General features: G+C 52.6%; 73 protein-coding genes. 31 read left to right on the top strand and 42 right to left on the bottom strand.

Annotation, left to right across the window (positions count from 1 at the left end; all coding sequences use genetic code 11):
- From ABD949_RS10035 to ABD949_RS10020, 4 genes are all read left to right on the top strand, one after another.
- A partial coding sequence (locus ABD949_RS10035) for an HYR-like domain-containing protein (protein WP_345243061.1) occupies positions 1-1039 on the top strand: 1039 nt, incomplete at its 5' end.
- A 644-nt stretch (positions 1040-1683) separates the two neighbouring features.
- Entirely contained in the window at positions 1684-5385 is a 3702-nt protein-coding gene (locus ABD949_RS10030; protein WP_345243060.1) for a PKD domain-containing protein, read from the top strand.
- A 329-nt stretch (positions 5386-5714) separates the two neighbouring features.
- A complete protein-coding gene (locus tag ABD949_RS10025) occupies positions 5715-8771 on the top strand; it encodes an HYR-like domain-containing protein (RefSeq protein ID WP_345243059.1) in 3057 nt (1018 codons plus the stop codon).
- Between the two features lie 350 nt (positions 8772-9121).
- Positions 9122-10873: a hypothetical protein gene (locus tag ABD949_RS10020; protein WP_345243058.1), complete on the top strand. Its 1752-nt coding sequence runs from the start codon at positions 9122-9124 to the stop codon at positions 10871-10873.
- 122 nt (positions 10874-10995) lie between these two features.
- Here ABD949_RS10020 and ABD949_RS10015 read toward each other — a convergent pair whose 3' ends face one another.
- The 4 genes from ABD949_RS10015 to mnmA all read right to left on the bottom strand — a co-directional run bounded on the left by ABD949_RS10015 (position 10996) and on the right by mnmA (position 13733).
- Positions 10996-11406, bottom strand: coding sequence for a hypothetical protein (locus ABD949_RS10015; RefSeq protein ID WP_345243057.1), 411 nt, complete (start codon positions 11404-11406; stop codon positions 10996-10998).
- A gap of 201 nt (positions 11407-11607) precedes the next feature.
- Positions 11608-11967, bottom strand: a complete 360-nt coding sequence (locus ABD949_RS10010) for a DUF885 family protein (protein WP_345243055.1) — start codon at positions 11965-11967, stop codon at positions 11608-11610.
- Positions 11968-11974: 7 nt separating this feature from the next.
- The gene (locus ABD949_RS10005) at positions 11975-12484 is read right to left on the bottom strand and encodes a hypothetical protein (RefSeq protein ID WP_345243053.1); all 510 of its coding nucleotides are present in this window, start codon (positions 12482-12484) and stop codon (positions 11975-11977) included.
- Positions 12485-12578: 94 nt separating this feature from the next.
- Complete coding sequence (mnmA, locus tag ABD949_RS10000; protein WP_345243051.1) at positions 12579-13733, bottom strand: tRNA 2-thiouridine(34) synthase MnmA; 1155 nt, start codon at positions 13731-13733, stop codon at positions 12579-12581.
- 186 nt (positions 13734-13919) lie between these two features.
- Here mnmA and trpF point away from each other — a divergent pair, with 186 nt between their 5' ends.
- The 3 genes from trpF (at position 13920) to ABD949_RS09985 (ending at position 16211) form a co-directional block, all read left to right on the top strand.
- Positions 13920-14543 carry a phosphoribosylanthranilate isomerase gene (gene trpF, locus ABD949_RS09995; RefSeq protein WP_345243049.1) on the top strand — a complete coding sequence of 208 codons (624 nt, stop codon included), beginning with the start codon at positions 13920-13922 and terminating at the stop codon, positions 14541-14543.
- Between the two features lie 177 nt (positions 14544-14720).
- A complete protein-coding gene (locus tag ABD949_RS09990; RefSeq protein WP_345243047.1) occupies positions 14721-15248 on the top strand; it encodes a PspC domain-containing protein in 528 nt (175 codons plus the stop codon).
- Between the two features lie 3 nt (positions 15249-15251).
- On the top strand, positions 15252-16211 hold the full coding sequence (locus ABD949_RS09985) for a LiaF transmembrane domain-containing protein (RefSeq protein ID WP_345243046.1): 960 nt from the start codon (positions 15252-15254) through the stop codon (positions 16209-16211).
- Between the two features lie 67 nt (positions 16212-16278).
- Here the strand turns inward: ABD949_RS09985 and ABD949_RS09980 are convergent, their stop codons facing one another.
- The 8 genes from ABD949_RS09980 to ABD949_RS09945 all read right to left on the bottom strand — a co-directional run bounded on the left by ABD949_RS09980 (position 16279) and on the right by ABD949_RS09945 (position 22957).
- Positions 16279-16713: a Spy/CpxP family protein refolding chaperone gene (locus tag ABD949_RS09980; protein ID WP_345243045.1), complete on the bottom strand. Its 435-nt coding sequence runs from the start codon at positions 16711-16713 to the stop codon at positions 16279-16281.
- Between the two features lie 23 nt (positions 16714-16736).
- On the bottom strand, positions 16737-17198 hold the full coding sequence (locus tag ABD949_RS09975) for a hypothetical protein (RefSeq protein ID WP_345243043.1): 462 nt from the start codon (positions 17196-17198) through the stop codon (positions 16737-16739).
- 43 nt (positions 17199-17241) lie between these two features.
- Positions 17242-17784 (bottom strand): RNA polymerase sigma factor, encoded by a 543-nt coding sequence (locus ABD949_RS09970; protein ID WP_345243041.1) that lies wholly within the window; start codon positions 17782-17784, stop codon positions 17242-17244.
- A 91-nt stretch (positions 17785-17875) separates the two neighbouring features.
- Positions 17876-18832, bottom strand: a complete 957-nt coding sequence (locus ABD949_RS09965) for a transketolase family protein (protein WP_345243039.1) — start codon at positions 18830-18832, stop codon at positions 17876-17878.
- A gap of 21 nt (positions 18833-18853) precedes the next feature.
- On the bottom strand, positions 18854-19714 hold the full coding sequence (locus ABD949_RS09960; RefSeq protein WP_345243037.1) for a transketolase: 861 nt from the start codon (positions 19712-19714) through the stop codon (positions 18854-18856).
- Positions 19715-19787: 73 nt separating this feature from the next.
- On the bottom strand, positions 19788-20237 hold the full coding sequence (gene bcp, locus ABD949_RS09955) for a thioredoxin-dependent thiol peroxidase (protein ID WP_345243035.1): 450 nt from the start codon (positions 20235-20237) through the stop codon (positions 19788-19790).
- 92 nt (positions 20238-20329) lie between these two features.
- Positions 20330-22303, bottom strand: a complete 1974-nt coding sequence (locus ABD949_RS09950) for a M23 family metallopeptidase (RefSeq protein WP_345243033.1) — start codon at positions 22301-22303, stop codon at positions 20330-20332.
- A 42-nt stretch (positions 22304-22345) separates the two neighbouring features.
- Entirely contained in the window at positions 22346-22957 is a 612-nt protein-coding gene (locus ABD949_RS09945; protein WP_345243031.1) for a fumarylacetoacetate hydrolase family protein, read from the bottom strand.
- Positions 22958-23138: 181 nt separating this feature from the next.
- Here ABD949_RS09945 and ABD949_RS09940 point away from each other — a divergent pair, with 181 nt between their 5' ends.
- The gene (locus ABD949_RS09940) at positions 23139-23987 is read left to right on the top strand and encodes a M48 family metallopeptidase (protein ID WP_345243030.1); all 849 of its coding nucleotides are present in this window, start codon (positions 23139-23141) and stop codon (positions 23985-23987) included.
- Positions 23988-24072: 85 nt separating this feature from the next.
- On the opposite strand, the gene sucC is transcribed toward ABD949_RS09940, so the two are convergent.
- Positions 24073-25296: an ADP-forming succinate--CoA ligase subunit beta gene (gene sucC / locus ABD949_RS09935; RefSeq protein ID WP_345243028.1), complete on the bottom strand. Its 1224-nt coding sequence runs from the start codon at positions 25294-25296 to the stop codon at positions 24073-24075.
- Between the two features lie 140 nt (positions 25297-25436).
- On the opposite strand from sucC, the gene ABD949_RS09930 reads away from it, so the two are divergent.
- On the top strand, positions 25437-26120 hold the full coding sequence (locus ABD949_RS09930) for an ABC transporter ATP-binding protein (RefSeq protein ID WP_345243026.1): 684 nt from the start codon (positions 25437-25439) through the stop codon (positions 26118-26120).
- Positions 26121-26445: 325 nt separating this feature from the next.
- On the opposite strand, the gene groL is transcribed toward ABD949_RS09930, so the two are convergent.
- Together groL and ABD949_RS09920 are read right to left on the bottom strand one after the other, a co-directional pair.
- Entirely contained in the window at positions 26446-28083 is a 1638-nt protein-coding gene (gene groL, locus ABD949_RS09925) for a chaperonin GroEL (RefSeq protein WP_345243024.1), read from the bottom strand.
- Positions 28084-28180: 97 nt separating this feature from the next.
- The gene (locus ABD949_RS09920; RefSeq protein WP_345243023.1) at positions 28181-28477 is read right to left on the bottom strand and encodes a co-chaperone GroES; all 297 of its coding nucleotides are present in this window, start codon (positions 28475-28477) and stop codon (positions 28181-28183) included.
- Between the two features lie 251 nt (positions 28478-28728).
- Here ABD949_RS09920 and ABD949_RS09915 point away from each other — a divergent pair, with 251 nt between their 5' ends.
- Complete coding sequence (locus ABD949_RS09915) at positions 28729-29439, top strand: hypothetical protein (protein WP_345243022.1); 711 nt, start codon at positions 28729-28731, stop codon at positions 29437-29439.
- 64 nt (positions 29440-29503) lie between these two features.
- Here ABD949_RS09915 and ABD949_RS09910 read toward each other — a convergent pair whose 3' ends face one another.
- Entirely contained in the window at positions 29504-30436 is a 933-nt protein-coding gene (locus ABD949_RS09910; protein ID WP_345243021.1) for a TatD family hydrolase, read from the bottom strand.
- Between the two features lie 177 nt (positions 30437-30613).
- On the opposite strand from ABD949_RS09910, the gene ABD949_RS09905 reads away from it, so the two are divergent.
- Both ABD949_RS09905 and ABD949_RS09900 read left to right on the top strand, forming a co-directional pair.
- Positions 30614-31303: a DUF4136 domain-containing protein gene (locus ABD949_RS09905; protein ID WP_345243019.1), complete on the top strand. Its 690-nt coding sequence runs from the start codon at positions 30614-30616 to the stop codon at positions 31301-31303.
- A 13-nt stretch (positions 31304-31316) separates the two neighbouring features.
- Positions 31317-31976, top strand: coding sequence for a porin family protein (locus ABD949_RS09900; RefSeq protein ID WP_345243018.1), 660 nt, complete (start codon positions 31317-31319; stop codon positions 31974-31976).
- A 41-nt stretch (positions 31977-32017) separates the two neighbouring features.
- Here ABD949_RS09900 and ABD949_RS09895 read toward each other — a convergent pair whose 3' ends face one another.
- The 4 genes from ABD949_RS09895 to rpsU form a co-directional block, all read right to left on the bottom strand.
- Positions 32018-32983 carry a sodium-dependent bicarbonate transport family permease gene (locus ABD949_RS09895; RefSeq protein ID WP_345243017.1) on the bottom strand — a complete coding sequence of 322 codons (966 nt, stop codon included), beginning with the start codon at positions 32981-32983 and terminating at the stop codon, positions 32018-32020.
- A gap of 166 nt (positions 32984-33149) precedes the next feature.
- Positions 33150-33878: an EboA domain-containing protein gene (locus ABD949_RS09890; RefSeq protein WP_345243016.1), complete on the bottom strand. Its 729-nt coding sequence runs from the start codon at positions 33876-33878 to the stop codon at positions 33150-33152.
- A 9-nt stretch (positions 33879-33887) separates the two neighbouring features.
- The gene (locus tag ABD949_RS09885) at positions 33888-34775 is read right to left on the bottom strand and encodes a tyrosine-type recombinase/integrase (protein ID WP_345243014.1); all 888 of its coding nucleotides are present in this window, start codon (positions 34773-34775) and stop codon (positions 33888-33890) included.
- A gap of 234 nt (positions 34776-35009) precedes the next feature.
- On the bottom strand, positions 35010-35207 hold the full coding sequence (rpsU, locus tag ABD949_RS09880; RefSeq protein WP_345243012.1) for a 30S ribosomal protein S21: 198 nt from the start codon (positions 35205-35207) through the stop codon (positions 35010-35012).
- Between the two features lie 135 nt (positions 35208-35342).
- Between rpsU and ABD949_RS09875 the strand changes: the two genes are divergently transcribed.
- From ABD949_RS09875 to ABD949_RS09850, 6 genes are all read left to right on the top strand, one after another.
- A complete protein-coding gene (locus ABD949_RS09875; RefSeq protein WP_345243009.1) occupies positions 35343-36266 on the top strand; it encodes a Ppx/GppA phosphatase family protein in 924 nt (307 codons plus the stop codon).
- A gap of 96 nt (positions 36267-36362) precedes the next feature.
- Positions 36363-37304, top strand: coding sequence for a sugar phosphate isomerase/epimerase family protein (locus tag ABD949_RS09870; protein ID WP_345243007.1), 942 nt, complete (start codon positions 36363-36365; stop codon positions 37302-37304).
- 52 nt (positions 37305-37356) lie between these two features.
- Positions 37357-38199 carry a caspase family protein gene (locus tag ABD949_RS09865; protein WP_345243005.1) on the top strand — a complete coding sequence of 281 codons (843 nt, stop codon included), beginning with the start codon at positions 37357-37359 and terminating at the stop codon, positions 38197-38199.
- Between the two features lie 136 nt (positions 38200-38335).
- A complete protein-coding gene (locus ABD949_RS09860) occupies positions 38336-39106 on the top strand; it encodes a hypothetical protein (RefSeq protein ID WP_345243003.1) in 771 nt (256 codons plus the stop codon).
- A gap of 41 nt (positions 39107-39147) precedes the next feature.
- Complete coding sequence (locus tag ABD949_RS09855; RefSeq protein ID WP_345243001.1) at positions 39148-39981, top strand: caspase family protein; 834 nt, start codon at positions 39148-39150, stop codon at positions 39979-39981.
- A 41-nt stretch (positions 39982-40022) separates the two neighbouring features.
- A complete protein-coding gene (locus ABD949_RS09850) occupies positions 40023-41249 on the top strand; it encodes a PKD domain-containing protein (RefSeq protein WP_345242999.1) in 1227 nt (408 codons plus the stop codon).
- A gap of 6 nt (positions 41250-41255) precedes the next feature.
- Here ABD949_RS09850 and ABD949_RS09845 read toward each other — a convergent pair whose 3' ends face one another.
- Both ABD949_RS09845 and ABD949_RS09840 read right to left on the bottom strand, forming a co-directional pair.
- Positions 41256-42950, bottom strand: a complete 1695-nt coding sequence (locus tag ABD949_RS09845) for a GMC oxidoreductase (protein WP_345242997.1) — start codon at positions 42948-42950, stop codon at positions 41256-41258.
- Positions 42951-43015: 65 nt separating this feature from the next.
- The gene (locus ABD949_RS09840; protein WP_345242996.1) at positions 43016-43918 is read right to left on the bottom strand and encodes a class I SAM-dependent methyltransferase; all 903 of its coding nucleotides are present in this window, start codon (positions 43916-43918) and stop codon (positions 43016-43018) included.
- Positions 43919-44094: 176 nt separating this feature from the next.
- Between ABD949_RS09840 and kynU the strand changes: the two genes are divergently transcribed.
- On the top strand, positions 44095-45366 hold the full coding sequence (kynU, locus tag ABD949_RS09835; protein WP_345242994.1) for a kynureninase: 1272 nt from the start codon (positions 44095-44097) through the stop codon (positions 45364-45366).
- Here the strand turns inward: kynU and ABD949_RS09830 are convergent.
- Positions 45346-46020, bottom strand: a complete 675-nt coding sequence (locus ABD949_RS09830; RefSeq protein ID WP_345242993.1) for a TetR/AcrR family transcriptional regulator — start codon at positions 46018-46020, stop codon at positions 45346-45348. The genes kynU and ABD949_RS09830 overlap by 21 nt on opposite strands.
- 79 nt (positions 46021-46099) lie before the next feature.
- On the bottom strand, positions 46100-47032 hold the full coding sequence (queG, locus tag ABD949_RS09825) for a tRNA epoxyqueuosine(34) reductase QueG (protein WP_345242992.1): 933 nt from the start codon (positions 47030-47032) through the stop codon (positions 46100-46102).
- Between the two features lie 197 nt (positions 47033-47229).
- On the opposite strand from queG, the gene ABD949_RS09820 reads away from it, so the two are divergent.
- The gene (locus tag ABD949_RS09820; RefSeq protein ID WP_345242990.1) at positions 47230-47781 is read left to right on the top strand and encodes a nucleotide exchange factor GrpE; all 552 of its coding nucleotides are present in this window, start codon (positions 47230-47232) and stop codon (positions 47779-47781) included.
- Complete coding sequence (gene dnaJ, locus ABD949_RS09815; protein WP_345242988.1) at positions 47781-48950, top strand: molecular chaperone DnaJ; 1170 nt, start codon at positions 47781-47783, stop codon at positions 48948-48950. The genes ABD949_RS09820 and dnaJ overlap by 1 nt, the downstream gene beginning before the upstream one ends.
- A gap of 55 nt (positions 48951-49005) precedes the next feature.
- Here dnaJ and ABD949_RS09810 read toward each other — a convergent pair whose 3' ends face one another.
- The 4 genes from ABD949_RS09810 to ABD949_RS09795 all read right to left on the bottom strand — a co-directional run bounded on the left by ABD949_RS09810 (position 49006) and on the right by ABD949_RS09795 (position 52690).
- Positions 49006-50454, bottom strand: coding sequence for a L,D-transpeptidase scaffold domain-containing protein (locus ABD949_RS09810; protein ID WP_345242987.1), 1449 nt, complete (start codon positions 50452-50454; stop codon positions 49006-49008).
- A gap of 198 nt (positions 50455-50652) precedes the next feature.
- Positions 50653-51690 carry a sugar phosphate isomerase/epimerase family protein gene (locus ABD949_RS09805; RefSeq protein ID WP_345242986.1) on the bottom strand — a complete coding sequence of 346 codons (1038 nt, stop codon included), beginning with the start codon at positions 51688-51690 and terminating at the stop codon, positions 50653-50655.
- A 382-nt stretch (positions 51691-52072) separates the two neighbouring features.
- Positions 52073-52342, bottom strand: a complete 270-nt coding sequence (locus ABD949_RS09800; RefSeq protein ID WP_345242984.1) for a PIN domain-containing protein — start codon at positions 52340-52342, stop codon at positions 52073-52075.
- A 126-nt stretch (positions 52343-52468) separates the two neighbouring features.
- Positions 52469-52690, bottom strand: coding sequence for a hypothetical protein (locus ABD949_RS09795; RefSeq protein WP_345242983.1), 222 nt, complete (start codon positions 52688-52690; stop codon positions 52469-52471).
- A gap of 1029 nt (positions 52691-53719) precedes the next feature.
- Between ABD949_RS09795 and ABD949_RS09790 the strand changes: the two genes are divergently transcribed.
- Positions 53720-54232, top strand: a complete 513-nt coding sequence (locus ABD949_RS09790) for a hypothetical protein (protein WP_345242981.1) — start codon at positions 53720-53722, stop codon at positions 54230-54232.
- Positions 54233-54251: 19 nt separating this feature from the next.
- Positions 54252-54608, top strand: a complete 357-nt coding sequence (locus tag ABD949_RS09785; protein ID WP_345242980.1) for a hypothetical protein — start codon at positions 54252-54254, stop codon at positions 54606-54608.
- A gap of 417 nt (positions 54609-55025) precedes the next feature.
- Here ABD949_RS09785 and ABD949_RS09780 read toward each other — a convergent pair whose 3' ends face one another.
- The 8 genes from ABD949_RS09780 to ABD949_RS09745 all read right to left on the bottom strand — a co-directional run bounded on the left by ABD949_RS09780 (position 55026) and on the right by ABD949_RS09745 (position 66420).
- Positions 55026-57980, bottom strand: coding sequence for a glycosyltransferase family 117 protein (locus ABD949_RS09780; protein WP_345242979.1), 2955 nt, complete (start codon positions 57978-57980; stop codon positions 55026-55028).
- A gap of 124 nt (positions 57981-58104) precedes the next feature.
- Positions 58105-59451 carry an ABC transporter permease gene (locus ABD949_RS09775; RefSeq protein WP_345242977.1) on the bottom strand — a complete coding sequence of 449 codons (1347 nt, stop codon included), beginning with the start codon at positions 59449-59451 and terminating at the stop codon, positions 58105-58107.
- An 82-nt stretch (positions 59452-59533) separates the two neighbouring features.
- Positions 59534-60448 (bottom strand): ABC transporter ATP-binding protein, encoded by a 915-nt coding sequence (locus ABD949_RS09770; RefSeq protein WP_345242975.1) that lies wholly within the window; start codon positions 60446-60448, stop codon positions 59534-59536.
- A 170-nt stretch (positions 60449-60618) separates the two neighbouring features.
- On the bottom strand, positions 60619-61056 hold the full coding sequence (locus ABD949_RS09765) for a chromate transporter (RefSeq protein ID WP_345242974.1): 438 nt from the start codon (positions 61054-61056) through the stop codon (positions 60619-60621).
- A 97-nt stretch (positions 61057-61153) separates the two neighbouring features.
- Positions 61154-62404 carry a dicarboxylate/amino acid:cation symporter gene (locus ABD949_RS09760; protein WP_345242973.1) on the bottom strand — a complete coding sequence of 417 codons (1251 nt, stop codon included), beginning with the start codon at positions 62402-62404 and terminating at the stop codon, positions 61154-61156.
- An 86-nt stretch (positions 62405-62490) separates the two neighbouring features.
- Positions 62491-62925, bottom strand: a complete 435-nt coding sequence (locus ABD949_RS09755) for an SRPBCC family protein (protein WP_345242972.1) — start codon at positions 62923-62925, stop codon at positions 62491-62493.
- A 5-nt stretch (positions 62926-62930) separates the two neighbouring features.
- Positions 62931-64421: a glycine--tRNA ligase gene (locus ABD949_RS09750; RefSeq protein ID WP_345242971.1), complete on the bottom strand. Its 1491-nt coding sequence runs from the start codon at positions 64419-64421 to the stop codon at positions 62931-62933.
- Between the two features lie 115 nt (positions 64422-64536).
- A complete protein-coding gene (locus tag ABD949_RS09745) occupies positions 64537-66420 on the bottom strand; it encodes a choice-of-anchor I family protein (protein WP_345242970.1) in 1884 nt (627 codons plus the stop codon).
- A 199-nt stretch (positions 66421-66619) separates the two neighbouring features.
- Between ABD949_RS09745 and ABD949_RS09740 the strand changes: the two genes are divergently transcribed.
- From ABD949_RS09740 to ABD949_RS09730, 3 genes are all read left to right on the top strand, one after another.
- A complete protein-coding gene (locus ABD949_RS09740; RefSeq protein ID WP_345242968.1) occupies positions 66620-67603 on the top strand; it encodes a ComEA family DNA-binding protein in 984 nt (327 codons plus the stop codon).
- Positions 67604-67706: 103 nt separating this feature from the next.
- The gene (locus ABD949_RS09735) at positions 67707-68156 is read left to right on the top strand and encodes a septal ring lytic transglycosylase RlpA family protein (protein ID WP_345242966.1); all 450 of its coding nucleotides are present in this window, start codon (positions 67707-67709) and stop codon (positions 68154-68156) included.
- 83 nt (positions 68157-68239) lie between these two features.
- Positions 68240-69403, top strand: coding sequence for a serine hydrolase domain-containing protein (locus ABD949_RS09730; protein ID WP_345242965.1), 1164 nt, complete (start codon positions 68240-68242; stop codon positions 69401-69403).
- Positions 69404-69442: 39 nt separating this feature from the next.
- Here ABD949_RS09730 and ABD949_RS09725 read toward each other — a convergent pair whose 3' ends face one another.
- Positions 69443-70240, bottom strand: coding sequence for an LOG family protein (locus tag ABD949_RS09725; RefSeq protein ID WP_345242963.1), 798 nt, complete (start codon positions 70238-70240; stop codon positions 69443-69445).
- A 183-nt stretch (positions 70241-70423) separates the two neighbouring features.
- Between ABD949_RS09725 and rpiB the strand changes: the two genes are divergently transcribed.
- The gene (rpiB, locus tag ABD949_RS09720; RefSeq protein ID WP_345242961.1) at positions 70424-70858 is read left to right on the top strand and encodes a ribose 5-phosphate isomerase B; all 435 of its coding nucleotides are present in this window, start codon (positions 70424-70426) and stop codon (positions 70856-70858) included.
- Positions 70859-70929: 71 nt separating this feature from the next.
- On the opposite strand, the gene ABD949_RS09715 is transcribed toward rpiB, so the two are convergent.
- Positions 70930-72345, bottom strand: coding sequence for a hypothetical protein (locus tag ABD949_RS09715; protein ID WP_345242959.1), 1416 nt, complete (start codon positions 72343-72345; stop codon positions 70930-70932).
- Positions 72346-72550: 205 nt separating this feature from the next.
- Here ABD949_RS09715 and rbfA point away from each other — a divergent pair, with 205 nt between their 5' ends.
- The 4 genes from rbfA (at position 72551) to ABD949_RS09695 (ending at position 77297) form a co-directional block, all read left to right on the top strand.
- The gene (rbfA, locus tag ABD949_RS09710; protein ID WP_345242957.1) at positions 72551-72928 is read left to right on the top strand and encodes a 30S ribosome-binding factor RbfA; all 378 of its coding nucleotides are present in this window, start codon (positions 72551-72553) and stop codon (positions 72926-72928) included.
- Between the two features lie 2 nt (positions 72929-72930).
- Entirely contained in the window at positions 72931-74142 is a 1212-nt protein-coding gene (locus ABD949_RS09705; protein WP_345242955.1) for an ABC transporter permease, read from the top strand.
- Between the two features lie 44 nt (positions 74143-74186).
- Entirely contained in the window at positions 74187-76769 is a 2583-nt protein-coding gene (locus ABD949_RS09700; RefSeq protein ID WP_345242953.1) for a M1 family aminopeptidase, read from the top strand.
- A gap of 324 nt (positions 76770-77093) precedes the next feature.
- Positions 77094-77297: a hypothetical protein gene (locus ABD949_RS09695; RefSeq protein ID WP_345242951.1), complete on the top strand. Its 204-nt coding sequence runs from the start codon at positions 77094-77096 to the stop codon at positions 77295-77297.
- Between the two features lie 116 nt (positions 77298-77413).
- Here the strand turns inward: ABD949_RS09695 and ABD949_RS09690 are convergent, their stop codons facing one another.
- The 4 genes from ABD949_RS09690 to ABD949_RS09675 form a co-directional block, all read right to left on the bottom strand.
- On the bottom strand, positions 77414-78136 hold the full coding sequence (locus tag ABD949_RS09690) for a hypothetical protein (protein WP_345242949.1): 723 nt from the start codon (positions 78134-78136) through the stop codon (positions 77414-77416).
- Complete coding sequence (locus ABD949_RS09685; RefSeq protein WP_345242946.1) at positions 78133-78822, bottom strand: fluoroquinolone export ABC transporter permease subunit; 690 nt, start codon at positions 78820-78822, stop codon at positions 78133-78135. The genes ABD949_RS09690 and ABD949_RS09685 overlap by 4 nt, the downstream gene beginning before the upstream one ends.
- On the bottom strand, positions 78819-79694 hold the full coding sequence (locus ABD949_RS09680; RefSeq protein WP_345242944.1) for an ABC transporter ATP-binding protein: 876 nt from the start codon (positions 79692-79694) through the stop codon (positions 78819-78821). Before ABD949_RS09680 ends, ABD949_RS09685 begins: the two co-directional genes overlap by 4 nt.
- Before the next feature lie 37 nt (positions 79695-79731).
- The coding region (locus ABD949_RS09675; protein ID WP_345242943.1) for a putative Ig domain-containing protein at positions 79732-81112 on the bottom strand (1381 nt) is incomplete at its 5' end.

The following is an 81112-nucleotide window of genomic DNA, read 5'->3' as shown; positions in this document are numbered from 1 at the left end:
CACGGATTGTGCCTGGACGGCTACCTACACCTACTCAGTAAAGGATGGTTGCAACAATGCCACGACTAATGCCGTGGTGGTGTACACCGGTGGTGATACGCAGGCCCCAACCTTAACGTTAAGTGCCGGTCAGAACACGACTACAACTCTTGGCTGCTCGCCATCTACCAGTGATATTGAGGCCGCCTTTGGTACTGCCTCTGCTTCTGATAATTGTGATGGCGCAGTAACAGCTATACCTTCTACCAGTTCAGTTGGGGCAAACGGTTGTATCCGTACTCAAACCAGAACCTGGACGGCGAGGGATAATTGTGGCAACCAGACGACTGCATCACATACGGTAACCTGGACAATGCCTTCAACGGCCGGCTGTTTTAATGTCACCCTGGTAAACAGGTATTTTGACGGTAGTAAGACAACCTTTACCTTTTATGCTCTGGCTAATAATTGTGCTAACGCCCTATCCTACATTTCGTTTATCGTAAATAATCGGACTGCAACTGTATCGGGCCCGCCTTCTCCTTATAAGACGTCTTTCGCTTCATATAAGGTAATCGCACCAATTGCTAAAAATACGAATGGTATCAAGTTCGAAGTGATATCTGGCGGAATTCCGAACGGGCAGGGCGATACGTTTACATTCTCGGTGAGTGGAGATGTTCAGGATATAACCGTTGAAGTGAAAGCAGGCAAAAAAGCAGAGTCGGTTGACGTTGGAAGTAATTGTGCCTGTAACACCAATGTCAACGCTCGCATAGCCTCAACAGAATCGGCTGAGACTTCGGAGCTGAAGGTGAACGCCTATCCGAACCCGCACAACGGTCGCGTATTCCTGCAGATTGACTCGCCGGTAGCCGGCACAGCTGACATTGACTGGTATACCGTAGGTGGTCACAAGGTAGATGCCCTTAAGGTGAATGTACAAAAGGGTGTCAATGAACCGGTAGGCTACGATGTGAAGGGTAACCATATGCAACTGATCTATCGGGTTAGTGTAGGTGGGAAGTCGACATCGGGGACCATCCTGAGTGGTAAGTAAGATTAGTTAAGTACTCCAAAAGCGTAAAAATAGAATCCCCGTTTTGCTGCCAAACGGGGATTCTATTTTTACGCTTTTCAATTATTATGAATTAAGGATTTATCACTATAGCGCCAGGTAATTTATAAGCAAAACATAACCCTAGTAAAAATTAACTATGTAACCAATCTGGTACATTGCAAACACCTGAAGGACAGTGATAAGTATAATAGTCTATATACGTGAAAAATTGCTGCCGTTTAATAAAGTCGATTAGGCTTCCTTCATAATTTATACTTAGACTGCGCATTGAATTCAAGTAGTCCTATTTTGATTAACCAATTACATATTTATTTATGATGCACACATCTATACACACTCCCTTGAGGGATCATTTCTCAGTCAGGAGCATTAGTCGGAACGGCGGAAAGGCCTACAGGTTTTTCCTCGTGTTCTGCTGCCTGTTATTGGTATTTGTCTCCAATCTTGCGTTTGGACAAGCACCATGTGACAATTGCAAAGCAAGTGACGTTGCTGTACAAACAGTAGAGTTAGTCGATGCGCAGGGAAATGTATTAACACCTGGCTGTACGCCGGGTACGGTTCTTACCGCGTATCTGAAGATTACCCTGGATGTTAATGCTAATGAACGATATGGGTTTTATGTGTCAGGAAAAATTACCATCGATGGGGTAAACGTAGGGACCATCGACGAATGTATTGACCGTACATTCGTCGATGGTCTCCAAAGTGTGACATTATCCCAGCCTATTCAATGGACCTGCGGTACAAATCTCACACTGAGTGATGTGTTTACCGCCTGGTCGGCCAAGTCAAATCAGAGCGTCGGTATTAGTGTTTGTAGTTTCTACCGAGATTCAAATGGAGCCATCGATTGCGCAGCGATTGATCCTAAATGCTTTTATTACCCGACGCCAATTGATATAGTTGAACCTTTGGTTGCTGATTTTGTCTTTGCCGGGGCATGCCCAACGGGAACGCCTGGGAATGTGTCCCAGACCTTTTCCTTCACCAGCACTACCAACGGAGGAAAGATGCCTTACTCTTACCTATGGGACTTTGGCGATGGGGCCACCTCTACTACCGGCCCGACTGTATCGCACACGTATACCAGTACAGGAACGTTCACGGTTACCTTAACTGCCACCGATGCATCTAATCCTGCCCAGGTAGATCAACAGTCGTATACGGTAACCGTTACTAATCCCATTGTAGCGGATATTCAGGCTAACCGCACCTCGGTAACCTGTGCCAATCCATCGGCTACACTGACGGCGACCGGTGGCGATACGTACCTGTGGAGCACCGGGGCTATGACCGCTGAGATTGCCGTTAGCCCCACTACCACCACCACTTATTCAGTGACGGTAACGGGCGCCAATGGCTGTACGGCCGTGGCTACGCAGGAGATCGGTGTGGACCAGGCTACTCCATCGGCGGGTATTCAGGCGGATCGTACGACCGTGACCTGTGCCAATCCATCGGCCACGCTGACGGCGACCGGTGGTGGTATGTATCTGTGGAGCACCGGGGAAACTGCGTCCCAGATCACCGTCAGCCCCGCTACCACCACTACTTATTCGGTCACGGTAACGGGTGCTAACGGCTGTACCGCCGTGGCTTCGCAGCAGATCGGTTCCGATCAGGCGGTGCCGAATGCCGGTATACAAGCCAACCGCACCACGGTAACCTGTGCTAACCCATCGGCTACGTTGACGGCGAGCGGTGGCGGTACGTATCTGTGGAGCACCGGGGAGACTGCGGCCCAGATCACCGTCAGTCCCACTACCACCACTACTTATTCGGTAACGGTGACAGCCGCTAATGGCTGTACCGCAGTGGCTACGCAGGAAATAGGTGTAGATCAAACCGCCCCATCGGCGGGTATTCAGTCCAACCGCACCACGGTAACCTGTGCCAACCCATCGGCTACACTGACGGCTACAGGTGGCGGTACGTATCTGTGGAGCACGGGTGCCATGACCGCCGAGATCACCGTTAGCCCTACTACCACTACTACCTATTCAGTGACGGTAACGGGTGCCAATGGCTGTACGGCAGTAGCTACTCAGCAAATCGGCGTGGATCAGGCTGCCCCATCGGCAGGTATTCAGGCTGATCGTACGACCGTAACCTGCGCCAACCCATCGGCTACACTGACAGCTACGGGTGGCGGCACGTATCTGTGGAGCACGGGTGAGACTGCCGCCCAGATCACCGTCAGCCCCGCTTCGACTACGACTTATTCGGTAACGGTGACAGCAGCCAACGGCTGTACCGCCGTGGCCCAGCAAGAGATTGGTGTCAGCACCGATGTGCCACAAGCTGATATTTCCGAAAATCGCACGACTTTAACCTGCGCCAATCCATCGGCTACGTTGACGGCGAGCGGTGGCGGTACGTATCTGTGGAGCACCGGGGAGACTGCGGCCCAGATCACCGTCAGTCCCACTACCACCACTACCTATTCGGTAACGGTGACAGCAGCCAACGGCTGTACGGCAGTCGCTAACCAGCAGATCGGCGTGGACCAAGCTGCCCCATCGGCGGGTATCCAGGCTAACCGCACCACGGTAACCTGCGCCAATCCATCGGCTACGCTGACGGCGAGCGGTGGCGGTACGTACCTGTGGAGCACGGGTGCCATGACCGCTGAGATCGTCGTTAGCCCCACTACCACCACCACTTATTCAGTGACGGTAACGGGCGCCAATGGCTGTACGGCCGTGGCTACGCAGGAGATCGGTGTGGACCAGGCTACTCCATCGGCGGGTATTCAGGCGGATCGTACGACCGTGACCTGTGCCAATCCATCGGCCACGCTGACGGCGACCGGTGGCGGTACGTACCTGTGGAGCACGGGTGAGACTGCCGCCCAGATCACCGTCAGCCCCGCTTCGACTACGACTTATTCGGTAACGGTGACAGCAGCCAACGGCTGTACCGCCGTGGCTTCGCAGCAGATCGGGACTGATCAGACAGCTCCAAATGCCAATATTCAGGCTAATCGGACAGAAGTGACTTGTATCAACACGTCGGCTACGCTGACGGCTTCAGGCGGAGGTATGTACCTGTGGAGCACGGGTGAGACTGCGGCCCAGATCACCGTTAGCCCCACTACCACCACTACCTATTCGGTAACGGTTACGAGCCCCAACGGCTGTACCGTCGTTCTGAATCAGGAAATAAGGGTTAACCAAACACTGCCGGATGCGCCGACCTTATCGCCAGTACAGCCAAACTGTTTTGTGCTTACCGGCAGCATTACGGTAACAGCACCGCTGGATGGTGGCGGCAATGACTACGAGTATAGCCTGAATGGAGGAGCCTACACGGATAACACAGTTTTTGGAGATCTTAGTCCGAATACGTACTCCATTGTGGCCCGGCTGAAGAGCACCGGCTGTATCTCTCCTGCTGCACAGCAGACCCTCAGTGCCGCTACAAACTGCGTATTCGACCAGTACTGCACGCAAACGATGGGCGGCTGGGGTAACAAGGGTGGAAAGTACTGCTACAATGGCAGTAAACAATCTACTACGAATATCCTGACGCAACTCCTTAGCTCTCCGCTAACGGTAGGATCGGGCGGAAACACGTACACGATACCTGCTGGTGCCGCTGGTGTGAAGATTGTGATCGACGGACTGCCGGCTGGTGGATCTCCGGCGACGCTGGTAGGCGGGGTTAAAAAGGACAAAAAAGGCACTTTCGAGAATGTCTTGTTGGGACAGACTATTGCGCTGTCGCTGAACGTGCGCCGGAATCCGGAACTAAATAGTTTCGTGCTGACGAATACGATTACCACCCTGGCCTCTACGGGTTGCGTTTCAGGAAGTCCGATCCCCGGAACCGAGCAGACCGTGACCATTCCTCAGAGTGTGCTGGACTACCTGGATGGTATGGGTGGTAGAACCGTTGCTAACCTGCTGACGCTGGCTAATATGGCGTTGGGTGGGCAGTCTATCGGTGGCATTAGCTTATCAGCAGTAAATGAAGCTGTCAGTGCGGTGAACGAAGCCTTTACCGACTGCCGCTTCCTGGCTACAACGCCTACGGCCCGTATATCGGCAGAATCGGCTGAGAACTTAACGCTGAAAGCAGTAGCTTATCCGAACCCGCACAACGGTCGCGTATTCCTGCAGATCACCTCACCGGTAGCCGGCACTGCTGATATCGACATGTACACTGTCGGTGGCACAAAAGTAGATGCCCTGAAAGTAGATGTGAAGCAGGGTGTAAACGAGCCGGTGGGTTACGACGTGAAGAGTAATATCCAGCAGTTGATCTACCGCGTTACAGTTGGTGGTAAGGCTGCTTCGGGTGTTATCATCAGTGGTAAGTAATTAGTCTGGTTTCCGGGTAATCCGGAATATGGATCAGGATTGATAATGTACAGTGGACCGATGAGCATAACGCTCATCGGTCTTTTTTTATAGCGGTATATACTCACTGGATTTTAAGTAAGCCCAACTTGCCTGTAATCCTCAAGGCGTTCATCTGGGCTATCAAAAAATATTATAAGTAACTGATAATGTGTATAAATGACTTTGGTGTTATGTTTTTTTGTGAATTAAAATTTATTGAATTATTTATTTTCGATAAGCAGATACTTTGTTGGACAACTGGTAAAAAATGACTAGTTTCTCCAATATCACAGTAAACACGTTCATTTATGAATTATCAACGTTTACGCTTAACCCGATTAAGGTTTCCTGCCGCTCAACAGAGCCGGGAAGGCCACACCCCTGCGAATCGGAAGTTTACCTTCCTGAACGCGCACTTCATCACCATCTGCTGTTTCCTGGCCGGCTTATTAGGAAACATAAGCAACAGTTACGGTCAGGTAACTTCCTGTCCCGGTTGTGATGCCAAAGAAGTAAGCATCTCTTCTGCGCGGCTGATAGTTCCCTCATCCGCCCTGTCATGCACCCCCGGCGAGCCTGTTAACGCTACTCTGGCTATTACCGTCACAGCTAACGGAGGTGCCACCCGGTATAGCTTGTATTTGGCGGCTGAGCTTACTGTGGGCAACAACGCGCCTTCTGTTGTCAGTTTTTGCACTCCCCAATCATTTTCAGGTTCAACTGAATTCTATATTCCGGTGACCTGGCCCTGTGGTTCGGCGGTTACCGTCGGCAATGCATTTCTGGCCTGGGGTATTAACAAGGATGATAATGTTTGTGCTGGTGGGTTTACGTGTGACAATATTATCAGTTCGAAGTGTGGTAAAGACCCTACCATCTTCCCGGTGGCCGCTCCTCTGGTTGCCAGTTTTATATCCGCTACGGCCTGTGTTGCCGGCCAGACAACGCAATCGGTGTCGTTCACCAATACGACTGCGAGTGGGACAAAACCGTACTCCTTTACGTATAACTACGGAGACGGCACTTCCGAGCCAACCACCAGTACCCTGGTTACTCACCAGTATACCACCACAGGCACCAAGAGTGTAACGCTGATTGTTAAAGACGCCAATGGCACCATTGATACCCAGGTCAATCAGGTTGTAGTTGGTTCGTGCTGCCAGTTTTTCGCTACCTGCCCGGCCAATACCACTCTGGGCACGTTTACCTGTTCTACGTTAGCGAACATTCCACCTCCGCCAACAACAGTTAGTGCGCTGACCTCGGCTCCATATAATATGACCATCGGGAATAACCCGTGTGGTACGATCCGGATAACCAGCGTTGATAATGCAACGGTAAACGTATGTAGTCAGAGTAATCAGACTATTACCCGGACGATAACCGTATGGGATGATCTGGATAACAGCAACACTATTAATAATACGGAAGTCTCTCAAATCTGCACGTTTACATATACCGTTGAAGCCGATCTGACACCACCGTCCATTACGGCTCCGGCTAACGTAACGGTACAGTGTGCGGCTAACGTACCTGCGCCGGTCCCGAATACACTGGCCAATTTTGCCTCGGATAATTGCGGAGGGACAGTAACGGTAACCCACGTGAGCGATGTAATCAGTAACTCAATCTGTGCGAATAGCTACACGATTACCCGTACCTACATGGCCTCCGACCCCTGCAGCAACACCGCTACGGCCATACAGACTATTGTGGTTAACGATACGCAGCAGCCGGCCTTCAACGGCATACCTGCTAACGTGACAATTTCCTGCGGAACCAGTGTGCCACCAGCGTTTACGGCTACCGTTAGTGATAACTGTTCCGGTACCGCACTGGTAGCGCCTACCGAGTCGCAGACCGGCAGTGGCTGTAACTACATCATCACACGGGTATGGACCTACAGTGATGGCTGTACGGCCCCTATCAGTGCGACCCAGACCATCACTGTCAGAAACAATTCTCCCCAACTGGTAGGTGTACCGGCCAACGTGACAGTTGCCTGTAATGCCGTGCCATCCCCGGCTAATGTAACCGGCCAGGATGACTGCGTGCCTGATATACAGGTCAATTTTACCTCAACGTTAGTGCCGGGCTCCTGCGCCAACAATTACGTTGTTTACCGGGTATGGACCGTCGACGATGGCTGTAATGCGCCGGTGAGTGCTACGCAAGTGGTAGCCGTCGTAGATAACCAGCCGCCCCAGTTGATCGGCGTACCGGCCAACCTGACCGTGGCCTGCAACGCTGTGCCGCCTGTAGCCAGTGTGACGGCCCAGGACAACTGCGTACCCAACATCCAGCCCACATTCTCAACGAACACGGTGGCCGGCTCCTGCTCGGGTAATTACGTCATCTATCGGGTGTGGACGGTCAATGACGGCTGTAATGCGCCGGTGAGTGCTACCCAGACAATTGCTGTGGTGGATAATCAGCCGCCAATGATTACCTGTCCGGTCAATGTTACCGTAGCTTGTACCTCGGCTGTAACGCCTAATATTACCGGGCTGGCTACCGCAACTGACAATTGCTCCGGCACTTTATCACCGACCTATACCGACCAGGTAAGCGCCTGCGCCGATGGCAGCTACATCATCACCCGGACCTGGAGTGTAACCGACGCCTGTGGCAATCCGGCTTCCTGTTCCCAACTGATCACGGTTAAAACGGCTCAAAATGCCGGCTGTTTCACCGCTAATCTGACCAGCATGGTGTTTGATGGCACCAATACGCATTTCACATTCAGCGTCAGCGCCAAAGGGTGCGCAAGTGCGTTATCGTATATTGCCTTTATTATCAATAAAAATATTGGCGTCGTTTCACCGACCAACGGCTCTACGTATACCGGACTGCACAACGCTTACAAAGTGAGTGTACCCGTTAGCAAAAAGGCTCATGGTATTAAATACGATGTAATAGGGGAAGGTATCAAGAACAACGATTCGGATGTGTTCGCGTTTGTGCTGGCCGGAGACCAGACCGGTGCAATCATCGAAGTTGAGACTAAGGCTGGCAAGAAGACCGAGAGTACCGACCTGGGCGGACCTAACTGTATCTGCCAGAACAGCCCGGCCCGGATTGCTACAGCTACTGAGTCGGCAGAGACGACGGAACTGACGGTAAAAGCCTTCCCGAACCCGCACAACGGCCGCGTATTCCTGCAGATCACGTCTCCGGTTGACGGCACCGCCAATATCGACTGGTACACAACAAGCGGTAGCAAAGTAGATGCCCTTAAGGTGAATGTACAGAAGGGTGTGAACGAGCCGGTAAGCTACGAGGTGAAAGGCAATCAGGCCCACCTGCTCTACCGCGTAACGGTGGGTGGTAAGTCGGCATCGGGTACCATTATCAGCGGTAAGTAAATGATGAGGTAATTAAATTCACGTAGTTAAGATCAGGCGTTTTACATAGAAGGCCATTGAGCGAGAAATGCTCAATGGCCTTCTGTTTTCATAAGCCTATGCGTTTTGCCTTGTGGCAACAACCGCTATCAACAGGGTAGGCAATCTTGCATTTAGCTTATAGAGTTGTAGTAAAAGTTAAAGTTTCATGTACGAGATAAGTAACTGAAAGTCAATCGTTAACCCAAATTTGTTTTAGTTTCTTTCAATATGAAACTATCGTGCATATTTTAATCTATATTAACCATGTGTGCATACCGGGGAGTGCTGAATTTTCGCTAGTATGGCATAACATTATAAAACCACTTTCTATGCATGTTCAACATTTACCCCTAGATGGGTTCAAAACTTCTGTCGGGAAACAAGGGTGCGAAAGCCGCCCCGTTTCAAGTCCGAAGTTGGTTACCCCAATTCAGCTCTTCTTTACCATCTTTTTTTTCATGGTGGGATTGTTTGGCCATGTAACTAGCAGCTATGCACAAGGCCCTGTTACCTCCTGCGATGGCTGTAATGCCAAAGAGGTAAGTATCTCCGGCGCCCGGCTGATACCTCCTCCAACCGAATTGAATTGTACGCCGGGCAATCCCGTCAGCGCTACACTCGCTGTTACCGTTACCGCAAATGACAATGTTAAGCGGTATAGCATTTACCTATCGGCTACGCTTAAGGTTGGCAATACCGAAACGGTAGTGGATTTTTGCAGCCCGCAATCCTTTTCCAAATCAACAGAGTTTTATATTCCGGTTACCTGGACCTGTGGTGCTGAGGTGGAGATTGGCAATGTTTTTTTGGCGTGGGGCGTAAAGAAGGCGGACAATATTTGTGCGGGTGGGTTCACCTGCAATAACATCGTCAAGTCGAAATGTGCTAAATCAACGCAAATCATTTCCGTAGCCGAGCCGCTGGTGGCCAACTTTACATCCGCTACCGCTTGTGTCGGGACTACTCCGTCCTTCAGTGTGACGGCCACGGCAACTGGAGGAACGAAATCGCCGGATGGTTCGTATCCTTCGCTTGTTCTGGATATAGCAGGTACTGTCTTTACGGCTACAAATTTTACCGGTCCCTTTCAGGCACAAACGTCTATTCCTTTGCCGCCGGGTAGTTACCCCGTTTCGCTGACCATAACCGATGCGGCTGGTGTTACGGATATAGAAACAAGAACAGTAGTCATAGGCTCTTGTGTCGAGCCGCTGGTGGCCGATTTTACCTCATCGACATTCTGTATAGGTACTACTCAGTACCTGAGCTTAACAGCCACGGCAACCGGGGGGACTAAAACCCTGGCCGGTGCCTACCCTATGGGTGTATTGGATGCCGCAGGGACTACATTTACCTTTACAGGGTTCTCTGGTCCCCTTCAGGCTACCGTTGCGGCACCTCCAGGCTCCTACCCCGTTTCGTTCACGGTTGTCGACGAAAACGGCGTCACGGATGTAGAGACTAAAACGGTGGTAGTCGGAACGTGTCCCGCTCCCGAGCCGCTGGTGGCTGACTTTACCTCATCGACATTCTGTATAGGCACTACTTCGTACCTGAGCTTAACGGCCACGACAACCGGGGGGACCAAAACCCCGGCCGATGCCTACCCTACGGGTATATTGGATGCCGCAGGGACTACCTTTACCTTTACAGGGTACTCGGGTCCTCTTCAGGCTACCGTTGCGACACTTCCAGGCACCTACCCCGTTTCGTTCACGGCAGTCGACGCAAACGGGATCACGGATGTAGTGACGAAAACGGTAGTCGTTGGAACGTGTCCCACTGCCGGAGCAAGAGTGGGTGTAGCTGAAAATGCAGCCCGGAATAAACTAACGGTAAGTACTTACCCAAACCCGCACAACGGACGGGTGTTCCTGCAGATTAACTCACCGGTAGACGGTATAGCAGACATTGACTGGTTCACGACCAGTGGTAGCAAAGTAGATGCCCTGAAGGTAAACGTTCACAAGGGCGTAAACGAGCCGGTTGGCTACGATGTGCCGGGGAATAACACCCAACTAATCTACCGCGTGAATGTAGGCGGCAGTTCGACGTCGGGTACCATCATCAGTGGTAAATAACCGGTTAGGCTTGGTGTAAGCCTGGATAATGTGACAAGAGGCCGGAGAGGATAATTCCTCTCTGGCCTCTTGTCTTTTTTGGCCCGCCGATTTATGGTTTAAAAAGCAGTGAAGGAGAGTTGTCAGATAGCACAATGACGGCGAACAGACGGCAGGAGGAGCAAGCCCAGCAGCAAAACCCCCCAAAGCCCGGTGATAGGCTGCACCGGAAACTGGTAACCAATGAACCCAAACTGAACCACTATCCAGATAATCAGCAGCGCACTTAAACCAACCGACGCAGCCCAGGCCCAGTGATAAGGCATATCGTTCACGGCCGCTTCGGCCAAGGCCCATCTCGGTTTTGCCAGAAGCGCATAGGTCAGCATAAACGGAGCAATACCAAAGGTTATAACCAGAAACAAACCCGGTAGAAATAGATTGGCAACCGGGAGCATCTGCACCACGGTGGGAGCCATGCCCAGCGAGCGCCCGCTTGGATCGGTCAGGAAACTCACTCCGCCATAAAAGCCGCCAATCGAAAGCAGAAGCATACAGACGGCAACAAGGTATATCGCAGCCGGTCGGCGTTGGAGGTGAGTTGGATAGGGCGTTTGCATAACCGTAGGAGACTGATTAACAGTCTCAAAGTTATGCGGGTCTTGCCATAGATGATATGATGCCAATCACCTGGTCCGGTGACCTTACTCAACGAGTCAGCCTGATTACGGTAGGGACTAAGGGCTTGGTTTTAATTACTTTTCGACGATGGCCAAGGGATAATAACTAAGCGTTAGAGACGCCTGATGAAAGGCTTTAGGGGGGAAGCGGGGATTGCGACTGCGCTGCTGCTCCGCTAACCGCCGGATGCGGTCGGCACATACATTATACGCCATTGCCTGACAGGGCCAGTTGGTGACGCGGGTAATTTCGCGGTCGGCAATACCCGGTAGGCGTACCATTGTTTGGCTCCGGGTAGTTTGTAGAACCAGATAGGGGCCACAATCCGGATTTTTAGCTGTAGCCTCGCGGGTCGTTAAGCCTTCGGCGAAGTAGTAGCCGATGCACTCACAGACGGTTTTGATGTACGCAGCGGTCGAGTCAGGGGTAACCAATCACAGGTCAATACGTACCGGCCATTATTGACATATAATAGTTAGCGCAGTGTACAGAAATCAGCAAGAGTAATTCTTTAGTTGACAAAGACTCAAAACGATCGGATGACTGAATCTTATATTCATAATTCAGGTTACTCCATTTCACATGAGGCTTTAAGACTAACAGTTCTGTCTCTTCCTGGTCGATAAGGATAAATGATTCGTTAAAAACACCCCGGTGCTTAAAAAGATAGTCTTTCTCAATACTATTAAAATAGGTTTGTAGGACAATATTTCCATTCCAGTTCATGGAGAACTTCAGCAGCACTGTGTCGGCCTCTTTCAGTTCAATGGTTGATCCCCAAAATCCCTTTGGAACAATCTGATAGGTCGAATGGTCTGCCAGTTCAATTGAAGCAGCGAACTGAAACCAATTTTTGTAGGAAAGTCTGCCAATCGATTCATCGCCCTGCGTCAACTCAAACGTTAAATAGTTGGTTGATTTTGCCTGATAGTCAGCCGTAAGAGTTTTCATTATCGGACGTGTTTGTTTAGTCTAAGATATGACATTACTAGACAGGCGCAAACGTTTGTTTGGGGGGGCTCCTGTTAAATGGAACTATACCCTTTCAATTGCCTGAGAAGGCTATACTCGAATTCATTGGCGTATTTTTCTCCTCTTCAGTCTGCCGGAAGCTCTTCATGATCCAGCCACCACCAATAACGTCATTGCCTTCATAGAACACGGCAGCCTGACCCGGAGCGATCGCACTGACCCCTTCGTGAAACAGCACTTTCACCTGTTCACCTTGCTGCGAAATCAGGGCCGGTGTGCCAGAATCTTTGTACCGTACTTTGGTAATGGTTTCGATGGGCTGCTCAATCGTCGCGTATTTTTGCAGGTTGAGCTTACCGACAACCATACCATCGCGGTAGAGCGCTTTGTCAAGGCCCAGCACCACTTCGTTGGTGTCTTTGCGGATTTCCGTAACGAATACCGGGTAACCTAATGCAATGCCTAAGCCTTTCCGTTGGCCGATTGTATAGAATGGGTACCCCTCGTGCTTGCCAACGATAGTGCCGTCTTCCAGCACAAAGTTTCCGCCGGCGACCTGCTGCTCCAGGCCCGGGATACGGCGCTTCAGAAAGCCCCGGTAATCGTTGTCGGGAACGAAGCAGATTTCGTAGGATTCTGATTTCGTCACCAGTTCGATAAAACCTCGGTCGCGGGCCATATCGCGGATCTCCGATTTGCGCAGATGTCCCAGCGGCAGTTTGGTCCGGCTCAGGCTTTCCTGCGACACCCCCCAAAGTACGTAGGATTGGTCTTTCAGTTCGTCGATACCTTTCGAAATAACGAACCGGCTATTTTCCTCCCGAATATTGGCGTAGTGACCGGTCGCGATAAACTCGCAGTCGAGCCGGTCGGCCCGGCGCAGCAGGGCATCCCATTTGATATGGGTGTTGCACAGAACGCAGGGATTCGGTGTACGGCCTTCCAGGTATTCGCCGGTGAAATGGTCAATCACGTAATCGCCGAACTCATTCCGGATGTCGAGAATATAATGGGGAAAACCCAGGCTGACCGAAATATTGCGGGCGTCATTGATGGAGTCGAGGCTACAGCAGCCTGTTTCCTTTTTGGCACCGCCCGACGAAGCATAGTCCCAGGTTTTCATGGTCATGCCGATTACTTCGTACCCTTCTTCGTGCAGCAGAACTGCTGCCAGCGAGGAATCAATGCCACCACTCATGGCGACCAGAATGCGTCCGTGTTTGCTCATGGTATCTGCCAGGGTTCAAAGCCCCGCGATCGTACTATTAAATAAAGAATAATGCTTACTGACTATGCAGCTTAGCTGTATATAGCAAAGTAACAGGATTTGTAGCCCGGTTGGTTTCATGCTCAAAAAAGACGCTTACTTTTGTCTTCATACAGCATTCCTTATTATTCATTGTTCATTCGTAAAATGGCCCTTAAAACACTGGTTAAAATAAGTAACGTCACCAATTTAAGTGATGCCCGCTACTGCGCTGGTATGGGCGTCGATATGCTGGGATTCTCGATGGACGCTGACGCTGAGCAGTACGTTGAACCGGCTAAGTTTCAGGAAATCCGTTCCTGGGTGGCCGGGGTGCAGATTGTAGGCGAAACTGCCGCCGATGATCCGGGAGCGATTAATCGCCTGCTGGAGCTTTATCAGCCGGATATGTTGCAACTGGAAGATCCGGCTTTGTTGCCCTATGTCGCTTCTTTTAACCGGCCGGTTATTCTGAAGGCTGACTTAGGGCTTCTCACCCTGGAGCAGCTGGAAGCGATTATCGCTACCAGCCACACGGGTATTGACTTCTTTCTGCTGGATGGGAAGGCCGGTATCAGTCTGGACGACGAGCTGCGAACCGAATTATATCACCTGGCTACCCGCTATCCCATTTTGTTGGGCACTGGCATAACAGCCTCAAACGTACATGATTTACTGGCTGCTTTACCGGTGAAAGGCATAGCGTTACAGGGCGGAGATGAAGTCAGACCGGGTAATAAAGAATTCGGTGAGCTGATGGATATTCTGGAGACAATTGAAGTTGAGGACTAAGAAAGGAGAGCAGAATGTGTACTTGGTAATACCAACTACTGTGCTTGGCCTACTGTCCTTAAAAACGTGCGGTTATCAGGCCCCGCGTCCATTCTTATAAGTCTCATTGGCCATTAATCGGGCAGATGTTACGTTTGTACAGGTTTTCAATCGCGCCGGCGATCCGGCAAGTAAGCCATGAACAAACGATTAGAACGTATTCCGGAAGAGGGCATGATTGCCGGTGTGTCGGCAGGGCTGGCCCGCTATTTTAATATTGACCCTACCATCATCCGCGTCCTTTTTGTCGTGGGTATTTTCCTGCCGCATTTTCCGTCTATCCTGATTTACATTATCTTGTGGATAGCTTTGCCGGAGCGGGTATTTGGTACCGTAGGCACGTATGAATCATCTGAACCATTAACTAAACGCTCGTTCACCATGAACCCTTATCCCCCCCAAAACAACGCTAATTCGTCCGGTAGCATCATCGGAGGTATCGTCCTCGTATTGCTCGGTGTCTTTTTCCTGCTTGATCAATGGTTCGACGTTGATTTTGGTAAACTCTGGCCGCTTATTCTGATTGCCGTAGGTGTCTGGATCATCTTTAAAGACCGGATTCGTCGCAACGATCCGCCTTATAACCGGGATGAGCCGCCTTACACCTCAGGCTCTAATCCGTACGACGTCAACAACGATCCGGCTAACCCTAACAACCCGCTGTAAGCCATGAGAGGGCTATTCTGGGGAATATTTATCATTACCCTCGGTATACTGTTTCTGGGCCAGAACGTAGGTTGGTTCGATATCGACTGGGGGTATCTGGCCCGATTCTGGCCGCTGCTGCTGATCCTGGCCGGGATAAACCTTATTCTTGAACGCCGGGGCAACTCTGCGGCCGCGGTTACCACCGTGCTCCTGGCTATTGCTGTACCTCTGGCCCTGTTCGGTTTTTTCAGCAAAGATCGTTTTCAGGACCGGTTTGAGTACCGAATGGATGATAATGACGACGAAGCGTATGAGGAGGAACGTCGGGAGAGCGACCGTTCCGGCGAAATCCGCTCAAATACCTTTTCCGAGCCAATGGGGCCGGATGTTCAGGAGGCCGTGCTGAAACTGGAAGGTGGCGCCAGCCGCTTTGTTATTGGCCAGCCGACCAGTGATCTCATTAAGGCAGAAACCCGCTTGAGCTTTGGTACCTATTCGATGTCCGTTGATCGCGACCCGACTACCCGTACGCCCACCATTGAGCTAAAACCCAACGAAGGCAACATTAAGCTCAAAAACGGGAAGTTGAACAATCAGGTGGACGTTCAGCTAAACGAAAAACCTACCTGGACGATTGACATCGGAATGGGGGCTGGCGACGGCGACTTCGACCTGAGTGCGTATGCCGTGAATCGCCTAAAGCTGGAAGCCGGCGCGGCCGACATCGATGTAAAGCTAGGTTCCCGTGCCGACCAGACCGATGTGGATATTCAGGCTGGCGTGGCTTCAGTAACACTCCGTATTCCGCAGGCGGTGGGGTGCAAAGTGGAAAAAGAAGGGGCGCTGAATGTAAATAACCTGGACGGGTTTAACAAAATAGGAGGGGGTGTATTCCTGAGTCCTAATTACGATCAGGCGACCAAAAAAGTAAACATTCGTTTTCAGGGAGGTGTCTCTAAGTTCTCGGTAGAACGCTACTAAACAAAAAAAGCCCGGCAATAGCATCGCCGGGCTTTGTTACATCCCATAGGTTCGGTTCATTGTATTGTCAGTCGTTCGGATTGTTCAGCCGGTCAATCAGCATCTTATTGAACATCCGCTCCGCTTCGTAAAGCTCCGCCAGTTGCTTTGGCGAGATCACTTTCAGAAACTTATTCATATATTCTCCATCCAGGTCGGCAATTTGCTGCTTGATGGTATTCATCTCGCGCAGATTCGCAATGACGTTTGCATCGCCCGAATTTTGCCGGGGCGTCTGCTGATTGAGCTGCCGCAGGCGCCGGTGCATATCCTGCTTGCGGTTATTGTACTCATTGTACACGGCCCAGAACTGTGGGGCCTGCTCAGTGGTTAGATTCAGCCGGTTGGTAATCATACCAATTTTAGCCGCTTCTATTTTTTGCCGGCCCTGGTCGTTCTGGGCGGCAGCCGTTCCGGCTACCAGCATCAGGCTTATCATTAGCCAGCTTAAAGCATGTTTCATCGTTTTCACAGAAAGTAAAGTACTCAAGATTCAGTGTTCAACATATCCGAAATGTCCTGCGTCTCAATCTGCTTACGGATCTGCTCCGGCTTCACATCCAAATAGTCCATCAGGGAAGCATTGCCGGAGAAAGAGGCCTGAACCGCTTCATTATCGGAAAGATCGTAGGTAGAGACGCCCTGCTCTTCCAGGTACATTTTAATGGCATCATCAGTTACCCCGCTCAGGGATTCCTCACCCAGCGACTCCTGGCGCTGCGGCAGCGTATTCCACACCAGCACCGCCAGCAGACTGGCACCCGCCAGAGAAGCTACGGTGCGCTGCCACGACCAGCTAATGGTGAAGCTGGGTTTGGGTTTGACAATGCGGGCCTGTACCCGCGACGGCAGTGTATCGAAATACCCCTCCGGCACCGTAAATGGCTGTTGACGCAGCGGGTGCTCTTTGTTCAGCTCCTCAATCCGTATGTATTTCTTGTCGCTCATAACATTTGTTGTTAGTTCTTTGACAAGCCGGGTATAGCGAGGTTTAATCCCCGTTTAAATATTCTTCTATTTTTTTAACCGCCAAATGGTAGGACGCTTTAAGGGCTCCGACCGATGTACCCGTAATTTCAGCAATTTCTTCGTATTTCATATCATCGAAATACTTCATGTTGAACACCAGCCGCTGCTTGTCGGGTAATTTGAGCAGTGCTTTCTGTAATTTGAGTTGTACTTCGTCGCCACTGGGACCACCTGTATCGCTTTCCAGCTTGTCGGTCAGTTCGCCTTCCACATCACCAATGGGCAGGAAGAACTTCCGGCGTTTTTTGTTCAGAAAGTTGAGGCATTCATTGGTGGCAATGCGGTAAATCCAGGTATATAACTGACTGTCGCCCCTGAAGTTCTCCAGACTGGTCCAGACCTTAATGAACGTTTCCTGCGTGAGGTCATCGGCATCATCATGGTCGATCACCATCTTCCGGATATGCCAATAAATTTTCTGCTGGTATTGGCGTACCAGCAGATTAAAGGCAAAGTTCCGGGTCTCCGGATTACGATATTTTTCAAGGAGTTCCTGGTCCGTCATTTTTATAGTTAGCAGTTCTCAGTAGGCAGTTCGCAGTAAGCAGTTTGCAGACTGTTCTTTTCTGCCTATTGAGAACTGCCTGCTGCTTACTCTACACTCTGCGTTCCATCGCCCGCTTGGCGGCTTCTACAATTTTGTCGGCGGTGAGGCCGTATTTCTGCATCAATTGGGCCGGAGTACCGCTTTCACCGAACGAATCATGCACGCCTATCATTTCGAGTGGAGCCGGGTAGTTACGGGCCAGGGTTTGGGCGATACTGTCACCCAGGCCACCGTTGAGCTGATGTTCTTCGGCCGACACAGCGCAGCGCGTTTTCCGCACCGAGGTCAGGATAGCTTCTTCATCTAACGGTTTTATCGTATGAATGTTAATAATTTCTGCCTCAATACCTTCTTCGGCCAGTTTCTCGCCGGCCTGAATGGCTTCCCACACCAGGTGACCGGTCGCAAATATGGATACATCCGGTCCTTCGTTCAGCATCAGGGCTTTACCTATTTCAAATTTCTGGTCGGCAGGTGTGAAAATGGGAATCACCGGCCGGCCAAAACGCAGGTAAACCGGTCCCTGGTAATCGGCGATGGCGATGGTAGCGGCTTTGGTCTGGTTGTAATCGCAGGGGGTGATAACCGTCATGTTCGGTAGCATCTTCATCATGCCGAGGTCTTCCAGAATTTGGTGGGTGGCCCCGTCTTCGCCCAGCGTTAAGCCCGCGTGCGACGCGCAAATCTTGACGTTCTTACCGGAATACGCTACCGACTGCCGAATCTGATCGTACACGCGACCCGTGGCAAAATTGGCAAAGGTAGTGGCAAACGGAATCTTTCCGCCGATGGTCAAACCAGCGGAGACGCCAATCATATTGGCTTCGGAGATGCCGCACTGGATAAACCGGTCCGGAAATTCCTTGATAAAACCTTCCAGTTTAAGCGAGCCGGCGAGGTCAGCCGTTAAGGCTACTACATTGGGGTTAGTACGGCCCAGTTCCAGAATGCCCGCGCCGAAGCCCGAACGAGTGTCTTTTTTATCGGTATAGGTGTATTTCTTCATGATGTGTGTGCTGTCCAATTATTAGTAGTCCTTCAAATCGCTGATGGTAATCGGTAATTGGTTCAGAGCAGTAGCCAGTTGTTCGTCGTTCGGCGCGACGCCATGCCATTTGTGGCTGCCCATCATGAAGTCGACGCCGTAACCCATTTCGGTGTGCATCAGAATCAGGGTAGGTACTTCAGAGTCGTTCTTCGACTCGTGTAAGGTGCGTAACACGTCCGCCAAGTCGTTGCCTTTCATGTCCGTCACATTCCAGCCGAACGCCCGGTATTTTTCGCCGAGGTCGCGATTGTTCATTACCAGGTCGGTCGGACCGTCGATCTGCTGGTGGTTGAGGTCGATAATGGCCGTCAGGTTACCCAGCTTATGATGCGGAGCAAACGAGGCTGCTTCCCATACCTGCCCTTCCTGCTGCTCACCATCGCCCATTAGCACATACACATGCTTATCGTCACCGTTCAGGCGCTTGGCCAATGCGGCCCCGCAGGCGGCCGACAAGCCCTGTCCCAGCGAACCAGACGCTATCCGAATACCCGGCAGGTGCTCGGCGGTTGCGGGGTGGCCCTGCAAACGGCTGTCAATTTTCCGGAAGGTGCTCAATTCCGAAACGGGAAAGTAGCCCGCCCGCGCCAGCACAGAATACCATACCGGTGAGATGTGGCCGTTGGACAGAAAGAACAGGTCTTCGTCCCGACCATCCATGTCGAAAATGACCTTGCCCTGATCATCACGCTTCAGCCGCAGGACGTCAAAATACAGGGCTACAAAAAGATCAGTACAGCCCAAAGAGCCGCCGGGGTGGCCGGAGTTTACCGCGTGTACCATCCGGAGAATATCGCGCCGGACCTGGACCGCAATTTGTTCGAGTTGTTGGGTTTCCATGTTTCAAACAGTTGACCAAAGACGTTAGACGCTGGACCTTTTTGTCTAAAGTCCAATGTCTCTGTCTGGAGTCTTATTTTAGAATTTGCGCTGCGTGCCTCTTGGTATCTACTTTGTCGATAATGTCGGTGATGACACCGTCCTCATTGATGATAAATGTGGTGCGGACGGTGCCCATGTACTTGCGGCCATACATTGATTTCTCCTGCCAGACGCCATAAGCTTCTACCACTTCTTTGCTGGTGTCGGCAATGAGGCTGAACGGCAGGTTGTATTTGCCGATAAACTTCTGATGCGACTTCCCGTCATCAACACTTACGCCCAGTACTTCGTAACCAGCCTGACGGAGCGAGTCGTAGTTGTCGCGCAGGCTACAAGCCTGAGCCGTGCAACCGGTGGTATCATCTTTCGGGTAAAAATACAATACTACCTTTTTTCCCCGAAAATCCGAGAGTCTGAGCGGCTGACCATTCTGGTCCTGCGTTTCAAAATCAGGAGCTTTGTCGCCTACTTTGAGTTGCATAAATAGTGATACTTGTATGGGTGAGTTCCGGGTTTCAGGTTGAGCGAATAATCAAACAGCCTGAAACATAAACCCGTAAACCTGGAACAACGTTAAGGGATCACCGCCGAGGCCGTTGTTACATTGCCGGCGCGGTCGGTGACTTCAATGGTTACGTCGCCTTTAAAAGGCTTGGCTGGGTCGAGTTTGTCAGACCAGATCAGTGCTTTCTTGTAATCGTACAGCATCAGTACCCATTCACCATTGATCAGGGCCCGGAACGTGTTGATGCCGGATAGATCATCCGTAATTTTAGCCGAAATAGTACCGGGTGTTTTCGCGACGAACTGCACCTTCGGCGGTATCGTATCGGTCAGTAACTGGAAACGACCCAACTGCCGCGTTTTAAACTCTATGCGTCCGTCTTTCCAGGTTCCACCAACGAGTTGCTTCCGGTTCCCGCTGGTATTATAGAGTTGGGTTCGTGCCGGATTGATACCCGTCGTGTCGGCTGGTTTATACGAGACCGCCAGCGATTCATTTACGGGAATTGTATGCTGATTAATTTCGAATACGTGGCCCGGCATATGCCTGATCGCTAAGAACAGGGTGTCAAACAGGGTCTTCGGACCAAAGTTCAGACTAACGTTTTCCTTTTCGTAGGTTTCCTCCTTGCCGGGTACAATCCGTTTCTGGAGGAATGTTCGCATGATACCGGAACCGATCTGCACCGAATCGGGCATAAACTTCCGGAGGTCGATGAGGTAAACCGCCTGATTGTTTTTAACGTAGCTGACGGGTAGTTCTTCCGGCCAGCGCCCCATGTAAAGCTGAGCAACCGGCGGTTCTCCGGCCGGCAAGTTCCGGACTGTCAGTTTCAGCACGTTTTCGTCGGTTGCAATACTAACAGACGGAACTGGCTCAACCGTCCCGGTGGGTGTTGTACCTGTAGTGGCCGTTATGGTTTGGGTAGCCGTAGCCTCGGCTGGGGGTGCCGGTTCCGGTTGAACGGTAAACCGCAGTTGCGCCGAGTTCTGGTGAGCGTCGTACAGGGTGATCGTAATTTCGTGAGGCTTGCCGTCGAGTAATGGCAGCTTACCGCGCCAGTTATCCATCTTATACAAGGTAAGCGCATTACCGTCGGCAACGTAGCCCCGGTGATACCGCTGGCCTGAGATTTGCTCAGCCTCATAATTCATATGGACGTTGATGTAGCGCGTCTGCTCATTCGGAAAACTATCCATGTTATAGGCAAATACCTCCCGGCCATCCAGCTTGATCTCAATACAACTCAGGCCACTCCTGAACGGAGAACCACTGGTTTTATCAAACGCCAGCAGTTCAAGACCAATAAGGCCGGAGGCTGTAACAGGCTGGTTAAACCCATAACTGCCGTCGGCCCGGCGCACTGGTGTCAGCACAAGTCGCTGGAACTCGCCGTTGACGCGTGACTCGGGGGTGAGTGTCCGTAACGCCACCTTTTCGAAGTAGGGATTCACCTCGTCGGTAATCTCATTAAAGCCAAAAAGCAGCGGGTTCAGCAGATTATCCTTATCATCCCGGATTTCGAAATGCAGGTGCGGCCCACCCGATCCCCCAGTATTGCCCGACAATGCGATTACCTCACCTTTGCGTACCGGAAACTGTCCGGGTTCCGGGCGCAGGTCGATCTCAAATGTCTGTCGCTTATACTGCTCCTGGCGCAGATACCGGGCCAGGGTATCGTTGAGCACTTTCAGGTGGCCATACACGGTGGTAAGGCCATTGGGGTGCTTGATGAAAATTACGTTGCCGTAGCCGGCCGTAAGCACCGCGATGCGTGATATATACCCATCAGCAGCCGCGTATACGTCCAGCCCTTCCCGCTGTTTGGTCCGGATATCCAGCCCGGCGTGGAAGTGGTTAGCCCGCAGGTCGCCCAACCCACCCGACAGCGAATTGGCTTCACCGGGCATAATCGGAAACATAAAATAACCCGGCTGAATGACCGGATTGTTTGTTTTCTTAGCCTGCCCCCAACCTGTGTGTACACCCAAAAGCAGCAAGCCGGCAGTTACAAGATTGATAAACTGTTTGTATTTAATCATACCTGAGACACACGATTCAACCCATCCTGGCGGTATAACCGTTTACTTAATGTCAAATTCCAGCATATTACGGTCTTCCAGATAAGCCGTGAGCCGATCACCTACCTGCACCGGACCAACGCCTTTAGGCGTGCCGGTGAACAGAATATCGCCCTGCTGCAGAAGAAAATACCGCGAAACAAAGGCGATCAGGTAATTGATACGGAACAGCATCATTGAGGTATTCCCCTGTTGCCGGGTCTCCCCATTCACATCAAGCCGGAAATTAAGATTTTGCAAATCGGCAAACTCGCTTTTGGGTATAAACGAAGAAATAGGGGCTGAACCATTAAATCCTTTTGCTAAATCCCAGGGCAGCCCCTTTGTTTTCAGTTTGGTTTGCAGGTCGCGGGCGGTAAAATCAATGCCAATACCAATCTCGTCGTAGTATTTGTTGGCAAACTTTTCTTCAATATTCTTGCCGGTGCGGCTGATACGGACCAGTACCTCTACTTCATGATGCACGTCGGATGAAAAGTCGGGGTAGTAGAACGGTTCATTGTTGCGGAGGATAGCCGTTTCGGGCTTGGTAAAGATAACCGGGTCGTCCGGTTGTTCGTTGTTGAGTTCCTTTATATGCTCTGCGTAATTGCGTCCGACGGCAATGATTTTCATTCGTTCAGGGGGCTTTGTTAAACCTGCGGTTGTGGCGCAAATCTAAGGAGTAATGATGGCTCAACCGCACCCGCCGTTAAAAAAATCAAACAATCCGGCCCGGTTAACCGTCTAAATAGTACTGAATTGACGTCCAGGTTAGTAACTGGACCATTTTATAAGTCAAATAAATCAACAGGCAATGAACAGAGCGATGATAGTGATGTTGGTAGTAGCCATGGCGGTTGCCTGCCAACGGGTACCTCTGTCGAATCGGAGGCAGTTGAAACTAATTCCGAACGAACAGTTATTACCGCTTGCTTTTACCAGTTACCGTCAGGTTCTGGATACCAGTAATGTAGTACGGAGCGGATCCCAGGCCGAAATGGTTCGTCGGGTCGGCGGGCGTTTACGTCAGGCAATGGAAAGTTATCTGACCGCTAACAATTTTGGCAATCGGTTAAGTGGTTTTCAATGGGAGTTTACGCTGATTAAAAGTCCGCAGGTTAATGCCTGGGCTATGCCGGGAGGTAAAGTCGCCTTTTACACCGGAATTATACCGTATACGCAGAACGAAGCCGGGGTAGCAGCCGTGATGGGCCACGAGATTTCCCACGCGATTGCTGAACACGGTAACGAGCGGATGAGCGAGGGGCTGCTGGCCAGTGGTCTGATTCAGGGTGGTCAGGCCGCTTTAGGGGCAGTGGCTCAGAGCAGACCGCGTGAAACAAGAGCATTGTTGCTTCAGGCAGTGGGCGCTGCGTTGCCAATCGGTTATCAACTGGGCCGGGGGCTGCCACACAGCCGGGCGCAGGAAACAGAAGCCGATAAACTAGGGTTAATTTTTATGGCTATGGCCGGGTACGATCCCCGCGAAGCCGTGAACTTCTGGTCTCGTATGTCCAAAGCGGGGGGCTCGCGCCGGAAACCACCTGAATTTTTGTCAACGCACCCGTCTGACCAGCGTCGGATCAGCAACCTGCAGAAAATGATGCCGGAAGCGCTGAAGTACTATAACCAACGCCGGGGACAAACGTACACAAGCCGGTAAAAAAGTTTCAGGTCCCAGGTTTCATGTTCAAAGTTGCGCTGTTGAACAACTTTGAACATGAAACCTGGGACCTGAAACCTTATAATTAAGCCCCTACCTCTTCGAGCACCTGGCTCACTTTAGCGGCTGCATCTTTCAGCTGAACGGCCGAGTATACTTTCAGGCCGGATTCGTCGATAATGCGGGCTCCTTCTTCAGCATTGGTTCCCTGCAGGCGGACGATAATGGGCACTGGAATATCACCGATGGCCTTGTACGCTTCTACCACACCCGTTGCTACACGGTCGCAGCGAACAATACCCCCGAAGATGTTTATCAGGATAGCCTTTACGTTCGGGTCTTTCAGGATGATCCGGAAACCGGCTTCAACCGTTTTAGCGTTAGCCCCACCTCCTACGTCCAGGAAGTTGGCCGGCTCACCACCCGACAGTTTAATGATATCCATGGTTGCCATCGCCAGACCGGCACCGTTTACCATACAGCCTACGTTACCATCGAGTTTTACGTAATTCAGGTCGAACGAGGTGGCTTCAACTTCAAGCGGGTCCTCTTCGTTCAGGTCGCGCAGGTTCGCGATGTCCGGGTGACGGTACAGCGCGTTGTCGTCGAGGTTTACCTTCGCGTCAACGGCCAGTATCTTGTTATCCGACGTTTTCAGCACCGGATTGATCTCAAACATTGAGGCATCAATATCCACGTACGCTTTGTACAACGCGGATACAAACTTGACCATTTCTTTAAAAGCATCGCCCTCCAGACCCAGTGCAAACGCGATTTTACGGGCCTGGAATGATTGCAGACCGACCGCCGGATCGATCCATTCTTTAATGATTTTTTCGGGAGTGTGGGCGGCTACCTCCTCAATGTCCATACCGCCTTCGGTGCTGGCCATAATGACGTTGCAGGCTTTCGTCCGGTCGAGCAGGATACTGATGTAAAACTCCTTCGGCTCAGCGGCTCCCGGATAGTATACATCCTGGGCAACCAGCACCTTGTTGACTTTTTTGCCCTCGGGGCCGGTCTGGTGCGTTATCAGCACGTTGCCGATGATGTTTTTGGCAATGTCGCGTACCTCATCGACGGACTTTGCCACCTGAACGCCCCGTTGCTCGGTGCCCCTGATTTTACCCTTACCGCGGCCGCCGGCATGGATTTGTGACTTAACAACCACAAACTTTGAACCCGTCTGGGCCATCATCTGCTTGGCGGCTTCAACCGCTTTTTCGGGTGATTCGGCCACAATACCTTCCTGGATGCGGACGCCGTAACGCTTCAGTATTTCTTTACCCTGGTACTCGTGTATATTCATGACGAATGCAACAACGAATGGTGAAAACAGTAAATTTGGGCGGCAAATTAGCGAATTATTCTTAAAACTCGTTTGAAGTTTTGTTTCAGCCGGGCCGTCCGGCTGAAACCTGGAGCTTGAAACCTGAAACGATTTACTAAATGAGTGTACTGCTGCAGGCTGCGAATCTGCGTCGTTCGTACGGAAATCTTCCGGTGTTGAGGGGAATCGATCTGGCCATTTATTCGGGTGAAATTGTTTCCATTGTGGGTGCGTCCGGGGCGGGGAAAAGCACGTTGCTGCACATTCTGGGCACGCTGGACCGACCCGATGAAGGACAGGTTCAACTGGCCGGACAGGATGTGTTCGGACTCAATGACCGGCAACTGGCTAAGTTCAGGAACGAGCGTATCGGCTTTGTGTTTCAGTTTCATAACCTCCTGCCTGAGTTTACGGCGCTGGAGAATGTGTGCCTGCCCGGGTTCATTGCCGGCCGTAACGAGCGTGAGGTACGGGAGCGGGCCAGTGCCTTGCTCAATACGCTGGGCTTAACCGAACGGTTGGACCATTTGCCGTCGCAGATGTCGGGCGGGGAACAGCAGCGAACAGCTGTAGCCAGGGCACTTATCAACCAGCCGGCCATTGTGTTTGCCGATGAGCCCAGCGGTAACCTCGACTCCCGGAATGCCGAAGAACTGCACAAACTATTTTTTGACCTAAGACAAGATTTTGGGCAGACGTTTGTCATCGTGACCCATAACGAGCACCTAGCCGAGTTGGCCGACCGCATGCTGACTATCAGGGATGGACAGATTGAGGCCGATGACCAGTTCCCTACTGAGTAATTTTACGATAGGCCCTTAAACATGATAAATGCATTAATGAAAATTTAATGACTTATAAGCTGCTGATAGTCATTGTATTGTCTTTGTCGTTAAAAAAAAATAGCGAGCGGGAAACATTTTAATGTAGCTTTTGTTTTATTATTGCGTCGAAAAGAAAAGTTTTTCATAACGTTGAGTAAATCAGAAAGCCAAGAGAGTGTCTCGCTTGGCTTTTTCGTTTTTATGGTATGTAGGCTTACTAATGTAGCTACATAGTTTATGGTACTAAAATAAGAAAGCCCCCGAATTTCGGGGGCTTTCTTATTTGTATTGGGCCGACTGATAATTACATCATGCCACCCATGCCGCCACCGTGCATACCTGCACCAGCGCCACCTTTATCTTCTTCCGGCTCATCGGCGATCAGACACTCAGTTGTGAGCAGCAGACCAGCGATTGAAGCCGCATTTTCCAGCGCCAGACGAGTTACCTTCTTCGGGTCAATTACGCCAGCCGCAAACAGGTCTTCGTAGGTATCAGTCTTGGCGTTGTAACCGTAGCCACCCTGACCTTCTTTCACCTTGTTGATGACGACTGAACCTTCGCCACCGGCGTTGGCTACGATCGTACGCAGCGGAGACTCCAGAGCAACGCGGATGATGTTCATACCCGTCGTTTCGTCTTCGTTGATGCCTTTCAGACCTTCCAGAGCAGACGTGGCACGGATCAGCGCTACACCACCGCCCGTCACGATGCCTTCTTCAACGGCAGCGCGGGTTGCGTGCAATGCATCGTCAACGCGGTCTTTCTTCTCCTTCATTTCTACTTCAGTGGCAGCACCGATGTACAGGATGGCAACACCACCTGACAGTTTCGCCAGACGCTCCTGCAGCTTCTCGCGATCGTAGTCAGACGTTGTGTTCTCGATCTGTGCTTTGATCTGGTTCACCCGGCCCTGGATGTCTTCCTTATGGCCGATACCGTTTACGATGGTCGTGTTGTCCTTGTCGATGATGATCTTCTCGGCCTGACCCAGGTACTCGATGGAAGCGTTCTCCAGTTTGAAGCCGCGCTCCTCGCTGATCACCTGACCACCGGTCAGAATGGCAATGTCTTCCAGCATGGCTTTCCGACGGTCACCGAAACCAGGAGCCTTTACGGCCGCTACTTTCAGGGCACCACGGATCTTGTTAACAACCAGCGTAGCCAGAGCCTCACCATCTACATCTTCGGCGATGATCAGCAACGGACGACCAGTCTGAGCAACCTGCTCCAGTACGGGCAGCAGTTCCTTCATGGAAGAAACTTTCTTCTCAGAGATCAGAATGAACGGACGATCCAGTTCGGCTTCCATTTTCTCCGTGTTCGTAACGAAGTACGGAGACAGGTAACCGCGGTCAAACTGCATACCTTCTACGGTCTTCACTTCGGTTTCGGTACCACGGGCTTCTTCTACCGTGATAACGCCTTCTTTGCCGACTTTCTTCATGGCCTCGGCAATCATGGTACCGATTTCCTCGTCGTAGTTAGCGGAGATGGTAGCCACCTGGGTGATTTTGCCGAAGTCGTCGCCAACGGTCTGCGCCTGCTCAGACAGGTTCGCTACAACAGCGTGTACGGCTTTGTCAATACCGCGCTTCAGGTCCATCGGGTTGGCACCGGCAGCTACGTTCTTTACACCGATTGAGTAGATAGCCTGCGCCAGTACAGTAGCGGTAGTAGTACCGTCACCAGCCTGGTCGGCCGTCTTGGAAGCAACTTCTTTCACCAACTGAGCACCCATGTTCTCCATGGCGTCCTTCAGTTCGATTTCTTTAGCTACGGTGACACCATCTTTGGTGATGGCCGGTGAACCAAATTTCTTGTCGAGGATAACGTTACGGCCTTTAGGACCCAGCGTAACTTTTACGGCGTCAGCCAGGGTATCAACACCCTTCTTTACTTTCTCACGGGCGTCCGTATCGAAAAATATTCTTTTAGGCATAGTTGTAGGGAAATTAAAATGTTACTGAAAAACGTCAGAATCGGATGGCCGAAGCCAGTGAAAACGCTACATCACGTTTTCAGATACCTGCCGGCAATTAGATAATCGCGAAGATATCCGACTCACGCATGATCAGGTACTCTCTGCCTTCAACAGTGATTTCCGTTCCGGCATATTTGCCATACAGTACGGTATCGCCCACCTTAACCGTCAGGGGCTCGTCTTTCTTGCCAGTACCAATGGCTACTACCGTTCCACGCTGCGGCTTTTCTTTCGCTGTGTCAGGAATGATAATACCAAACGCGGTTTTTTCTTCAGCCGGGGCCGGTTCTACCAGTACCCGGTCAGCCAGCGGTCTCACGTTCACTGTCACGCTTTCCGTTGCTGTAGTCATAATTGTGATTGATTAAGGTTAAAAATGAATATGTTACGTGCTAACGTTTCCACTTCCCCGCTTGCCAACTATTGTGCCAATTCACGTAATCTGTCATACTCTGCCAAATTTTCAGGATGGGAGTCTGGGCTGGTCGGATATGCTGAATCTTAGCCAATGGCTCTGAAACGGCAAACACTATTTGGCAGATAGTGATTTTTTAAGTATATTATCCGGGTACAACCAAAAAGCCCAACCGTTAATTGACAGTTATGAAAAAATTACAGCCTGACTGGTTGACGCAGGGATGGATTGATGCCGAATACAAAAAATATGTCGTTATGGCATACTTACAAGCGGTAAAGCAGAACTTCTCTGACCGGAAGTTGTGCCCTGATCTACCGGAGCTTCGTCGCCATTACGAAGCAGGTCTTCATTTTCGGCGGTGCAAAGGTACGCTAAATGCCTCCTTTCCCAAACAAGTCGACCGAATTGACGTCAAATCCCGCACCATCACCTATAAAACTGAGGTAACGGACGATGCGTACCTGTCGGAAGTAGACGCTATTATGGATTTTGCCCTGCCGCGTTTTCATGAGGCACTGACAGAAGGGCAGCATCTGTGGCGGCGTATTGCCGCGTCACTGACACTGGAACCCATCGGTCTATTGCCACTCCGGCCCGACGAAGGCTATTTGCTGATTCACCGGAATACCCAATCGGAAACGCTGGTGTATTACTTCTGCCTGACGCTGTATGATGAGAATGAACCGGGCGGACGCATTGTGCAGTTCCGGTTTTTGGAGAAGACCCGCAAAAGCCTGGGGCATACGTTCGAGCACATGAAGCTGGACCTGGTCCGGCGCTACCGCCATCTACCCAACCCGGCTACCTTTATGCTGGAAGCCCGGCGCAGTTACCCGGTCGAAGAGACGCTGCTGCCCATTGCCCGGCAGCTGATTGCGCTGCGGGCAACGGGATGATAAGAGAATGATGAATGATTGGCTGCATCAACTCATTCATAACTCATCATTAATAATTAAAAAGTTAGCGTATTGTAATTGACTCCTTCGCGATTCCTGGGGCTTGGCCACCGCGGAGGATAGTGCTGCCGTTGAATTTCTGGCTCTGGTCGATGGTCAGAGGCTGCTCCAGTTCTTCGAGGCTGAGTTGGCCGCTTTGGGCAAAGGCGGTGACGGCGTTTTCGAAGGTGACCATGCGGATGTCGTGGTCGGAGATACCTTTTTGCTTCATCAAAGCGGCTGTCTTCGGTACGGCCAGCGGGTCGCTGATACCCCAGTCGCAGGCCGAGTTGACCATGATGCGGTTGCTGCCGTACTGTTTTACGATCTCAACCATTCGCTCGTTACCCATTTTGGTGAACGGGTAAATGGTAAAGCCGGCCCAGAATCCCCGGTCGAGTACCTCTTTTACCGTCTCCTCGTTGTTATGGTCCACGATGACCATGCCGGGGTCAAGGCCGTGTTCAATGGCAATGTCCATGCTGCGCGTAGTTCCCCGTTTTTTATCGCGGTGGGGCGTGTGAATCTGCACCGGCAGGTTGGCTTCCTTCGCCAGTTCCAGTTGCGCCCGGTAATACTTTTCTTCGGCGGGGGTTTGGTCATCGAAACCAATTTCACCCACACCGACTACGCCTTCTTTATAAATGAATAAGGGTAGAATCTCCATTACCTGCTCGGCCAGCTCTACCTGATTTGACTCTTTGGAGTTCAGACCAATGGTGCAATAGTGCCGGATACCAAACTGCGACGACCGGAAACGCTCCCAGCCGACTAGGCTGGCAAAATAATCCCGAAATGAATCCACACCCGTACGGGGTTGTCCCAGCCAGAAGGCGGGTTCAATAACGGCCACAATACCGGCATCAGCCATGGCCTGGTAATCGTCGGTGGTGCGGGAACTCATATGCGCGTGCATGTCGAAGAACTTCATGCCGCGGATGTCATCTAAAAAGTCCATGAGGTTAGCGTTTTAATGAGGGGCAGGTGCCCAGAGAATGCCTGCCCGCAAAGTTCAACAGAAAGTACTTTTTATCAATGTTACGGCAAAAATTTACCAGCAGGCTATTACTGGAATACTAAACCAGTAGACTAATTTGATAGTTAATACAATAACGTTTGAAAAACTCTTGTGACGATGATACCTATAGCACGAAAACTTCGCTTGGGAACCATGGCCGCCCTCATTGGGCTTGTTGTCGGCGGCAGCCTGGTTTCCTGTCGGGATAATGCACTGGATGACCTGAGTGTGGAGGATAGTCAGGTGTTTATAACCAATTATGACCGCTCCATTAATTTTGGCCAATACCGTACGTATAGCCTGCCGGATTCGGTTGTGGTGACGTCCAATGACCGTGCTCAGCCCTCTCTAACGCTGGCTGAGCGGCAGGTGGTAAATCAGGTCGCTCAAAACCTGACTAACCGCGGCTTTCAGCGGGTGGGCAGAGGGGAGAAGGCCGATCTGGGCGTAGCGGTAATCCGGGTAAATAACGTCTATACTGGCGTTACGACGAATCCGTACTCCAATTATTACATGAACTACTGGGGAGGTGGGTTCGGCCCCGGCTTTGGCCCTGGGTTGGGTGGCTTCTACCCGTACTACCAGAACTACTACAGTTTCTACCAGGTGCAGGAGAATTACTGGTTAATTGAAATGGTGGATCTGAAGAATGGTCCGGTTAGTACTGGCACGGGTTCCAATCAGAATCAACTGCGGGTAATTTTCCAGGCTCAGGTGAGAGGTGACGGCATTTTTGATGAACAGTCCGTCAATCAGATTGTCAACGCAGTGTTCAACCAGGCACCGTATCTGCAAACGGGCCAATAATTGAAATCAGGATATGAAAAAGATATGTTTGATGCTGTTGCTGGCCGTGCCGGTAACCCTAGCGCTGGCGCAGGATGATTATATTGGAGCACCCAGGGTAAGTTTTGAGACGCCGTTCAACCGCTATGTCACCTTTAATATATCGGCACATTATGGCGTAGCCATTCCGATGGGTACGCAAACGGATTATATCAACCGGATTTCTCCGACGAATGCCGTCATGCAGCTGGAGTGGATGTTTCCGCAACGGTTTTCGCTCGGTCTGAAGTCGGGCTACCAGTATACCCAGCAGCGGCTGGGCCGTCAGGTTTATCAATTCGATACGGAGACGGTATCTGCGGTGCAGACCCGGACGCTAACTATGATTCCGGCACTGGCTACGGCTGCCTTCTACTTCACGGACAATGCTGCGGCTTTCCGGCCGTATGTGCAGATAGGCGGAGGAGTAGCCAGGGTAAACTACACAACCTTCTGGGGTACACTGGCCGATCAGCAGGCTAACTTCCGCGGAGCCATCGCCCCAGCTGTTGGTTTCAAGCTATTTGGTCGGCGTGAAGGAGGGCTGGGGCTTGATGTGCAGGCGCAATACCAGCAGGTATTCTTTAAGTACAACGAAATTAACAACAGTCAGAATCTGCTGCTTTCGGCCGGTCTGACGTATCGCTGGTACTAATTCAGTACATTAAAACTAACCCCGGCACCTGCCGGGGTTTTTTATAAAATACCTGCGAGATAGTAATAAAGCGGAATCCCGATTACAATATTAAAAGGAAAGGTAACCGCCAGCGCCATTGGAATATACAGGCCGGGATCTGCCTGGGGTATGGCTAGTCGCAAAGCAGCCGGAACGGCAATGTAGGACGCACTGGCTGCCAGTATTGCCAGCAGGAAGGTGTTGCCGGTATGGATGCCAAACGCGTGGCAGATCAGGATGACCAGGCAGGCATTCAGCAACGGCATAATGATACCGAAACCGGTCAGGAACCAACCTGCATTTCTGAAGGCCTTTATGCGCTGGGCGGCCAGAATACCCATATCGAGCAGGAACAGGGCCAGAAAACCCTTAAAGATATCGCTGGTAAAAGGTTTTATACCCTCGGCCTGTTTTTCGTCTGAGACGATGCCGATGATCAGACTGCCCAGAATCATCAGGACCGAGCCGTTGCTGAAGCCCTCTTTGATTATGTTTTTCAGAGAGTGGTGCTGGGCGGTAGTATCATCCGAAAATAGCCGGATCAGCACTACGCCGATAATAATGGCCGGGGACTCCATCAGCGCCATGGCCGCGACCATGTGGCCGCCGAAGGCAATACCCTTATCGGCCAGAAAACTGCTGGCGGTGACAAACGTAACGGCGCTGACAGAGCCATAGGTAGCGGCCACAGCTCCGGCATCGTATACCCCAAGTCGCTTTCTCAGCACAAAAAAGCTGGTAACAGGAGCCAGTAGGGCCATGAAAATAGCAATACCCAATGTGGTGGCTACTTCGGTGGTGAGACCGCTGTGAGCCAGTTCCATACCGCCTTTGAAGCCAATAGAGAACAAGAGATAGAGCGATACGAATTTTGAGATTTGAGAGGGGATTTCCAGATCGGATTTAACAAATACCGCTGAAACCCCCAATACGAAAAAGAGCAGTGTCGGGTTTGTGAGATTACTGACAACTAAGCTTAAATCCATGGTAGGTATATCTGAACGCTTCCGGTAGTGAGAAGCGGTGCAAATATAGGTTTGATAGTAAAACTATCAATATTGTTTTTAAAACTTTCAAGCAAGTATTGGTATAATGCAAAAAGCCTGACTCCCAGAGGGCCAGGCTTACCGATAAGAGTAGTCAAACGGAATGCTACTGATCAAATAGCTGCGTTAACTCCGCTTTATTCTGGTCAGTCACAAAGGGTTTGACCAGATGCCAGAGGTTGGGATGGATACTGCGCCCCGCTGCCTTACGCTCACGGGCGTAGTCGATCACAATCTGGGCCAGATTTTCGTTCGTGCGCTGTTCAAAATCGATAATTTGTGTAACATCTTTCTCGGTAAAGAAAGCTTTCATGACCAGTTGGTTCCAGGCGAGTTCATCAAGGTAGTCAGCGGGGTAGGGGTTGCGCAGCATAATGGCCGCCTGCACATCGCCAATGTTGTTGCGCACACCCTCAGAGGCCTGGAATCGCCAGGCTTCCGGAAACGCCAGTACCGGCAAGGCCGAATACAGGGCAACCAGTTCATTCAGCTCCGCAGACTTAAAAAGCTCGGTGATCGTCTTTACGTAGGAAGATTCGTCTTCGGCGGGTAGTTGCAGCAGCCACCACACCCGTGCCAGCCGGTCGAGGGTCCAGCTGTGTACCTGAAAGCCGGGCCGAAGCTGGTTCAGTGCATCGGCAATATCGGTCGGAACCGTTACCGGTGCTTTGCCGGTAAAGCGGGGTAGTGAGGTAAATATGCGGTAGAAGACGGCCGTTTGCGGATTTTGCCGGAACATATCGGCCTGCTGACGAAGCCAGGTAACCGCTTTTTCGGCATTCGGTTGTTGTTCAATCAGGCGAAACAGGGTATCGCGGAGGGTTAGGGTATCCATGCCGCAAATCTAATCGGACTTTGCTTTCGGGTGGGCCTGGTCGTATGTTTTTTTCAGCTGCTCGATGCTGTTGTGCGTATAAATCTGGGTAGCGGCCAGACTGGTATGCCCCAGCAGATCTTTGATGGCGTTGAGATCGGCCCCCCGGTTGAGCAGGTGGGTAGCGAAAGTATGCCGGAGTACGTGCGGACTTTTTTTCTCCAGCGTTGTTACCAGCGTCAGGTATTTCTTGACGATACGCTGAATCAGTACCGGGTAGGCGGCAATACCCTGATCGCTCACCAGCAGAATAGTGGCATCGGCTTTCCCTTCGAAAAAGGTTTCCTTCAACCGCAGATAATCCTGCACCAGTTTGAAGAGTGGCTGACTAAGCGGCACAATACGGTGTTTGTTGCGCTTGCCCAGGACAATGATGGTTTTTTCGTACAAATTGACATCCGTCGTTTTCAGGCCAACGAGTTCGCTCAGGCGGATGCCGGTGCCGTAAAGAAGCTCAAGGACCAGTTTGTCCCGCACGCCCATAAAATCGTCCGGAAACTCAATGTCGTCGAGCAGGGTGGCCATGGGCTTTTCTTCGACAAAGACGGGGATCTTGCGGTTGACCTTCAGCGCCTGGATTTTGAGCATCGGGTTGGTATCAACTACCTTATGACGCAGCAGGAACTCAAAGAAATTTCGGAGGGTAGCGATCTTGCGGTTCACCGATGTCTTGTCCATCCCCTCCTCAACCAGGCTCACCACCCACGAGCGAATCATCTGGAAATCGGCCTGCTCCGGCTTGTCCAGTTCATACTGCGTACGTAAATAGTCCTGAAACTGCTCCAGGTCATTCTTGTAAGCCGTGTAGGTATGGTGGCTCAGGCGTTTTTCGTACCGTATGTAGTCTAGGTAATTCAATCTTGAGCTGGGGTGTTTACAAGATCATAAAGATTGAACAGGATTCTGGTTAAACCTACCAAAGTCCCGCTTTTTTATCCGGTACATCCTTTCGATCCGGTGGAAGTCCTGCGGGGCCGCCCGGCGGTTCATAGACAACAAAAAAGCAGCAGACATTGCTGTCTGCTGCCATTCATGCTTTTGTTACCGGTAATCAGTGTATGGTCAACTGCGCGCTAGTTGACGTACAGATGATTACTGCTCAGTGTGCTTGCCGTACATCTTCTCTTTGTAAACCGCACGGATGATCTCATGCCGGCGCTTTACAGACGGTTTTTCGAAAGCCGTCCGAGAACGAAGTTCGCGCAAAACGCCCGTCTTCTCGAATTTCTTCTTGAAGCGCTTCAGGGCTTTGTCAATCGACTCGTTTTCTTTTACATTAACAATAATCATATCCGGATAGTAATTGAATTTTTACACAAAACGGGTAGCAAAGGTACATCCTATAAAGGAAAGAATCAAGCTGCAGCGCGGTTTGTGCTGAAGTTGATTTATACTTGCAGCGCATTTTATCCAATGTTTGTGCCTATGAAGCAGGCTGTCATTGACCTTGGCACCAATACCTTTCACCTGATGATTGTCGGCAGACAGCCCGACGGAACGTACCAGACGCTCTTCCGCGAAAGCCGGCCCGCCAAAATTGGCCAGGCGGGTATCAACCAGGGCTTTATTGCCGCCGATGCTATTGAGCGGGCCCTGACGGTGCTTACGTATTTCCAGGATGTGCTCAATACCTTTGACATTCCACCGGAGCAGGTGGTGGCTATCGGGACCAGTGCCATCCGCGTCGCCGGCAATCAAGCTGATTTTATAGCGAAAGTGAAAAACGCCACCGGGTTTGACATCCAGGTTATCTCTGGTGATCAGGAGGCCCAATACATCTACTACGGAGTTCGGGCATCGGGGGCGCTGGGTGCTGAAACGGCATTGATTATGGACATCGGCGGTGGCAGTGTCGAATTCATTATCGGCAACCGGGACCGCGTTTTCTGGAAGCAGAGCTTTGAAATTGGCGGGCAGCGGCTCCGTGAGCGCTTTATGACTACGGACCCGATCAGCCCTACGGCCGTCCGGCGGCTGCACGACTATTTTCAGGAACAGCTGCTGCCGCTGGCCAATGCCGTACACCAATATAGTCCAGGGGTGCTGGTTGGGTCGTCCGGCACCTTCGATACGCTGGTGGATATGCAGCATATGCACGAGTGGGGCCAGTGGCCGGAGCAAGGCCAGTCGGCGTTTGACCTGCCGCTGGCGGAGTTTTACCGCTCGTATGAACTGCTCATCACCCGCAACCACGCAGAACGGATGCAACTGCTCGGCATGATTGAATTGCGGGTCGACATGATCGTGGTCGCCGTTTGCCTGATCGATTATGTCTTGAAAACGTTTGGGATCCGGTCAATTCAGGTGTCTACCTACGCTTTGAAAGAGGGGGTTCTGGCTGTTCATTAGATCATACAGGCCTGAACAGCAAACGACATTCTGGTTGCAAATGTCCCATAAGCCTGTTAACTTGATTACCAATTTATCATTATCCGCTACCCATACATGCCAGCTACGCGCCGAAACTTTCTTCAATCACTCGCCGGTATAGCCGGAGCCACGTATCTCGCCGATTCGCCGGTGCTGGCCAACCTACCTGCCGCCGACCAGCTCTACATTGCCTGTAACGCGTATACCTGGCATACCTTTTATCAACGGGCCGGCAAAGACTGGTACGCCAACCTGGATGCTTCCCTGGCGGACTTTGCCAGTTCGGGTATCCAGGGGTATGAGCCTTCGGTGAACACGGCCGCCGATTTTAAAGCGCTGGCTCCGCTGCTGAAAAAGTACAACCTGGAGATGCGCTCCATTTACGTAAACAGCACGCTCCATACGGCTGAAGACGCAGATAAAACGATACAGAACGTAACGGCTATTGCTGATGCGGCCCGTCCGCTGGGGGTAAAGATTGTTGTAACCAATCCAAACCCGCTCCGCTGGGGGACCAATCCGGCCGATAAATCCGACGAAGACCTGAATATACAGGCGCAGAACCTGAACCGCCTGGGGGCCGAGCTCCGCAAGCGTGGTATGGTACTGGCCTACCACACGCACGACATGGAAATGCGTAACGCAGCCCGTGAGTTTCACCACATGCTGTTAGCCACCGATCCGCAGAATGTGTCACTTTGTCTGGATGTCCACTGGATTTTCCGGGGTTCCGGTAATTCGCAGGTAGCCCTGTTCGACATTGTGAAGCAATACGGCAAGCGCATCACCGAACTCCACCTGCGGCAGTCGAAAGGGGGGATCTGGACCGAGACCTTTGGGGAGGGCGATATTGATTATGCCCGGCTGGTAAAGGCGTTACAGGCCACGGGCATACGCCCGATGCTGGTGCTGGAGCAATGCCTCGAAAAGCAGTCGCCCAATACCATGGATGCCAGGACGGCCCACCGGCAGGACCTAGCCTACGCCAAGACCTTGTTCAGTACGTTTGCCGGGTAATACGTATAGCTGTGCAGGTTAGGGAATAGTTCAACCTCAACTCCTTACCGCTATGAAATATGTTTTTCTTTTTCTTTTCGGACTCATATTCCCTGCCTGCGCTCAGGAAAAGCAGATCGATACATTTAAAAGTAAATCGAAGCAGCTGAATACCAGTGATCTGTTTTCAGACCCCAAACCACCCTCCTCATCCGAGAAGCGGCTTGCTCTGGTAATTGGCAATGGTAGTTACCCTGGGATAAGCCAGCTGACGAATGCCGTTACGGATGCCCAGGAGGTAGCCAGGTCACTGGAAGAAATCGGGTTTGAGGTTATGCTCCGTACAGACCTGAACAAACAGGGCATTAACCAGGCCATCAGGGACTTTAACGAGCGATTAGCCGATTACCCAACGGCTATGTTTTATTATACCGGTCATGGCGTTCAGCACGAGGGAATTAATTACCTGGTACCCGTCGATGCTGACCCCCACAGCGAGGCTGATATCACCAAAGAATGTGAGCCGGTAAACCACTTCGTAGCGATGATGGAAGAGGCCCGTACAGGTACCAATATAGTAGTGCTGGATGCCAGCTATACCAATCCATTTACCCGAAGCCTGGGCCGGGGCGCAGGTACGAAAGGGTTAGCCAGTATGATGCCCCCGCAAGGTACGTACATCGCCTATGCAACAACACCAGGGCAGACGGCGGCTAGTGGGTCGGGCAGTAATGGTTTGTACACGCAGGCTTTTGTGAAAGCGATCAAATTTACGAATTTAACAATAGAAGAAGTGTTTAAACGCGTGCGGCAGGAAGTAACCCAGAAAAGCGACCGGAAGCAGACGCCCTGGGAGTCGTCGGCATTGGTAGGTGAATTCTATTTTATTCGTCAGGCGCTGATTCCCAAACGATAAGTGGCCGGACATTAGCTTGCTTTAAAGTCTGAAGGGTATTAGTTTAGTAATAGATTGATGGCGATGGAGTAATAAAACAAGTAGGCGAAGGTTCATAGTGGGTAAAACAGATAAGGTGGTCTAACTACAACGTCCTATGAAACACCTGATACGCGTCGGTTCACTCAATATAGGCATCCTTCTATGGGCTTTTGTTGCCTGTGCGCAGCAACAATCGTCTGCAACCAACATCCGCTTTCGTATTGATAACACCCTGCGTAAGGTGGTTATTGAGTATGACCTGCCCAGTGTACAGCCGGAGGATTCTCTGTATGTTGAGTTACAAACTGCCTCCGGCGCTACGATCCGGCCATTGACCGTTACCGGCGATGTAGGTAAAAGACTGCGGCCCGGCCTGAACAAGACTGTGTACTGGGACGTTTTGCGCGACAATATAAAACTGAACGAAGATGTGCAGGTGATTATCCGGCTGGCGCGGACCATCCCGGTTACCAAAGCCACTCCGCGGCCGGAATCCGCTCAGCCGGCTCAAAGTCGCCCTGCTACTTCTCTACCGGGGTCGGAGGCTGTAAAACCAGCTATTCTGCCGATTGCCGGCTGGGTAGCCACGGGAGGGCTGGCTGTTTATAGCTTCATTCTGGCCTCTGGTATCAACAAAGATGTTAACGAATACAATGCCGCTCCCAGAGAGGTGGCCGATCAGGCGGAACTGGCCCGATATAATCAGTTAAAGGCGCAGGTTGACCGTCGCAAAGGGACGTTTTACGTCGTAGCCGGAGCGGCAGCGGCACTGGCGGTTGCTAATGTAGTGTACAGGGTGGTAAAGAAACCCAAACACACGATCATGTCGCTTAACCTGCAGCCAGGTACGCGGATACCTACACTGGGTTTGGCCAGAACGTTTTAACCTAACGGAACCAGCCTGCTTTTGCTCACCAGATAGATCCTATGACACGTTTTCTCATTTATCTTGCTGTGTTCGGACTGTCGTTTCCTGTCTGGGGACAGGAGAAAAAGATAGATACCTTTAAGAGTAACTCTAAGCTCTTAAACACCAGCGAACTGTTCGCTGAACCGGCCAGGACATCTACGGTGGCCGAGAAACGCCTGGCTCTGGTGATCGGTAACGCCAGCTATCCGGGTGCAAGCCGGCTGATGAATGCGGTGAACGACGCCCAGGATGTGGCCAAATCGCTGGAGGAGGTTGGCTTTACCGTTATGTTGCGGACCGATCTGGACAAGCGTGGTATCAATCAGGCTGTGAAAGATTTCGGTGAGCAGTTGGCACATTACCAGGTAGGTATGTTTTACTACGCCGGCCATGGCGTTCAGCACAATGGAACGAACTACCTGGTACCGGTTGATGCTGATCCCCGCAGTGAGGCTGACATTGCTTATGAGTGTGAACCAGCCGAGCGCATCGTGGCAAAGATGGAAGAAGCCCGCACCCGCACCAACATTGTGGTACTGGATGCGTGTCGCAACAATCCGTTTACCCGGAGTCTGAGCCGGGGTGGAGACAACAAAGGACTAGCCTCTATGATGGCTCCGCAGGGTACATATATCGCCTACTCAACGGCGCCGGGTCAGACGGCGGCCGACGGATCAGGACGTAACGGCTTGTACACGCAGGCCTTCCTCAGGGTAGTCAGGCAGCCTAATCTGACCATTGAGGAAGTATTTAAGCAGGTGCGTATCGAAGTGACCCAGAAAAGTGATCGTAAGCAAACACCCTGGGAGTCATCGTCGCTGGTTGGTGATTTTTACTTCTACCGTAAATAGAATCTTCCGTCCTGCTATTCATTCTTACAGACTCCTTCACCATGAGATCCTACCTTTATCTTCTTGTGCTGTTTGCCGGTTTCGCAGGCGGATGCTCTAAATGGAGCCTGGAGCCAAAACAGTTAATCTCCGGTCCACCCGTGGCTAAGTTCACAGTATCGAACAATAACTGCATTGCAACCTGCACCGTGACATTTACCAATGAATCGACCAATGCTACTTCTTATGAGTGGGACTTTGGTGATGGCAGTACCTCTACGCAGACTAATCCTTCCAAGCAATATACCCAGGCCGGTACGTTTACCGTTAAGCTAACGGCCAATAGCCCTGGGGGAAGTAATACCGCTCAGCAGACGGTTACAATCAGTTCGTCATCCCTCAATTTTGTCTGGCAGCGGATTGCCGACTTTCCCGGCCTTCCGCGTTCAGATGCCGGGGTTTTCGTCATTGGAAATAAGGCATACCTGGCAGGGGGAAACTTGGGTGGGGAGAATCAGACGGATGAACTCTGGGAGTTTGATGCCGGAGCAAACCGGTGGAATCTAAAGCGAAGCTTACCCAGAAGAGGAGCTTATGCAACTGGTTTTGCTTACAACAATATTGGTTATCTGACAGGAATGTTTACCGTCAAGCAGGCGGTTCCGGGAGAAGTGCTGGTATACAACCAATCAACTGATCAGTGGGCAACCCGAACGGATTCCCGGATGAATCGTACGTTTTGTTCGGCCTGTGTGCTGGGGGATAAAGCATATATCGGCGTTGGTCAAACCAATGACGGGAGCCAGTCTGTTGCTCAGACCGGGCTATTGGAATATAATATGTCAGCCGGATCATCGGCTCTGATCCCGGCTACGGGAATGGGAAGCCGATTGGATGGTCGCCTGGGGCCCGTTATGTTCCCTTATAACGGCAAATGCATTATCGGTGGGGGAGCGCTGGTCAGTAATGATATTGTTTCATTCCCCCTGTCCTTTGTTGAATTTAACCCTAACTCAGCGACCAAGTTTGATGGCAGGCCCGATATGTCTCGTTCAATAATAAGATTTGTACATTTGGCAGGCCGCACCTTTGGTTTTACAGAGAGTAATACCCAGATCTATGAGTACAAAAATGATAACTGGGAACTACTGCCCTCGGCTCAATCCAATGCTCCACCGGTACAGATCGGGGCTGTTGGCTTTTCCATCGGTAACACATTTTATCTCGGATTGGGCAGTGACCAGAATGGCGTGAGAAATAAAGAGGTCTGGACTTTGAAACTTAATTAATTCCGGCTACGACTGCTTCAGCGTTTTTACGGCATAATCGCAGGCGCGGGCGGTGAGGGCCATGTAGGTCAGCGAGGGGTTTACGCTGGAGCATGAGGTCATGCAGGCCCCGTCGGTGACAAAGACGTTCGGGACGGCGTGCAGCTGATTACGGGCGTTCAGCACCGAGGTTTTCGGGTCGCGGCCCATGCGGGCGGTACCCATCTCGTGTACCGTCGACATCGGTTCCGGATTGCCGATGGTGATGCGTACGTCTTTAAAGCCGGTTTTTTCAAGGATTTCGACGGCCTGGTTCATGGCGTCTTTCGACATTTGCCGCTCGTTGTCTTTCCACTCAAAGTGAATTTCCGGCACCGATACGCCCCATTTATCCTTCACCGTTTGGCTGGGTCTGACAAAATTACCGTGGTCCGGTAACTGCTCACCAAATGAAGTAAGCGACATGGTCCAGTGGTCGGCCGGCCGGGATACAAATTCTTTCAGTTCCGCCCCAAAGCCAGGGCCATCAGCCGGATTGTTGCGGGGGCGGGAGGCTCCACCCTGGTAGTTGTAGCCCCTGGTAAAATGGGGGTGTTTGTCGGTGACGTTCCGGAAGCGGGGCACGTAAATGCCATTGGCCCGGCGGCCGTAATAGTACTGGTCGGCAAAGCCTTCGTAGCGGCCGTTCACCTGCGTTTTGTGGTGCGTCATCAGGTTATGCCCCAATTCGCCGGAATCGTTACCCAGCCCATTCGGGAACCGGTCTGAGACGGAGTTGAGCAGAATCATGGCCGTGCTGATGGTGCTGGCGTTCAGGAAAATGACTTTGGCGAAATATTCGTAGGTTTTGCCGGTTTCGGCATCGAGCACTGTTACCCCTTTGGCCCGTTTGGTTTTCTCGTCGTACAGCACATTCAGCACGATGCTCTGCGGGCGTAGGGTTAGCCGGCCGGTTTGCATGGCAACGGGTATAGTAGCCGCATTGCTGCTGAAATAGCCGCCAAACGGACAACCCCGGTCGCACATATTGCGGAACTGGCAGAGCCCCCGATTACCCACCGGCTGCGTCAGGTTGGCTACCCGGCCAATAATGATCCGGCGGTCGCCGTACAGTTGCTGCACCTGCCCGGCTACGTGCTTTTCCAGGCAGTTCATCTGCATGGGTGCAATGTAATCACTGTCCGGCAGATGCGGCATGTTCTCTTTGGTGCCGCTGACGCCGACAAACTTCTCGACATAGCGGTACCAGGGTTCAATGTCTTTGTAACGGATAGGCCAGTCGACTCCGGCTCCATCTTTCAGATTGGCTTCAAAGTCAAGGTCACTCCACCGGTATACCTGCCGACCCCACGTCAGCGAACGCCCTCCCACCTGATGACCCCGTGGCCAGACAAATACTTCGTTACGGGTCTGCACATAGGGGCTTTCCTGTTCATCAACGTAAAAGTGCTTGTTGCCCTCGTTAACGCCATAATTCCGCATCGTCAGCCGGTATTTCTCGCTCTCGTTCAGCGACAGACGGCCGTGGTGGGCCATATCCCAGGGGGCCTGCTGGGCAGTGGGGTAGTCGGTGACGTGTTTTACATCCCGGCCCCGCTCCAGCAGTAAGGTTTTCAGGCCTTTTTGGGTGAGTTCCTTAGCGGCCCAGCCTCCGCTGATGCCGGAGCCAACAACAATGGCATCGTAGGTATTCTGGGCGGTGGCTTTTACGTTCAGCAACATAGAGACAAGTGGGTAACGCTTTACTCTAAAAGCAGTTGGTCAGCCAATTCTACCACTCGCCCGGATCATACCCCCTGTACCTTCTTTAAATAGAAGATGGCCTGGTCGCCCTGATTGGTCTGGTTCAGCGTTCTGGCCTGTTTCGCGTAGTTTAGTTTAGTCAGTTTTCGCTTCAGTGTAGAACCGTACAGCGCCGATGCATCTTCGTACATGGCAATGTTGTTCCTGTACTTTTCGCTGTGGATGAACTGGGCATGGTCGGAGTCGTATTCTACCGCAGTCAGGGTCAGACTGGCCTGTTCCGCCAGCAGCTTCATGCTCTGCACCGAATGGAGGAAGAGGTGACGGGGCGCGTCCAACTGAAACCAGTCGGTGCGGTAGTGTTCCCAGGCGTATGACGATACCGTCGGAATCCGGATCAGGCAGGTACCATTGGGGGCCAGCAGGCGGTAGACGGCCTGTAGATTTTCCAGTGGGTCCGGCACATGCTCAAAGGAGTGGTTGTACAGGATGATATCCCATTCGCCCCCCACTTCATAGACGAAACTCTTCTGCACCCGGTAGCCGTTGGGGTAGGTGATGGTGGCCGGAATAAAGGGATCGGCTCCCTGCACGTTTTTCATGCCCAGTTCGTACAGCGGGTATAGGTAACTGCCCCGGCCGCAGCCGATGTCGATGATCCGGGTCGAACGCGTGAGCCCCAGTTTTCCCAGGTGCTGGTACTGTCCGGCCGGAAAGAGGCTGTTCATCAGGCCGGAGATAAGTCCGTCAGGAAACAACGCAGCCTGGTAGCGGTTTTTGCGGAAAGCACCTTTTATTCCCTGAAAGATATGACTGCGGGGCGCTTCGAAACCATTGTATTCGGTGGGGTAGAAGCGGGCGAGGTTGGCCGGAATGGTTTCAATCTGTAAGCACTGGCACTGGCTGCACTGGAAGTAGGTGAACACTTCGCGAAGCCCTAACATCATTTCCCGTGGGTGGTACACGGTATTGTTTTCAGTATTGCCACAAATCCGACACGTCATGAGTACTTAAGAAAACACAAAAGTAGTAAATAGGGGCGTTCCGTAAAGGAGGAGTAAACATCCGGTGACAAGCTTTACCGATCAATTGCTTTACATTTGCCGCCAACGTACGCTACTCTATGACCTTCGAAAATTCATTGCACGTCGCTCAGCAACTCGACCAGGCCGATCCACTCCGACCCTTCCGCGACCGCTTCCTGATCCCGCAAGCCGAGGGCAAAGACCTGATCTACTTCTGCGGCAACTCCCTCGGTCTGCAACCCAAAACCGCCCGGGAGGCCCTAGGCCGGGAACTAACTGTCTGGCAGCATCTGGCCGTAGAAGGCTGGTTTATGCGGCCCGACCACTCGGAGGATACCCCCTGGCTGAGCGTTCACAAACGCTGCAAAGAACCCTTGGCGCAAATCGTGGGGGCCAACCCCTCCGAAGTGGTGCCCATGAACAACCTGACGGTGAATATGCACCTGATGCTGACTTCATTTTACCAGCCTGCCGGGCAGCGCACCAAAATCCTGACCATCGGGGGCGATTTTCCGTCGGACCAGTACGCGCTCGAAACTCACATAACATCCAGAGGGCTGAATCCGGACCAGGTACTGGTGGAGGTATTCCCGAGGGAGGGCGAATATACGTGGCGGATGGCCGATATTCTGCACGCTATTGATGAACACCGCGATACGCTGGCGCTCGTGCTGATGAGCGGCCTGCATTATTATACCGGACAGGTCTTCGACATGGCGGCCATTGCCCAAAAGGCGCACGAAGTGGGTGTGCCGGTCGGGTTTGACCTGGCCCATGCCATCGGTAATGTTCCGTTGCAGTTGCACGACTGGCAGGTTGATTTTGCCTTCTGGTGCTCTTATAAATACCTGAACTCCGGGCCGGGGGGCGTATCAGGCGTCTTCGTTCATGAAAAACACCACCAGGCAAATTTACCCCGGCTGGCCGGCTGGTGGGGCTATGATGAGGAACACCGGTTTGACATGACCAAAGGGTTTGTACCCATGGCGGGTGCCGACGGCTGGCAGCTAAGCACCCCCACCGTACTGGCCATGGCCGTCCACCACGCAGCCCTGCAGATTACCGCCGAAGCGGGTATGGAAGCTCTGCGCCGGAAAAGTGAGCAGCTGACGGCTTTCCTGGAATTTGTCCTGCGAGACTCCGGTTATCCGCTGGCAATCATAACACCGGCTACTCCAGCCGAGCGCGGCTGTCAGTTGTCTCTGCTGGTACAACGGGACGGAAAAGCCCTGTTTAACCGGCTGGTGGAGCAGGGCATAATCGGCGACTGGCGTGAGCCCGACTGCATCCGGCTGGCTCCGACACCCCTCTACAATACGTATGAAGAAGCCTGGCGCGTGGGTCAGGTGTTAAGAAACTTCCTGGCCTGAGGCCGTGGAAACTTCATTTCTGAGGTCACCGTTGGCATTAGCCAGTCGTTCGCGGGTGGTCAGGTAAGCACCCCGAAACATCTGGCGCAGGGCATCTTCAATCTTGCTCCAGGCTTCGTCGGTACTCAGGTCCAAACCCATCATCACCCTTTTAGGCTGCGACAAAAAGGTAAGCATCATCATAGCACTGGCAACGATGGCGGCAAATCCCTGCGCGTGGGGGGTTCCAATCAGCTTGGAAAGCCCCTCAATCATTTCATTGGCCTGCTTTTCACGCTCAACGCCCAGCGGATTGTGAATGGCGTCGGGCTCAAACAGGTTTTTGCGCAGAAATTCCCGCGCTTCTGTATTCTTGCGAAGTTGTCGGAACTCGCCAATAATGTATTCGCAGGCCGTCTTGTATACCTCTTCTAGGGAAGCTGACTTCAGCGCATTCACATCCAGCATTGGGGTGCTGATTACCGGTTTAGCCTGCCTGACATAAGCGTCCATCAGGCCGTCCAGCCCACCGAAATAGCGGTAAATCAGAATTTTATTGACCCCAGCCCGGTTGGCAATCCGGTTGATACCTACTTCATCAATACCATCTGTGTGAATAATCTGGCCGACAGCATCAATTAATTTTTGTTCCGTTAGAGCACGGTCACGTTGCATATCCAGGTAAAGAATTTAAAAAGCTAGAAAGCAATGTAGTTATTAATTGCCATAAAGACAGGAACCGTTTAGTGAACGGTCATTCCCGCAGAAACTGTATATTTCGCTTCAGACCGGCGAGTTTTGTGCGTTTGACGGCCGAGCGCCGGAAAATGGCCTGAAAGATTTCTTCCGTAATCTCCTCCCAGTCAGCCTTGGTAAATTGCTCCAGCGCCGGATGCGGGTTAAACTCCGGCGTTTGGTGGGGCCGGGCAAAGCGGTTCCAGGGGCAGACGTCCTGGCAGATGTCACAGCCAAACATCCAGTTCTGGAACTTGCTTTTCACTTCATCCGGAATAGCTTCTTTTAGTTCAATGGTAAAGTAGGAGATACACTTGCTGCCGTCTACCACATACGGTTCCACAATGGCATCCGTCGGGCAGGCGTCTACGCAGCGGGTGCAGGTGCCGCAATAGTCGGCAATGGGGCCGTCGGAGGTCAGTTCCAGATCCAGGATTAGCTCACCGATAAAGAAGAAGCTGCCGATGTCGCGGTTGATCAGGTTGCTGTGTTTACCGATCCAGCCGAGTCCGGCGCGTTTCGCCCAGACTTTATCCATCACCGGTGCCGAGTCGACAAAGGCCCGGCCGTTCACTTCCCCGATTTCCTCGTGGATATACGCCATCAGCGCTTTTAGCTTATCTTTCAGCACAAAATGGTAGTCGGTACCGTAGGCGTATTTGGAGAGTTTGTAGTCATCTTCCCCTTCCGGCAGGCGTTCTTCGGGGTAATAGTTGAGCAGGACTGTGATAACGGATTGGGCTCCGTCGACGAGCAGCCGGGGATCGAGCCGCTTGTCGAAGTGATTGGCCATATAGCTCATCTGGCCGTGCCTGTTCTGGTTCAGCCAGGCCTCCAGCCGGGGGGCTTCGTCTTCCAGAAAGTCGGCTTTGGCAATGCCGCAGAAGTCAAAACCCAAGTCGGCGGCTTTGGCTTTGATGAGTTGGGTTCGTTTGTCGATGAGTACTTGCATATCAACTGGTTCCGGGCCGGGAGACTCTGGACGTAACAGAATTCGCGGCAGAAAAAATCCGGGGTAACGGTTAAATTGGTAAACTTGCAGGCTAGGGAACCGTTTGGCGCAATGTCAAGTTGTCAGTTCAGAAGAATTTGGCAACGGAATTGCTGCCATTTACCTGAGCTATATAGGAATGCGAACGAGGCTTTATCATGGAAAATAAAGACATTTTGAACGAAGAACTTAACCAAACCAACGAGCAACCTGACAACACGGCGACCGCAGCGGCTGAGGAACCCACCAACGAGCAGGAAACTGCCGGGAATACCCGCGACGCTGAACTGGCCGAACTAAAAGATAAATACCTGCGCCTGTACGCCGATTTTGAGAATTTCCGCCGGCGGACCGCGAAGGAAAAACTGGAGTTGGTGTCAACCGCCAACGAAGGTTTGTTGGTGTCGTTACTACCGGTAGTGGATGATTTTGAGCGGGCTATGCAGTCCCTGGAAAAAACATCCGATGTGGCTGCGCTGAAAGAAGGCGTCTCGCTGATTTTTCATAAACTGACCAAAACGCTGGAGGCAAAGGGCCTGAAGCCCATGACGGCCAAAGGCGAGCCTTTCAATGCCGATGTACACGAATCGGTGACGCAGTTTCCGGCCCCCAGCGATGACCTGAAAGGTAAAGTGATCGACGAAGTCGAAAAAGGATATTACCTGAACGATAAGGTTATACGATTTGCAAAGGTTGTAGTTGGAAGCTAATGGCAACGAAACGAGATTATTACGAAGTATTGGGGGTTGATAAGAATGCCTCCCCGGACGACCTGAAGAAGGCTTACCGGAAGATGGCTATTAAGTTTCACCCGGATAAAAATCCCGACGACCCTACTGCCGAGGAGAAATTCAAGGAAGCGGCTGAGGCTTACGACGTCCTGAGCGATCCGCAGAAAAAGGCCCGTTACGACCAGTTTGGTCATGCTGGTATGAGCGGCAACGGCGGTTTTGGCGGAGGCTACGGCCAGGGTGGTCCGTCGATGGAGGATATTTTCAGCCAGTTCGGCGACATTTTCGGCGATGACTCCCCCTTCGGCAGTTTCTTCGGTCGGGGTGGTGCCGGTGGCCAGCGGCAGCGGGTCCGTCGCGGTTCCGATCTGCGTATCAAGCTGAAGCTGACATTGCAGGAGGTCGCCAACGGCGTAGAAAAGAAAATTAAGGTAAAGCGCCATGTAGCCTGTACCACCTGTGGCGGCAACGGCTCCAAAAACGGAACGGCCGTGCAGACCTGCCAGAGCTGTAACGGTACCGGTCAGGTGCGCAAGGTCGTGAATACCATGCTGGGCCAGATGGTCTCCACCAATACCTGTCCGACCTGTAACGGCGACGGCAAGATCGTGACCGAGCGTTGCGATACCTGCTTCGGCGAGGGTCGGGTATTGCAGGAAGATGTCATCCCGATCAAGATTCCGGCCGGTGTGGCTGAGGGCATTCAGCTCTCGGTAGGCGGTAAGGGTAACGTGCCGCCACGGGGCGGGGTAGCCGGCGACCTGCTCATTGTGATCGAAGAGGAGGAAGATGGCGACCTGAAGCGCGACGGCAGCAACGTGATTTACGACTTGTACGTCAACTTCGTGGATGCCGCCCTGGGTACCAGCGTGGAAGTGCCGACGATTGACGGAAAAGCCCGCATTACGCTGGAGCCGGGTATTCAGAGCGGGAAGATCCTGCGCCTGAAGGGCAAAGGCATCAAAGACCTGAACGGCTACGGCCGGGGCGATGAGCTGATCCACGTCAACGTCTGGACACCCAAGCAACTCTCATCTGAGGAGCGGTCCATTCTGGAGCGGCTGCGCAGCTCCCCCAACTTCCAGCCTAAACCGACCAAGAGCGACAAAGGCTTCTTTGAGAAGATGAAAGACTTCTTCCACGGTTAAGAATGATAGATACAGACAAGAGCCCGACCAATTGGCCGGGCTCTTGTGTTTTCAGTTACTTCCGCATCAGCGAAAAGCTGACTTGCTGGTAAACCGGATCGTACAGCCGGATGTGTCCCTGCGCATCGATACCTATTGGGTTGGTAAATACCAGCAGCGATACCGGCGGGCTTATTTTGCGGATTACTGGTTTAGAGCCGGTTTGGCTCGGTGGACTTTGAATGAGGTGGTTCACCTCGTCTTTGTCTTCCAGCAACCAGGCCGCCAGCGCAACCGGCTTTTCGATCTGCACACCGCCTAAATTCCGGAACCGATTGTCCTGCCGGAAGCCTGCCTGCAGACTCAGGTCCTGGGCAAACAGGGTCAACTCGCTCGGCGGAATGTTATAGGGCAGAAAGCCGGAATGCCCCGAATTGGGTGAGAACGCAACGGAGGTCAGCTGCGCCAGAAACTGAGGAGTAGGTGTTTCCGGTTTACCTAACAGGGTCCGCATCGATAAGGCGACGGTACAGCCTTCAAACCCGTATAGCTCCGCAGCCGGCAGATTAATCACCAGCGTTTTGTATTCGTTAATGGCGTTGAGCCACCGCCAGCTATTCAGGCTGCTGGTCAGCATTTTCCGGTACTGAGCAATCGGCTTATTCACTTTAGCCAGCGTAGCCACGGTCAGCCGGCCATCGGTGGGCTCACCTACCTTCTGCTGAAACACTTTTAAGGCCTGCCGTGCCTGCTCTTCAGAAAGGTTTGCCGCTTTAAGGGGTACTACCCCCCAGGCTTTCAGCCGATGTATGAGCAACGTATTATCAGCCAGTGCGTCGGAGAAAGGCACCAGGCCGGTCGTCAGCTCGGTTTTGCCGGCGATGCTGTTAACCCGAACGAGCTCACTTCGGAGGGTTTGATAGACCTGGGTCTGGGGCTCGGTGCCTTCGAGCACCTGCGGGAAGGTATAGCAGTTGGCAAACGCCGACAGCAGGTACGTTTCTACGCCGAATTCCTGCCCTACGGGGTCGCAATCCGGGTTAATGGTCAGCCAGTTGGGTCGGTCGGTGCCGTAGCCGACATGCTCCATAAAGGTGAGCAAGGCATCGGAGGTATAAAGTTCGTACGCCAGCGGGTTCTTCCGGCTCAGCGTTTTCAGCAGGGTATAGTGGTAGTTGTTTCGGTCTAGGCCAAAATCATCGGCGCGTTCCAGGGTCTGGAGAAAGGCTTTGCGGAACGGTTCCCACTCAGGCGACCAGAGGAATTCATCACCGGTTTGATTGTATAAAGCGTCGATCCGTTTCGGGTTGAGGATCGGATGCTGCCGGAGCAGGTTCGGTTGCTTCTGGTTCAACTGCTGAACCAGTCGTGGGGTGACTGGCTGTTTGATCTGGGACTGAACCGGCTGACTAACGACGAGTGCCAGCAAGAGGCACAGGCCCCAAAAGCCCCGAAGCGAAAAGAAGCCCCACGTCGGTTTGGTACGGAGATGAGGGATACCTGATTGCGTTTGTGCCTTGTTCATGGATGCTTCTGTTTTGACCATCCAAAGTAACGCAATCCGGAACGCGCTGACGATGAGCGTAATCAGTTGCTGATCTGAACTTTGTTAGTTGCGCAGCAGCGTAGAGAATGGGCTTGACCAAACGCTCATAACAAAAAAGCGGCTTTACGGCCATTTGGGAATGACCATAAAGCCGCATGTTGGCAGATTGCCTTATGGCTAGCTCAATATATTCCGGCAGTAGTCAACACACTTCCTGACCTCGGCCACGGGGTTTGACCCCTCCGGTACCTTGTATTCCAGCTCCACTGTGGCCGGGAAGGTATACTTCTGCTCGCGCATCAACCTCAATGCCTCCCGCAGGGGCGTATCACCCTTGCCCCAGGGCAGATTCCCTTTGCCGTTGGCCGGTGACTGGCGGTCCTTGATGTGCATACTGGCAATACGGTTATGCTTTTGCCGGATGAGCCCCAGCGGATCGGGCTGACCGGCCGCTACGTAGTGGCCCAGATCGAAGTTCAGAGCGTTGCCGGGCGATTGCGCCAAGGCGGTATCCCAGAAGGTCGGTGTCTGCTGTTCGTGGCCGTGGTAGCCCACGCGGATGCCGTGCTTCTCGGCCATCTTGCCCAGCCTCAGCGTATGGGCATCGTTGGCGGGGTGCTCCAGCGTGACCTGATTGGCACCCAGTGCTTTGGCCGCCCGCATGCCGTAATCAATATCGGCGTCGGTGCTCTGCATACCAAAGGCATCCGGTTTGAAGCCGTAGATGGTGACGCCGGCCTTGTTGTACATTTTGCGAACCTGCTCGAATTTAGCCATAGACACCGATTGCCGCCATTTGGCAACCTCGGTCCGGTACGCTTTAGTCTGGGCATCGGCGTCGGCCAGTATTTTCTGCTCGTCTTCGGTCAGTTGCTGATTTTCGCGTCGCTTCCGCATCAGCGGAAATACCGTCCGCATATCCACCGTATTTTTCGGGGCACCGGCAAACGACTCGGCCGGACCACCCATTAGTTCAATAGCGCTGATGCCGCTGTCGAGCACGTACTGCAACGTAGCCTCGGCGCTCTGATCGGGCATTTCGCGGAAAGAATAGGTGATGACACCGATCTGAACGCCATTGATAAGCGAGTTAGGGTCACCTACGCTCCGGATAATGGCCGGGGCACCAAAGAGCTTGTTGGTACCAAGTACGGCTCCCGAGACGAGAGCGGCCGTTGTTCCCAGAAACGTACGGCGTGATTGCTGATTTTCCATGGTTTAGATACGATTGGTCAGGATTAGGCACCGGCAACAACCTGCTGGCCTGCACTATATGGTGTAAAGCAATAGTAGGAAAAATTCTCCTTAATGTAGCCTGGTTTTGTAAACCGGGCGTCCATCACCTTACCTATCCGATGACCATCCCCGCTTACGGTACAATTGCGGCCCTCGTTCGTCCGGGTTTGTAACGCGAGACGGGGGAGACCAGCGCCCAACACCCCATGTGGCGCTGGCGACCGAAGGGAGCCTTGACGCATACGGATGGTTGGGCTGTCTCGCTGACTTGGCGGCCTGCTGCCTGTCGCCGGAAACTTGCCAAATCATGAATTATAACTCCATGCTCCAACTCAAGCTGCTTTCCCTGAATATCATTTGCCTACTTCTCTTCAGGGCCATATTGATGTTTGTATTTAGGCCGGTAAAAGGTAATTCCTTCTACAAAATCGAAATCCTTCTTGTTGAAGGTGAACAGCACAACCGGGTAGGTTAGCGCCGTGGCGGCAATTATCATATCCGCTATACCAGGACGCTTGGCGTAATGCTCCCAGGTAAGATTCAGTAGTTGCCGCGAGATCTCAGCGTCTAAACCGATGACATTAAACTTGTTAATAGTTTCAACCGTTTTCCGCTTTTCACCGCGCTTCATGCCCACGTAATTTCGGCTTCGGAAATTACACTCAGATACAGCCGGTCAAAACCAAGTTCCTCTAGCTCCTCACCATTGCCGGCACCCCTCTGAAGTAGTCGAACAACACATTTGAATCACAGAGAATTATCTTCTTTTTGGCCATGCCTTCGCCCGTATTGACGCCATCGTCCGTTCATCAGTAGCCCAGATACCGCTGAAAGCGGCTGGCGTTTCGCCAGCTTTAGCATTGCTTTTGTGTAAAAGGGGAATTGGGCTGTCAGCTTCTGGCTCGATTGTAATGCCGTTTTCTAGTAGCAATGCCTTAACCTTCTCGTAATCGTTATCCTTGACAGTTAGCGTTATCATGACCTTGGGGCGTGTCTTACAATATTACAACAAATTGGGCATTGATTTAGCTCACTGTTGGCGGTTGTAGTATAGCTGACTTGTCGAGACGTGTACCTGTCGAAAGAAACCTGTGGTAAAGATGGGTATCAACCAGAAAACTCATGTAACGCTGTGGTATATCGGTTGTAAGGATAATCACAAGCCAAAATAAGGTAAATCAGCCTGTTTGTAAACAGGCCTTTCAACGCCTACAGACTTACGAGAAGCCTTAGAAGTTGACCGTAAGACCGATTTGGGCTGCCAAGGGGAAGCCGGCCGGTTGAGACCTGTCCTTAAAAACACTCAAAGTTTTCTTAGGAAATTGTTTACACCAAAGGGAAATGCCATAAACTGGCCTCCAGCGCTGGCGACAAACTGTTGGTGAGCACGCGGTGGATGCTCCCTTCTAACGAAATAACCCTGTTAAACCGGTAGTACAGACCCAGATTGGAAAGGATTTTGAAACCTACAATTTTTTCAATAAACCTATCGTTTTGAATGTCTCTACGATTTTCGGTAATGCATCTTCACCAATTTCACGAACCAATACGGTACCGTCAGGAGAAATCAAGGTGAAGGTTGGTGTAGATCGTCAGCAGTTGAAAGAAAGGATTACGGTCTACGTTGGCTTCCATGACTAATGTGTTGCGTCTAAGGTAAGCACCGCCGGAACTCAAGTACTAATTTTTTCGACCAAAACAGGTTTAGAATCGACAAAGAAGGGTTTTGAATCGAAAACCGCGATACTTCACCCGGTGGATAATTGCGCAGCGTGGACAATGCCTGGCCAATTCATAAACAGCACCGGGTTACGGATTGGGCCAAAACACCGCAATAGGCTCCGGATGTATTTATCGACGCTGCCGTACGCTTCGTCTACGCTTAATACCCTTTGGTCGAAATTCTTTGAATGCTGTATAAGGTTTGCAGACCTTACGCCGTACTTATTGACAAGTTATGGATGTAAAGCCAGTCATTAAGACCAGTATTAATCACTAAGACAGGACTATGCTCCTTCGCCTATTCGTCATGGCCGTACTATGCCAACCGGCAAACGCGCAACTGTACAAATCGTATCAAAAACACCATCTGTGGTCGGCGACCCTAGAAATCGGGGGTATCAATCCGGTACTTGCACTGAATGCAGAGTATAGCCCTTTCCAGGTGGCAGGGTTGTTTACGACGCTACGGGCAGGCATTGGCCACACTTTTACGGATTACAGCATCAACACCTTCCCACATTCGGTATCCGTCAACATCCTGTTGAATAGAAAGCAAACGAAATGCCCGATTCCGATTGGGGAGCCGAACCAATGGTTTTTAGAAGTCGGAGCGGGCGGCTTGGTTTTCAACCGTCCAAAAGATAAACAGGATTACCGCTATACACCTATGTTGGGTGTTCGCTGGTATCAAACGGCTAAGTATACGCTTACACGTTATTTCTGGAAGTCACAATTCACGCCTTTGATTTTAGGACGGCTGGTTCCTTGGGGCGGCATAGGAATGGGGGTAATTTTGTAAGAGAAAGCATATACGGAGTATGACAAGATTAATCAAGACAGCAACTACCCTGCTAGTCGTAGCTATGCTGAACGGTTGTACGGCAGATAAGAACCTGGGATCTCTATTCGAGACAGAACGGCAGTATCGGCATGCCTTGCCAAACGGCTCTTTTGAAACCATCCAGTTCAAATCAAACGGACAGGTTTATGCAAACATGCTGGTCAATGGCGAAACCGTAGAAGCCAACGGGCGCTATCAGATCAGGAGGGAACACTACGTAGACGTTGTTCTCTCCAGAGGCCCTTACCGAAAAATTCACTTCCTAAAACCTGTTGAGGGCGAATTGCGTGAGTCAAAAAGAGGCTTCCGGTGGAAAAAGGCCGGCGATAGTTGACCGCGTCTACCGGTACAGAATAGCCTGACTATCATATTAAAGAGGCAGGGTCAATAGCTTGTATATAATCACATTGAACGATAGTCGAAGCAAGGTAATTGGGCGGGTTAGTACCAATTAGCCCACCGCTTCAGCGGTGGGGCCGGCAAAGGAGGTGTATTCCCGGCTAACCGTTTCAACGGTTTATGGTTGCGTAAACCGTTAAAACGGTTAATCCGCCACGTATCCGGGCATGAGTGTCCCACAGCTAAAGCAGTGGGCTGGTAAAAAAAACAGGCAACAAAAGACTCCGAAGGTTTGGGAGCTTTTGTTGCCTGTTTTTTCAAACCGGGTAGATAACGGATTACAAATCCGTTGTACACCAATGCCGCGTCTGAAACGGACCGGGGCGCCGGTGCGATGCAAATCCGCTTTACATTACCCCAGCGCGTTGATGTGCTTCTGGAAGATCGCGTCGTACTTGCTGGCGGCTGCTGCCTGGTTGGCTTCTTTACAGGCCTCCGTAATAGTTTGCAGGCTGTACAGGTCGGCGTTGGTATCGCCCCAGCGGTGGCCGGTCTGCTGCAGGTAGGTCAGGTTCTGGTCGGCGCGTTTGGCAATGACATCCGCAATTTCCAGCGCTTTTTTGTTTTCGCCCACGGCAAACAGGAACCGCACGTAATTGGCCGATACCTGGTCAAATGGAATACTGTTGTCCGGAATCACTTTCAGCGAATAATTCAGCACCTCTCGGGCTTTGTCTTTCTTCTCCTCCCGGATAAGCTGGTCGGCCAGCCGGAAGAACGCGATGCGGGCCGAAATAACCGGCGACCCTTTATACGTTTCATCGTAATACGAGTTCGGATTGTCCAGTTCGCGCCAGAAGGTTTTCTTCATCATGTTCTCGTACATAATGTCCGAGTTGACAAAACCGTCAGCTGCGCCCTGCACACCCACCGGCATCAGGCGGTACGCGTAGCCTTCCAACTGCATATGGTCTTTCAGGCTCAGGTAGTTCTGCGAGGCCAGCGTGGTCGAGAAGTAGATCGGCCGCTGCCAGTTGTTGTTGGCAATGATGTCGAGCATGATCAGGTCCGGCTTGTACAGATCGTTCTTGCCGATGGTCCACTGCAGCGTGTCTTTCACGTACGGACGCAGCGAGGCCGGTAAAAAGTTGGCCTTTTCCACAGCCGCTTTGTCGATAGGCAGGAACAGCACCGACGACGGCATGATGCTGGTCATATCACCCGTGGTGAGGGGTACCTGCACCGCCGGACTGCTCTGCTTAATCAGGCTGATATACTCCTTCAGGTTAATCCCGTTCTTTACAGCTGCGATTTCGTAGAACGGAACAATATCGTTCTTGCCGGTGATGAACTGGTCGAACTCCAGCGAGATCGGCAGGGCTTCAGACTGGTAGGTCCGGCGCTTCATCTGCTGGATATACCAGTCGGTACCCAGCAGGCTGAGGTTACACACGCGAACGTCGGTCCGGAAGCCTTCTACCTCCTGCGCGTACCAGAGCGGGAAGGTATCGTTGTCACCCCCCACAAAAAGTATGGCGTTGGGCGCGCAGGAATTGAGCAGATTCCTGGCAAAATCGACGGAGTGGTAGCGATCCGAGCGGTCGTGGTTATCCCAGCTTTTGGCGGCCATCATCACCGGCACCAGCAGACACAGGCAGGTAACCAGCCCATTCCGCATCAGATCGCTTTTCAGCGAATTACGCAGTCCTTCCGCAATCGCCATGACCCCTAATCCGACCCAAACGGCAAAGAAATAGAACGACGCTACGTAAATATAGTCCCGTTCGCGGGGTTCGGTAGGGGGCGAGTTCAGGAAGATCTGCAGCGCAATACCCGTAAAGAAGAACAGCAGCGCCACAATCAGGAAATCGCGCCGACGGCGGAAATACTGGAAGACAATCCCCAGCAGGCCCAGCAGGAACGGCAGCATGTAAAAGTTATCGCGGGCCTTATTGTCCTTCATCAAATCGGGTACGTTGCTGTCCGACGACCAGGGCAGCAGATAGCCGGCCCCTTCTTCGTCGCTCTCCCGACCCGTAAAATTCCACATCAGGTACCGCCACCACATATGCCCGAGCTGGTAGCTGAACAGGAACTCCAGGTTATCGCCCATGGTCGGCTTTTTCCCTTCCGGAATGTTCAGCATCTGCCGGTAAAGTTGCGTGTGGCCCGGCTGGGTACTGTAAATACGCGGGAAGAGCATCTGATCTTTCGGCTCATATTCGTATACGGGTTTGTAGTCGTATACCACATATTTACTCCCCGACTTCCGGTAGATGGGCTCTCCGCGCTTCTGGTCAATCGGCCGGCCCGTAAAGATGGGACCGTATAGCAGCGACCGGCTGCCGTACTGCTCCCGTTTCAGGTAGGAGATAAAGTTCAGCGCATCGCTCGGGTTGTTTTCGTTGATGGGCGGGTTAAAGCCCGACCGCACCAGCACCTGGATATACGACGCATAGCCGATCAGCACAAACGCCAGGGCCAGCAGTGCCGTGTTCAGGATCACCCGCTGCCGGCGGGCCGACCAGATAATGCCGTACACCAGCGCCCCAATGAACAGGATGGTAAAGAAAATGGTACCAACGTTGAACGGCAGACCAAAGGTGTTGACAAACAGCCGCTCTACCACAAAGGCGGCACTGGGCAGGCCGGGAATAATACCGGAGTTGATGATCCCCAGAATGACCATACCGGCACCAAAGGCCAGCGCACCACCCCAAAAGGTGATTTTCTGATACTTCTTGTAGTAATACAGCAGGGCCAGCGCCGGCAGGGTAACCAGGTTCAGCAGGTGGACGCCGATCGACAGACCCGTGAGGTAGGCAATCAGCAGCAGCCAGCGGTTGGCCGCAGCTTCGTCCTCAATCCGCTCCCAGCGGAAAGCCGCCCACACCACAATGGCCGTAAAAAACGACGACAGGCCGTACACTTCCGCTTCGACCGCCGAGAACCAGAACGTATCCGAGAAGGTATACACCAGGGAGCCTACCGCACCCGTACCCAGCAGGATCAGGGTATCGGCGGTCGAGTAGGTGTCTTCTGCTCTATTCAGCAGCTTCTCGGCGAGCATGGTAATGGTCCAGAACAGGAACAGAATGGTGAAGGCACTAGCTACCACCGATACCATATTTACCCAGAACGCTACTTGTGTTACATCGCCTAAGGCAAAAAGAGAAAAGATACGGCCCAGCAGCAGAAAGAACGGTGCACCGGGCGGGTGGGGTACCTGTAGTTTGAACGAACACGCAATAAATTCGCCACAATCCCAGAAGCTGGCGGTGCGCTCAACGGTTAAGGCATAGGTAAGCAACGCCACCGCAAAGACTGCCCAGCCAGTCAGGGTATTCAAGCGTTTGTACGACTGCATATTAGATAAGTAGGTTGAAGAAAATAGAGAATTGCTGAAGTCTGACTTTTTTACAAGGCCAAAATTAGCAAAATAAAACCCGTCCGGGGCCGGACGGGCTGTTAAAAGTTGTTAAGCGCCAGTACTACGCATTATAAAATATCCATTTCGACAACTCCCGGTAGCTTACCTTCTTGCCGTACATCAGAATACCGACGCGGTAGATGCGGGCCGCCAGCCAGGTGGTGCCGACAAACCCCAGCACCAGCAGAATCATAGACAGGGCCAGTTCCCAGCCCGGTACGCCCATGGGTATGCGCACCATCATGATAATGGGTGAGGTAAACGGAATCATGGAGGTCCAGAACGCCAGGCTACCGTTGGGGTCACGCAGCACAAACTGGGCGATAATGAACGAAAAGATAACGGGCAGCGTAATGGGCAGCATAAACTGCTGCACCTCTGTTTCGTTGTCGACGGCCGCCCCAACGGCGCCAAACAGGGCGCTGTAGAGCAGGTAGCCGCCCAGGAAGTAGAACAGGAAACAGGCGATGATCATGGGCAGATTCAGGCTTTTGATGGCCTTCATTACATCTGCTATAGGGTTGTCTTCAGTCGTCTGGGTTTGCGTCACCGCGTTGTCCCCGCCTTCCTGCATCTGCTGCTGCATACCTGGCTGGGTAGCCATCACTGTCTGCGCCCGCTGCTGGGCAAAGCGAGGGCCAAAAATAGTGGTACCGAGCGACGTCAGCGCAATGGTGAGCACAATCCAAAGGGTGAACTGGGTCAGTCCGACCAGCGCGACACCAATGATCTTACCCATCATCAACTGGAAGGGCTTTACCGACGAGATAATGACCTCGACAATGCGGCTGGTTTTTTCTTCCATTACCCCCCGCATCACCTGCGTGCCGTACACAAATACCGAGATATAGATCAGAAAGGCACAGATACCGCCGATGATGGTGGCTGCGCCCGCACTGCTGGTTTTCTCGCCTTCTTCGCTCAGGCTGATGGTTTCGGAGTCGACGTTTACCTTGGCGTCCTGCAACACCTTACGGGTAATGCCGGCCTGGGTCAGTTTGATGCTTTCAATCTCCTTTTCGATAGCCCGCTCGATGCTGCTTTTCAGTTCCAGGCTGACCCCCTTTTCGGCGAACATCTGCACGTTTTTAGGCTGATCAACCACGTTCTCCGGAATATGCACCAGCACATCCCGCTTGCTGCTCAGGAACTTGGCCTTGGCTTGCTGAAAGGTGCTTTCGGGATAGGTGAACGAGAGCGATTTGGTGTCTTCCAGCTTATTTTTGAACAGACCGCTTTCATCAATTACATCAACTTTCTTCTGCTCGATGGAACTGACAGCGGCCCAGCCCACAAAAGCGTAGAAGCCAAAAATGAGTAAAGGGCCCAGAATCGTCATCACAATAAAGGACTTCTTCCGGACGCGCACTAGGTATTCGCGTTTGAGGATGAGGAATATGATTTTCATGGGGGTAATGAGTGAATGAATGATTGAATTATTGAATGAGTGAGTTACGCGGAAGCAATTCGTTCATTCAATCATTCGCAAATTAAGTAGTAGGTACTTCGCCGACCGCTTTGATAAAGATGTCGTTCATACTAGGGATGTTTTCCCCGAAAGCACGAACCGTGACGCGGTCGATCAGGAGCCGGACGAGGTCGTTGACGGCCGCATCGGGCGGAATGCGGATGTCGGCGCGGACAAAGTTATCCTCCAGTTGGCGCGTGTCGATTACGGCGAAGGCCGGCGGCAGATCCGCCAGACTGCCCTGGTACTCTACATGGTAGGTATGAGTTTTGAACTGCTCTTTGATGGCTTTCTTGGGGCCATCCAGCACCTTGTGCGAACGGTTGATGAGCGCGATATAGTCGCAGAGTTCTTCAACGGACTCCATCCGATGGGTGGAGAAGATGATGGTGCTGCCTTTTTCGCGCAGTTCCAGAATTTCGTCTTTGATCAGGTTGGCATTGATCGGGTCGAAGCCGGAGAAGGGTTCATCCAGGATTACCAGGTCCGGTTCGTGCAGTACTGTAGCCACAAACTGGATCTTCTGCTGCATGCCTTTGGAGAGGTCTTCTACCTGTTTCGTCCACCAGGTTTTGATGTCGAATTTGGTAAACCAGATTTTCAGCTTCTCCATCGCCTGCTTCTCTGACAGACCCTTTAATTGCGCCAGGTACAGTAGCTGCTCGCCTACTTTCATCTTCTTATACAGTCCGCGTTCTTCGGGCAGGTAGCCGATTCTCCGGATATGATCCGGGTGCAGCGGCTGCCCGTCGAAAATGACTTCCCCTTCGTCGGGGCCGGTAATCTGGTTAATGATGCGGATGAGCGAAGTTTTGCCGGCACCGTTGGGACCAAGCAGGCCGAAGATGCTGCCTTTGGGAACCATCAGGCTGACATCGTCGAGGGCCCGGTGCTGGGCGTACTGTTTGACAATGTGGCGGGTTTCTAAGATGTTCATGCGGTTAAGAACTGATTATGTCAAAATTACTAACAGTTCCGGTGGTAAGCTAAAGATTATGATAAAGAGTACGGCGGGTATATAAACGGTCGCAAACAAATGTTTTACTAAAACAAACAGGCTACTGCCGTTTTGCGGCAGTAGCCTGTTCCGAAAAGGGGTAGCTGTAGTTAGTTATAGTAATTGCGAACCTGGAACAGGAGCAGCAGCCACAACAAACCGAATACAATACCAAACACACTGATCGATAGCACGGACGAAACCAGGCTGATCATCTGAGCGTAATAGCTGAATACCCAACCCTGACGTTTCCGGTTGAACAGGCCGGGCAGGGCAAGGGCAGACAACACAAAACTAACAATGGCCAGGATCATGGTAATGCTGTACATCATGCCGACGCTGACGCCACCCATAAAGGATGCCGGCATAAAAAGCGTACCGAGTCCCAGAAACGCCAGGATAGCTGGTAGCCCTATGAGCAGTAAAACCAGGGAGACAATAGGCCAGTATTTAACGAAGCCTTCCCGGAAATTAAGGGGAATCTGGAACGGCGCTTTGTCGGTGAAATAAGGGGCCAGTTCGGGTTCAAGAATTGCCTGTTGTGCCATGGCGGTAGATAACGGTTAAGTGAAGTAAAACAGTTAGGAATCAGCTACCAACCTACATATTCGACCCAATAAACACAAGCAAACGCCCAAATATCCTTTATGCCGTAATCTGTTCCTCCGGCGTAGGCTGTTTGTCGCCTTCCCACTTGGAGATGATACACGTAGCTACGGCATTCCCGGCCACGCTCGTGGCCGAACGCCCCATGTCCAGGAAGGGGTCAATACCCAGGATCAGGGCCAGCCCTTCAACCGGCAGGTCAAACATGGCCATGGTTCCGGCAATCACCACCAGCGACGCCCTCGGTACCCCCGCAATGCCTTTAGATGTCACCATTAGCGTCAGCAGCATCACGATCTGCTGCTGAAGCGTTAGCGAGACGCCATACGCCTGTGCCAGAAAGCCCGTGGCGAAGGTCATGTACATCATGGAGCCGTCGAGGTTGAACGAATACCCCAGCGGCAGCACAAAGCCAATAATGCGCGGGGAGATCCCGAACTCCTCGAGGGCTTTAATCTGCTGGGGCAGCGAGGCTTCCGAACTGGCCGTACTAAACGAAAGCAGGAGCGCGTCTTTGATCTGCGCCATCAGCTTGAAGAACGGAATGCCGATGACCGCGCAGATGCCGGCCAGGATGACGAATACAAAAAAGAGTAATCCGCCAAAAAAACACACCAGCAGGTAGGCATAGGAAATCAGGATGCCTAAGCCTTTGGCGGCAACAACGGCCGTCATCGCTCCGAGTACGGCGTATGGAGCCAGTTGCATCACGTAGCCGACCATCTTAAAGACAATCTCGCTGAGGGAGTCCAGCGCCTTCATGATGTTTTTGCCTTTTTCGCCGATGGCCCCCAGCGCTACCCCGAAGAACAAGGCAAAGACTACGATCTGAAGAATTTCATTTTCGGCCAGCGCCCGGAACGCGCTATCCGGGAAAATATGCAGGATAAACTCTTCAATGCTGTTCAGTTTTTTGCCTTCGATACCCACACTGGTACCGGCCGCCGGGCGTGGCCAGCTCTGAATTTCGCCCGGTCGGGTAATGTTCACCACCACCAGACCGATGGTCAGGGATAAAATAGTGGCGAAATAAAAGTAACCCAGCGTCTTTAGGCCAATGCGACCTACCGCTTTGAAGTCGCCGAGCTTGGCAATACCCACCACGAGCGTTGTAAACACCAGTGGGCCTACAATCATTTTGATGAGCTTTAAAAATACTTTGCTGATGATCTGGAACTTATCTCCTACCGAAGCAGCCGTTGCAGCATCGGTGGTAGCGTATAAAATCTGACCGAAAATGACACCCAGCACAAAGCCAAGCACGATTTTGGTGGTGATGTTGAATTTCATCCAATTGAGAAAAAACAATAAAAGACTAGTGGAATCCTAACAAAAATAGGAGAAAAAACCGAAAAAGTACCCGCTTCGGCTATGCTTCACCGGAAGATGCGACGGTATATTGGCTTACGGTAGGCAAATTGTGCCCACAGGAGGGGGAATAATAACCAGTCGGTCAGACGCGTTGGCGTACGGTACCTGATATCGTCGATAATGACGGTGTGGCTGCCCCGGCGAACCAGCCGGTGACGGTGCCGCCAGTAAGAGAGAAAAAAAGGAAGCTTGCGGCCTTCGTCGATAAAATAGATCTCGTCGGGGCTTTCCTGCTGGTCCGTGATATCACTGATCCAGTCCTGCCGGAACAGGAGAAAATTCAGTTGCAGATGCACCACATCCCCTTTCCGGCACCCATCAAACCGGACTACGTTCACCGGCGGAAACGGCGGACTCAGCTTCTCGAACAAGCTTCGGTCGAAACCAGCCCAGACCTGGGGCAGGGGTTGATTGACGGGGGTTTTGAGGATAAGGTGCATCTGTACTACAACTTCTCCAGAATCCGCTCCATCGATACGTCGTGGCCGATTCGCTGCTTCAGCTCGCTGATCGGTACGCGTACCTGCTCGGTGGTGTCGCGGTAGCGGATGGTCACAGTATCGTCTTCCAGCGTCTGATAGTCGACGGCGATGCAGAACGGCGTACCGATGAGGTCCTGCCGGGTATAGCGTTTACCGATGGCGTCGCGTTCTTCGTAAATAACCCGGAACTCGCTGCGGAGCTGCTTCACAATCTGCTGCGCTTTTTCGGGCAGCCCATCCTTGCGCACCAGCGGGAACACGGCTGCTTTTACCGGAGCCAGCGCCGGGTGCAGTTTCAGGTACGTGCGCGTTTTCTGCGTGTCGCCTTCGCCCACCACTTCTTCGGTATATGCGTTGCAGAACACGGCCAGGAACAACCGGTCGGCGCCGACAGAGGTTTCAACTACGTACGGAATGTAATTCTGGTTGATTTCCGGATCGAAGTACTGCATCTTCTTCCGCGACAGTTCCTGGTGACTTTTCAGGTCGAAGTCGGTGCGGGAGTGGATACCCTCAATCTCGCGGAAACCGAACGGGAATTCATACTCAATATCCACAGCCGCGTTGGCGTAGTGCGCCAGTTTTTCGTGGATGTGGAACTTCAGCTTTTCGGCCGGCAGACCTACGGCTTTGTGGAAATTCAGCCGCGTGTCGCGCCAGCGCTCGTACCAGTCCATTTCGGTGCCGGGGCGGACAAAGAACTGCATCTCCATCTGCTCGAACTCGCGCATCCGGAAGGTGAACTGCCTCGCTACGATCTCATTTCGGAACGCCTTCCCAATCTGCGCAATACCGAACGGAATCTTCATCCGGCCGGTCTTCTGCACGTTCAGAAAGTTGACAAAGATACCCTGCGCCGTTTCTGGACGGAGGTAGATCAGGCTGGCATCTTCGGCCACAGAGCCCACCTGCGTGGAGAACATCAGGTTAAACTGCCGGACTTCGGTCCAGTTGGCGGTGCCGGAAATCGGACACACAATGCCTTCGCTGATGATCAGGTTCCGCAGTCCTTCCATATCTTCAGCGCCCTGCAGGCGACCGAGTTCATTGCGCAAAGCTTGCCCGCGTGCTTCATCACCGGCTTTCTCATACTGTTCGGCCTTGCCTTCCAGCAACTGGTCGGCGCGGTAGCGTTTCTTGGAATCTTTGTTATCGATCATCGGGTCGTTGAAGGAGTCAACGTGCCCGGAGGCTTTCCAGGTCAGCGGGTGCATGAAAATGGCGGCATCGATCCCTACCACGTTGTCGTTCAACTGGGTCATAGCCTTCCACCACAGGGTCTTCAGGTTATTTTTCAGTTCAACGCCGTTCTGACCGTAGTCGTACACGGCCTGCAAACCGTCATATATTTCACTGGAGGGGAAAACAAAGCCGTATTCTTTGGCGTGGGCGATAATATCCTGTAGCGACGTAGCCGGGGTGCCGGCCGCCGGCGATTGAGTTGTTGCATCCATAGTCCCGCAAAATTAAGAAAGATAGGCGGATGCTCAAGACTCTTGCCGACTCTTCCAAAAAACAACCCCGGCCAACGCACGTTGGCCGGGGCAAAGAGGAGGTTGTGGATGAATATTACTTTTTAAGGACCCGGAGCGTTTGGGTAACCGTATCGTTGGTCGCCCGCAGCAGCAGCAGTCCGGCTGGTACGTGGCCCACCTGGAATGTGTGTCGTTCGACCGGTCCGGCCTGGCCGATGCGTTTGCTTTCAATGACGCGGCCCTGCAGGTCGGTGAGCGACAGGTGCAGCGGCTGGCCGGTAATCCCAGTCACTTCTACCTGGATCTGCTGTTGCACCGGGTTTTCCAGTACCTGCATACGCCAGCCCTCAGCCGACGCGGTTGCTGCACGAGCGCTGGCCTGACCGGGCGCTTCGGTGCGCAGGTTATAGATGGAAATGGTACTGCTGACCTCGTTGGCCAGGATAATCATGGCCGTGTCGTTGGGGCTTTCGCTGGCCTGAATATACAGGATACCTTCCGGCCCCAGATCACCGGTCCCGGATGTGGTCGACCGGTTATTGATGTATTGCAGGAATTCGGGCTGGCGCGGGTTGCTGATGTTATACACCATGATACCCCCGATCCGCTCCAGTGAGATATACGCGTAGGTTTTGCCGCCGATTTTAGCCACGGTTACGCCTTCCGGCTCTGGTCCCTTGTCGTCGCTCCGGTTTTTCAGGGTCGGGGTGCCGGTGGTGTTGCTGGCGTTGAAGATGGGTCCATAGACTGGATCCTGTCGGGTAATCTGTTCAAAGGTATCTCCGCTATCGTACACCTGCTCACCCGAATCGGCGTTCCAGATGCTGAATGAGCGGGCTCCCAGGGCGTAGATCTCATCGAAATCGCCGTCGCTGTCGGTATCGCCAAGCGTGGTGGTGACGTTCAGTCGGCCCAGGTTAGCGTTTGCTTTCAGAGCGGCCGCATTCGGAAAAGCGGTGGGGTCGAGCTTGTAATTCGCGTTCCCCAGTCGCAGAATCTCCGAAAAGCCGTCGTATTCCCGGGCGTCGCCTTCGTTGGCTGTAATTAGGTAACGCTGACCGCCGATTTCAAAATTAGCCAGGGCATCGGGCATATAAATTCCTTTCACGGGTCTCGGAATAATGGAAACCGTCGTACCGTTATCCGAGGCATCGAAGCCGTTTCCGGCAAGCGAGTGATCTTTGAAACCCAGCGGTAACAGATTGGTCAGGCTGGCGCTATTAATGTCGACTACGGCAATGGCGTTGTTTTCCTGCAGGGTGACGTAAGCCGTTTGGGAGTCGTGCGCAACGGTGATGTATTCGGGCTCAAAATCCTGCGATGCGGAGGCATTCTTACCAAAAATGCGGATACCCATCGCCCGTAGTTCGGCTTCACGGCCATTGTAGGCCGTGAAATCGAGGGTTCTGACGTCCTGCTGCGTCAGGTTTTTCGGCTTATTACCGCTGCCGGCCAGCGCTATAATGCTGATAGAGCCGTTAGGATCATCGGTATAAGCCGTATTCGGCTCTCCCTCGTTGGCCGTCAGCACATACTGACCATTCGGTGAGAACACCACCATATCCGGCATGGCACCCACCTCGACGGAATTCAGGAACTGGCCGTCGGTCGTCAGGAATACCACGCGGCCGTTCCGTTGCGGATTCACGTTCTCTACGGCGGCAGCAACAATACCTTTGTGCACATCGACGCTGTTGATGCCGCCCCCGTACAGGGCCATGCTAATGGTTTTTACGGTGTGAATGGTCCGGATGTCCGATATGTCCAGAATTTCCAGCTTGTTCTGTCCGGAATTCACCACAAACAACCGGCGGGTTGCTGGATCGTACGCGGCAATTTCGGTGGTAGGTGCCGGACTGCTTCCGCTGCCCGCTTTAAAACTGGTTTTATACACTAATTCAGGGTTCACCCGTTGGGCCGAAACGGGTTCGATAAGGGCCACCAGGCAGATTGCCCAGGCAAGTACATGTTTTTTCATAAGGCGACTGAGAATGGATCATGTGATTGGATTGATGAGGCAAATATCCCCCAGTTTGCTAGTGAGGACGTTACGTGAAATTTAAGAAACTGTTATGGTATTATGTATAGTAATAATAAAGAATAAAGTTGGCTTAACAGTGTCCGGGTGTTACCTCCGCTACTAGTAGCAGTCATAAAGCAATACACTGCCTGCTATAATGCCCAGGAACGTTTTTACCCTTATCCGCGACTACTTCGGTTTATCCCACAAAGAAGCGACCGGTTTTCTGGTTGTTCTGCTGATCACCAGCCTGTTTCTGGTATCGCCATTGCTGTACCGCTATTTTGTGCCGGATACCGTGCCCGACACCTCGGCAGCGGATCAGCGCCGACTCGACAGCCTGGTGGCGCTGATGAAGATAGAGAAAGTGGCAGGACCGTATGATCGCGAAGAATCGGAGAAGACCATTGCTGAACGGTACAATGAGCCCAGTCGCTCTTCCGGTCGGTTGTTTCCATTCAATCCAAATACCGCCACCGTAGCGAAGTGGCAGGCGTTAGGTCTTCCGCCTTGGCTGGCCCAGCGGATTGAGCGGTATCGATCCAAAGGCGGGCAGTTCCGGAAGAAGGAAGACTTGCGGAAGATTTACGACTTTCCGCCAGCGCTGTACGAGCGGCTGGAGCCCTATATTCAATTGCCGGAGCAAACGGCCACACCGGTGTATGCCAGCCGGACGCCTACCGTAGAGCGGTCGTTTGATCGCACCCCGGAAGTGTCTACTACCCGCCCTGCGGCTAAACCGGCACTGGTTCCGTTTGACATCAATACCGCCGATACCACGGAACTGAAGCTGCTGAAGGGTATTGGTTCTAAACTGGCGGCCCGTATTGTTAAATTCAGGGATGCACTGGGCGGTTTTGTCTCTGAGGAGCAGTACCGCGACATTTTCGGTCTCGATTCATTGGCGCTGGAAGAAATGCACCGGTATGCGCAGGTAAAGTCATCGGTTCAGAAGCTGAACATTAATACCGCCACCGCCGAAGAACTGGACAAACACATGTACATCTCCTTCCGGCAGGCGCAGGTGATTGTCAATTACCGCAACCAGCACGGTCTATTTGCCTCACTGGAGTCGCTGAAGCCGATTCGCGTGCTGGATGCGAAGACGATTGAGAAACTCGGACCTTATCTGGCATTTTAGGTAATGGTTTTGGTGTGAATCCTGATTAGAACCAAGAAGAGGAAATTTATTGAAACCTCATTCGCCTAATCCGGTTAGCTAATCAAAACCAATTTAAAACGTTATGAACCGGAAAAGTCAATCAACACGAGGCTTTGTGGTGCTATGGTGTAGTTTGCTTATGTCGTTGTGGGCCTGTAACGCCACCACGTCGTCTGACACCCGGAAAGTGCTGGAGACCCAGAACGGGATGGCCACGTATTACAGCAAATGGTTTCAGGGTAAGGAAACCGCCAATGGTGAAGAATTCGACAACCGTGACCCGACCGCTGCGCATCGTACGTATCCGCTCGGAACGGTGGTGCGGGTAACCAATGTCGATGAAGGCGGAAAGTCCGTGGTCGTACGCATCAACGACCGGGGTCCCTACGGCGAAAACTGGGAGGAAGGTACCATCATTGACCTGTCACAGGCTGCGGCTAAACAATTGGGTATGATGAAAGACGGCCAGGTCAATGTTAAGGTTGAGGTGCTGGAGTGGGGTGACAATGAGCGGGTAGACGAACCGAAATAATCGCCGGACTTTCCCGATCTGATTGTCAGTTGGGATTGTAGATAAGCCTTTCGTAGCTTTCGTAGCTATTGAAGGCTTTTTTTATGTACCAACGACACCTATACGTGGCTGTTCTGTTCTTCCTGGTGGCCTGTCATCGGCCAGCCAGCCAGACTGCGCAATCGACGAATACCCCAACCTACTTTCCCGGTAAAGGCGATGCCTGGGAGCGCCGGAAACCAGAACAGGTCGGCATGGATGCCGCGCTGCTGGAAGAAGCAGTGGCCTTCGCCCGAACCCGCGAGACCAGACAGATGCCCCGCGACTTCTCGACGCAGGAAGAAGTATTCGGCAAACTGATCGGCCCCATTCCCAGCGACCGGGCCGAAACCAACGGCATCGTACTGCGGCACGGGTACATAGTGGCCGAGTGGGGTGATACCCGGCGCGTCGATCCCACCTACAGCGTCGCCAAAAGTGTGCTGTCTACTATCCTGAGTATTACCATCGACCGGGGTATGATCAAAAACATCACCGACCCCGTGGCAAATTACATCCGCGACGGCGGCTACGACTCAGAACATAACCGCAAAATTACCTGGGAGCACCACGCCCGGCAGACCAGTGAGTGGGAAGGCGAACTCTGGGGCAAAAAACACGACTTTGTCGGCAAGGAAGCGTTTGGGCGGGGTGAGCGCAAACCCAGGGCGTTGCAGGAGCCCGGTACGTTTTATGAATACAACGATGTGCGTATCAACCGCCTGGCGCTGTCGCTGCTGCGCATCTGGCGCAAACCGCTGCCGCAGGTGCTGAAGGAGGAGATTATGGACCCCATTGGAGCTTCCGACACCTGGCAGTATATCCCTTACCCCAATGCGGTTGCCGAAGTGGACGGGAAAATGATGCCGTCGGTGAGCGGAGGTACCCGCTGGGGGGGAGGGCTCTGGATCAATGCCCGCGACGAAGCCCGGTTTGGTTACCTGTACCTGCGCAATGGTCGCTGGGGAAACCGGCAGATCGTGTCGGCCGACTGGGTTCGGCAGGCCGTAGCGCCGGGAGCGGTCAAGTCGGATTATGGCTATTTGTGGTGGCTCAACACCGACCGCAAAGCCTGGCCCAGCGCCCCGGCCTCCAGTTACGCAGCCCTCGGTGCCGGTCCCAATACCATCTGGATTGATCCCGAACATGACATCGTCATTGTCTGGCGCTGGCACGATGGTAATCCGGATGAACTGATTAAGCGCGTTCTGGCGGCTGTGAAGAAATAGCGTTTCAACGGGGTCGCCGGGCGGCCCCGTTGAAACAAATCAGAAATTCGGCTTAAGCAGGTACTTGGAATAAAACTCGTCGATTACCCGAACGGCTTCAGTAGGCGTATCGACCAGGTTGATCAGCTTCAGATCCTCGGGGTTAATGTTGCTTTCCTGTTTCAGCATGACCGTTTCCAGCCAGTCGAGCAGGCCCTGCCAGTAGGTCCGGCCGACGAGTACAATCGGGAAAGGGGCAATCTTTTTGGTCTGAATCAGGGTAACTGCCTCAAACAGTTCATCCAGGGTACCCATACCACCGGGCATGACCACAAAGCCCTGCGCGTACTTGACAAACATTACCTTGCGAACAAAGAAAAAGTCGAAGTTGATGCTTTTATCCGGGTCGATGTAAATATTGCTTTCCTGTTCGAACGGCAGCTTGATATTCAGACCGACCGACTTACCGCCCTGTTCAAAAGCGCCTTTGTTACCGGCCTCCATAATACCCGGACCACCACCGGTAATAACTCCGTAGCCGTGCCGTACCAGTTTGGCAGCAATTTCTTCGGCCATTTTATAGTAAGGGTTGTCGGGCTTGGTACGGGCCGAACCAAAAATAGAGACGCAGGGGCCAATTTTAGCGAGCTTGTCAAAACCTTCGACAAATTCAGCCATCACTTTAAAAATAACCCAGGAATCAGAGCTTTTTATTTCGTTCCAGTTGCGGTCCTGAAAGGCTTCCTTAATACGTTGCTCGTCGGGGGTGAGCAGCAGTTCGTCACGTTCGGGGAGTTCGCGGGCTATTTTAGCAGTACTTTGGGTTTCAGAGCGATGTACAGTTTCTTTCGTTTCCATAAAGTAGGATCGTATTCAGCAGGCGACTCGTCGGCGACCTGCTTTGGATGTAACATAGGGTTTCCCCCGGATTGTTTGAAAAACGGCCGAATTCCTCCCATATGACGGCGTTTCTGATTTGGGGAACACAATAACGTATATTTGCAGGAATTCTGTTCATTTTCTGCCCAAAATATTGAGCGTATGAAATCAAAGATAGCCATCGGAGCCGACCATGCCGGCTTTGCCTATAAAGAAGAGATAAAAGTATGGCTGGAAAACAAAGGGTACGACGTAGAGGACTTCGGCACCTATTCTGAAGCATCGGCCGACTACGCCGACTTTGCGCACCCGGTTGCGCTGGCCGTTGAAGAAGGTCGCGCCGAACGGGGAGTGCTGGTGTGTGGCAGCGGCCAGGGGGTAAGCATCACTGCCAATAAGCACCAGGGTATACGGGCCGCCCTGGTCTGGGCACCCGAACTGGCGGCCTTATCCCGCCAGCATAACAACGCCAACATCATCTGCCTGCCCGAGCGGTTCATCTCCGCCGAAACCGCCCTCCAGTCCGTCGACATCTTCCTGAATACCGAATTTGAAGGCGGCCGCCACGAACGGCGAGTAGCCAAGATAAGTTGTTGATTAGTTAATTGGTTCATTGGTTAGCTGGTTAATTGGTGCCCAGTCAACTAATCAACCAATGAACCAATCAACTAATTAACCACTCTCCGATACACCCCCACATTCCCCGTCTTCTGATACTGTTCGGCGAGGGCGGGAGCGCGCAGGAAGAGTTTGTCGACTACGTTTTGCTGGTCGATGATGTATTCGGGCGGGTCCCGGCGGAAGTGGTCGTACACGTCGATGACCGCATCGTAGTTGTCGAGGTTCCGGAGGTCGTATTTGGCCAGTCCCCAGTTGAGGTAGGGCGTAGCCGGCCGGTTGTAGCGGTAGGCACTCAGGTCGTCGCCAATGACCAGAATCTTACGGTTCTGGATATTGTCGGGGAGCGCTGAAGGCTTCACCTGTAAGTTGCTCAGGGTACCAATGTTCAGGCCCGGTAAAAGCTGGAAGGCACCCTGGTAAAAGATCACCAGCATCACCAGAAAGAAGCCGGTGAAGGTCAGTTCGGCCAGCCATAGCTTGCGGGCATTCATGAAATAATGCACTGTGAAAAAGGCCATGGCCGGGATGAAGCTCAGAAACTGCATCGGGGCCAGATACGGCATCAGCACGATGGTCAGCACGTTGGTCAGGAACCAGAGCATCATGATCTGCTGACAGCGCTGCTGGAAGTTGACGTACCGCCCCCGCGTCTGGAACAGGCTCAGAAACCCCAGCACGCTCAAAGAGAGTGGGATAAAGAGCGAGGCAAACAGGGTGCGAAAGTCGCTGAGGCCATACTGCCGCACCCGGAACACCGACGCGATCAGGTTGCGGTTGAGGTCGTCCAGCCCGTTGTTGAGGTAGTAATACAGCAGCAGCAGAAGAAAGGGAAAAAAGAACCCGAACAGCGACAGCGAATGCTGCCGGAACGTGGCTCCCGTATACAACAACAGGGAGATAGCCGCCCACAGAATAAACAAGGCGGAGGGCAGGTAAGACAGGGCCGCCAGACTGATGTAAAATCCAATCTCAAACACTTCGTCGGTGGCGCCCTGCCGCACCATCTGCTTCACCAGCGTACCAAACGCCAGCAGCAGAAACGTCGTAGAGATCAGCACGGGCGACAGCGTGGTGCAATCGAATGAGAGGTTCAGGAACAGCGTATAGACCAGGCCGGGCCAGAAGTTACGGTCCGGGTAGATGTCGTTGACGTTCATCACGTAGTTAAAATACATGATCTGAAACACCGACAGGATGGTAGCGGCCGTGTGGAAGATAAACTGCGACCGTCCGAACAGGGTATCGATCAGCCGGTAGATCAGCGCCGACAGCGGACTCACGCTGTCCCAGATGTCGCGGTACAGCATATAGCCCTGGTTCATCTGCTCGCCCACGAGCATCCAGTTCAGTTCGGGAATCAGGAGGGGGAGCGGGTTCAGCAGGAACGGCAGCCGGATCAGGCCCAGCAGTACCATCAGGCTGATGTATTGGTACGGCGCGTAAGAACGAAAGAAACTCAGCAAGACAATTCAGAAAATTAAGAACGCATCAGAGAGCGAATTTACGCGATTCTTCGGCAGAATGAAAAAAGGTACGGATATTTGCAGTCCGTCGCAGACCGATCCGCTTTACCGGCTCGTTTTCTGGTAGGAGAATACCTCTGTTACGTGATGTTAACAAACCCGGTCCGGCGGGGTTATACCCTCAGCCTGAGACTTAATGCAGCTTATGGAATCAAAGAGACAACAAAAAGTAGCCCGTCAGGTGCAAAAAGATTTAAGTGAGATATTTCAGCGGGAGATGGCGCACCAGTTTGGCGGGGCCTTCATCACCGTGACCAACGTGCGTATCTCACCCGATCTGAGCATTGCCAGGATATACCTGAGTTTTCTGGCCACTAAAAATAAAAACCTGCTGCTGGATACCATTCGCGAAAAAAGCCGGAGTATCCGTCAGCATCTTGGTGAGCGGGTACGCCACCAGCTGCGCATCGTACCGGACCTCCAGTTTTTTCTGGACGATACGGCCGAGTATGCCGCCCAAATGGATAAATTGTTTGCCGGCCTCGATATTCCCCCCGCACCACCCGAGGAAGAAGAGGAATAACCATGAATTTGCCTTATTGGATTGCCCACCGGTATTTTTTCAGTCGGAAGAAGCGCAGCTTCATCAGTATGCTGTCGATCCTGTCGATGCTCGGCGTTGGCGTGGGTACAATGGCGCTGGTAGTCGTGCTGTCAGTATTCAACGGTATGGAAGAGCTTAACCGGGCGATCTTCAAGACCTTTGAAGCGGATCTGACCATTTCGCCAAAGCAGGGCAAGCGCTTTCAGGCATCGGACACCCTGCTGACCCGTATCCGGCAGACACCGGGGGTGGGCCTGGTTACGTCGGTGATCGAAGACAATGCGCTGGCGCGATACGCCGATGCGCAGACGGTGGTGAAACTCAAGGGCGTTGAAGAGAACTACCTGCAACGGCGGCAGCTCGACACGGCCGTGGTGGAAGGCCGGCTGCTGCTGCGCGACAACAATGCTACCTTTGCCGTGGTGGCCGAGGGGGTCCGGAATGAGCTCAGCATCCGGCGCGAAGATGTGCTGACTCCGCTGGAGTTGTGGTACCCGCAGCGGGGCGCTACGCTCTCGGTGCTGTCTACCGATGCCTTCAACCAGCAGGCCCTGAATGTGTCCGGCGTATTTTTCATCGAGCAGCGCTACGATGACTATGTAATTGCGCCTATCTCTGTGGTGCGGGCGCTTGTTGACTATGAGCCCGACGAGCTAACCAACATTGAAATTCAACTGGCCCCCAGGGCTGAATTGGCTACGGTTAAGAAAGCACTGCTGCCCGTTGTCGGCGAATCGCTGCAGATCCGGGACCGCGATGACCTGAATACCGATCTGTACCGGGCCATCCGCATCGAAAAACTGTTTGTGGCGCTTACCCTGTCGTTTATCATTCTGGTGGCCTCCATGAATATTTTCTTTTCGCTGTCGATGCTTGTTATCGAAAAGAAAGAAGACATTCGGATTCTCAACGCCATGGGTGCCACGCCCGGTCTGATCCGGCGTATCTTTCTGACAGAAGGGACCATCATCGCGCTTATTGGCGCGCTGGTCGGGCTGGCGTTAGGGGTTGGATTATGCCTGTTGCAGGAGGAGTATGGGTTTGTCCAGATGGGAACCGTCAGTTCTATTATTGATGCCTATCCCGTGCGGGTAGAGGCCGGCGATCTGATACTGACGGGAACCGTTGTGATTTTAATAACCCTGCTGACTTCCTGGTTTCCGGCCCAGCGGGCCGCCCGGAGCATGACCTGACTCATGGAGCGTTGAGCTGGCAGTGTTGACTTGTACGTGCAGTGATGAAAAAGATCGTTACATTATTTCTTCTGATTAGCTTTTTGACTGCCGGCGGAAGCCTTGTGCTGGCGCAGGCGGGGAAAGGTGCGGACTCCGTCCGGCGATCGGCTGGGCCTGTGGTCCGCAAAGGCCCTTACAACGCCAGCCGCACCCTGAAACATGACCTGCTGCATACCCGGCTGAATCTGCGCTTCGACTGGAACCGGCAGCATGTGCTCGGTAAAGCTACGCTGCGCGTCAAGCCTTATTTCTACCCGCAGAATACCCTGGAGATTGATGCCAAAGGGTTTGACATCAAAAGTGTTCACCTGATCGATACGCTGGTAAGCGCCGACGCCCGGCAGCGGCAGCCGGCCACCCAATATGTGTTTGATAAACTGAACTACACCTACACCGACCGCCGGGTGCTCCGGGTAACGCTGCCACGCACCTACACCCGTAAAGACACGTTTGATATTCAGATTGAATACACCGCCAAACCCAACGAGTTGCCCTTTGTGACGGGGCGCTCCGAAGGCGCTACCACCAGCGATAAAGGGCTGTACTTTATTAACCACGACGGCTCTGAACCCAACAAGCCGCGCCAGATCTGGACCCAGGGCGAGACGGAGGCCAACTCCTGCTGGTTTCCGACCATCGACACGCCCAACGAGAAAATGACGCAGGAGATCTACCTGACCGTCGACAGCAAGTACCGCACCCTCTCGAATGGCCGGCTGGTTTCCTCCCAAAACAACGCCGACGGCACCCGCACCGATTACTGGATACAGAATAAACCCCACGCGCCTTACCTGACCATGATCGCCGTGGGCGAATTCGCTTATGTAAAAGACGAAATGGCCAACGGGCTGGAGGTGAGCTATTATGTTGAGCCGGCTTACGAGAAATACGCCCGCGCTATTTTTGGCCGCACGCCGGAGATGATCGCGTTTTTCTCCAATATCTTCGGCATCGAATACCCCTGGGACAAGTACAGCCAGATAGCCGTGCGCAATTTTGTGAGCGGAGCCATGGAAAATACCACCGCCACTGTTCATGGCGAATCGGTGCAGATGGACGACCGCCAACTGGCCGATGAAAATTCCGATGCGGTGATTGCCCACGAACTGGCCCACCACTGGTTCGGCAACCTGGTCACCTGCGAATCCTGGGCCAACCTGCCCCTCAACGAGTCGTTTGCCAACTACGCCGAATACCTCTGGTTTGAGTACGCCCGCAGCCCCTACGAGGCCGATATGCACGGTCAGTCAGATCTGAACCAGTACCTGGCTGAGGCCGAGCAAAAGCAGGAGCCGCTGATCCGCTACGGGTATACCGATCGCGAGCAGATGTTCGACCACCACTCCTACGCCAAAGGAGGCCGGGTGCTGCACCTGCTCCGGAAGATTGTCGGCGACGATGCCTTTTTTGCCGCCATGAACCGGTACCTGACTCGCAACCGCTTCGGTACCGCCGAACTGGCCGATCTGCGCATAGCTTTCGAGGAGGTGACCGGCGAAGATCTTACCTGGTTCTTCGAGCAGTATTTCCTGTCGCCCGGCCATGCCCTGGTAAAAGTGGAGCCGGACTATGCCTCCGGTAAGGTGACGCTGAAAGTCACACAGCAGCAGGATTCTACCACCACCCCCATTTACCGGCTGCCGGTGAAGGTAGATGTCTGGGTGAAAGGCCAGAAGCGAAGCTACGATGTGGTGGTCGATAAAGCGAAGCAGTCGCTCACCTTCCCCGCCGAGCAGCGCCCCGACCTGGTCATCTTCGACGCTGATCACCGGATCATCGGTACGGTGGAGCAGGAAAAAAACCGCAAAGAACTGGTCTTTCAGTACTACCATGCCGACACCTACCAGGACAAATACGAGGCCATCACCCGCCTGGAAGATAAAAGGGCCCTGGTCGATTCGACCGTTCGGAGGATGATGATCACCGCTATGAACGATCCGTTCTGGAAGATCCGGCAGGTCGCCATCAGCAACTTTGCCGAATACGACGGTCCGCAGTTCCAGGATATTGAGCGGATCGTGCAGGGCAAAGTACGCAGCGACGAGAAGCCGGCCGTCAGGACCGAGGCTGTAGTGACGCTGGCGTCGTTTGCCGATAACGTCAATGAACCCATCTTCCGCGAGGCCATCAACGACTCATCGTATTCGGTGGTGTCGGCGGCCCTGGATGCGTATCTGATGAACAAGCCTGGCGATGCGGCCCAGATTGTGTCGCGGTTTGAGCAGGTCCCCAACGGAGACATTATCACGGCCGTAGCAAACTACTACGCCGGCACACCCGACGAAAAACGGTACGACTGGTTTGTGGAAAAACTAAAGACCCTAAAGCCACAGGATCAGTATAACTTCCTGCAGGTGTTTGGGAAATACCTGATTAAGTCGAGCCCGGACATACAGCGCCGGGCCATTCCGTTGCTGGAAAGTACCGCCCGCAATGATGCTGCCCACTTTGTTCGTTTCGGAGCTTACCAGGTATTAGGATTATTGCAGGATATTGAAGGGGTAAAAGCCATCCGGCGTGATATTCGCGGCAGCGAGCGCGACGCCCGGTTGAAGGAAATGTATGAGCAGTTCCGGGATTTTTAAGAACCGGAACCGGTAAAGTTAATTTCCCAGCCCTGGTAAAAGCCCGTTCGGTAATTGGGGTAACTGATGCCGGATGGGATTGTTTTTTGAATATTACCGTATAATCGATTTTTTTTTAAGTCTCCGGTTTAATAAGTAGGTTCGCCTTAGCAAATTCTTCCACAAGAGCCGGGCCTATGAACAATTCTACCCTTCTTTTTAACGCAGATAAAATTGCAATTAAATAATAATGAAAGGGCGATTAATTCTAATCCAGGCTGTTGTTTTAGTGCTTGTCAATCACCGAACTTTGACTTAAATCTAGTAAGACACCTAACTACAAAGATGAACTTCGACCGCTTCTTCATTATTTCCAGCCTGCTCGGAGACGAGTTTTACAAGACCCACCAGAACAGCAACGCCAACCCTGACCTTGACGCTCTGGAGAAGCAGTTCCGTCTGTTGTACAACCAGCCTATCGGCGATTACATGACCAGCGGCCTGCCCACGTTTATGATCAAGAAAAAGCAGTATATAAAGCTTCGTTGAGCGGCCATTCCCATTCGGCGAATTGACCGTAACCGCTATTGAAGAGCAGTACCCCATAAACGGGTGTTGCTCTTTTTTTATGCACCGGCTTTTCCCGAAACGGTGTGCCGGAGTACTCAGACCAGACTTTGCTGCAGTCGCCGGTTCAACAGGTAAAGCACCAGCGCGTAGAAAGCACAGCCAATACCGTAGTATACAAAGAAAGACGTAAGGCCTGTCTGATTTAGTCTGGCCCCGGCTTCCATGCTTCGAAATGTCCAGTAGGTAGGCACCAGGCCGGTGATGTGCGCGGCCGGGTGCAGGATAAAATAAATAAGGCCGGGGCTGATCAGGAGCGTGTTCAGGATCTTCATCTGAGCCAGTCCTTCAATTCGGTTTTTGGCCATTGCTCCCAGCCAAAGGGCAATCAGGGGAGCCCCCAGGCTGAATTGCAGGGCCAGGAGTATTTCAATACTAGGAGGGAACTGGGCAATCCGGCCCCAGTGGATGAGCGTGAAGTTGACCAGCGCCGATACCACCAGGCCTACCAGCAACCGCGAGAAGGTGAGTCTGATGCCCGATACCGGGAGGACCCGTATTACCTGCCAAAGGTTTTCTTCTTTCTCCTCCAGCAGCAGAAAGCCGTAAATGAAGCCAAACATCGTGGCCGACTGCAAGCACCCCCACATCAGTAACACCAGCCGGTAAGGAGCCATTATTGGAAATTGCTCCACCAGCAGTGGAACACCCCACCGGATTATGAAAAAGCACAGCAAGGGAAAGGCCAGAATACCCCGGAAAATAGGCTCCCGGAAGGTAGATCGAAAATCGGTAGCGCTAAGAGCCAGAAAGGAGTTCATGTGAGTTGATGTTGTGTGATACGAAGCGCCAGAAGCCAGCTAAGCCACATCCAGAGCAGCAAGTGGCCGTACAGCAGCAGGACATATCCAATGGGCTGGTCGGTAAATGCCGCCTGTAACAGTTCGATGCCACCGGTGGACGGCAGTAAAACAAAATAAAGCGGTTGCCCAACGCCGAACATCGGCAGAAAGGGCAGGGCTGCTACCACAAAGAAAGGTATGGAGTACAGCAGAAACTGATTAAAGCTTCTGGTTAAGGCGCCGATGGCGAAGCCGAAACAGGAAAACAGAAACGCCGAACCAAACACGGATACTGCCAGGTGGAAACCATTAAAGGTTAGTCCTTTGGTAGCAATGGTCATAATAAATGAAAGAAGGGTAGCCAGCAACGACAGTACCAGTGTTTTGGCGAGCAGGTAAGATTTCAGGGGCAGGGGCAGTACCGAGAGAGCCTGCAGCGTATGCTGGTTCCGGTCGAACAGCCACAATACGCCGGCAAAGAGGTATCCCGTCACCACCGGATCATTGTAGATCAGGATGACCAGCAGAATAGTAAGGTCTCCTAAGGGGCTGAACAGATAAAACAGGCCCACGTACATCAGCGTAACTATGGCGGCAATCACGAAGAGCCGGTTCCGGTTCAGCAGAATTATATCCCACCGCATCAGGTTCAGGATTGCATTCATACCAATTGCCGGCCGGTTATTTTGATGAAAACTTCTTCAAGCGTAGCTTCCTGTGAGTGGATCGTCTCAATCTGATTCAGTTGCAGCAGCCTCATGAAATCCGGGTTGTGCCCCAGCGAATCCAGGGGAAATACCTGGTCGGGTTCGTTGCGGGTGGTTACGCGCACATTCCGGGTGCCGTACTGTAGCTTAAGCGTCGCCGGACTATCGAGTGCTTTGATCTGTCCCTGGTGCAGCAAGGCTACCCGGTCGCACAACTGGTCAGCATCGAACATGTTGTGGGTGGTAATAAAAATGGTTTTACCCTGCGCTTTCAGTTCGCGGATAATGCGTTTGATCTTGCCGGCATTAATGGGGTCCAGCCCGGAGGTCGGCTCGTCCAGAAACAAGACATCCGGGTTGTGCAGCAGCGCCCTGACAAAGTTCAGCCGCATCTTCATACCCTTTGAGAAATCGGCCACCGGTTTGTTGGCATCGGTACCCAGCCCCACCTTATCCAGCCATTCATGGAGGTTACCGGCTGGCCGCGCGTAGAACGACGAAAAGAAACGCAGGTTTTCCTCGGCGGTCAGTTTCGTATAATGATTCGGCAATTCAAACGATACGCCGATCTGCTCATAAAATTCGCGGCCCCAATCGGCCAACGGCTTTCCCGCAAAATGAATCGTTCCTTCGTAGCCGGTGAGTAGTTTATACAGGATCTTCTGCGTGGTACTTTTGCCGCTGCCGCTCGGCCCCAGAAAACCAAACACTTCTCCCTGTGCAATCGCAAAGTCGAGTTGTTGCAGGGTCAGGTCTGCGTTGTGCGGGTATCGGTAAGACAGGTTCTCTACGGATAGCATCAGTTGAATATACAATAAAAAGCCCAGCATTAATGCTGGGCTGGAAAACGAACTACCCGGTGGGCCGTTATTTCTTCAGAAACTTTTTCGCCATCAGGACACCCTGATCTGAGCTCACCGTCAGGATGTATAAACCCGGTGTTAAACGCTGGACCGGAACCCGCAAGCCTCCGGGAACCTCCTCAACGGACTCCGCCGGGATTCGTGCGCCAATGGTAGCGATAAAGGCAACCGACAAGCGGGACTGATCCGTGCCCTCCGGCAGGGATATCGTTACATAGTCTTCCGCAGGATTCGGATAAATGATCCAATCCCCAGTCTCTTCCGAAGCAACACCAATACGCGTACTGCTGTTACTTACAATGAGATTAAACGTTGCCGTAACTGCGAGTCCATCCGGATCAGTGGCCCGAACGCTGATCGTTGATGTACCTGTTTTTTTCGGTGTACCCGAAATGGTTAGTCCCTTAGAGGACAAGCCGGCAGGTAAGCCACTGATCCGATACGTCAGCACATCGCCGTCGGGATCGCTGAAGGTGCTGGTGGGCACGGTATAGTTGAAAACGGTGCTTAACCTGCCATTCTGGTTAGGAATGGGATTAGCTACCACCGGGGCGCGGTTAGCCACCGGGGCCGCAGCTATGGCGAGGCTGAAGGTGGCGCTGACGTTGAGCCCAGCCGGATCGGTGGCCCGGACGGTGATTGTGGCTGTGCCAACCGTGGTGGGTGTGCCCGATATGCTCAGGCCATTGGCCGACAGCCCGGCGGGCAGGCCCGTGATCTGGTAGGCCAGCACATCCCCATCGGGATCGCTGAAGGTGTTAGTAGGCACGGTGTAGCTGAAGGCCGTACCGGCGGTGCCGCTCTGGTTAGGAATGGCGTTCTGCACCACCGGGGCGCGGTTAGCCACCGGGGCCGCAGCTATGGCGAGGCTGAAGGCGGTGCTGACGTTGAGCCCGGCGGGATCGGTAGCTTTCACCGTTACGGTAGCTGTGCCGGCTGTGGTCGGTGTGCCCGAGATGCTGAGGCCATTGGCCGACAGCCCGGCGGGCAGGCCCGTGATCTGGTAGGCCAGCACATCGCCATCCGGATCGCTGAAGGTGTTAGTAGGCACGGTGTAGCTGAAGGCCGTACCGGCGGTGCCGCTCTGGTTAGGAATGGCGTTCTGCACCACCGGAGCGCGGTTAGCCACCGGGGCCGCAGCGACTGACAGGCTGAAGGTGGCGCTCACAGAGAGCCCGGCTGGATCGGTAGCCCGGACGGTGATTGTGGCTGTACCAGCTGTAGTGGGTGTGCCCGATATGCTGAGGCCATTAGCTGTCAGACCAGCAGGCAGGCCCGTAATCTGGTAGGCGAGCACATCGCCATCCGGATCACTGAAGGTGTTAGTAGGCACGGTGTAGCTGAAGGCCGTACCGGCGGTGCCACTCTGGTTAGGTATAGCGTTC

It is taken from the genome of Nibrella saemangeumensis (genome assembly GCF_039541915.1).
Taxonomy (GTDB): Bacteria; Bacteroidota; Bacteroidia; order Cytophagales; family Spirosomataceae; genus Nibrella; species Nibrella saemangeumensis.
Note: the sequence above shows the minus strand (reverse complement) of the source record. Positions and strands in the feature narration are given on the sequence as shown.

What these genes read in the sequence shown, in the direction of transcription:
- ABD949_RS10025 (WP_345243059.1), top strand. Translation starts at nt 5,715, where the DNA reads ATGAATTATCAACGTTTACGCTTAACCCGATTAAGGTTTCCTGCCGCT.
- ABD949_RS10020 (WP_345243058.1), top strand. Translation starts at nt 9,122, where the DNA reads ATGCATGTTCAACATTTACCCCTAGATGGGTTCAAAACTTCTGTCGGG.
- ABD949_RS10015 (WP_345243057.1), bottom strand. Translation starts at nt 11,406, where the DNA reads ATGCTTCTGCTTTCGATTGGCGGCTTTTATGGCGGAGTGAGTTTCCTG.
- ABD949_RS10005 (WP_345243053.1), bottom strand. Translation starts at nt 12,484, where the DNA reads ATGAAAACTCTTACGGCTGACTATCAGGCAAAATCAACCAACTATTTA.
- mnmA (WP_345243051.1), bottom strand. Translation starts at nt 13,733, where the DNA reads ATGAGCAAACACGGACGCATTCTGGTCGCCATGAGTGGTGGCATTGAT.
- trpF (WP_345243049.1), top strand. Translation starts at nt 13,920, where the DNA reads ATGGCCCTTAAAACACTGGTTAAAATAAGTAACGTCACCAATTTAAGT.
- ABD949_RS09990 (WP_345243047.1), top strand. Translation starts at nt 14,721, where the DNA reads ATGAACAAACGATTAGAACGTATTCCGGAAGAGGGCATGATTGCCGGT.
- ABD949_RS09985 (WP_345243046.1), top strand. Translation starts at nt 15,252, where the DNA reads ATGAGAGGGCTATTCTGGGGAATATTTATCATTACCCTCGGTATACTG.
- ABD949_RS09980 (WP_345243045.1), bottom strand. Translation starts at nt 16,713, where the DNA reads ATGAAACATGCTTTAAGCTGGCTAATGATAAGCCTGATGCTGGTAGCC.
- ABD949_RS09975 (WP_345243043.1), bottom strand. Translation starts at nt 17,198, where the DNA reads ATGAGCGACAAGAAATACATACGGATTGAGGAGCTGAACAAAGAGCAC.
- ABD949_RS09970 (WP_345243041.1), bottom strand. Translation starts at nt 17,784, where the DNA reads ATGACGGACCAGGAACTCCTTGAAAAATATCGTAATCCGGAGACCCGG.
- ABD949_RS09965 (WP_345243039.1), bottom strand. Translation starts at nt 18,832, where the DNA reads ATGAAGAAATACACCTATACCGATAAAAAAGACACTCGTTCGGGCTTC.
- ABD949_RS09960 (WP_345243037.1), bottom strand. Translation starts at nt 19,714, where the DNA reads ATGGAAACCCAACAACTCGAACAAATTGCGGTCCAGGTCCGGCGCGAT.
- bcp (WP_345243035.1), bottom strand. Translation starts at nt 20,237, where the DNA reads ATGCAACTCAAAGTAGGCGACAAAGCTCCTGATTTTGAAACGCAGGAC.
- ABD949_RS09950 (WP_345243033.1), bottom strand. Translation starts at nt 22,303, where the DNA reads ATGATTAAATACAAACAGTTTATCAATCTTGTAACTGCCGGCTTGCTG.
- ABD949_RS09945 (WP_345243031.1), bottom strand. Translation starts at nt 22,957, where the DNA reads ATGAAAATCATTGCCGTCGGACGCAATTACGCAGAGCATATAAAGGAA.
- ABD949_RS09940 (WP_345243030.1), top strand. Translation starts at nt 23,139, where the DNA reads ATGAACAGAGCGATGATAGTGATGTTGGTAGTAGCCATGGCGGTTGCC.
- sucC (WP_345243028.1), bottom strand. Translation starts at nt 25,296, where the DNA reads ATGAATATACACGAGTACCAGGGTAAAGAAATACTGAAGCGTTACGGC.
- ABD949_RS09930 (WP_345243026.1), top strand. Translation starts at nt 25,437, where the DNA reads ATGAGTGTACTGCTGCAGGCTGCGAATCTGCGTCGTTCGTACGGAAAT.
- groL (WP_345243024.1), bottom strand. Translation starts at nt 28,083, where the DNA reads ATGCCTAAAAGAATATTTTTCGATACGGACGCCCGTGAGAAAGTAAAG.
- ABD949_RS09920 (WP_345243023.1), bottom strand. Translation starts at nt 28,477, where the DNA reads ATGACTACAGCAACGGAAAGCGTGACAGTGAACGTGAGACCGCTGGCT.
- ABD949_RS09915 (WP_345243022.1), top strand. Translation starts at nt 28,729, where the DNA reads ATGAAAAAATTACAGCCTGACTGGTTGACGCAGGGATGGATTGATGCC.
- ABD949_RS09910 (WP_345243021.1), bottom strand. Translation starts at nt 30,436, where the DNA reads ATGGACTTTTTAGATGACATCCGCGGCATGAAGTTCTTCGACATGCAC.
- ABD949_RS09905 (WP_345243019.1), top strand. Translation starts at nt 30,614, where the DNA reads ATGATACCTATAGCACGAAAACTTCGCTTGGGAACCATGGCCGCCCTC.
- ABD949_RS09900 (WP_345243018.1), top strand. Translation starts at nt 31,317, where the DNA reads ATGAAAAAGATATGTTTGATGCTGTTGCTGGCCGTGCCGGTAACCCTA.
- ABD949_RS09895 (WP_345243017.1), bottom strand. Translation starts at nt 32,983, where the DNA reads ATGGATTTAAGCTTAGTTGTCAGTAATCTCACAAACCCGACACTGCTC.
- ABD949_RS09890 (WP_345243016.1), bottom strand. Translation starts at nt 33,878, where the DNA reads ATGGATACCCTAACCCTCCGCGATACCCTGTTTCGCCTGATTGAACAA.
- rpsU (WP_345243012.1), bottom strand. Translation starts at nt 35,207, where the DNA reads ATGATTATTGTTAATGTAAAAGAAAACGAGTCGATTGACAAAGCCCTG.
- ABD949_RS09875 (WP_345243009.1), top strand. Translation starts at nt 35,343, where the DNA reads ATGAAGCAGGCTGTCATTGACCTTGGCACCAATACCTTTCACCTGATG.
- ABD949_RS09870 (WP_345243007.1), top strand. Translation starts at nt 36,363, where the DNA reads ATGCCAGCTACGCGCCGAAACTTTCTTCAATCACTCGCCGGTATAGCC.
- ABD949_RS09865 (WP_345243005.1), top strand. Translation starts at nt 37,357, where the DNA reads ATGAAATATGTTTTTCTTTTTCTTTTCGGACTCATATTCCCTGCCTGC.
- ABD949_RS09860 (WP_345243003.1), top strand. Translation starts at nt 38,336, where the DNA reads ATGAAACACCTGATACGCGTCGGTTCACTCAATATAGGCATCCTTCTA.
- ABD949_RS09855 (WP_345243001.1), top strand. Translation starts at nt 39,148, where the DNA reads ATGACACGTTTTCTCATTTATCTTGCTGTGTTCGGACTGTCGTTTCCT.
- ABD949_RS09850 (WP_345242999.1), top strand. Translation starts at nt 40,023, where the DNA reads ATGAGATCCTACCTTTATCTTCTTGTGCTGTTTGCCGGTTTCGCAGGC.
- ABD949_RS09845 (WP_345242997.1), bottom strand. Translation starts at nt 42,950, where the DNA reads ATGTTGCTGAACGTAAAAGCCACCGCCCAGAATACCTACGATGCCATT.
- ABD949_RS09840 (WP_345242996.1), bottom strand. Translation starts at nt 43,918, where the DNA reads ATGATGTTAGGGCTTCGCGAAGTGTTCACCTACTTCCAGTGCAGCCAG.
- kynU (WP_345242994.1), top strand. Translation starts at nt 44,095, where the DNA reads ATGACCTTCGAAAATTCATTGCACGTCGCTCAGCAACTCGACCAGGCC.
- ABD949_RS09830 (WP_345242993.1), bottom strand. Translation starts at nt 46,020, where the DNA reads ATGCAACGTGACCGTGCTCTAACGGAACAAAAATTAATTGATGCTGTC.
- queG (WP_345242992.1), bottom strand. Translation starts at nt 47,032, where the DNA reads ATGCAAGTACTCATCGACAAACGAACCCAACTCATCAAAGCCAAAGCC.
- ABD949_RS09820 (WP_345242990.1), top strand. Translation starts at nt 47,230, where the DNA reads ATGGAAAATAAAGACATTTTGAACGAAGAACTTAACCAAACCAACGAG.
- dnaJ (WP_345242988.1), top strand. Translation starts at nt 47,781, where the DNA reads ATGGCAACGAAACGAGATTATTACGAAGTATTGGGGGTTGATAAGAAT.
- ABD949_RS09810 (WP_345242987.1), bottom strand. Translation starts at nt 50,454, where the DNA reads ATGAACAAGGCACAAACGCAATCAGGTATCCCTCATCTCCGTACCAAA.
- ABD949_RS09805 (WP_345242986.1), bottom strand. Translation starts at nt 51,690, where the DNA reads ATGGAAAATCAGCAATCACGCCGTACGTTTCTGGGAACAACGGCCGCT.
- ABD949_RS09800 (WP_345242984.1), bottom strand. Translation starts at nt 52,342, where the DNA reads ATGAAGCGCGGTGAAAAGCGGAAAACGGTTGAAACTATTAACAAGTTT.
- ABD949_RS09795 (WP_345242983.1), bottom strand. Translation starts at nt 52,690, where the DNA reads ATGATAACGCTAACTGTCAAGGATAACGATTACGAGAAGGTTAAGGCA.
- ABD949_RS09790 (WP_345242981.1), top strand. Translation starts at nt 53,720, where the DNA reads ATGCTCCTTCGCCTATTCGTCATGGCCGTACTATGCCAACCGGCAAAC.
- ABD949_RS09785 (WP_345242980.1), top strand. Translation starts at nt 54,252, where the DNA reads ATGACAAGATTAATCAAGACAGCAACTACCCTGCTAGTCGTAGCTATG.
- ABD949_RS09780 (WP_345242979.1), bottom strand. Translation starts at nt 57,980, where the DNA reads ATGCAGTCGTACAAACGCTTGAATACCCTGACTGGCTGGGCAGTCTTT.
- ABD949_RS09775 (WP_345242977.1), bottom strand. Translation starts at nt 59,451, where the DNA reads ATGAAAATCATATTCCTCATCCTCAAACGCGAATACCTAGTGCGCGTC.
- ABD949_RS09770 (WP_345242975.1), bottom strand. Translation starts at nt 60,448, where the DNA reads ATGAACATCTTAGAAACCCGCCACATTGTCAAACAGTACGCCCAGCAC.
- ABD949_RS09765 (WP_345242974.1), bottom strand. Translation starts at nt 61,056, where the DNA reads ATGGCACAACAGGCAATTCTTGAACCCGAACTGGCCCCTTATTTCACC.
- ABD949_RS09760 (WP_345242973.1), bottom strand. Translation starts at nt 62,404, where the DNA reads ATGAAATTCAACATCACCACCAAAATCGTGCTTGGCTTTGTGCTGGGT.
- ABD949_RS09755 (WP_345242972.1), bottom strand. Translation starts at nt 62,925, where the DNA reads ATGCACCTTATCCTCAAAACCCCCGTCAATCAACCCCTGCCCCAGGTC.
- ABD949_RS09750 (WP_345242971.1), bottom strand. Translation starts at nt 64,421, where the DNA reads ATGGATGCAACAACTCAATCGCCGGCGGCCGGCACCCCGGCTACGTCG.
- ABD949_RS09745 (WP_345242970.1), bottom strand. Translation starts at nt 66,420, where the DNA reads ATGAAAAAACATGTACTTGCCTGGGCAATCTGCCTGGTGGCCCTTATC.
- ABD949_RS09740 (WP_345242968.1), top strand. Translation starts at nt 66,620, where the DNA reads ATGCCCAGGAACGTTTTTACCCTTATCCGCGACTACTTCGGTTTATCC.
- ABD949_RS09735 (WP_345242966.1), top strand. Translation starts at nt 67,707, where the DNA reads ATGAACCGGAAAAGTCAATCAACACGAGGCTTTGTGGTGCTATGGTGT.
- ABD949_RS09730 (WP_345242965.1), top strand. Translation starts at nt 68,240, where the DNA reads ATGTACCAACGACACCTATACGTGGCTGTTCTGTTCTTCCTGGTGGCC.
- ABD949_RS09725 (WP_345242963.1), bottom strand. Translation starts at nt 70,240, where the DNA reads ATGGAAACGAAAGAAACTGTACATCGCTCTGAAACCCAAAGTACTGCT.
- rpiB (WP_345242961.1), top strand. Translation starts at nt 70,424, where the DNA reads ATGAAATCAAAGATAGCCATCGGAGCCGACCATGCCGGCTTTGCCTAT.
- rbfA (WP_345242957.1), top strand. Translation starts at nt 72,551, where the DNA reads ATGGAATCAAAGAGACAACAAAAAGTAGCCCGTCAGGTGCAAAAAGAT.
- ABD949_RS09705 (WP_345242955.1), top strand. Translation starts at nt 72,931, where the DNA reads ATGAATTTGCCTTATTGGATTGCCCACCGGTATTTTTTCAGTCGGAAG.
- ABD949_RS09700 (WP_345242953.1), top strand. Translation starts at nt 74,187, where the DNA reads ATGAAAAAGATCGTTACATTATTTCTTCTGATTAGCTTTTTGACTGCC.
- ABD949_RS09695 (WP_345242951.1), top strand. Translation starts at nt 77,094, where the DNA reads ATGAACTTCGACCGCTTCTTCATTATTTCCAGCCTGCTCGGAGACGAG.
- ABD949_RS09690 (WP_345242949.1), bottom strand. Translation starts at nt 78,136, where the DNA reads ATGAACTCCTTTCTGGCTCTTAGCGCTACCGATTTTCGATCTACCTTC.
- ABD949_RS09685 (WP_345242946.1), bottom strand. Translation starts at nt 78,822, where the DNA reads ATGAATGCAATCCTGAACCTGATGCGGTGGGATATAATTCTGCTGAAC.
- ABD949_RS09680 (WP_345242944.1), bottom strand. Translation starts at nt 79,694, where the DNA reads ATGCTGGGCTTTTTATTGTATATTCAACTGATGCTATCCGTAGAGAAC.